This is a genomic window from Yersinia massiliensis CCUG 53443, assembly GCF_000312485.1.
GTDB lineage: Bacteria > Pseudomonadota > Gammaproteobacteria > Enterobacterales > Enterobacteriaceae > Yersinia > Yersinia massiliensis.
The window spans coordinates 664,149-779,491 of record NZ_HE997643.1 but is presented as its reverse complement, the minus strand read 5'-3'; the positions used below and the strand labels follow the sequence as shown (position 1 = coordinate 779,491).

Here is a 115,343-nt window from a genome sequence, read left to right as displayed (position 1 = left end):
ATAACTGAGCGTCGACCGAACTTGTCAGAAATGACACCGAAAAATAGGATACAGACCAATCGGCCTAAGCCTATACCCGAGATCACATAGGCTATTCCGGCACTGTCAGTGTTAAATTTTTCTGCCAAGTGAGTCATATTCTGTGCCAATGTAATGACACTGATACCATGAAGAAAATAGCTCAGGTATATACTCAGCGCAGCTAATAAGAATGGCGAATTAAAGGCCTTACTCTGGCTCATGCTTCTCTCCGTTTATTGTTGATTTTTTTATTTTCATTCATTTTACTTATTTTAAAACCAGTGGAATCAAATCACTTACTGCATTTCCAATAAACCATCCGCTATCATTAATGTATATAACGGCAACAATGATTAATACGTAATATAACGTTTTCATTTTCAACTTTATTGCAGCGTAGGGTAAACACGTCAAGCATCTATTGTTGATGATTTGTTTTTTATTTTACAAAATGAATACTTTATTGTCGTTGGCAAAAAAACACCTCGACCAGCATTCTCATTTTTTCATTTTTTGTGAGGCAGTTAATATTTCTACTATTTCAAATGAAACTATGGCGCGAGAGATTTTAAAAAAAATGCCCAACTGATGATGACCTCACGATAATGGTGAACCTTCAGGCATTATCACAAAATAAGTTCACGTGAAGTAAGTCACACGAATAAGCTATGAGTATTGTTTCTTCGCATTATGACGAGAAACATTTAACAATCCGTTCACTCACGCTGTTCTTATCCACCAGAATAAATCCATGCTTTATTGCACTGCACCATAATAATTTTGCATACGCCATAAATGTCCCTTTGATCGTTTCCCTTACGCCTCTTAAAGTACGGCATAATCATTCATCGATACAATAAGGTAACTCGCCGATTTCATTCAATAAATCCAGTTCAACTAACAACGAACCACTACGTTATGTGACCAATACCCTAGTACAAACTGTGGGTTTATCGTATGTTCAACCATTCACTCAATCGATCAGGGTGCTCATCGAACAGCAATACCAAGAGCGCACAATATTCACAGGGCAAGTTACCGATACCGCCCTTCTGCTGACGTTAATGTCACGAGAAACAAAATGAATTTAAAACAATTACATTACTTTAAACGTTTGGCAGAAAAGCAGCATTATACGGAAGCCGCCACCAGCTTGTTCATTGCTCAACCTTCATTAAGCCATGCCATATCGGAACTTGAAAAAGAGTTAGGCGTGACCTTATTTGAAAAAACGGGCAGAAATGTGAGGATAACGCAGTGTGGAAAAATATTTTTACCCTATGTTGAGAATGCATTGCTTGAATTGGAAAATGGGCGTCTTGCATTACGGCAAATGAACGGTAACCAAAATAACACCATCAGGCTGGCATTTATTTACACCATGGGAGAAAGAGTTGTCCCTCAGTTAATCGACCAATTTATACAAATTCCCGACAATAAAAATAAGCGTTTTTGCTTTCATCAAGGCACCTCATCTTCCATTGTTGAAGATCTGAAAGCCGATAAATTCGATTTGGCTTTTTGTTCTCTTATGCCAGAGGAACCTGAAATAGAGTTTATTCCGTTAATTAGCCAAGAGTTGGTGTTGGTCACATCTCGTGACCATCCCTTGGCGCAACGTAATGAAAGTGAAATCGCTTTAGAGGATACCATCCCCTATCCGTATATCTTTTTTTCGCAAAAAAGCGGGCTACGTCAGTTTATTGACAAAATGTTTATGCAGAAACAACTGATCCCAGAAATTACCTGTTATGTCGAGGAAGATACGGCAATGGTTGGACTTGTGGGGATCAATTACGGTATTGCGATTATGCCGCGCATCAGCACACTTTCGCATTCCAACGTCCATGTTATGCATATAAAAGATCCCGGCCCAACACGTTATATCTATCTGGCGACCCGTAAAGATCAGGCGCTATCACCCGCGGCCTATGCATTTAAGAAGTTTGCCTTTAGTGCGTGCCAACGAATGACCTTCACATAGCCGGGTTATCAGAGCTAATTAACTGTCATGTAGACAAGTGCCGTGTAGACAAGTGCCGTGTAGACAACTGCCTTGTAGACAGAGAGGATAACATCCCAAATATCCTCTCTGCCTACATCTGATCATTCGCTGCCATACCTCAGTGTTTCATGCCTCAACTTGATTCATCTTAAGCCGATAGCCACGCTCTTTTCTGCTGCGATAACCAATGAATAACGCCGTGATAAAGCCTGCTGCCGCGAGGCCAACATCAAACCACATAATGCTGGCAATACTGGTTTGCGAAAGCTTGGCGGTAATTAATGGGATGGTGAATGTGGCTAAACTCCCCGCGCTATAAAAAATAGCCGTCGCCTTACCTTTGCCTTGCGGGAAACGCATAGCCATCAGTGTTAACCCTAGTTGCATGACGCCACCAGCAGCCGAGAACCCAATGACAAATGAAAAAATAAAGACCGTAATTACCGTGGTATGCAAACAAACTGCTAGCAACGCAATAAAGGAGATAAAGGTGTAAAGCATGAGCAGTGTGGTTGAACTTACCGTTTTCTTCACTAGCCCAGCAGTGATAAAGACACACAGTAGCGAGCCTAAGGTGTAGACGCTCAACAATTTAATCGACAGCGTATAAGACATCCCTGCCACAAACTGACCATACTGCGCTAACCACTGACTGATGAGATAAAACGTCGCCATAGCGATGTAGCCATATAATGTAAAGCTGGCGAGATCTACTATTGAGCAGGTATGACTTTGAGACGCAGTCACCTTAGCAACAGTAGGCTCGACCTCAGTACTGGGTAGTACATTATGCGAGGGGAATGGGCATTTGAACAAAAATAATGCATTCATGAACATGATGCTGGCCGCCACCAAAAATGACCAACCGAACCAAAGATCAAACCACACAAGAAGGCTTATCATAAACGGCAAAATAAACTGGCCGCCGGAAACAAACGCCTTGATGAGGATATTGGCTGTGCTCGGTGTCTTGGGGAAAGCCTCCATCAATGAGGGGTAGGTTCCCGAATCGAGGAAACTGTTTGCCATCCCTGCCAAGAAACCGAAACAGTAGGCGACGACGATACTTTGGGTACTGAGGACACCGAGGAAAAAACCGATGTAGCAAGCCATTCCCAAAAAGATAAAAGGTTTTCGACCAAAACGATCGGAGAGCATCCCCGCAATCAGCAGAATGCTGAGTCGCCCAATGCCCAATGAAGAAATCACAACCGAGACACCTGCCGCATCTGTTTGCCACTGTTGCTGTAGATGAGGCATATTCAAACTGATCAATATGACCCCCATGCCATGGACCAGATAATTGATATACAGGCCGATAGACGTGGGTATGTAATTTTGTTTCATATAAGCCTTTTTCAGCAAAGAAATTTTTTTATTTGGTCTAGGGATGCTTTACGTGCTTTGATAGAAAACTTTTTATGATTTTTAAAAAATGATGCCTGTGGGCATAATGGCCACTGGTGATTTCAATAGTAAAAGGTAGAAAATACTCATCATTAAATTTAATACGGCAGGTGAAACCTCACCTTATTTCCATACTAGCAATCCTATCCAGCAATAAATAATTCATTTTTTTAAAGCAATCCATAGATTATTTCTATTGCCAAAGAGTACTCATGCCTTTCGTTTTCTCTCGCCTTATCGCTGGGTTGATTTCAATGCTAATAGCTTATTATTAACTACATAATCGCAACATCCATGTTGGGTACTTAACAAATGCTCATTGTCATTTTTGTGGGTCACGTTCTGTTTAGCACAATCTTTCCAGATCATGAGAATAGAGCTCGGCCGCGACTGACTGATATATCTTCCATTCTAAAAAATCCCCATCAGGATAGATTGAATGGAATGCTTCATAATCAGGGAAAAAACGCATCGTATTATTCCCAATACGATTGTTTATCTTGTCGATAATGGCATTAATCCTTTTTCTTCTCTTTTCGTTCATCGATGTCAGTGTTTCTATCACCGCAACGGGGATCTCTTGTTCTCCATTCTCCCACTGCTGCCACATCTGCACTTTTTTAATTTCTTCGATATTATCGCCTAAAATAAACTGCGCTGATTCTTCGATACTCATAAAGAAAAGCTGACGTAACGCCTGTAATTCTAAATAGTTCATAATACGATAACTCCTTGAGTGATCAGAACAGATGATTAGATAACACTAATTAGCCTTGGGACGAAATGATCATTATCACAATAAGTTAAACCGGCTATTCCCCTGCCTGCGGAGCGAGTGCGGCTATCATCGGTTTCCGGCTTATATCTCGTCTCTATTATGAACAATGACAGTACAGTGTTTGGGTATTCGCGAATGAATAGGCAACGGCGCCATTATTAAGTCTCAACTTTTTTGCGTAGATTTTGACGCTTACCGCTCAAATGTTAATATAGCGCGCAAAAGGAACCAAAAAATACGATGAGAAAGGACATGTTTTGAACACTGAAGGCAAAATACGTTTGTGGCCAAGGTTCGCGTTATATGCACTAGTCATCTTCCTATTGGCGGGATGCTCAAGCAAAACAAGTCGCGACTACTCGACCCTACCTAAAGGCAGCTATAACGATAAAACCTATACTGTTCAGCGGGGTGATACGCTGTATTTTATTGCTTGGATCAGTGATTCAGAAGTCAGTGAACTTGCGCGTATCAACAAAATTCGTCCTCCTTATCAACTCGAAATAGGACAGAAACTTCATCTCAGCAGTTCCTCCGCCGCAACGCGTCAAACCGCCAGCAAACGTAAATCGTCCAGTACGGCGATAGCTAAGTCAACGCCACCGCCGGGAGCCAATCGCTGTTGGCGCTGGCCGACCAGTGGTCAGATAATCTCGAAGTACTCCACCGCCGATGGAGGGAACAAAGGCATTGATATCGCGGGTAAACGCGGTCAACCCATCTACGCCTCCGCTAAGGGGCGGGTTGTTTATGTCGGTAATCAGCTACGGGGTTATGGGAACTTAATTATGATTAAGCATGGCAATGACTTCATCACGGCTTATGCCCATAACGACACGATGCTGGTGAAGAATGGACAAGATGTCAGTGCTGGGCAAAAAATAAGCACTATGGGGAGTACAGGGACCGATAAACTGATGTTGCACTTCCAAATTCGTTATCGAGCCACCGCTCTTGATCCGCTTCGCTATTTACCCGCACAAGGGACATCGCCGAAATGTTAGTCTACCAAGAATGCATTAACGGCTCACATCATCACAGCTCATTTCCCCGCTTATTGCTGTTGCTATAAGTCAAAAGGCTCCTGAAAAGGAGCCTTTTGACAGCTGACAAAGTGCCGATTGCGGAGAAGACAAGCAGATCGTAAAGATGCCGTAAAATCATCCCTGATGGCTCGAGCCGCGCCATCCTTGGCGCGGACGCTTTACTCTTCTGCCTGTCCTCACCATTCCCGATCAAGTCATCGGTGTTTTTCAGTAGCCAAAAGGCTCCTGATGGGGAGCCTTTTGATATTGGGTATTCGATCTTCCTTAGCGCCTAATTGTCTTCAACGCTAAGACTGATTCGTTACGCCAGAATTTGTTTCACAAAAGTTTTGATTTCTTCAACCTGACAGTTATCAAAGAAGCACTGTTGGAAACGCTCACCGCTCACGGCAGTTTTTACCAGTTCTGGATCGATAGCACGCAGGGTATCCAGATAATTATCTTTCACCACTGCCGCTTTCACTTGATTCAAGATACCGGCATTACGCACTTGCGGCTCTTTACGATCCAATGGGTAGCCTTCACCTTTCACGCCAGTAAATGCTTTTTCAAAGATATAACGCACGTTCAGTTCAGCGCCCCAGCCAAAACCTTTGGCGTATGGCAGTGACAGTGCATTACCGTTATTGATTTGAGCAAACAGGAAAGCATCCGCTGGATCGATGCAGTAACCACACACCACACCTGGGTGAATGTTTAATGACATCATTGCGCCTTGACCTGTACCACAACCGGTGACCACAAAATCAACTGCTTTAGAGTTCAGCAAGATGCTGGCCATGATCCCCAAATGGATATAAGTCAGATGGTGATCGTTCTCATCACTCATACCAACGTTATAGACTGGGTACGCTTTTTCTGAGGCTACAGCATTCAGCTCTTTCAGAATTATCGCGTTTTTCGTTGCCTGACTGTTTTCCATCATCAGTGCAATTTTCATTATTTCATCTCCGATTGGTCAATGGCATGTGGTCCATTGAAGGTGTCATGTTGAATTTAATTGTATCGAAGATAGCACTACTAAAACAACATTTCAATTTTAATGAAAATAAGTTCTACGCAAATCACACATCGGAATGGATCTGGCTAGGAAGCACTCTTCACCCTTGAATTTTCTGTTTATGCGGCGTTATGCGACGGCGCTGATAAGCAAAGATATGGCGAGTTTATCGGATTAGCAGGCAAAATGGCCACAGCAGAGTTGCTCTTATAAATGAAGGCAAGCCGTGTCGCTACACGGCTTGGGTGACATCTAAAACCACGGCACATCGATTTTAGTGATGTAACATCTCATGGACGATGTCATCCTTATTCAAGGTTATCGGATAGAAAGTAGGCCAGTTATCCATTTCTTGAAGCAATTTTTCTTGCGATTCGTTGCCGGTATAGATATGAAAATGATGGGATTTTTGTGACTTAATAATGTGGTCGCTAAATTGAACATACTTAGGGGCTTTTGAATTGCTATCTTTGCATTCAAACAGATAACGTACACCCTTCTTCCCTGATTCATAGTGCATGATTTTAAAACCGGAATAGGTATATTTGCAGGAATTTACTGCTTTCGCAGTGTGAAAATCGATCGTACCATCTTCGATGCCGATCATATTGACATCAGTTGCGTAGCCTTTCTTGTAATACTCTCGGTATTTCTCAACGCTTTTGTCTTTGTTTTTCTTCGCCTTGCTCACCAATACTGCGTCCAAGTCCCCTTTCAATAAATAAGGATTAACGGATTGCCAGACACCATCCCAATCACTGAGTGTTCTATCTGTCACGTCTTTATCTTCAAATATACCTTCACTGGCTTTGCGCTCCGCTTCAGTTTGTTGATGCTCATGGGCATGACCATGATTACCGTGAGCTAATAAGTTAAAACTCATTAGTGAGGTACAGACACTAAGCGCGATAAGTGCTCGGCGGGCAAATTTTTGTGGCATGACAACTCCTCATTGAATGCTTGAAATGTAATGTTATACTATTACATAACCAGCAATCAATAGGCATGTTCGCTAAGGATAAAGAATCGCAGAACGTCAAAAACTAGCGCTTTTTACGATTACGATGCATATCAATGGCAACGGCACTGACGATAATGATCCCTTTGATAATGTCTTGGATGTAGGAGTCCACGCCGATAAAAGTGAAACCACTTTTGATCAATCCCAAAATCACCGCACCAATGACGGTTCCTGTTATTCTGCCGACGCCACCCATTAAGCTGCTTCCGCCAATCACTGCGGCTGCAATTGCATCCAATTCGTAGGATTGCCCCATGCTGGATTGCCCGCTACTCACCCGCGCAGCTAGAACCACACCGGCTAACCCCGCCAATCCTCCCGCAATGGTATAAACGGTCACCAAATACCGATTAACGTTAATTCCAGAAACTTTTGCAGAGATCATATTTCCACCGATGGCATAGACATATTTGCCATAACGGGTATGTCTAAGAGCAATATGGAAAATCACAGCAATAACCAAGAAAATAATCACCGGCATCGCGCCTTGGCCTATTGCAGTAAAATCATCTGATAGAAAACTGACTGGGTTTCCTTTTGTGTAATATTGAGCAAGCCCTCTGGCCGAAACCATCATACCCAACGTTGCAATAAAGGGGGGAATGCCGGTGCGGGTAATCAAGAAGCCATTAATAAAGCCACATATTATCCCAACCCCTATTCCTGCGGTAATAGGGATAGCAGCGGGTAAATCTAACAAGTGGGGATACATCGGGGAAATACTGTCAGAGGTTTGCGCTAAACTTGCAGCAACGACGGCAGTTAAAGCAATTAAAGAACCGGATGAAAGATCTATCCCCGTGGTGATAATCACTTGCGTCACCCCAACCGCAATAATACCGATAATCGAGACTTGCAAAATAATCAGTAGTAACCGGTTAGGATTTAATAAAAATGATTGATCGCGAATAAACCAACCCATAAATTCAAATATTAAAGCAATACCGACCATAACAATAAAAATACCGGTGTCTTTTGGTAATTTACCTTTTAGCCCTGACATAAAGGGTCGTGCTGTTGTTGAGTTAATCGTAGATGATTTATCAATTTTAGCATTACTCATTATCGTTACCTTTCTGCAATTATTCAGAGGCCAATGCCATTATTTTCTCTTGGTTGGCATCTTGTTTATCCAGTATTCCAGTAATATGGCCGCCGTGCATCACCATGACTCGATCGCTCATGCCGAGGATCTCCGGTAATTCAGATGAAACCAAAATAATGGCAACGCCACGGTTTGCCAATTCACTAATTAAGCGGTAAATTTCCGCCTTGGCACCGACATCAATTCCCCTTGTGGGCTCATCAAGAATCAGTATTTTAGGCTGAGCCAATAACCAGCGAGCGATCAGTACCTTTTGTTGGTTTCCGCCACTCAAATTATTAATGATTTGATCCATCGTTGGTGTTTTAATATTTAATCTTTTAATCTGCTCCAGACAGTCTTGAGCCATTTGTCCATGACTGACGAATCCGTTTTTATTGATATACTCTGAAAGGTTCACAATACTCATATTCTCAACGACGGATAGCACTAAGAATAAACCTGACTTTTTGCGATCTTCGGTAAGAAATGCTAATCCCTGTTCAATCGCTTTTGATGGCGAATGGATGTCGACCGGTACGCCCTCAATAAGAATCTCACCACCGTCAGCGGGATGCATACCAAATAAGCTTTCCATGACTTCACTACGCCCAGCCCCCACTAAGCCGGCAACACCCAGTATCTCACCCCGCTTAACGGCGAATGAAATATTGCGGAATAATCCTTCACGATGTAATCCATTGACCCTAAGCACTTCCTCCCCAATATTATTGTTAAATTTTGGGAACATATGAGTCAGCTCTCGGCCTACCATCATCGTGATAAGCGATTGTTTAGTGAGGTTTTCTGTTTTATCAGTGGCGACAAACATACCATCGCGAAAAATACTGACTTCATCCGTAATTTCAAAGATCTCATCCATTTTGTGGCTAATATAGATAATCCCTTTACCCTGTTCTTTTAGTTCATTAATAATCGTAAAAAGGTGAAAAACTTCCCCCTCTGTCAATGCCGAGGTAGGTTCATCCATAATTAATATATCTGCATCATAGGAAACTGCTTTCGCTATTTCGACCATTTGTTGGCTGGCGATATTTAATTCACCCACAATTCCATCTGGTTTTAGCTTTATATTTAAACGTTGTAGTAAATCCCGTGTCTTACTGTTCAACAAATCGTGACTGACCAAACCAAAATGGACAGGTTCACGCCCTAGCCAAATATTTTCCGCAACCGTCATGTGCGGGACTAAATTGAGTTCTTGATGAATCATAGCAATTCCGGCATGAAGTGCATCAAGCGTATCATCAAAAGTAATCTGTTCACCTCTTATCTTTATTGAACCTTCATCTGGCTGATATATTCCAATCAAACACTTCATCAACGTAGATTTTCCCGCACCATTCTCGCCCATTAATGCGTGAACACTTCCTGACCTTATTTTAATGCCCACTCTATTCAATGCTTTGACACCAGGAAATTGCTTACTGATACCTTCAGCTTCGAGAATGTAAGGGTACATATCATCATCTCCGGAATCATCACGATACCTTAGTTTTGATCATGCCGTACTCATTTATATTTAAAGATAATAAGTACGACATATTTTTCTGACTAAAATAGGCTTGATGAGATTTTTATATACAGTGATAAAAAGTAAGTAATAGCTAGCCTATCTCTTGTATTTATTAATGGTTAGATTTCTAATAACAGACTTCATTTTTACTTTTGATTTTTATTAGCGAAATCTTGATAGTTTTCTTTGGTAATTAACTGATAAGGGATCATTACACTGCTTTCAACTTTTTGACCAGTCGCTAACTTGATCGCAGTATCAACAGCCCCTTCCCCTTGACCTTTGGCATCTTGGAAAATGCTAATGCTCAAATCACCTTTTTTAATAAACTCGAGAGCATCTGGAGTACCGTCAATACCGCCAATGACGACGCCTTTTTTCTTCGCCTGTTTTAAGGCGAGGATCGCACCAATCGCCATTTCATCATTATTCGACGCAATGGCATCAATTTGTTGACCAGAAAGAATCCAATCGGTAGTGACATCAACGGCTTCTTTACGGAAGAATTTTGCTGTTTGCTTATCAATAATATGGATATCGGGATACTGGGCAGCAACTTTCTCAACGCCACGGGTTCTATCGCGAGTCGCTTCACTTGATAGTTCTCCCATCAAGATCATCACGTTCCCCTTGCCCCCCATCAATTTGGCCATCTCCTCCATCTGTAAGCGCCCTGCCAGTTCTGAATCAGAGCCTACATAGGCCATACCCGCCGGCAATGTGATTTCCGGACGACGATTGACAAAAACCAGCGGGATTTTGGCTTGCTCAGCTAATTTGATCATCGGCTTTACGCCTTGAGTATCAACTGGGTTAAGAATGATCGCGTCTACACCTTGGCTGACGAAATTTTCTACTTGTTGAATTTGTTGAGCAATATCACCTTTGGCATCTTCAAATTGCCCAGAAACATTCCCCTCTTCTTTCATTTTATTTTGCATTGACTGACGCAGTATTGTCAGGAAGTTATCATCGAAATACGCCATGGATACGCCGACTTTTAGGTCTTTAGCGTTAGTCACCAGCGGCAGCAGACAGACAGCGAGTGAGGCAATGATGATTTTTTTCAGCTTCATGAGTTATACCCTTCAATAGTGGAATGCATTAACATTTTTATACCTGCTGATTGAAAATAATTTTTTACAATCACATAACTTAATCTGTGACTATTTCCTCAATCTTCGGCATTTCAATGCGCTTTCCGTGAATGCAACCGCCCCATCCCCGGTCTCTAAATTATAAATATCTTAATTAAAAACAATAAATTGGTCTGGATTTCTTTTTTACCCGATATCTCCTTCACTCTTTATTAAATGTTTATTTCAAAATTAAGATTATTGAAATTTTTAACACCAAACAACCGAAATATGCATTTTGTATTGAGGAAATAACAAAACTATGACAGGGATCTAACAAATGCGGGTATTTTGAGCATGCTCGAGTGATTTAATGGGACGTTCTACGGCAAAAAAGTGACTCAAACCGATTATAAATTGGCGGGTCAGTAGCCCTAGATGTGTTAATGCGTGAAGCCCACAGGAATCTGCGGGCATTGTTCGAAACGGATTGAGTATATATATGTTATAAATCAACGTGTTAATAATTAAGCAACGATAATGCGCCAACGCCATGAATCACTTATCGTTCAGGAAATAAATCAACCCATAGTAAGCAACTGCCTTCAGCGAGTGGCTGTAATTGGCCGCTTTTGATTGTCGGTAGCCACCAGCAGCCCTGCGATGCAGTAAGCTGATGTGATTCAGTGTGGTTGATCAGCCATTTTCCTTTTACAACATAGGCCAGCCCCGCATGTGATGAGGGCAGCTCTCTTGCAGAATTTACCACCGTGACAGAGGATTGCCAGCAACCCCGCCGAGTCATGATGTTAAAATCTTGGCTAGCGCCGCCCAGTAGCTGGGCATGAATAGGGATATCACCAGGAAAAGCGAAAGGTTGCAGTGGTTGGGAAAGGGTATGATCTTCCCAATCAGGGCTAGAGAGTATGACGCCATCCCCAGAGAGTAGCGTAATCGAACGGTCAATATCGGCAAACACTGAAAATGGGCCGTCTTGCTCTATTGTCGCAATACTCGCACGCCAAGCAAAATCATCCCCCCCTACCGGCCAGCATGCGATCTCTCGGGTTTCACCTCCCCCATTTCGCCAACGGCTAACCGGTAAACTGGCAAAGTCAAAAACGGTAAAGCTCATCAGACCTCCTGTTGACAGGTTTTCAATACAGCCAGAAAAGCCTGTGCAGTTTGCTGTTGTAATGGATGATATCTATCCACGATTACCGCTTTACCTGCCACATAAACATCTCGAATTTGCGATTTGCCCCCCGCAAATAACCACCGATTCAACAATGAAGCAGATTCTGTACCTGCGATATAGGGGTCATCGCCATCCAAAACTAACCAATCAGCACGATAACCTTCAGCTAACTGACTAATTTTGCTGGCGCAAGCCTGCCGTCCCCCCGCAAGCGCTTGGCTATAAAGTAAATCAGCCACTGCGGGATATTGTTCATTTGTTAGGCGGTTACGCCGTTGGTCACGCAAGCGCTGACCATATTCCAACCAACGGAGTTCCTCTACAACATCCAATGAGACATGGCTGTCGGAGCCGATGCCCCAGTGCCCTTTGTGCTGTAAATAATCTACGCCGGGGAATATTCCATCGCCCAGATTCGCTTCCGTGGTAGGACACAATCCCGCCACTGCTTGACTATTTGCCAAGCGTACCAGTTCTGACTCATCGAGATGTGTGGCATGAACCAAGCACCAACGGCTATCAACCGGCACATGATCATACAGCCATGCCACCGGCCGTTGCCCACTCCACGCTAAACAATCATTAACTTCTTTTTGCTGCTCTGCGATATGAATATGTACCGGCAGTTGCTTATCAGAAGCATCGAGCACCGCCTGCATTTGACTTAATTCCACTGCACGCAGCGAATGGAAGCACAAGCCTTGATTTTGTAGGGGCTGGTTAGCCAGTTGTTTGCTGATGACCTGCTGCTGTTTGAGGTAGCTCTCGGTATCTTGAATAAACCGGCGCTGACCTGGTTGAGCGGGTTGGGCACCAAAACCGGCATAGCTGTACAAAACCGGTAACAGCGTCATTCCGATTCCGGCATCTTGCGCGGCTTGGCTTAACTGCGCCGTCATTTCGCCTCGATCACTGTACGGTTTACCGTCAGTATCATGATGTAAATAATGGAATTCCGCGACTTGGGTATAGCCACCTTTTAGCATTTCAATATATAACTGACGCGCAATCACACCGATATGCTCTGGGGTTAATTGTTGCACCAAACGGTACATTAGATCCCGCCAAGTCCAGAAGCTGTCTTGCGGATGACCGGCGATCTCAGCCAGCCCTGACATCATGCGCTGGAATGCATGTGAGTGAAGGTTTGGCATGCCTGGCACGATGGGCCCTGATAAAATGTGGCAACCAGCCTCACTGCTATCATTCTTACTGCTTTCATTCCCACGACTACCAGTAATAATGCGCTGAATAATGCCCTGTTCATCGACAGTAATCTGCACATCTGTTGCCCATCCATCGGATAAAAAAGCACGTTTGGTAAAATAAACTGGCATAGCGATATCCCAATATTTTGTTCAGAGTCAAACGCGCTAGCAACAGCGACGTCAATTAATTAAAACATCTACTTGTCTATACATATACATACGCTAAATTCAACCTTAGACTTAGCATACAACTTTTATATTCAACGAGGTCAGCGCCGTGGCGGAACAACAAACAGTCTTACAACTCAGTGCCGCAATGGACGATACGCCTGCGCCAATTTATCAACGGGTGAAATTGGCGATCATTCATCAAATCAGAACCGGTGTCTGGCAACCCCACCAGCGTATTCCCTCAGAAAGCGAACTTGTTAATGAGTTAGGCGTCAGTCGCATGACCATTAACCGAGCGCTTCGTGAACTCACCAGCGAGGGCTTTCTCATCCGCATGCAAGGTGTCGGCACCTTTGTCGCTGAAGCAAAGGCACACAGTGCTTTGCTCGCAGTCCATAATATTGCCGATGAAATTACGGCTCGTGGCCACCGCCACAGCAGTAAAATATTGCAACTCGAAACTCGCCCTGCTACCCCTGAAGAAGCCACGAGTTTAGGTATGCAGCCTAATCAGCAACTGTTCTACTCGCAAATTGTTCATTATGAGAATGACATTCCTATTCAGGTTGAAAACCGTTGTGTCAATCCCAACACTGCGCCTGACTATATGAAGCAGGATTTCAATGTGATCACGCCTTACAGCTACCTCACCCAAGTGGCCCCACTCACCGAAGGTGAACATATTGTTGAAGCAGTGATCCCCAGCTCAATCGAACGACAACTCTTGCAACTGGATGAACATGAACCCTGCCTGTTGATTCGACGCCGAACTTGGTACGGGAAAGCCATCGTGACTTCCGCCCAATTGCTCTATCCAGGTTCTCGTTATCAACTCTATGGTCGTTTTACCCCACAAGGTACGGTGACGTCCTGATCAATTTTTTTTCTCTGCGAGAACTGCGAAGTGTTACGCAATTGTTGAATTCCCTATCTTGCTGATAGTGAATTTATACGCTAGGTTGTCCATGATTGTATATACAACTTAAATTCGTAGACGTATTGGGGAGTGAGATCGTGTCAGAAATTCACTGTGATAGCCTGTGGTACGGTGCCGACATCGTGACCATGCGTGAAGGGAAATATCATCTGATTCAGCAAGGTGCGATGGCAGTGACGGGGGGCAAAATCGTTTGGATTGGGCCTTATCGCGAATTGCCGGCTATCAATGCCACTCGCGAGGTTGTCTATCAAGGCGGCTTGATCACTCCCGGATTCATTGATTGCCATACTCATTTGGTGTTTGGCGGCGATCGTAGTGCTGAATTTGAGCAACGCCTTAACGGTGTTAGCTATGCCGAAATTGCTGCTAAGGGTGGCGGTATCATCTCAACAGTTAATGCCACACGGAGCACCAGTGAACAGCTTCTATTAGAACAAGCGTTATTTCGCCTAAAGCCCCTGCTTGCCGAAGGGGTGACGTGTATTGAGATTAAATCGGGTTACGGTCTTGACCTTGAAAGTGAAATGAAAATGCTGCGGGTCGCGCGTAAATTGGGGGAGTTACTGCCTCTGACGGTGAAAACAACCTGTCTGGCTGCCCATGCTTTGCCACCAGAATTTGCCGGCCGCGCCGATGACTACATCGATTTCGTTTGTCATACCATCATTCCGCAAGTCGCCGCGGAAGGACTTGCTGATGCAATCGATGCTTTTTGCGAACACTTGGCATTTTCCCCCGCGCAAGTCGAACGTGTATTTTTAGCCGCGCAGCGAGTCGGTTTGCCGGTCAAACTTCATGCAGAGCAACTGTCATCACTGCATGGCAGCACTCTTGCTGCCAACTATCATGCTTTGTCTGCCGACCATCTCGAATATGCAACGGAGTCAGACGTTGAAGCAATGGGGAAAGCCGGTACTGTTGCCGTCATGTTGCCTGGTGCCTATTACCTTTTGCGTGAAACACAATGTCCTCCCATCGAATTATTCCGCCAATATAAGGTGCCTATGGCCTTAGCCAGCGATGCCAACCCTGGCACATCCCCAGCGCTCTCTTTACGTTTAATGCTAAACATGGCTTGTACATTATTCCGCATGACACCGGAAGAAGCATTGGCGGGTGTGACTTGCCATGCCGCTCAAGCACTTGGCTTACATGAAACTCAAGGCACGTTGGAAACCGGTAAATTAGCAAACTGGGTTCACTGGCCGTTATCCCGCCCTGCTGAATTGGCTTACTGGCTAGGGGGTCAGTTACCTGCAAGCGTCGTTTTCCAAGGAGAAATCCGATCATGAACATCACAGACCCATTGAGTTTCCATGCAGGTGAATTGCCATTATTAATCAGCATCCCTCATGCAGGCACGCGGCTAACACCTGCCGTTGAAGCGGGGCTATCCGATGCTGCTCGCCCTCTTTCAGATACCGATTGGCACATTCCTCGGCTCTATGATTTTGCCCAAAACATGGGTGCCAGCATTGTGATCGGCAACTACTCTCGCTTGGTGGTTGATTTGAATCGACCGGAAGATGATCAGCCACTGTATACGACGGCGACGACCGGTTTATTCCCTGACACACTGTTTGATGGCCGCCCTTGTTTTATGGCAGGTAAAACGCCCTCATCGCAGGAACGTCAATCCTATTTGCAGCACATCTGGCGTCCCTATCATCATCAACTACAGGCAGAGTTAGATCGTCTTAAAAAGCAGTTTGGTTATGTGTTGTTGTTAGATGCCCACTCAATTGCATCGGTCATTCCTAGATTGTTTGAGGGCCAGTTGCCTGATTTAAACTTTGGCACTAACAGTGGGGCCAGTTGCGCGCCATTATTGAGTCAACAATTGATCGATTGCTGCGAGCATCAATCCCTATTCAGCCATGTATTGAATGGCCGTTTTAAGGGAGGGCATATCACTCGTGCATATGGCTCACCTGAGAATAATCAACACGCAGTGCAGTTAGAGTTAGCGCAGCTCAACTATATGTCTGAAACTGAGCCTTATCACTATCTACCTGAGCGCGCAGCACATTTGCAGCAACTCTTAAAACAGTTGATTAAGACCATGTTGGTATGGGGCGAACAGCACTATCAGCATTAAAAGCGCGATCGGCATTAAAAGTACTATCGCCATTAAAAACACGAGCAGCATCATAAACACACATAGCACAGCACCATAAACACTTGCAGCACCGAGAGTTCATCAATAATCTGCCTACACATCGGGGGAGATTAAAGACAAAAAGGCGGGATTATTCCCGCCTTTTTTATTCACCAATTTCCGACACAGAAAAGGGTAATAATCACTGCTTAAATTAACTTAGAAACGGTAAGTCAAGTTAACCGCAACAATGTCATCAGTCCCCAGACCCAGCGGGTTGTTTTCATCCAGCAAGTTAATCTGGTAGTCAACATAGGTGAACATGTTTTTGTTGATGTAGTAAGTCACACCGATTTCAGCATATTTCAGCAAGTCAGCATCGCCAACAGCAGACAGGTCTTTACCTTTAGACTGAACATAGGCGATTGATGGGCGAATACCATTTTCGAACTGATACTGAGCAACCAATTCTACGTTCTGAGTTTTGTTCGCAATCAGAGCTTTATATGGTGTCATGTTCAGCGTTTCGCCGTACATAGCGGCAATGTAAACTTGGTTCGCATCATATTTCAGCGCGGTCGCCCAAGCCTGAGCTTTGTCACCAGTAGCGCTGTTTGCCAGGTTTTTCTGGCCCAGAGTACGGTTTGAAGAAGAGAATGCGGCGGCAAAACCAACACCACTGCCTTCGATGTCTTGGTAATCAACAGACAAACCAAAACCGTCACCGTTCGCTTTCTGGATAGCGCGTTCGTTCTTGGTGGTGTCGCCATCATCATTGCGGCCTTGGTACTGTGCTGCAATGTTCAGACCTTTGACCAGACCGAAGAAATCTGAGTTACGGTAAGTCGCCAGACCGGTTGAACGGCCGGTCATGTAGTTATCGGTGTATGCAATTGAATCACCACCAAACTCTGGCAGCATGTCAGTGTAAGCCAGTGCATCATAAACGACACCGTAGTTACGGCCGTAATCGAAAGAACCGAATTCAGCAAATTTCAAACCTGCAAAACCGAGACGGGTTTTATTCCCTTTATCGCCTTGAGATTCTGCATTTTTTGCTGCGACGTTATATTCCCACTGACCAAAACCGGTCAATTGGCTATTAATCTGTGTTTCGCCTTTAAAACCAAAACGAACATAAGTATCGTCGTGATTATCATGATTTGAGAAAAGGTATTTAGCGGCTACACGACCATAAAGGTCCAATTTATTGCCATCTTTATTATAAATCTCTGCTGCGTTTGACAGAGTAGGAACCATACTCAAAGTGACCGCTAAGGCCAGCACACTGCGCTTCATCATTATCTTTTCCTTTAAATTTTAATAATATTAACCCGCTGGGCTAAATTTAGGTTTAGCCTCATAAAAGTTAATTTTTAATTTTTTATAGTGACCTGTCTTGTAAAGCGAATAGACATTATCACTAAGCACAAAAAGTTAAAATGGTAAATTTGAAGATATATACGTATAAACAGGTAATCAATTGTAACCAAATGTGTTTACAGCAACTATCCATAACTTGTTGATTAACAGTGATTTTAAGTAATTACATATAACCAAAACAGTGCATTAGCACCATTTGGGTGCAAAGTCATTTCTATTTGTTTCTTTTTTGTTCTAATTCACAATAAGTTTTGTAAAATGGAGTGAATATCACACTTCCAATGCACTTTTTTATATATTCAATGCAATTTAATGGCTATTTAAGATACAGGAAATAGGTTTTTAATTGTCATTATTGGTGCAGAAAGATTGAGTGAAATAACGAGATTAACTAAAAGATTAGTGTGATGAATTATTAAATGGTGAGTTAATACATTACTGATAGGCGAGGAGGATAAAATACAGTTAGATAATTTTTTAGTTTTAAGAACAAAAAATGAGCTATTATCTTTTTTAGCTCATTTTCTAAATGAATAAGAAGATATATTGCTTTAAATTTAACTTAAGGAATACTTCCGATAGTGATATTACCCCACTTCATTATCCATCTTGAAGGCCGTCATTCCCCCTGACTTATGCTATTGGTAACTCAGTTTCATTCATTTGCACCAACATGATCCCTGCACGTAGCCCCATCGCAACTTGTGGATTGGGAAATAAAATCCATTCCATTTCATGTTGAACATGATAGCTGTCGTTAGGTTGCTCACTCAGCAACGTTCCTCGCTTGAAAGGCGTAAAGTTCAGCGTGTCATCTGCCACCAAAAGTTTAAAGTCTGAGTGCTGTTTAAGCAGCGATTTAACGACCCGATACATGAGTATCTTTCCTGTGGCCCGCGCAGGCAGTTGCCTACGGCTCACTAACGCTTCTAATCCCGCAATAATCCCCTTAAATTGGGCCAGTTGATTTTCACCAAATGGCCGTGCCTTCCCCAGTTCCAGCGTGCAACTGGCGGCCGAACAGAACTCACTACTGAAGTGAGCAAAAGTTCCTCCCGCTGAAGTATGCATGACCAACGCATCCAGCTCGATATCTTGCAGCCAGCGGAACATGTCCGCGCAATAGGGGACTGTTTGGTAAGGTAACAAACCAAAACGAGTATGATGGGAACCTCGAATCGCGGTGTGTAAATCAAAGTGCTGCCGCGTCGAATAGTTATCAGCATCAAAAAAATTGACGACGACCTGTTCGAGAAAGGCGGCCCTTTGGGTTTCATCACTTGATGAGGCATTTTGATGACGCCCGCCAAACATGCGGTTAATATCCGCCGTGAGATAGCGCTTCCCCGCTCTGATCGCAGGCGGATTGCCGAGTATGACGAGCAAACGCACGGCCAATGGCAATTTATCTGCCAGTAAATCAGAGACTAACTGGTTAACGATCTCGATCGGCGCGGTTTCATTCCCGTGGATACCAGCAGAAATCACTACCGATTGCGTGTACACATTATGAGGCGTCAGCATCAATATCCCTTCGCCGAGCCATTGCCATTTAAGGTTGCTGGTTTCGCCTTGGGGAGTTTGTGGTGAGCCGCCAGCGAGTGTGATCGACAAAAAATTGAGCATGATTAGCCTTCCCTTTGCTTTGTTTTTCTTTGCGCTTAATCTCGTTGGAACGGGTATACCGATCCAAGATTGAGTATTCGTGTTAACTCATCCAGTGCTTGCCGCCCCTCACGCAGTAACTGCGGGTCGGCTAAATCTTTAAATTGCAAATGGTCACGGTAATGCTGGTCAACCCAATTATTCAGTGCCACAAACAAGGCTGGCGTCATCATCACACGGCTATTAACGGCCTGTAGCTCAGTGTCATTTAATGCCACACGTAACCGCAAACAGGCAGGGCCGCCGCCATTGCGCATACTTTCACGCAAATCAAATACCTTTATTTCATCAACTGGGCCACCACTACTGATTAACTCAGATAAATAGCGCCATACGGTTGGGTTGTCTTGCGACTCCTGCGGGATAACCAGTAGCATTTTACCGTTGGGTTTACTGAGTAACTGGCTGTTAAACAAGTAGGTTGATACCGCATCAGCGACGGATACCGCAGCAGCAGGCACTTCAATCGTGAGTAGTTGCTGTTCAATGCCGTCCATTTTTCGACGTATCTCATCCATCACGCGAGTATCGGGTACAAACGCATGCTGGTGATGGAATAGCACATTCTGATTACTGACCGCGATGACGTCATTGTGAAAGACTCCTTGGTCGATAACCGCAGGATTTTGCTGCACAAAAACTGTTCGTTCAGGGGCCAATTGGTGTAGGCGAGCGACGGATTGACTGGCTTCGAGTGTTTGGCGAGCAGGATAACGACTTGGGCTGATGCCATTTTCTAGTCCTTTGCGTCCATACACAAACACCTGAACCGCTGGGCTGCCATAATCCCCTCCCAATCGATTGTGGTTTGCTGCCCCTTCATCGCCAAACAGCTCGACAGAAGGTAAAGCCTCATGATGAACGAAGTGACGATGATTATTAAAAACCGCCTTTAATAAGGCAGATGTGGTATCCGCCTCAATCGCCCGATGAAACTTATTATTCAAATTAGCGACGGTAAAATGAACTCGGCTATCTTGACTGTCAGCGGAAGGCGAAACCGTCGCGGCGTTTGCGGTCCACATCGAGGAGGCCGAGCTAACCGCAGACAACAAGCGCGGGGATTGACGAGCCACCTCACTCAACACTTGCTCATCTGAACCACTAAAACCTAGTTGGCGTAGCGCGCCGATTGAGGGGCGCTCTTGTGGCGGCAAAATACCTTGTTTGTAGCCTAAATCGGCCAACGCCTTCATCTTTAGTAACCCCTGCTTTGCTGCTAAACGGGGGTTAGAAATACTGTTTTGATGGGTCGTTGATGCCTCATTACCAAATGACAAGCCCGCATAGTGGTGCGTCAGCCCAACCAATCCATCAAAATTAACTTCATATCCTGCCATTATCTTCTTCCTTTATGGATCAGTGCCTGTCTGTCATTCAATCGCAGGTAAATCAAAAGAGATACCCGGTGACAGTGTGGCGGGCAGTGTCAAGCTATCACTTTCGAGTGACGCCATTGGCCAGGCACAATAATCAGCAGCATAAAATGCACTTGGCCGGTGGTTGCCAGATGCGCCAACCCCGCCAAACGGGGCTGCACTGGAGGCACCCGTTAAGGGTTTGTTCCAGTTAACAATTCCCGCTCGGGCTTCCAACAGCAATTGCTCAAATTGCTGGCGATCATCAGAAACCAAGCCGATAGCTAAGCCGAACCGAGTCTGATTGGCAATTTTCAGCGCCTGCGCAAAATCGTCATAGCGAATCACACTGACCAGTGGACCAAAATACTCTTCGTCAGGTACCGCACTGACGCCTGTAATATCAATGATTCCAGGCGTTAAAACAGCGCTTTGGCTATCGGGCCGCGTCATCGTTAATAACGGTTTTCCGCCTAGCGCTAGCAAGTGCTGTTGCGCTGCCAGCATTTTTTCGGCTGCTTGAGAGGAGATCACTGCACCCATAAAGGGTGCTGGTTGCATATCCCAACGGCCAATACGTAACGCTTTAGCCACGGCAACAAAGCGTTGTAAGAAGGCGTCACCTGCTGCACCCGATTTGACTAACAGGCGACGTGAACAGGTACAACGCTGGCCCGCAGAAATAAAGGCAGATTGGATCGCAAGATTGACGGCCGCATCGCAGTCCTTGAATTGTTCGACGATCAAGGCGTTGTTACCGCCCATTTCCAGCGCCAATATCTTTTCAGGTTGCCCGGCTAATTGCCGGTGTAAATGGTAGCCGGTGTTTGCACTGCCAGTGAACAATAAGCCATCAATATCAGGTTGCGCCGCCAGCGCCTCACCCGTTTCCCGCCCGCCCTGCACTAAATTAAGCACGCCGTCAGGTAGACCAGCCAACTGCCATAACTTGACTGTTTCTTCGGCGGTGACTGGGGTCAACTCACTGGGCTTAAATACCACGGTGTTACCGGCCAGTAATGCGGGAACAATATGCCCATTGGGTAAATGCCCAGGGAAATTATACGGGCCAAAGACCGCCAAAACGCCATGTGGGCGGTGGCGTAACACTGACATGCCATCCGCCATCGGGGTTTGGCTGCTGCCGGTACGTGTTTGATATGCTTGCAGCGAAATCGCGACTTTACCCATCATGGCCTGCACTTCTGTCAGTGTTTCCCAGTGTGGTTTACTGGTTTCCAAGCTGATCGTGCGCGCCAGTTGTTGCTTATGCTGCTCCAATAAAGCAGCGAAACGTTGCACGAGTGAAACCCGTTGCTCCAGCGGCGTGCGCGCCCAATCAGGAAAAGCCTCACGTGCAGCATGACAGGCGGCAGCGACATCTTGAGCATCGGCGGATCGTGCCTGCCACAATAATTGCTGATCCATGGGATCATGTTTATCGAAATGAGCGCCTTTACCGGTGCGCCATTCACCCTGAATAAACAGTGCGGGATGGGTCATTTTTTTGTCTCCGGAGCAAAGAGGCTGATTATCCGAACCGAATCGCCGTTAGTCACACCCAACACCGACGCATTCTGAGTACTTAAATGCAGTGATTCATCTGATAAATGGGTGTGAATTAAAATTGAGCGAAAATGATGATAGTTTTCATTTGCCACCAAATAAGCCGTGCCATTTGGATCGAGATCAATGTCATCAATCACCACTTTTCGCAGGCTACTGTCACGTATCGCGCGGATTTCATCAATGTTCGCTTCGAGTGTCGGGCCGCCATCAAAGATATCAACGTAACCTTGATATTGTAGCCCTTCGGTCTCTAGTACGGCCCTTGCTGGTGCCGTATGCGGATGCACTTGCCCGATGACCGCTCGCGCTTCTTCCGCCAAAAAATCCACATACAGCGGGTGCTTAGGCATCAATTCTGCAATGAATGCCTTTTGACCAGTACCACTGAGATAATCCGCTTTAGCGAATTCAATTGAGAAGAAATGGCGGCCCACATTCTCCCAAAATGGCGAGCGCCCTTGTTCATCCGTGTAGCCCCGCATTTCAGCAATAACTTTTCGCGAAAAATACTGGCGAAACGCAGCAATAAACAGGAAGCGTACTTTTGATAAGAAAGGACCGTTTTTGTTGATGCGATAATCAGGATCGAGGAACAGTGTGCAAAGTTCGCTATAGCCGGTGTGGTCATTACTTAAAAACAGCGTTGGCACAGATTTGTAGACGTTGAGTGTCTTGGAGGCGTGCACCAAGGTCCCCACACGGAAGTTGTACCAAGGATCATTCATCCCAACCGCGACCTCAATGGCACTAACACCAACGACTTTTTCCCGCTCGCTATCCTCCAAAACGAACAAATAACCCTGATCACCTGCCGTCAAAGAACCTTGCCAAGTATTTATCGCACGCTCAATCCGCGCGGCAAGATGTGGCTCATTTTGCGGCAGTGAAGTCATGCCAACACCGGTCTTTCCAGCCAATTCATAGATATCAGCCAGATCACGGCGTTCTACCGGGCGAATGATCATCATATTCAAGGTCCTGTGTGTACTGCGTAAATGTTACGATTTAGCCTTTCGACAAACCTGTTCAATGCCTAGAGCAAGTCGGGCTAAACCTGCATTAATGTCTTGCTGAGAGATAATCAATGACGGTGCAAAACGCACCACATCTGGCCCAGCGATTAGCGCAATCAAACCATGCTGAGCAGCCGCCTGAATGATGTCTTTGGATTTACCGGCATAATCGCTATTGAGGACACAACCAATCAGCAGGCCGCGTCCGCGTATTTCCGCGAAGACTTTATGGCGAGCATTGATTTCAGCCAACCCATCGAGGAACCACTGGTGTCTTTCCTTCACTCCGGCAAGCACTTCTGGGGTATTGATCAGCGATAAAACTGTCCCCGCAACAGCGCAAGCCAGAGGATTACCGCCGTAAGTTGTCCCATGGCTACCCACGTTCAGTGCGCTAGCATATTTTGTGGTGGTTAACATTGCCGCAATGGGGAAACCGCCACCCAAGGCTTTGGCACTGGTCAAAACATCTGGCGTGACACCGTAGTGCAGATAGGCATAGAGCTCACCGGTACGACCAACACCCGTCTGCACTTCATCGAAAATCAGTAATGCGTTATGGCGATCACAGAGCGCACGTAAACCGTGCAAGAATTCTCTGTCAGCAGGCAGGACCCCCCCTTCACCCTGAATCGGTTCGACGATCACGGCGCAGGTTTGGTCATTAATCAGTGACTCTGCAGACGCCAAATCGTTGAAGATACCGTGGCTGATCCCACCGGGTAGCGGCGCAAAATCCTGCGAGTATTTCGGCTGCCCACCCGCCGAAACGGTAAACAGCGTACGACCGTGAAATGCATTTCTGAACGCCACAATCTGGTTTTTTTCGCCCTGCTGCCCTGGCTTATTGGCAAAATTATCCAGCGCATATTTACGTGCTAGTTTCAGTGCGGCCTCATTGGCTTCAGCGCCGGAGTTACAGAAGAAAACTTTTTCCGCGAACGTGGCATCAATCAGTTGCTTCGCCAAGCGCAGCACGGGCTCGTTGGTATAACCGTTGCCCAGATGCCACACTTTATCCGCTTGTTCAATCAATGCAGCTTTGACCGCTGGATGCCCATGCCCCAAGGCGTTAACGGCAATACCACCCGCAAAGTCGATATAAGATTTGCCCTGTTGATCCCACAGCGTCGCCCCTTCACCCCGCACGATAATAAAATCCGCTGGCGCATAAGTTGGGACTATCCATTCATCAAAAGACTGTCGGGTAACCGGGATTGGCTGTTCCATAGTGGCCTCTTTAATCAGCGTAAATATTGGGTTGAGAGACGCCTTGTTAGGCAGGGTGATGTCATCCAACAAAACTCTCTTATTCTGGTAACAATTAAGAATGAAATATATTCACCTGATATAAAGTGTACAGCAGCTTTCGTGCCACACCACCCCATATGTGAATAAAATGTATAAATTCCATTAAAACAATAATTTAAAATGCATAATTATGCAAACTTGACGCATTCATACTGTAATTTACTGACTAGAACGGCTATTTACATCGATTTGCCGAGCAATTATATGCACTCTCGACCAAATTTGATTTTTGCTCTGCAAGATCACATTTTGGCAACACAAAAGTAACAACAAGGGCTTTCCTTGCCCTATAAATGAGCATCCAGTGCGCCATTAAGGTGCATTTAAACTGCAAAAATGCGGCGTATCGCCGTGGGAACAAATCGATTTATGCAGTGTGAAAGGGGCGAACTAGCCACCACATGACTAGCAGATAATGCTGCCATAACCCTTTTTATGGGGTTATTTACGTCAATCTCGTTGAAACGTTATGGCCGACAATCAGATAAGCCAACGTTGCTTAAGTGAAATCACGAAACGGCTCACCCTTCCCCCACTACAGAAACCTCTCAGTTATAAGATATTAGTGAAACATCGTTTCCATATTGTGAAATAACGTTCTATTGTAAGAATTCCTTATCTATAGGTGTAACTCGCTGTCCCTTATGATGAGACTTATATTTAGCATCATGCCTAGTACACTGAGTGCATTTCGATAGGAATCAGTGTTTTCACCGAGCTGTTAAAATAGGTATCTTGTTGAATAAAATTAAATTTATTATGACAGGAGTCATCATGCATCAATCCTTTACTCTGCGGCGAACAGTCATTTCTAGCGCACTGGCCATGATTATTTCCGCCAGTTTCATCTATTCCTCCGGCGTGGCAGCACGTGACTTAGGTAGGGATATATTAGCGAATGGCGATGGATGGGGGTCATTTGGCCCAGGCGTATCAGGCGGAAGTGCAGCCGATCAGAGCCATATCTTTGTGGTCAGTACTTGGCAAGAGCTCCGCGATGCGCTCGGCGGGACGAGTGCTCATAATCAAAGCACCCCACGTATCATCTATGTTAAAGGCACGATTAATGCGATGGATAAAGATGGCACGGTGCTGACCTGTGATGACATCGCTAATCAGATTGTTGTACCCGACACCGGCAAAGTGTTCAGCATGGCCGATTTTATCGCACATTTTAACCCTGAAGGGGCGTGGGGCATGGTGACCCCTTCCGGTCCACTTGAAGTGGCGCGTATTGAAGCGGCCGAATCGCAAACTCAGCAGATACGACAACGCTTTGGCTCTAATGTCACTCTGATCGGCGTAGGTAAAGATGCGCATATTATTGGTGCTCACCTGCTAGCAAGAGATGTCTCGAATATCATTATTCGTAACCTACGGATCTCTGATGCTTACGACTGTTTCCCTGAATGGGACCCCACCGATGGCAGTGCGGGTAACTGGAATAGTCTGTACGATAATTTGTCGATATGGACGACTCAACACATTTGGGTTGATCACGTCACGCTGGATGATGGTGAGCATCCGCGCCAATCATTGCCGAAGGTCTTTGGCAGGGTATTTCAGGTACATGACGGGTTGATGGATGTCACCCATAGCAGTAACTATGTGACCGCATCTTACAATATCTTTGACGATCACGATAAAGTGAACCTGATAGGTTCCTCCGACTCTCGCCTAGAAGATAGAGATAAACTCAAAGTCACAATGCATCACAACCACTGGAGAAACCCAGGCCAACGCGCACCACGCGTCCGCTTTGGACAAGTGGATGTCTACAATAATTATGCTGAAGTTCTGGCTGCACAAGACTTTACCAGCTTGTGGGGGGTAGGGTTTGAATCGGCCATCTATGCGGAAAAAAATGCCATTGACCTAGCAGATAACATCCCGGCCAGCAAAATCATTAAACGCTATGGCGGCCATCATATTCTCACCAAAGACAACCTTGTTAATGGTACACCAACCGATCTACTGGCCGTTTACAATGCTTCGGTTTCGGCTGCCGATCAATTGACAGATAATGTCGGTTGGGTGCCAACACTGCGGTTACACGTTAATGACGTTAGCGAAGTCAAAGCAATCGTCACGAGCCAAGCAGGGACCGGTATTCTCGACAGCACCCTCCCCTGATGGCTCTGCTGCAAGTTATATGCTGATGCACGTTATATGCTGATGCCAGTCGTATGCTGAGATAAATTTTGCTCATCAAAAGGTTCTCAACCTCTAACAGCCCTGTTCATGGTCACGCCATGAACAGGGTAATGACCCTCACTTTAGTCACCGCCACGGTTCATAACGGCCTATCTTATTTCTTCATCGAGTAGATTCACGCAACGATGACTTCAAATACATCTTTGACGAAAATTTGAACCACGTGACCTATCGGACTATTTGCCACTGTGGCGAGTCAATTGGTTGATCAATTGCGCCAATATCTGAATGGCTTTGTGGCTTTGCTCTGACCAAGCAAATGATGCATTCAGTCGGAAACAGTGATCAAACTGATTGCCCGTAGTGAACATTCTGCCTGGGGCAATACTGACGCCTTGCTCCAATGCGAGTCGATACAACTCACTGGTATTGAATGGCGGCTCCAGTTCTAGCCACAAGAAATACCCCCCAGCAGGATGACTTATTTTCACACTTTTAGGGAAGTGATCGACAGCCGCTTGCCGCAATGCATTCAAGCGTTGTTCCATTAAGCGACGTAAACGGCGCAGATGGGTATCGTACCCCCCTTGAGAGAGATAATCCGCAATCGCCAATTGCGTGGGGACACTGGCCGACACTGTACTCATCAACTGCAAATGTTGAATTCGCTGCGCATGTTCCCCCGCCGCCACCCAGCCCACACGGAAACCCGGTGCCAGACATTTTGAAAACGAGGAGCAATGCAATATCTGCCGATGCTGATCAAGTGCTTTCGCAGGCAACGGACGTTCTGCACCAAAATACAACTCACCATAAACGTCATCTTCAATCAGCGAAATCGCGTTCTGTTGTAATAGTGCCACCAGCCTTTTTTTCTGCGGCCAAGACATGGTGCATCCCAGTGGATTCTGGAAGTGAGTCATCAACCAGCAGGCTTTAATGGGATATTGGTTGATGACCTGCTCAAGGGCATCGGGATCCATACCTTGCTGTGGGTGTGTAGGGATAAAAATGGCTTTTAAGCGTAAGCGCTCAATCGCTTGTAATGCGCCATAAAAGGCCGGCGACTCGAGGACCACCCAGTCACCTGGCTGCGTCACCGCCTGTAAACTTAGGCTCAGTGACTCCATCGCACCGGCGGTAATGACAATTTCCTCAGGTGAAACGTTCATGCCACTGGTGGCATAGCGTTGCGCGATATTGCGCCGGAGACTTTCATTGCCCGGTGGCAGATTTGCTACCGAACTCTGCGGTGATATCTTACGGGCCACACTGGCCAGAGCGCGAGACAAACGGGGCTGTAACAAGAGGCTAGGGTCAGGGAAGGCAGATCCAAACGGCATAATTGCCGGGTCTTTCCCCGCCTGCAAGACATCAAAAATAAAGGTATTGATGTCAACTTGCTCATCAAGATGCAGCTTTTTACCACGCTGAAGTTGCGGCAGTTGCGTGGGCCGCGAGGCAACATAGTAGCCCGATTGTGGGCGAGCCACGATCCATCCCTGACTCTCCAGTAGCTGATAAGACTGTACAACAGTCATTAAGCTTAAGCCGGATTGCTTACAACTTTCTCGTAGTGAAGGCAGTTTGTCGCCAGCCTGCCATACTTTGGATTGTATTTGCGCTCGAATTTGCTGCGCTAACTGTTCATATCGTGTCATAGGCCAACTGTTATAGGTGATATTGATTTAATTGTCACTATTATAGTTACTTTAACTTATGGTTAACTTACTGCCAAGTCTTGATGCCGTAACCTGTTTGCTGTGAGGTCCGAATGTTCGGTTTAACTGCCCTCGAATTGGCCAGAATTCAATTCGCTTTCACCATTTCATTCCATATCATTTTCCCCGCTATCACTATCGGGCTGGCTAGCTTTTTAGCGGTATTGGAAGGGCTATGGTTAAAAACCAAAAATGAGGATTACCGTGACCTCTACCATTTTTGGTCAAAAATATTTGCCGTCAATTTTGGCATGGGGGTGGTTTCTGGCCTCGTCATGGCCTACCAGTTCGGCACTAACTGGAGCTTTTTCTCCGAGTTTGCTGGCAGTATTACCGGCCCGCTACTGACTTATGAAGTGCTGACGGCGTTCTTCCTTGAAGCGGGTTTCCTCGGGGTGATGCTGTTTGGCTGGAATCGTGTTGGCCCTGGTTTGCATTTCTTCGCCACTTGTATGGTCGCGCTCGGCACGTTGATGTCAACGTTCTGGATACTGGCTTCTAATAGTTGGATGCAAACACCCCAAGGTTTTGAAGTCATCAACGGCCAAGTCGTGCCGGTTGATTGGCTAAAAGTGATCTTTAATCCTTCGTTCCCTTACCGATTGTTGCACATGTCAACGGCCGCTTTCTTGGCGTCGGCCTTCTTCGTTGGCGCTTCTGCCGCATGGCATTTACTGCGTAAACGGGACACACCTGCCATGCGGAAAATGCTCTCGATGGCGATGTGGATGGCCTTGATTGTCGCACCACTTCAAGCGGTGATTGGCGATGCTCATGGTTTGAATACCTTGGAACATCAGCCCGCTAAAATTGCGGCCATAGAAGGCCACTGGGAAAATAAACCTGGCGAAGCTACGCCGCTGATTTTGTTTGGCTGGCCGGATATGAAGCAAGAAAGAACCCGTTTCGCACTGGAAATTCCCTATTTAGGCAGCCTGATTCTGACGCACAGCTTGGAAAAACAGATCCCTGCATTGAAATCTTTCCCACCCGAAGATCGGCCTAACTCCACCATTGTTTTCTGGTCTTTCCGCATCATGGTCGGGCTAGGCATGCTAATGATTCTCGCCGGTGTGTGGAGTTTATGGCTCCGCTGGCGTGGCGGGCTGTATCAGTCTCGCCCCTTCCTCTATTTCGTGTTGTGGATGGGGCCGTCAGGGTTAATTGCGATTCTGGCCGGTTGGTTTACCACTGAAGTGGGCCGCCAACCGTGGATTGTATATGGCTTGCAGCGCACCCGCGATGCGGTGTCATCTCATGGCGAGATGCATATGAGCATCAGTTTATTGGTCTTCATTGTGGTCTATGGTTCGGTATTTGGCGTGGGCTACGCCTATATGATGCGCCTGATTCGTAAAGGGCCAAAAGCGCATGAAAGTCACCAGCAAGATAACGGTGGCCCAGGTCAACAAAATACACCTGCTCGCCCTCTTTCAGCCGTCAGTGAGCCATTTGATACTGACCCGACTCACTCTAACCCAAACGGGCACTAATTATGGGTATTGATCTTCCACTGATTTGGTTTGTCATCATCGTCTTTAGCACCATGATGTATGTGGTGATGGATGGTTTCGACCTAGGTATCGGCATCTTGTTTCCGCTGGTCAAAAACAGCCGCGACCGAGATTTGATGATGAACAGCGTGGCACCGGTTTGGGACGGTAACGAAACTTGGTTGGTGCTCGGAGGGGCGGCGCTACTCGGCGCGTTCCCATTAGCTTATGCCGTCATTTTGGATGCATTGGCGATCCCACTGACCCTCATGCTATTAGGGTTGATCTTTCGCGGTGTCGCCTTCGAATTCCGCTTTAAAGCCAGTCAGGAAAAGCAGCATATCTGGGATAAGGCCTTTATTGGCGGGTCATTGGTTGCCACTTTCATGCAAGGTATAGTGGTCGGTGCTTTTATTCATGGCTTCCGCGTCACGGGTCGTAGCTACAGCGGCGAACCGTTCGATTGGCTAGCACCTTTTTCCTTGTTTTGCGGTGTCGGTTTGGTGATCGCTTATGCATTGCTCGGCTGTACTTGGTTGATTATGAAAACCGACGGCCATGTACAGCAGGTGATGCATAAACTGGCAACACCACTGACAGTAATGATGCTAGTGATTATTGCCGTTATTAGCCTCTGGACCCCGCTCGCACACCCACAAATTGCAGCGCGCTGGTTCACATTGCCCAATCTATTTTGGTTCCTACCCGTACCATTGTTGGTGTTACTGGCCAGTTGGGCCTTGCTGCGCGCCGTTAAACGCGGCGGTCATTATGCCCCCTTCTTACTTACACTCTTACTGGTGTTTCTTGGCTATAGCGGTTTGGGGATCAGTATCTGGCCTTACCTTATCCCGCCGTCCATTACCTTATGGCAAGCCGCTGCACCGCCACAGAGCTTAGGATTTATGCTGGTGGGAGCACTTTTTATCATCCCCATCATTCTGGTTTATACCTTCTGGAGCTACTACGTCTTCCGCGGGAAAATCAATCACGAACAGGGCTATCATTAAATGATGAAATCGCAATCACCTTCACAAACTGCGGAACCGATAAAGTCGCCTTGGTGGAAGCGACTCGGTTGGATGCTGATTATCTGGTGCGGGAGCGTTCTGGCCCTATTGGCGGTCTCTATGTTGTTCCGCATGATGATGACAGCGGCGGGGATGAAGTCTCATTAGGGCTAACATTTGCCCCATAAAACCGGTAATGTTGCAGGGTTATTAGCCTAGGAAGCCCACTTTATGAAACGTTACCTGATCCCTCTGGTCAATCAGATCTCTTTACTGATGATGCTACTGGGGGTGCTGGGAGTCGCTGGCATGACGATTTCGTCATGGATGGCACAAAGCATTCAGGGTAATGCTCATGCAATCAATAAAGCGGGCTCATTGCGTATGCAAAGTTATCGGCTGCTGTCGATGGTGCCATTGGATGACCGTGACTTACCCTATCTGGTCGCGCTGGAACAAGATAAAACCAGCCGTGATTTACAGCAAGCCCTCACACGGGAGGGTTTAACCAGCCAGTATCAACAAATAGAGCGCTATTGGCAGGACACGCTAAAACCACAGCTTATACAAGCCAAGCACCCTGATGAAGTAGCGGCCAGTGTCGCTGATTTCGTTCACCAGTTAGATGCGTTGGTATTAGCGATTGATCACAAGACTGAACAACGCTTATTGCTAGTCACCCTGATTCAGTTGGTCTTTATTATCCTGACGCTGGGCCTACTGTTGGCGACTATCTACTATTTACGTCGCCGCTTATTACGCCCATGGTTGCAACTTATTTCGATGGCTAATGCCATTGGCCGTGGTGATTTTAGTAAGCGCTACACCTTATCTAATCAACGCGACGAAATGGGCATGTTAGGCACGGCCCTAAACCGTATGTCGCAAGAGTTATCCTTGATCTACAGCGATTTAGAACAGCGAGTTCTACAAAAAACCACAGATTTACAACAGAAAAATCAGGTCTTGGCGTTCCTCTATCATAGCAGTCGTCAGTTGCACACCAATCAGCCATTGAGTGAACGATTAGTGCCGGTTATTGATCAACTGCAAGCACTGACACCACTCGAAAATGTGCAAATTTGTTTGTACGAAAATCATCTGTATCGCTCCCACCTCACGGACATGATGGATGGAGAATACTTACCCCCGCAAAATCGCCCAGCACCGTTAACTATCAGCAGCGCATCCTATGAGACAAGTCCAGTAACATCACGGGAGTCACTCAGTTGGAGCCTGAGCGATAAACTTGGTCAATATGGCTTGTTGCTGGCGAAATTACCGACTGATAACCCGCTTAACGCTGACCAACAACAGTTAGTCAATACACTGGTTGAGCAACTGACCAGCACATTAGCGCTAGAGAGCCAAGCAAGGCACCAGCAGCAATTACTGTTAATGGAGGAACGTTCCTCCATTGCACGCGAGCTGCATGACTCCATCGCGCAATCTCTCTCCTGCTTAAAAATACAGGTGAGCTGTTTGCAGATGCAGACGCCAGACATGCCAGAGCCGAGCAAACTTTTAGTGCAGCAAATGCGTGATGAACTGAATATCGCCTATCGCCAGTTACGTGAGCTGCTCACCACATTCCGCCTGAAACTCAATGCAGCAACGTTGCATGCTGCACTTCAGACACTGGTTAACGAATTTAGCGAACGTGCAAATTTACCTATTACACTCAGTTTTGACTTACCCTCCGACTTTGTGCCCGACCATCAAGCTATCCATATGGTCAATATTGCCCGTGAAGCACTCAATAATATCTACAAACACGCCCATGCCAGCCGAGCGGAGATTAACGTCGTCGCGCAGGACGGTGATGTGTTGATGTCCATCATCGATAATGGCTGCGGGATAGGTCAAGCCAGTGAACGTCCTAACCATTACGGCCTGATGATTATGCAAGATAGGGCCACCAGCCTGAATGGACAATGTGATATTCGCCAGCGTGAAGAAGGTGGGACAGAAGTACGCGTGCGGTTTAGCCCCGATAATGATGACCTTGACTGACGGTTATTTGTTCAACGCGCCAGTCTGCTATTTAACGCTTAAATCTGGTAGTCGATCACCACTTCATCCGTCGTCTCCGCCAGCACTTTCTCTTTGATATCATGCAGGGAAAGTGTTGGATTGCAGAGCTGGATAAAGAACCAGATAAAGTTACGTTGTAACTGACCGCGTTTTAATCCCAACCAAACGGTATTCGCATCAAATAAATGCTCTGCATTTAATCGCACCAATCCGTTATCACGATGAGCCTCGTAGGACATATCGGCCAAAATCCCAACGCCCATACCCAGCTCAACATAAGTTTTAATCACATCAGAATCTTGGGCGCTAAGCGCAATATCGGGCGTTAACCCCGCATTTTTAAAGGCATTATCCAGACGTGACCGGCCCGTGATCCCTTTACGGTATGTAATCAAAGGTAACGTACTGAGGGTTTCCAAGGTGATATTCGCTTCTTGTGTCAGCGGGTGGTTTTCTGGCACGACAATGGCGTGATGCCAGCGATAATAAGGGAATGCAGCAATGGTTTCATCGCTCATGAGTAATTCGCTGGCAATACCGATATCGGCCTCACCCGCGTGCAACATCGCGGCAATTTCTTGCGGATTTCCCTGGCTGATCACCAACTTTACCTCGGGGTACAGCAGACGAAACTCTTTGATGACTCTCGGTAAACTGTAGCGCGCCTGAGTATGGGTCGTGGCAATATGTAGCTGGCCACTGTCATTATTACTGAATACGTCTGCCAAGCGGCGAATCTGGTTAGCATCATTCAACATACGCTCAGCGACAGTCAGCAACTCTTTTCCCGGCTCTGTCATCCCTAATAAACGCTTGCCACGGCGGATAAAGATCTCAATACCCAACTCTTCTTCCAGCTCGCGAATATGCCGACTGACACCAGACTGGGAGGTAAATAATGTATTCGCGACCTCCGTCAGGTTGTAATTGCAGCGGGCTGATTCCCGAATAATTTTAAGTTGTTGGAAATTCATGCATAGCCTCTTTCATCTCGACTTAATTCGTTTAATTTTCCTAGTCAAAGCAATACGGCAGAAAATCACGACAACCAAATACAAAAAAACCGTGGCTTATGTTTTTTTGTACTAAGCAAAGATGACGGCCGATAGACACCAAGTCGCTTCAGCCTTAATACATATAATTCCATTTATTATCAATTACATATATATTCATTTGTTTTCTTCGATTTAATGACGTTCGAAGCGAAATAATACTGCTCGCTATAATTAATAACTTTTTAATATAGTCACGCGCCGATAGATTTAATGGCTCTGCTATTGAGTGTTGCCATCGCTCTTTTCGTATTTCTGACATATTTTTCATGCAAATAATTATCATTAACATTGGTTGATGTTATAATTTGCGCCGCAATAAGCCATAGCTTCCGCTGGCTGATGTTCAAGTCAAAACGCCACAACATTAAAAAGGATAAACTGTGACCACAGCCTCTACCGCAGCAAAACCGCGCTATCGTCCCACTCCACCACGTTTGGTTCAGGTCAAAAGAACGGTAGACATCTCCCCTCATCTGCGCCGAATGACTTTTGAAAGCCCGACGTTACAAAATTATCCCCCAGAATGTGGTGGTGCTCATTTGAAGGTATTCTTACCTTTAGCGGGGCAAACGCAGCCGGAGTTGCCGGTACTGGGTGAGAAAGGCCCAGTGTGGCCAGCAGCAGAAGTGCGTCCTATTGTGCGAACTTACTCCGTTCGCGCTATCCGCCCAGAATTGTGCGAGATTGACATCGAATTTGCGCTTCATGACCACAGTGGTCCCGCGGTGAATTTTGCTCGTAATGCTAAGCCGGGTGATTGGTTAGGGATAACCAATCCGGGTGGACCTGAAACACTGCTGCCACCGGCAGCTTACAGCTATCTGGTCGGTGACCCTTCCTCGCTCCCAGCCATTGCCGCACTATTGGAAACCCTACCCGCGGATGCAGAAGGCCATGCCATCATTCGCGTCGATACACCACAGGATGTATTGGATCTCATCAAACCTGCTGGCGTTGAGCTGAGTTGGGTGATTGGTGGAACAGAGAAAACGAAAGACGTTATCAACCAATTCTGCGCCCTGAATTTGTCGATGGCAGAAGCCACATTTTGGATAGCCGGTGAAGACAGTCTAGTTGTGCAGTTGCGCCGTTATCTGCGCCGTGAGAAAGGGTGTGAACGCCAGCAACTTTATGCGATCCCTTACTGGCGTGAAGGGCTGAATGAAGAAGACTATCATCATAAGCGCCATGAAGTTATGGATAACATTGACGACTAGTATTAATTAATTTCTGTTAAATCAATGGACATCATCTTGTATGTCCATTTTTATTGCCTTTTTTATGGATAAGCCAGTTAAAACCTTGTAAATTTTCTGCGACAATTCCCTGTTATTTGTTAGTCTTAAGGCTACTTAGCCTGCAATATGGCGCTTAATTATCGTTAAATGGCTGTAAGGCCCGTTTAATGCAGTAAAGTTTTTAGGAGCGTTCTCAAAATGAAGTCGCAAAATGATCCTGGCCGATCTAAATCACGCCACCACGAATACTCCCTTATCCTGCCTATTATTGCGCTGGTTATTCTGAATTTATGGGGTGATACCAGCAATTTCGCTGCCGTTATCGTTATCAACCTGATCGCCTTGGTGGGGATCCTGAGCAGTGCTTTCAGCGTGGTACGCCATGCTGACGTGTTAGCCCACCGTTTGGGCGAACCCTATGGTTCACTTATCCTCAGTTTGTCCGTGGTTGTTCTTGAGGTTAGCTTGATCTCAGCAATGATGGCGACTGGCGATGCAGCCCCAGCCTTGATGCGCGATACTCTCTATTCAATCATCATGATTGTTATCGGGGGGTTGGTCGGCGTGTCGTTACTGTTGGGCGGCCGTAAATTCGCAACTCAACACGTCAATTTAGTCGGTATCAAACAATACCTGATGGCGATTTTCCCGCTGGCTATCATTGTATTGGTCTTACCGAGCACCCTGCCAGAGGGGAGCTTTAGCGTCGCACAATCATTGGTTGTCGCCGCAATTTCAGCGGCGATGTACGGTGTTTTCCTGCTGATACAAACCAAAACGCATCAGAATCTGTTTGTTTATGAGCATGAAGACGAAGGGGATGACCCAAGCGATCCACACCATGGTAAGCCCTCGTCCCACAGTAGCCTGTCCCATGCGTGTTGGTTGTTAGTTCATCTGATCGCAGTAATCGCGGTAACCAAATTTGATGCCAACCCGTTGGAAGCCTTGCTGACTGAATTGAATGCACCCGCCAAATTTACTGGTTTCCTGATTGCATTGCTGATCCTTTCACCTGAAGGCTTAGGAGCATTAAAAGCGGTACTGGCAAATCAAGTTCAGCGTGCCATGAATCTGTTCTTCGGTTCCGTACTGGCGACCATTTCACTGACGGTACCGGCGGTGACCTTAATCGCTGTGCTGACGGGGCAGGAATTGAACTTTGGCTTGGAAGCGCCCCATATCGTGGTGATGGTCAGTGTGTTGATTCTATCGCAGATCTCTTTCTCTACGGGCAGAACCAACGTTCTGAACGGGACTGCGCATTTGGCGCTGTTCGCGGCTTATATGATGACGATTATGCTGTAACAGTATGTTGCCGCCACGATCAATTGTCTAAGTCGTCATTGTCATAGGCCGTTGCGCTAAAACATAGATCGTTGTGGTAAACGAGTGTTGCGGAAAAAGTCAGTATTTTCGTGATAAGCAAAGGGCAAGCGCATTCAACGCTTGCCCTTTTTTATGGGGTCATCCATTCATAACGCAGAGCTATGAATAGGCATTCAAGGTATGTTGGCACAGCGCTGAGCGGACACAGTCCTGTTTATCAAAGCGGATAATGCCAATCATTTCATCCTCAGCAAAGCGCTCCAACGCATCACTAAGACCCGATTTCACGCCATGCGGAAGGTCGCATTGGGTGATATCACCATTAACGATAACCGTGACATTTTCACCGAGACGGGTCAGGAACATCTTCATTTGGCTGGCAGTGACATTTTGTGCCTCATCGAGGATCACTACCGCATTTTCAAAAGTACGCCCACGCATATAGGCGAAAGGCGCAATCTCTACTTTCCCGATTTCTGGACGTAAGCAGTATTGCATGAAGGACGATCCGAGCCGACGCAGCAGAATGTCATACACCGGGCGGAAGTAAGGCGCGAATTTCTCAGAGATATCGCCAGGCAAGAAGCCTAGGTCTTCATCTGCCTGTAGCACAGGCCGCGTCACAATGATTCGATCAACTTCTTTGTGGATTAACGCTTCAGCCGCTTTGGCTGCACTGATAAAGGTTTTACCACACCCTGCTTCGCCAGTGGCGAAGATGAGCAGTTTACTGTCTATGGCCGATAAGTAATGACCTTGAGCTTCCGTGCGTGCTTGGATAACGGAGGTATCACGGCTATCCCGTGCCATACCGATTGATTCGACACCGCCCATTTGTACTAACGATGTCACGTTCTCTTCCTCACGCTGACGATGGCTACGCGAATCACGTCTAATAACACGTTTCGCTTCACGACGAGCTTTGATCACTGCTTTCTGTCTTCCCATAGTGGCACCTTACAGTTTGTTTCATCTACCGCAGCAGAAATTGCCTGCGCGATTATGTTCACATACGGATGAGGTTATGGCTTCCTTCGCAGCCAATACTAGCCAATGAAAAATGCGAATAACGTGAACACTTCAGCACCCTAATAACTTGGGTGACCACGGTATCGCAAGGGAGGGTATTACAGGGTATAAAGACTAAGAGTACGGACGTTGGCGTTAATATATTCGGGAGAGATAATGATTGTACTACTGGAAATTGAGGGTCGGAAGAGAAGCCCTCGTAATAACGAGTCGCTGGAGTAAAATCTTGTTCTTGTCTTAACAGCCCAATCATGGACTCTACCATTAGCGATCCCCGCAGTGATAAACAACAGCCTAAGCTATGCACCGTGTGAAAAATACCGCCAGATGATTACAGTATAATGACACTCTTAAGTTTCGCGATATCAGAATGCAAAAAAATATTATTTTTTTAATTTGTTTGTTTTTTGTTCTAATCAATATTCATTTCACGTTATACTATTTAGCCCTGCTTTATGACTGGCCTTAGTCTCGCACTTCTCTTTCGCCCCTACTCTTTTTATCGCTGTTTTAAGTAAAGGCGAAATAAAATAATAACCCATTAATACAATAATATAGAATTAACCACAGTGTGATTAATCATCATTATCGGCTGATTCTTAAATCTTGTAATCGCGTTTTTTGTTTACCTTCACTATCAAAGTTATCCATCGCTAGCCAATCATTAAATGCCTGCTTAATTAATGGCCACTCACGGTCAGTAATGGAATACCAGTTGGTGTCTCTATTGCGCCCTTTGGTGACAATGGCCTGACGAAATTGCCCCTCAAACTGGAAACCAAATCGAGATGCGGCTGAATTGGATGGCTCATTCAGTGAATCACATTTCCACTCACAGCGACGATAACCTAATTTGTCAAAGACGTAATGTAACAGTAAATATATCGCTTCAGTCCCCGCCGAGTGACGTTTTAATCGCGGTGACCAATTAACAGATCCAATCTCGATAACACCGTTCTTTTCATCAATTCGTTGTAATGCAACCGTACCGAGTGCCAAGTCCGTTTGTGCATCCACTACCGTGAAATGGAAAGACTCGTTGGTGTCGATGAGAGATTGCAAATATTGATGAAAATCGTCCTGACTTTCAGGCCGCTCACAATAGAAATACGTCCAATCATGCGCGTCTTTAACTAAGTGATATGCCTGATATAAACAGGCCTGGTGTTTATCGATATTCACTGGGGCTAGATAGCAAAAATGGCCCGGTAAAATTTCCCGTTGTGGCCGTTGCGCGGCTTGCCAGCCCGATAATTCTGCTCCGATAGTTTGTCCAAAATGATTTTGCTTCACTGTATGCTCCCTTTTAAAATTCAACTGCCAGAGAAATACCCGCTGCGGCGACATTCAATTACGCATCGCACTACAATTTCTGCTAAATCATAGCAATATATGAATGGGGATTATAAAAGAAAGCGGCTTTATGCGGTATTTATCACTAAAGCAGGACTAAATTAACAGTGGGTGTCGCTGAATACCCGAAAGCAGCAATCATAAAATCAAACTTTCAGGTATTTAGCGATTACTTGACCATCACCCTCGACGTAAATTGACGACCGGTGCAACTGTAGGGAGTTGTAACCCATCTTTCACTTCCAGTAGTTGCCCATGTTCGTCGTTGTACAGCGTCATGCAGGAGCCGGCTTTCAGTTTGGCGATCATCTCACCGGAGAGATCCATACTGCTCGCCAACTCATCGTCATCCAAACTTGGCCGATGCCCACGGCGTTCAACCTGAAAACGGACTTGGTTATATTTGGCCCACATAATGATAACCACAGCATTAAACAATGCGATGGCCACATACAAAGCAATGGTGGTGAGACCACTGAGTATATAGAGCCTAAAAGGTATCGGCCCCATATTTGGCGCTCTGCCAATCATGTCAAAAAAACCCTTAGCAAATAGGAAGATAAAACCAATCCAAGCTAAAGCAGTGATAATGATATCGATCCAGCGGGGAATAGCCCGCTGCTCAGTATGAATCAGAGGTTCACTCATGGCTTAACCCTCCCTATTCCGCGATCTGGGCTCACCCAACGCGCACGTTTACGCTTGGTATTGAGCATGACTTTGGGGAACGCCACCACGGTCGTAAACAAACTTAGCATCCAGTAAACCATTGGGTACCAGATAATCCAGAATAGCGAATTCCCCAATTTGGGCTCATAGCGCCGTTCAATCACCAAACTAATAGCAAACTGCATTAAACAAGTCAGCGCCAATACCATCCCGGTGAAGGCTGGTGGGAATACGGTTTGTACATGTATGCCCGGCGGTAAAGTAATCACTAATCCCAAGAGGAATAAAATGATACTGAATAGGTAGGTAAACGCCCACGTGATGGAAAGCGAATATTCAAAGAATAGCAGCCACATCCGGCGATTGCGCCAGCGCCAGAGCTTGAACATATTCTTCAGGAACACTTCTGCCCCCCCCTGTGCCCAGCGCAGGCGTTGCTTCCATAAACCTCGTAGGGTTTCTGGCATCAAAATCCAGCATAAACCACGCGGTTCAAAGAATACTGACCAGTGCCTGACCTGCAACTTCCAACTGATATCAATATCTTCCGTGATCATATCTGGGCTCCAATAGCCCACATCCGCTAATGCTCTACGGCGGAAAGCAGCCACCACACCTGAAACGGTGAAGACTTGACCATAGACGCGTTGCGTCCGCTTGATCAGCCCAATGATGGAAGAGAATTCCCCAACCTGAACACGGCCGACCAAGGTTGAACGTGTACGTATACGTGGGTTGCCGGTCACTGCACCGGTACGTGGATTCGCAATCAGCGGCGCGACCAAATAAGGCACCGCTTTTCTATCGAGTAAAGCATCACCATCGATACAAACCAGATATTCACTGCGCGCCGCCGCCGCTCCCATACGCAAGGCAATCGCTTTGCCCTGATTATGAGCCAGATGAATCACTCTCAATCGTGGGTCTTCAACCAGTAATGCATCGAGCACTTGCGCAGTATCATCACTGGAACCATCGTTAATAGCGATGACCTCAATGTTGGTATAAGTCTGCGCCAAGGCCGCATGAATGGTTTCCCGCGCATTTAACCCCTCGTTAAAGCAAGGGATGAGGATTGAAACCAGCGGATTACCTTTCAATTCTGGCGGGGGAACATCGTCCCCCCAAGGCCAATGTCTTTCACGGCGTAGCCAGAAATAAACACCGCCTGTTATCCAGATCCCGGACATAAACAGCGGATAGAAGAAAACAAAATTCAGCAATACGTCACCGGTAAAGAGCAGGATCATTCCCGCAGGGATGCTCAGTACCAGGCATAGGATGAGTAACGCAATAATTCTATCGATCATATAAAGGATACCAGGCAGAAGATAGCACAGGGCGGACATCTTTTAGCGGTGGTTCGCCAGTGATAAAGTTATCCGGATAGTAACCAAAATTTTGCGCGCCATTTAACTGCAACTGGCGCATCCAGCCCGCCAGTATCGCCCCACTAATGGCATTGCTGCCCTCAGGCTTGGTCCAGTCCTTCGACTGCAGTTCAAATACAGTTTTGTTCAATGCTCCAGGGCGTTCTGCAACTTTGTTGACCAGTTGTGATAGCCACTCGTTCGACTCAGATAACGGTACTTTTTCCATCAACGGCATTGCCATCGGGGCAACCCAATCATAGTTCGCCAAGAAATCATCGAGATTCTGCGCAAACCATGCTTCACTTTCCGGTTCTAAAATCGGCATAGCGAATATATTACGAGCTGATTTGACTTGTGGGCCACGAATATCACGCACTTGACGTGTTAATTCGTTAGTAAAATCAACTAGATACTTGCTCTTATAGCGAGTCCAGCGCGCCATAGTTTCAGGATCGTTACGTATAGTGGTAATCGAGCCAGGGAAACCGGCTTTTTCGTATGCACGGATCGCATCCGGTGAGGCATCTTCAAAATCAGACATCACAGCATCGTCGTGATAGAGCACGCCATCAATCGGTGCGCTATAGGCCATATCGCGATAGATATCGATAATGCGCTGTCTGACTTCAGGGTTAAATGGCGACAGACGGCGATACTGGTCAGGATCGATGCTTGTCTTACCCGTTTTCGGATCAATACGCGTAATCCGTGGTAATGAAGGGTCCATTTCGAATGCCAATACTGGCATCCAAGCATAGACATCAACATCGGGGCGTGACGCTAATTGCCATGCAACGCGGTTAAATAAGTCTTGGCGCATCGGTATCCAGCGGTTAGGGAAATACACCTCGCGGATATTGCCATCCCCTTTCGGATCAGAGAACGCTTGTAAGAACACCGTCGTCACACGTAAATCGGAAATACGCTGTATCAGTTTGTCGAGATTTTCCTTTTCCTGAACGGGATCAGGATCGTACAAATAGTCTAAATCGACATGCGCGACGCGCATGATATCTTTTTCTTGTACCAACGTGACTAACTGAGCAAAGTCCTTAAGCGAGGGGTTATTGCTGATCAGAATACGGGGGATATTCATCAAATCATTGACGTTCGCAATACCCGGTTCCAATGTCATCGCCATCTGATAACCGTGTTGGCGCAAGATATTGAGTACGGTGCCATTCGGCGCGCCGTAAGGCCATACCCAGACGCGAGGTGGTTTGCCGGTCGCTTTAGTGATGCGTTCGGTAATCAACGAAACATCTTTTTCCATCCGCTGTTTGAATGCCGCTTCAGTTTCATACTTTTTCGTTTTTGGATCGTATTTCAGATTAGCCGCGGCTGGCTCGGTATTTCCTTGCGGATTAGCAATCACACCGTAATGAGAGGCATAGGTATGAGCGCCGATTTCAATCAACTTCGACTTAGACATTTCGCCAATCTCTTTCCATGTCAGGAAACGATCGCGATCGGTACTTAATCCCCCGAAATCCACCTTTTTATTAGCCGGAGTATCAATCCATGTTCCTACCGGTGCCAATACTGCGCTCATATTATTGGCTTCTAACAACGGGAAAACACGGGTATAAAAACTGCTGTAACCATCGTCAAACGTTAACAATACGGCTTTGTTAGGCAATGGCGCGCCACCATTGCGAGCGGCCAAAATCTGATCGACGGAAATCACGTTGTAGCGATTGTCTTTTAACCACGCCAATTGTTCACTTAAAGCGCTGCTTCTGACCGACAAATAACGCTGGTCAGCAGAGTCATCTTCAACATCATGATACGCGATGACCACAAACGTATTCTTTTGCCACGGCCTTTCATTCAGTGGTAATGCCCGTTCGGCCGGTGGGACAAATACAGGTTTCTCGGCATAACACGCGGATGCCAGTAGCGTTATTATTCCGACGACAAGAATCCGAATTATCAATAATATCTTTGCCATAGCACTGATCTCTTAGAAACGGTAATTCAAATCGAAAGCGAGCGAGAGGTCGTGCTCACGGACACCATCATAAGGGCGTTTATCGTAGGTCAATGCCACACCCGCATCGACGACATCATTCCATTGAATACGTTGTCCATAACCTGCCGTGGTTACCAGACCATTTCCGTAGTTTTTCTCCCAATAGCCGCCGACACCGAGCTGTATTTGCTGGCTCCAGACCGTTTTATAATGGCGGTACATAATGTGATTCAGGGTAATTGCAGGTAGGTAGGTGAAATCACTTTTCGGGTTATAGTAAATCACGTCTTCTTTGGTATTGTGGCTAGCGGCCAGCCCCAAACTGAAGTCGGCTGTCAGGTAAGGCCCAGTCCAAATACGTTGACGCCCGTTAAGTTCATATTCCCAACGGTTGTTTCCATCAGAGAAATCGGTCGGTGTGACATTAAATTCAATATCACGGCGATCGTCTGCTTTCCAAAGCACAAAGGCTGAAGCACTGTTGGCGGTGATGTTATTTTTCATCGCGCGTAACGGGGTATCTTTAGCCAATCGCTCAACCTGCCCGCCCACACGCCAATGGTCATTAAAGTCGTACCAAGTGGCTAACCGAGCACCGGTTTTATTGCCAAAACCATAGTTCTGATTATTCACTTCAGCTTCAACCCAATGGTCACGAGACGTCCATTCCCCGCCTAAGCGCAGCACGCGGTTAATGCCGGTCCCTTCTTCAAACTGAGAGTTGTTATAACTACCGCCCCCAAATACCCGCCAGTTTTCAGCTATCGGCGGGCTATATAACAGGGTTTCAAAACCATAATCTTTGTTGCCACTGACTGGGCTATTGGAGGAAAGTGCGCGGTTACCACTCACCCGCAATTCATACATATTATGAATTTTACGTTGGCGGTCTAATTCCTGCGAAGGCACATCTTCCGGCGAACGGGCAATCACATCATCGGTGAGTAACTCCATTTGATGCCACTCTTGCAGGTCCATCGCGGTTTCAGCTTGAGCACGCTCCAAAATAAGACTGCGTGGCGCCAATGATTCAACCGCTTTCAATTCTTGTTCCGCTTTGCGTGGCAAATCTTTTGCCAGATAAACACTGGCTAACGCAATGCGTAAGTTCTGGTTAGCGGGTGCAGTACTGGACAATGTCTCCAGTTTTTTCTGCGCTGCTGGCAAGTCATTGAGGGCGACCAGAGATTGAACCAGCAGCGTTTGCCCCTCCATCCAGTCGTCATTGGGTTCTTTGCCTGGCAGACCATAAACTCCAACTTGATACGGAGTTTGCTCGCTATAGTTTTTAGCGAATTGATGCGCTTTATCTAATTGCTCACTTTCATTCAGTGAGTAATAAAGATCATCGGCATCAAGCAAATCGTCACTGTTACGGAAGGTTTTCCCATCGGCGTAATATAAGCTGGTCAGAATCGGGGCGGCTTTCTCTGGCATACGTTGATCGATATACGCAGAGGCTGCCCAGCGGCGAGCGTAGTCAGGCATTTTATAGCCTTCGGCTTCCATCGCTTCAAATTCTTTAATCAACTCAACAGTATTACGGCGCACCAATAATGCACCGAGTCTATCAATACGTGCACGTTGATAATCATCTTGCGCTGCGGGGTCTTTACTCCAACGGGTTAACAAATCCTGATAGTCGGCCAGAGCTTGATCGGCAATGTAAAAACGCTCTGTTTCACTGCGCGTTGGCATGACCGCCATACGGACTTGTTCCGCTGCCGCATCTCGCTCGAGTTGGCGATAATGCTCTGCGGTCACCAGTTTTGGGTTCTCTTTCGCAAGTTGTAACGCCGGATCGGCAATGCGGTTTCTCTGCAATATTTCGAGATGATTTTTTAATACTTCTTCCGATTCTGGTGCCAGTCGAACCGCCTCACTGGAAGCTTGTAACGCGTCATAATTGCGATTGGTCGCACGGCTCAGATAGGAAAGTGTCATGTAGTTTTTTGCGGAAGGATTACGCTCAGCCAATTCTTTTGCTTGCTGTAAAGCTTCACCACCACGCCCAGAGTCAGCCTGAGTCATGATCATGCCAGTAATCAGGTCAGGGTTAGTGGGGTCTTTCTTCAAACTGCTCTGCCACAGTGCCAATGCCTGATCCCAACGTTTCTCATTGCGATAGGCACGTGCCGCCGCCGCCAACCCTCGCGACGAGAGATTTGTTGAAGAGTGGTAGCGCTCGTAAACATCAATGACTTCTTGATCACGCCCTGCCCAACCGGCAATTTGCAGCCAGTCATCAACTTGCCCACTATTAAGTGGGCCCGCTTTAGATTCTTTTTGTAAATAGTCAAGGACCGGCGCAGTGTCCCCTGCTCTAGCTTTGATGATTAATGAATCATACTGTGTTTCTGCCAAAGCTGAGTTAACTGAAAGGCCGGAAATTAATAGCGCTAATATAGTAATTCTGTGCCGTTGCAACGGACGCAGCAGTGTCGTAAATGCGTTATACATTATATAACCCTTAAGCCAGCAACTTGTTTGATGTTCGATAAAAGCGACTTCACGGATTTACATTTTCATGTTGAAAGTATGATGAAAAGACGTCCTTGGAATGTATTACAGCATGTTACATAGGATAGTTGAAAGAAAATACTGTTGCTTAATTATTATAGAATATTGTTATTCCAGCGATTGATAGAGGTGAAAATGTGATATGTACGCTATTTTTGACGACCGTAGGACTTTTCCTAGTTAAAAACACCATTAAAAACACCATTAACAATTGAAAATATTTTCGCTTGGCAATTAGTTCGATACAGTCTTCTGTTCAGGGGTAGCACGATTTGTTTTCTTTGGTCATTTATTGAACTGCGCGTGCTTAGGATTTTGATTAGCTGAAGTATTTTTTATATATTGAACAATACAAATTCACTATTATCGGCATGATCGATTATCACTTCCGTTATCATTATTAATAAAACCATTTCAATATTATAAATAACCATAAACATACAAATAGCAGAAGTGTTACCACATTTTATGTGGTAACACTTTATTTTATATGAATAATACAATAACTTTTTTGATGGATAATTAAGTGGTCGGGTACTCAAATTAGTGAGATAAAACAATAAAGAGGCTAATTTTCAAAGTTGAATTTTATTCATATAAAATGAGACGTTGCGCACAAATTAATGGCAACGGATCAGATCACGTTCCAATTTGCTTAAAAACTCAAATCCGCTATTGGTAATGAGAATCATATCTTCCAGCATTATTGAACCGACTCCGATGCCGTAATAAGGTGTTTCAAGACTTAATACCATCCCTGGGCTAAACGTTTCAGTTGCTAAGGAGCTAACAAAAGGGGCTTCCTCTAACCCTAAAAATACGCCATCACCATGCCCAAGGTGACCACGGTTATAATGGGGTAAACCTGATTTTTTAATGACAGCCATCGTGGAATCAAAGACATCTTTTAATTTCACGCCAGGTGCAACCATCGATAACATATGCTCATGACCCATTCTGATGGTGTCATATATGTGTTGTGTCAGTTCATCAGGCTCACCCAAAACAAAGGTTCTGGCGAGATCTGCGCCATAACCTGCCACATCAACACCACAGTCGAATTTAATTAAATCGCCCAGTTTTGCGGGTGCGCTATCTGCCATCATTTTTGGTGAAAAATTATCGCCGACAGAAATAAGATTAAAACGAGAAAAATTGGTTTCTGGGAATGTCATCACCGCAGCTTTAAATGCAGCGGTTAATTCAGCCGCTGTGCATCCAACCCGAATTTTCTTAGCTGCACAGGCAATGCCATACTCAGTAATTTCAGCGCTTTTTCGTAGGTGCTCAATCTCCCACGGACTTTTTATCATTCTTATTTCATTAAACAGCGCAGTGGAATCGATCCATTTTAGTCCCGGAGCGACTTTATCCAGCACGCTTTTGCCGCCATTGGACATCGCATGTAATTCAATCGCGAGCCTCTTATCCATCACCCCCGCTTCTTGAAGTGCTGTTTTCACTAGGCCAAAAACGACTTCAATCGGCGGCCCTATCGGACGTTCACGTTTCTTTTGGTGGTTGAGTGGGTTACGCGGATCATCCACATCAACCCACACGGGAAAGGTTTTTAGCACCCTATTAGGCATATCGAAGTGTGTGCTGGCAGCCTCAAACTCATTCATGATGATTTGTGATGGGATAGCAGGATCGCGAAACATGATCGCAACTGCCGCCCCAGTGTGGCGGAAGGTGTACATAAAGAAACTGGCAAACCCAGTTAAATAATAAAAGTTATCACACACAGTGACGACCAGTGCATCCAGCCCTTCTCTTTCCATCACTTTACGGGCGCGATGGCTGACCGCATTTAAATGCTTAATCTTTTCGTCGTTCACCAAAATATCCTTCAACACTTTCTTTTCTGTAGGATGAATCATATACCCAAAGTCATAGTTAACTCAGCATATAGCTAATCGACATTACCCCTTTCTTCTCCGAGATCGATTGAATAACCACATCCCCCAATTCGTGCAAAGTCTTCACATGGGTCCCACCACAGGCATAGGCCGGTAGGTCACCAAATCCCACTTCACGAAAATCGCCCTGTACCTGAGTTTGTCTCGGTAGATTTTTACTGATTAATTGCGTCAAAGACGCCTGAATAAGTGCAATATCGATTGGCTGAGGGTTTTCCCCTCGTTTAAATGAGACTCTGCCCTCTCCCGGCCAATGGTGTGCCTTTACAGGTAACCAACCAAGACGCTCACCAATATTGCCAATGATATGCCCAGCAGAATGCATACGCGTGTTGAGCGCACGACGTTCACTGTCAACGCGAGCTTGGTGTGCTCCCAATGCGACAGGCTTATCCAGATAGTGTGTCAATTGTCCCTGCAACACGACCCGCAATACCTGGCTTTCGCCTATCCAGCCAGTATCCGATGGCTGGCCTCCCCCTTGCGGGTGGAAAATTGTTGCCTGCAATATCGTGGCAAACTGCTCGCCGTCAGGCTGACAGCTCAAGACAGTCACCTCAGTCGCCAATGCATCGTTCTCAAAAAATAGCCGCGTCGTCATAATCTTTATCCTTTTATCATTTCCAATATGATTATATTAGTGTCAACCTGACGTGATAATCCGTCACAGACTCAAAGGACTTTTGCACCATGAGCACAAATCTTCCGCTGGCACTGCTCAGTGAAATGGCGATTTTTGTTAAAGTGGTTGAAGCGAGTAGCTTTTCCGTGGTCGCGCGCCAATTAGGGGTATCTCCATCAGCAATTAGCCGCAGTGTCAGCCGATTGGAGAAAGCCCTGGCAACCCGCTTATTGCAGCGTACAACCCGCAAATTGCGTTTAAGCGAAAGTGGCGAAGAAGTCTATAAGCGTTGCCACGCGATGCTCAGTGCCGCGAATGCCGTGATGGAGGTCAGTGGTCAATACAATCAAGAACCCGAGGGGCTTATTCGCATCAGTGTGCCGAAAGCAGTTGGCCGTTTTGTGGTTCATCCCTATATGCCAGAATTTTTACGCCGCTACAGCAAAATTGATGTGCAACTGATACTGGATGATCGTTATGTCGACCTGATCGATGAGAATGTGGATTTGGCCATTCGGATCACTAATCAACCGCCGCCAGGTATGGTCGGTCGGCAATTAATGGATATTGAGCATTTGTTGTGTGCCACACCCGAGTATCTCGCCACTCACGGCACACCACTGCATCCCCATGATTTAGCACATCACAGTTGCATTTATTTAGGAGAAACACCGGCGGATGCACGATGGAAATTCCGTCAGGGCAGCAAGGCTATTACGGTTGCCGTAAAAGGCCGCTATGCCGCCAATCACACCGGTGTCAGGCTAGATGCCGTTTTGCAACATATTGGTATTGGCAGCCTGCCTTACTTTACCGCGAGAGAGGCGTTACAAGAGGGCCAGATAGTGCCGGTGTTACCCACGTGGCGCTTTATCAGCTCATACAGCGGTGGATTATGGATGCTATACCCACCAACGCGTTACTTGGCGCCTAAACTACGCGTTTTTATTGACTACCTCGTTAATTGCTTGCGAGATGAACCTCACTTACCGCCCGCTAAATGAAGAGCCATTCAGCCTTTAGTTTTCGCTTATCTACGGCGGTAAGCTTTGGTCTAAGCGCTCAATTTCGTACTAAGCAGTCATTACCGCTTTTTCGCCAATAAGGTCGCAAAACGCAGTTTTATGCGGTTACCTTGCGCATCAGTCTTATGTAATTGACCGACATCTTCGTTGTACTTAATGATGTCCCAATCTTGATAATACTGGCTAAGTTCCCCTGACTTTAAAGTGAAAGAAAATGGCACGGTACAAGGGAAATCATCAGTCGACATGGCAGAGATAATCAAGTTATAGCCGCCGGGCAAAGTGCATTCTTGCATGTTGTTAATAATATAGGGAATTCGTTCTGGCTGAAGGAACATCAGAACCACCGTCGACAAAATAAAGTCATAGCGATTATCCAAGCTAGCTTCATTAATGTTGTACGTATCCGCCGTGATATTGTGCCGCTCTTCCTGCGCAATGATCTGCTGCAAATTGCTGATACTGTCTTGATTTTTATCTACCGCTGTAACATCGAACCCCAACAAATTCAGGTACAACGCGTTACGACCCGAGCCACAGCCTAAATCTAATGCTTTACCCGGCTGGACCGTTTTGACCGCTTCGATCACTTCAGAATGTGTCGGGGTTAAATTGTACTTTTTAGCGTAGTAGTCCTCCGCTGTGCAGTAAAAGCTCAGTTGGCATTGTAGGTCATCTGAACAAGCGGCAATACGGTGCCAAACTTGCGGTTCAATAAACGGCGGCTGGTGTTCCTTGGAAAAAGAATGTCTTTCTAGTGTGTTGCCCGCTTCGTCTAGAATAAGAAAATCCATCTCGCCGCTAAGAATGGTGAGTTTGGCCCATGTACCTGCTTTGGTATTGTGTTTTTCCCGAAACATCGCTGGCACGCCAGCACTGTTCCAGACAGGTAATTGTTTGTAGCAAAGCAGCGCTGATGTATTTCCCATGCTGATAGTCCTCAGATAACTTAAAGTTGCATTTAATATGCAACATATAATACAGCATTCAACCCGCCAAATGAAGTGACCCAAACACACATATTCAATGATGATGCTGCGCTTATCTGATGCATAAGATCAACTGATATGGCGGCACCATTTTGGATTAAAAAATCCTGTATTAAGGTGCTTTGGGCTTGGCTGTTTTTAGACTTTCAATATGATCCGCTAACTTCTGGATATCGTCATCTGACAGATGCGCTTTGGCTTTGTTGCCCCTTCCGACAATCTTGCCGTCTCGCCGCGCGGTGAGGCCCTCAACAATTTCATCGCGGGATAACGATACCAGTGGTGGCGCTTTATCTAGCCCCTTGCGATCAGCAAGACGGCCATGACAGCTTGAGCAGGTTTGCTTGTAGATATGTTCGCCATCAGTGGCGGCCTGCGCGGTAGAGCTGAATAAAACAACACTTACCGCTAACAGCAATACTTTCATTATGCGCCTGCCGCCCATTGTTGGAATAATTTGGCCAAATCCTTTTCATTGCGTGCGCCCTGATGCACTTCAGTGACCTTGCCCTGACGATCAATCAGAAAAGACGTCGGCGTTCCGATAACCTGATAACGCTCCTGAGTAATGCCGAGCTGGTCGCGGATCACAGGGTAGCTGAGCTTGCGTTGCGCCAGTATCGGGCTGATATCGACCTTTTCCGAATCAGTGTTGATGGCCACCACGACAATATCATTTTGATATTCATCACTCAGTTTATTGAGTGCAGCCATTTCAGCCAGACAACCACCACAACTTGCCGACCAAAAGTTAAGATAAACCTGCTTACCTTTCCAGTTATCAAGGGCGACTGGCTGGCCTTGCAAATCATAGGCAGCCAACTGAGGAGCGACTTCACCCACCGCCACTTCTTCTTGTTTGCAGGCGCTGAGTAGCAATAATACGCTGCACAAACCGATTGTTTTTAACCCATTACGCCACATGATGACGGCTCTCTTCGTTAAGATATTTACCGTGCTGGAGCCGGATGATCCGATCAGCAACACACCCTAAGTCTGGATTGTGGGTAACCATGACAATGGTTCTTCCTTGGCGATGAATATGGTTTAACAGATCCAATACCCGCTGTTCATTCTCTTCATCGAGGTTACCGGTCGGTTCATCGGCAAAAATAATGGGGGGCTGATTGACCAGTGCGCGTGCAATACAGACCCGCTGTTGCTCACCGCCTGAAAGCTGGCTGGGTAAGTGATCCATACGCGGTGTCATCCCCACCTGTTCTAATACCTGCCGAGCGGCCTCTTCATCCACCACACTGTGATAATGCTGCGCTAGCATGATGTTTTCTAATGCCGTTAGATAGGGGATAAGGTGAAACTGCTGGAAAACTAGCCCTATCTTGTCTGCCCGAAATTTCCTGCGCCCTTCTTCATCTAAGCCTGCGGCATCAATACCATCAAGCAACACTTGCCCTTCGCTGACGGTATCCAGACACGTTAAAATGTTCATCAACGTCGTTTTACCGGAACCTGACGCGCCCATAATCGCCACAAATTCGCCACGATTAATGCGGATATTAATGTCTTCCAGCGCCGTGACCTGCCCGAAGCGCTTATATAAGTGCCGAGTTTCAATGACGGCATCCTTAACCTGTGTTAGTGACGATGTCATTTGCTACTCTCCTTTCAGAACTTTTGCGGGTTCAATATGAATCGCCCGTCGGGTGGGAACAATGGCCGCCACAGCGGCAACCAACAATGACAGTACGAGTGTTAATGGTAATACTGGCGCGCGCAAAGCGATTGCCGCACTGAATACCGTCTGCCCCAATACCTGTGCCAATACATACCCGAGTAAAGCGCCACAAACCGCAGCAGCCAACGAGATAATCAGTGTTTCAGTCAGCATCTGGCGAATGATGTCTGCCCCACTGGCACCCAGTGCTTTTTGTAAGGCAAACTCTTTCGAGCGCTCACCCACTATCGCCATCAGCGTGGTGTTAACGCATAACGATGACAAAATCAGGATCACGACGGAAACCAGCCCCATCAGCCCTTTTATCTTATCGAGCACTTGGCCTTCAGAGGCGGACACTTTTCGAATCGGTCGGATCTCAAGATCGGGATATTGTTCACGGAGGTGGGTAGCAAAGGTTTCAACTTGACCCACATCATTGCTGACGCTAAGCAGCGCGTTACTGATGTGCCCCGGTTGATTAAGCCATTTCTGTGCCAGTTCTAGATTCACAATAAGCATATTGTCGGTAGCATCGCCTGCCTCAACAATACCTTTGATTTGCAGCCGTTGGCGTTCACCCTCTCTCACCAAGGTAATGCTATCCCCGACTTTGACATGCAGACGTTCGGCGAGTTTGACACCGATCATTGCATTACGATCATCAAAGCTGACGCCAATCCAATTCCCCGTGACTTGCCAATACGGAACCAGTTGCTGGAGGGATTCAAACCACACCCCCATGAGCACGACTTTCTCCAACTCGGTACGAGCCATCCCATAAATATAGGGACTGGAGGCGTTGATCAGCCCCTTTGGAGCGGCATCAATGATGGGTTGGAATCTGTCTTGTTCAAACGAACTGCCATGCCCAGGGCCAATATAAAAGTTCGCCCCAAAAGTGCGTAACTCTTGGCTCATTTTGGCATTAATATCGAAATAGACCGCTGACATGGCGGTGACAATCGCGGCCCCGACGGTCAGTGCCGCAAAGACCACACTCACTCGTTGCATCCGTAACCGTAATGCCCGTAAGACAAGTCGCCAAAACATACTATGGCGGCCTTGGTGAGACGCTGTCTGGTGATTATCGGCCATAGAGCACCTCCACCGGATATAAGCTGGCAATACGCCGCGCAGGGAACCAAGTGCCAATAACCGCAATCAGGATTGATATCACCAGCACACAAGGTACGACCATCCAAGCGAAGCTCAGTGGTGCGCCAAAGAGCATCAACCCGATGGTTTTTGCTAGCCCCCATCCCGCCAAACATCCAGCTAAGCCGCCAATCAAGCCGCTAATGGCCGCCTCAAGATAGAACAACATTAAAATCTGCCATTGGCGCGCCCCCAGCGCTTTCATCAACCCAATCTCTTTGGCCCGCTCCATAATCGTACTGGTCATCAATGAGGCTATCCCCATTGCGGCAGCAATCAATGCCGCTAATGTGACGACGGCTAACAACAATTGTATTTTTTCTATCACCACGCCTTCAGAAGCTGCAACCTGCCAAATAGGCCGCACCACTGAACCAGAAATAGCTTCTTCGAGTTGATGGGCAATGGAGGAAACATAAGCTGTGCAGTACCACAAGTCATACTCTTCAGCATTGAGGGCTTCGAGATTCTCACGCGCTCTACGGGATAATTCATTTTCCGGCACGGTTAAGGCTGAAACTCGTACCGCTTGAATCTTCCCAGGTAGCCCCAGTAGCGATTGTACCGCAGCGAGAGGTAGCACTAAGCGGCTCTCTTCTTCACCACCACTACTCAACACGCCGCTAATTTTCACCGTTAACGGCCCAGCAACACCCTTGAGGTGCAGTTCATCGCCGATTTTCCACCCGGTTTGTTGTGCCAGTTGTTTACCCAACAGCGCCTGAACCTCTTGATCATCGGGTTTGATGGGTTCATGCGGCCACTCACCATTAACCTGCCAATACGGGCTGATAATCTGCTGGCCCGTGTGGTAATCCTCTTCATCGGGCACATCAACCGGCTGATTAAAATAGGTGCCTAGCAGTGGGATGGTTTGCCCGTTGATTTCAGTTTCACCACTGAGCAACGGGGCAAAACCAACAATATTGTTACGCCAAAAAATGTCTTTAATATTGGGTAACTCGGCTTGATCCAAAAAGTCCTGCCCACTCAGTGGATTACTCTTCTCGCCAAAGAGTGATGGCAACGCGACTTGACCGGCAGGCTCGATCAGAATATTGGCACCATAAGATTTCAACTCACGGGACATTTTATCGCCAATATCTATCGATACCGCTAGCAATGAAGAGATCAACCCAGCGGCAAGGAATACCGTAAATACGGCCAGTGATTTACGCCGAACATTCCTGAGCCAAGACTGCTTGAGCATGCGCCACAACATAATTATGGGTTCTCCTGCGTGTCACTGTCTTCACTGTCTTCACTGTCTTCACTGCCTTCCCTGTCAACAACTGGCGTCACAAATTGCTCCGGATGTTCGCGGAAACGATTGTAATTCGCCTCAGTAGAGAAGAAGTAAGTCTTATCGCCATAGCTATATTTAAACTCGGCCTTTTGGTTAGTCAGATGTGTTTTATCAACGGGATCGATAACATCTAATGTCACCACGGTGGTGAAGTAATTAACGCCCGCCTCTAAAGAGGCTTTAGGGATAACCAATTCTTTATCATCACTTTTCCAGTCCTCTAGCGGGATAGGGTTACATCCCCCCGCTTTACCAATAGACGGAATGAAAATATGGACTGCACAGGCAACACAAATCACCTGATTGCCTTCCATCACATAACCTTGGTCACCACAAAGTAGACAAGCGTCAAAAACCACACTCAAACGCAAACGATCGGGATAACGGTTAATGATGAAGAAACGTACCGCTTTGCCATCATCGGCTATCCAAACAAAACGGTGCAATTTACCGTCCCGTACCTGCTCGACCGGAATATGAACCAGACCATCAGCGGCTACCGTGACGGGTAATGCCTCAGACAGTTGTGGGGGCTGAGACGCCACTTTGTCCCAATAAAGCTGAGCACCTGCCACAACAACCCATGCCAGCAGCGCAAAGACAAAAATTCTCCGTACATTGCGATAACCGGCCAACGCTTTACGGTGGGCAATAGGTTCAACATTAGCCGTAACTATCTGCTGGGCATGGCGCAGAGGCATCAAATAACACAGCGTGGTCAACGCCAATAGCAACGCGCAAATATAGTTGAGCCAAGCATGGCCGTTAGTCACCAAGGCAACGTAACTGAGCAGTGATTTGGTTAACGGCATGACCTGTAATTTCATCAATAACAGGAGAGTATCGCCGCTCAGTGGCAAAATTAATAGCAGCGTTAGCAGTATCAGCAGCAGCCATCGACAACGTGGCAATTGCCGAATCATCATCAGCAGCAATACCGCGCAGAAAACGACCCATGCAAAAGCGACAATGATTGCCGCGAGATTCAGTAACAAATCGGTATTAATAACATGCGTGTTGGTGAATGCACCCAAGTTTGGGTTATTCCCCCAATTGAATGCCGCGCCGAAAACCAGCAGAACTTGCCAGCAATAACCTAATGAACGGCGGGGGGTAAGTTGACTGAACAAGAATAACAACAGTGCGAGAAGTTGAACTCCCGCCAGCGCTAACTGCAATTGCTGCGATTTAGGGTAATGAGTCCCCGCCCATATCCCGACGATTGCCATGAGTATTGTTATCCATACCACCCGATTTAACGCGGGGGCGGGCCGAATCGCCCAACTTAACCCCAGTAGTAAAGCGACCGGTAAAAAGGCTTGCAGTACGGAAACAAAAAAATAACTCATGAGCACACACCTTGGGCAAGGACATCACAACACCTGCCAGTTATCACTGATCAGCACGTTTATCGCACTGAAAACAACAATTGTCTGACTATTTAATATCGATAGAAAAAACCGCAATGACTCAATCAGTCATCGCGGTCATTCATATCAATTCAAACCGGTATATTTAAAGTCATAACTCACATCAAAGGGTTTCCACCAGCGGCCCACACCTGTTTCGCTATCAGTATGGCGATGTAAACCTGCTTTAGATGGCTCACTGATGTGGTAAGTCACTTTATAGTTACCCACGCCCATCATTTTGATGTTAGCACCGTAATGTGGACCATCGCTGGCAACCATTGGCATAAAGGTGCCTTCTTGTTTAGCACCGGTATCGGTGTTGACCAAGGTGTAAGCGATAGTCAGGTACGGCATCCACTCACCCGCGCCGAAACCATTTTTATTGCCTTCAGTTGCATGAATATCTGCTTCTAAATGGATATCAGCCTTCGCTGCTGGCAAGCCCATGCCGCGCGGCTCCATATCAATTGGCTGCAAGTAAACCGCTGCAATTTCCATATCATTAATTTTGATAGGTTCGCCAGCCGGATACTCTTTAAAGGCAAATGCAGCAGGCGCGGCAAAAATGCTGGCGATGATACTGCTGGCAATAATCGTTTTCTTCATGGTCATGTAGCACACCCTCTGGTATCAAATGATTAGTACATTGTCGTAATTCACACCGGCATCATGCCGGACCATTATGCTGGGATTGCACGACCGCGCCGTTGCATTACCCAAAGGGCAACGAGTGCAGCGATCAGTAATATCCCTTGAGGAATCAATGTTTCCAAATACGGATAGATTCCCAACCAACTAATTTCAGGTACGCCCGGCAGCAAGGTCGGTTCAAACAGCTTGCCCTCAATCAATTCGAGTACGCTCTTACCGGCAAAGACGAACGCCATGAGATACATAAAGCCACCGGTAAACATAAAGAACGGCTTGAGTGGCAATTTGACCACGGTAAAGCGCATGATCAGATAAGCGATGAGCAAGACGATACAACCGACGCCGAAACCGGCCAAAATCGACAGGTGCCCGCTCGTGGTGCTCGCATCCCCCATTAAGGCTAGATAGAACAGGACGGTTTCTGCCCCTTCGCGGTATACCGCCAAGAAGCTGGTGAGCCATAGCCCTATCATTGAACCGCTACTCAGTGATTTGGAGAACTTCCCTTCGAGATAAGCTTTCCATTGGCGTGCTTCCGTTTTTGAAAGCAGCCAATAGCTCATGGAGAACAACATCACCACAGCAATCATCATGGTGAAGCCTTCCAACAATTCACGGCTTTGTCCTGAGTTCTCAAATAGCCACTGGAAGACAAAGGCAGTGAGCACACTGGCAATCAGGGCTACCACAACGGATTGTCGAATCAACGGTAGCTTGTCCTGATGATTGTTTTTCACCAGATAGGCAACGATGGCCGCCACAATCAATAAGGCTTCCAGGCCTTCACGAACAATGATCAGCAGGCTGTAGATAAACAAACTCCAGTCTGTTTCATCCCCCCCGCCTAACATCTCTACTGCGCTAGACAGATCTTTTTGCAAGGCCGCAGCTTCAGCGTGTAACTTCTCAACCGGCTGACCTGCTTTCATGTAGCTCACTAAGCGAGTGAAGTGACCTTCGAGAGTTGATTTAAACGCCGCATCACGTGAACCGACTTTGTTTTCCATGCCACTGGCTTCGAACAAATCAAAATAGGCATCCTGCACGGCCAACATTGCCGGTGAGGTTTGTCCTTTTTGGTATTGGCTGATAGCGGCGGTAATTTCCTGATTTATCTTTTCAGAGACTGCCGCCCAGTCCGCATTGGTTTGCTCTGCTGAGTTAACTCCGCCCGCAGAAGATTGCCCCGCATTGGGTTGGTCAGCTGTCACTTGTTGCTGTTCGCGGGTAGTGGGTAGCCCCGGCAGAATATCTTCGATGGTTTGCAGCAAGCCAGTCACGCGGTAAGCCACTTCGGTAATTTGGTCAGGCTTGCTGGTTAAATCGATCAACGCGGTGAATTGTTGGTTAATCGCAGCGGCGTCTTGCGCAGAACGATTTCCCCGCACCGACATTTCCATTTCAGAGTTTTTAAAACCTTGATAGTGCGCCTGTTGCACACTTTGACTCGCGGCGGCAAAATTACCCGCCTGATATTCAGTGATAGCCTGCGCCAGTAAGTCATCAATGATTTTGAAACTTTGCTGCCAGTACACCGCGATATCACTGTTTTCATAAGTGGCATGTTGCTGTTCTGCGGTCAGCTTATGACCATCGGCCAATACGGGTAGTACCCCCGCCAGCTCATTTTTCAACCAGTTAATTTTACTATCGACTTCGGCTTGCGGTTTGCCCTCACCTATCATGCGGCGAATTTCGCCAAATGCAGCCTCCATCTGATAGCTCTTTTGGGCAGAGATATTAATACGAATCGGCCCTTCCAGATTCTCAAACACTTCAAAATACGCCATCTGCACGGTAGTGCGGGCTTCATCATTATTGTGTTGTTGATAGAGTTGAGACGTTTTATCTAGGCGGGATTGGATATCATTAACAAGTTGCTGATAATCCACAGCAGCCCACGCTAATGAGCCTGACAGCCACCAGCAGCAGCAAAGCAGAATAATTTTTTGCCAAATTCGCATTTTGAGTGACGCACATGAAGTTGATAATGAGATTTATTAACATTAACACTAAATAAGGGAAATGTGTCTTGATCAGTATCAAAAAATATTTAGTCTCTTGAATTTTTGTTTAGAAATGCGGGGCGTACCGCAATTCTTAGCAGGAAAGCCGGTTTTCCCTACTTATGGTGGGGTTTAATTCAGCGGATTATATTGTGCTTGTTGGCATTGCTGTATTTTGACGTGACATGCGGGTAACCACAAATACTCGCCTGCTGCGGAAATACCACAGGTGAAGGTGACCTAAATCCACAGACAGGCGTTTGTTTCAGTAAAGTTTATTCTGAGTAATAATAGTTAATTGATAATATTATTTATCCAATCGTTGATATTAAATCAGAAGAAATACTTGAATCGAGCACGAACACCATAACGGTCATCATTATCGCTATTAGCCATTTTATTATTATCAGCGACTTCCAATTTAGACCAATAAGCACCCAAGTATAAATTAAAGTTATTCATATCCATAATATTAGGGATTTTATAAGAGGTGTGTATTGTGTGAATATCATATTTATCAGGTGAGGTTAATATTCCAGAGGTGACCACACCCGCATTCGCGCTGTTGAAGTATTCAATATCATTGTGGGCGTAAATATAGCCAACTTCAAAATTTCGCCATAAGATGTTAGCGCCTGCACTAAAGTTCTTCTCATTAGTCGCATCCATATAAGCTGAACTCAGATTTGCGACAATGCCATTTTCGGGATCTTTATCCTGATTATTGAAGGTGAAAGTAGCACCATAGCCATTACGTTTAGACTGATCCTGCCATATTCCTTGATCATCCCGATAACCATAGGCATTACTGATGACGTTACTTTCCATCGCGATAGCGGCTGAGAAGCTGTCTTGTTTCCACGAAATAACGGGACGAACATAGGCCACATTTTTTTCGTTTTCCAGCGTATTACCGTGGTAAGTATTATTGGCAAATAGCGTTGTACCATCTTTCAATATGGTGTTCACTTCAAAATACCAGTTCCCTAGGTATTTGCTGACCAAGAAGTTACCACCATTATTACTACGCCCCCGTCCTTCCTTCATCATATAGATATAGCCGTAGCCATCACTATATAAGTCATTCGCGGTATTACCCGAATGTTGAACAAAGGTATCTTGATTGAGAGGGAACATATCGTAAGCCTCAAAACGGCCAACTTTAACTTTCCAGTCTTTTTCATGGCCGAAGAAGAAAGCCGCATCATCAAGATTCATGCTACCGCCAACATCAGCCAACGGCTGCACGGTAAAGCCCGCAAAGTTGCCATTATTCAGACGGCGGTAACCATCCAGCCCAATTAAAATTCGGCCATTAATATCCCATTGCTCTCTATTACCGGCTTTCCAATCTTTATTAGCGCTCGTGCGCAATGAGGTGAGTTGCCCGCTCTTACTTGCGGCATCCATATTAATTTCAACATCACCATATAATTTAAGATTCCCTTGTGGTGTTTCCCAGGTAACTTCAGCAAACGCAGGCAATGACAAAAGACTGGCAAGTCCAACCAGAATAAACTTATTCATATTGACCATCTCTATTTAGGATAATGTGAAGTAAAAATTTTTCTTTAAAATCAGGGCAGCACATAACCACCCGTTATTAAAGAGTTAATGATTTATTTATTTTTATACCCAGAAGTATCAATTGGCAAATAAATTGCCATGGCTAAATATTCATATTTGACCTCGACAATAATAATACTTTAATTTTAATGATTCATTCTTTATGCGGAGTTAATTATCCCCGCTGATACAATAGGACTAATTCATTGGTTAATTCACGGGCTAATAACGATGTCATTAAATGGTCCTGCGCATGGACCATAATTAGCGTCATCGGAGTTTTAGCTTCTCCCGCATCTTGTTCAATCAGTTTGGTTTGCATGCGATGAGCCGCTTTAGTAAACCCATCAGATTCGGCTAAGAGTGCATGCGCCTGCGTGAAATCCCCCTCCCTGGCAGCACGCAAGGCTTCAAAGCACAGGCTCCTCGCCTGGCCTGCATTGACGATGATCTCCATGACAGCTTCTTCCAGATCAATCATTTTTCGCTACCTCATCAAAACCTTGATTGCTAGCCGTTGCAGCAAACCATTCACCACTTTTTTTCACAATCCGTTGCTGAGTTTTCAAATCTAGCTGGACGAAACCATAACGGTTTTTATAGGCATTGCACCATGACCAGTTATCAATAAACGTCCACATATGGTAACCCAAGCAATGACTGCCTTCGGCTAATGCTTTGTGTACCCATTTTAAATGTTCAGAGACAAACTCAATGCGGTAGTCATCATTGATCTGTCCGTTCTGGCTAAATCGCTGTTCATTTTCAACGCCCATGCCATTTTCTGAAATAAAGCAGCGTGGATTATCGTAATTCTCTCGAAGGTTAGTCAGGATGTCATAAATACCGGGTTCATAAATTTCCCAACCGCGATGCGGGTTCATTTTGCATCCCGGCATTTGGTAATAATCAAATAGCCATTCAGGCATAAATGGCGCATCAGGATTCACTCGACTATCACGGCACTTTATTCTGCGTGGCTGATAATAATTAATGCCGAGTAAATCAACCTTCCCTTCAACAATTAATGCACTATCACCAGGCTGGCAATCCGGTAATTGATCGTAATCTTTCAGCAGAGAGACAAGCTCTGCCGGATATTCACCACGTAATGCAGGGTCAAGGAAACTCCGGTTAAACATTAAATCCGCAATATTAGCCGCTTTGACGTCAGCTGGATTCTCAGAACGAGGATAAGATGGCGTCAGGTTTAAAATAATACCGATCTCGCCGCCTAATTCGCGCTGGCGGTATTTTTTTACCGCAAGAGCATGGGCTATTACAGTGTGGTAAGCCACTGTTGCCGCCCGTTTGAAATCCACCACATTGGGGTAATGGAAATCGTACAGATAGCCACCTTCAACAGGCACGATAGGCTCATTGAACGTAAACCAGTGCTGTACGCGATCCCCAAATAAGCGGAAGCAGGTATCCGCGTATTCGGCATAAGCCTCAACCACATAGCGACTCTCCCAGCCCCCTTGTTCTTGCATGACTGTCGGCATATCAAAATGGAACAAATTGATAAACGGGGTTATCCCTTGTGCCAGCAATTCGTCAATCACGCCATTGTAGAAATCCACTGCCTCTGGGTTAACTTCACCGCGGCCTTTTGGTATCAAACGCGCCCAAGAAATTGAGGTGCGAAAGCTGTTGTGATTTAGCTGTTCCAGCAGCGCGATATCTTGTTGCCAATGCTGATAAAAAGTTGATGTCTGCTGTGGCCCAACTTGCTGATGAAAACGCCCTGGCTGCTTATCGAACCAAGTGTCCCAGATAGTGGCACTTTTGCCACCGTTCAGGCTCTCACCTTCGGTTTGCGGCGCGGAGCTAGCGCTACCCCACCAAAAATCACGTGGAAATTGATACTTCATCGTTCTCTCCATAAAAATAGGCCTTATCAAAATTTAGCGAGTTTCGGCTGATTCAGCAAAGCTCAGTTGTTGCTCTTTTTCTTCATCCGCTTTCAGCAGGCTGCGCTCATAAGCTTTGAGGAAGGGGTAATACATCACCGCAGAGAACACCATACATAATAGACACATAACGACAGGACTGAAGGCCCAGTTTGCCGCCCAAGAAGCGCCAATCGGTGCTGGGGTCGTCCAAGGTGTTAATGACACCACTTGCGCTATCCAACCTAACTTGGTGGCGATATACGCCAATGTGGCGTTGATCATCGGTACAAAGATAAAGGGCAGGAAGAACACGGGGTTCATGATGATCGGTGCACCGAATAAAATCGGTTCGTTGATATTAAAGAAGCTCGGCACAATCCCCATCTTGCCAATAGTACGCAAATGAATAGCTTTACTGCGAAGTAACAGGAAGGCCAATGGCAACGTAGAACCGACACCGCCAATCAGTAAATAGTGATCCCAAAAGCCCTGTAGATAGATATGTGGCAAAGGCGCACCTGCGGCTAACGCAGCCTGATTCAGTGCCAGATTGGTCATCCAGAATGGGTTCATAATACCCGTAACAATCAATGCACCATGAATGCCGGCGAACCACAAAATTTGGCAAAGTAATACCGACAATAATATGGCTGGCAGCGAATCTGACGCTGAAACCAACGGTGCCAGCAAATGCATAATCGCTTCTGGAATAATCATTCCGGTAGATGATTCGATGAATAAATTCAGTGGATGCAACGTGCCAACGACCGCCACCACCGGAATGAGAATCTCAAAGGAACGAGCCACCCCTGTCGGGACTTCTTTCGGGAGACGAATGGTGATATTGCGGCGTTTTAAAAAGGCATAGAGTTCAGTGGAGTAAACCGCCGTGATAATGGCAGTAAAAATCCCTTGGCCGGAGAAGTATTGAGTGGAGATATGACCGTCAGAATAAGGTGCGGCCACTAGCAGGAATGACATCAATGCCAATAGACCCGTCATGATGGGATCCAACTTATATTGTCGCCCTAAGCTGGCGCCAATTCCGACTGAGATGAAGAAGGTCATGACGCCCATGCTGAGATTGAAAGGCAACATCAATTCATTACGATAAGTGCTGGAGAAATTTAGCCATGCGCGGGCAAAACCCCATGTGGTATCAGCGGAGAATGGTGGGAAGATAAAGACCAACATAAATGAGCCGATGATCATAAAGGGTAATGCTGAGGTAAAGCCGTCGCGGATCGCGATAATATATTTTTGTTGCCCTAACCGCCCAGCAAGCGGCGTGATGGTTTGCTCTATCATCCCAACCATTGTTTGGTAAAGAGAACTCATTGCAGATACCTTTTATTTCACTGCATTAATAAGAGATAAGGCGAAATCGAGCACCTTATCACCGCGTTGCATGCCGTAATCCATCATGTCGATAGTCATCACTGGAATACCGAAAGGTTCAGCTATCGCAGCCAAATCTCGTTGCATGTACTTCACCTGCGGCCCCAACAGCACAACCTGATAGCGGCTGAATTGCTCATTGAATTCGCTAGCACCAAAAGCATCAATCTGAACCTCTAGCCCACGTGTTGCAGCCTCTGCCAACATTTTTTTGACTAGCATACTCGTGGACATCCCTGCGGAGCAGCACAACATTATTTTTTTCATCACGTATTTCCTCACTGTAATCTTGTCATATTGAGCACCATTGGAAACAAAATGGAAACCGGTTTCCATGCAAACGGAATAGATATGAGAGCGCGCTCATATATTTACTTACTGAAAGATATGCAGTTGTGAAAGACGTCACAAAAAGCTAAGCAGAAATCGGTGCTTTACTGGATACTCTCTGGTAACAACGGTTTCCGTAATGGCAATCAGGGTATAGAATGGACGAAGTAGAATGGGAACCAAGGATAAAGGGAACTGACGAGGCCCTCTGGCCATTGATCAGAAAAAGTGGAGTGAAGTGATGTCGACTATTAATGATGTATCGCGGTTAGCCAACGTTTCTAAAGCCACTGTGTCGCGCGTGTTGAGCGGGTCTCGCGGTGTCAAGGAAGAGAGCCGTTTGGCTGTTATGAAGGCGGTCGAAGTTCTAAACTATAAGCCGAATGTGATTGCCCAATTTCTGACGGCGCAGTCAACCGGATGTGTTGGTGTGATTTGCGCGACTGAACACATTCAGCAAACAACCAGCTATCTTTTTGCTTTAGAAAAGCAGTTTAGCCAGCATCAAAAACACTTATTACTGCGCTTTGCCGATAACAGTGTTGGGGTCGCTAATGCGGTGACAGAGCTGGCCAATGGCCTGTGTGATGCCATTATTATCATCGGAGCACGCTTTCCCCTGCCCGCTCCCGATGAAAAAACCATCATGATTGATTGCCTCGAATCTTCGACGCCTAACAGTATTTTATTTGATCACTCTTTTGCTGCAGAAACAGCTTGCCACTATTTGGTCAGTCAGGGTCGCCGGCATATTGCGTTATTAAATCATGCCTCAGGAACCGTGGCAGAACAGACACTATTAGGATATCAACGGGCGCTGGAGAACTACCTGATTCCCTATAACCGTAACCTGGTGATGGGCAGTGTCAATGCCTCCTCCGAAGCATTGCAGACGCTATTGAACAATGGCGTGCAGTTTAATGCCCTGTTGGTCATGGACGAGATTGAAGCCCAGAAAGCGATTGCCCTGTTACATCTGTTTAAGCGTACCGTTCCCGATAAAGTGATGGTGTTCAGTCTGGACGGTTCAGTGCAATTGCCGGGTGTTCCGGCGGTGCCCGCTATCGAGTATTCGCTGGAGACATTGGCTCGGAGAGTGGTCGACTTGATTGATTCCCGTGCGGGCAAACATATGAATCCACAAGTGTTTCGCGGTAATCTAGTTGTCCCACATGGTTTAACCGAGTAACTGACTTATTTGGGGACTCAATGATGAATAACACGCAATCAGATTATGACTCTCTTCGTGCATCTCTCAGCGTTAGCATCGCGATGACGCTGTTGCATATTGGTGATGAATCGACCACGGTCGTGACGTCTGGCGTAGATAATACCGTCGTGACGCAACCACTTACCCTGGGTGCCAACCATATTGCGCGAACTTATTTCAAGCACAATCCGCCGACACCCGATGAGATGGAAACGGCCATTATGGTGGTCGAAGACGAGGTGATTCGTATCAGCCCTGAGGTGAATCGTGCCTCGCAGTTGTTGACGACAGACAGCGATCTTGCGGATATTGCTCAGCTCGCGGGTTTGCCATTACAGGCTCAAACCGTCATGTCATTGGAATCCGTTGAGCGGATGTTTGATAGATTAGCAGCCGTCATGATGGGCAGGCCTGCGGCCTCAGAAGGCATACCAGCCGACAACGTGTTTGCCGCCAGATTGCTGATTTTAAGAGAATTTATGCATCACTTACAATTTTCGTCGATCACACTAATCGCCTTACACAATACCCGCCTTCACAAATAAGATAATCTATTGCTCCCAAAGAAAACTGACAGTGGTAATCTTCATTACGCACTGTCAGTCTTTTTTATCCATCTTTCTGATTGATATCGTCGTTTATTTATTGGCTTTCGGATCCAGATTATCCGCAGGTAATTCACCTGGTAGATAGTCAGGTAAGCGCCCCGCAGGGAAGATAGCCACGAGCGATAACAGCGCCATAATCAATAAACCAAACTTCAGTGCACGTAAACGTGCTTCTTCATTCACGCGTACCGCTTCGACAACCTGTTCAGGGGTAGCGTTCGTTTGCGCTAACACACCTTGCAGGCGATCATTACTGACAAAATTAATGCTATCCATATTGACCTGAGCCTGAAGTTCAGCCGTCAGAATCGGTGTTTCAGCCACGCCACGCATCACGTTAGCACTTAACAAACCCACCAACAAAGCACCGGCGACCGCAGTACCGATGGCATTGGCTAAGTTATTCGTCGTGCCACGCAATGACCCAACATCGCCTGCCAGTTCCTTCGGTGACGCACTCACCAATACGTTGAATAGCAAGGTAACCAATGCACCTTGAGCAAGACCGAAGATGACCAGACCGATCAGTACCGCGAACTCACTCCAGTTATTGCGCACAACAAATGCCAACCACAGTAAAGCGATGGTACAAGTGATAAAACCATAACGGCCGATTTTACGCGGCGTGAGTTTTTTGTAGAAACGGACAATCAGCATTGCTGAGAAGAACACGGACAAGTTAAACGGCATCATCGCGATTGCGGTGGCCATTGGCGTACTGCCCTGCACTATCTGGATATACAACGGAACAGAGAAGTTGAGCATTGCTTCTAATGCCACGACCGAGAACATGGCAAATACTGCGGCTTTTTCCGTGGATGACGTGATAACTTCCAGTGCCAGCAACGGCGTCTTACCTTGTTCTTGGCGACGACGCGTCCAAACCACAAACGCCTGCCCTAGCACGATACCCAGTACAATCATAAAGGGTGCAGGTGAAAAGCCCATGAGATCAAAAGGCGCACCGTCACGGACTAAACCGAAGCCCCAACGGTTTAGGTTGTTAAAGCCAAATGACAGCAAAATAATCGCCGCCGCCGCCAGAATCACACCGATAATATCGATACCGACTTCTGGACGGCCTTTATCGGCCTTGAGGCGGAAGCTCATGACAAAGATGATCGCCGACAGCACAATCAAAATACCGAACGCTGGACGCCAACCGATATGAGTACCGAGAATCCCCCCAATCAAAAACGCCGCCACACCTGCGCCAGCACGAGCAGAACCCAAAGCACCCAATGCAGTCGCCTGTTGTGTACCACGATAGTTTTCAGCAATCAGTGCAACTAATGCTGGCACTAACGCTGCGCCCGCTAAACCGCTCAGTGCCTGCGCGCTGATCATCACGGTGGCATTCGGGCTGAATGTCATCATCACCTGCGCAATACCGAACAGTAGAACAGTGCCACGAAATACGACTAATGGCCCAAAACGCTGATTGAGTTTGGCACCCAGCATCACGAAACCGGCAACGGACAGTGAGTACATCACAATTGCGGTCGCAATCGTAGTCGGAGGCACATTGAAACTTTTGACCATTCCACCTAAAGCAACAGGCAGAGAAGCAACGTTGAATGACATTAAAATCTGGGCCAATGCGATGGTGATCATCGGCACCCAGGATTCTTTGAGTTCCACACCTGCATGATGAGTAGATTGATTCGCCATAAAATTATCTATCCTTTTGACATGTTATTCTTGGTTTCAGAACCAGTCGGTTTTCGTCTCCGCCCAGTTATTGAAACGATGAACTTTCAACGCAATACCGCCGTGAAGGCTCAACTCTTTTCGGTATAAGGTTCAGAAACAAACATGTCCATCCCAAGACTGCGTGATAAGAAGCGAGCAGCCAGTTGCCCTTTGACACTATTTCCCGCGCCATCGAGCAACGGTGCAAATGTCCCTAAGCCTCCTTTACCTGGTGACACTGTCACAATGCCACCGCCGATACCACTTTTACCCGGTAAACCAATGTCATAAAGCCAGTCTCCCGAGGTTTCGTACAATCCTGCCGTGACCATGACAGCTAAAGCGTAATGACACACATCATTATCCACGACGCGTTCGCCGGTCAGCGGGTTAACGCCTCCATCAGCCAATGTTGCCCCCATCACGGCCAGATCGCGGGCACTAACATTCAATGAACATTGGCGGGTATACAAATCAGTTGCCACAAGCGGGTCACATCCCAGACGCCCATACCCTTGCAGCACATTGGCAATGCCACGGTTACGGTAGTTGGTTTCACAGGCTGATTGATACACTTCATCATTTAGTGTTAATTCACGTCCGGCAAAACGGCACAAACCGTCATAAATGAATGTCCATTGTTCATCACTGGTTGCCCCTGGTACTAAACTGGTGGTCGCAATTGCCCCAGAGTTCACCATGGGATTGGTGCGCCCATCAGCGGCGCGTTCAATCGCAGTGACGGAGTTAAATGCCATTCCGGTACTATTAACACCCAGTTTTTCGCGGGCAACTTTTGCCCCGATAGCCTGACAAACCAAGGCAAACACAAACGGCTTAGAAACGCTCATGATGGTAAATTCATAATCTACATCGCCAGCTGAATGCACCTTGCCGTTAGTACCAACCATGCAGACACCAAAGAGATTAGGTGGAATGCGTTCTAATGCGGGATAAACGGTTGACACCACACCTTCTGTATCTGTACCAAAACGCTGATGAGCTTCTTGCACCAATCTCACGACCGTGTCTGGGTCAGGTAGATGTCCGGTTGATACGTAGTCGATAATTCCATTTTTGCTATTATCTGTAGGCATATTGGTTATCTCTTGTTTAACTTCCGTTTGTTTTCTTGTCTTTCTTTTTTTCTTATTTAAGACGGCAGAATACGCCTGCCGTTTTATCTTATAGAAAATAGTAATAATCAATTGAAACGGTTTTAAAGCTTAAGCATGTTAATTAATCAAAAAAATCTTAAGAAAAGCCAACTAAGAGTAAGATAGCCTAGCTTAAGAAAGCTGTATATCACTTGTTTTCAACAATTTGATTATCATTACATCGAGATAAAATGCCGCTGATGTTTCAGTTCCATGACATAGAAATGAGTAATTGGGTATTTTTATCGTGCAATTAATTATCCATAGCAGATTCATATGCCCGTAAGCATTCCGTCGACATAACATCACGGGAAAGGCAGATAATTCGCTGTTAGTGGCGATGAATAAAGTTAACCACGATAAATCTGAAAATAAGAGTGACGGCTAAACAGAGAAGAAACAAATATAGATGATTCACCACCTCTTCAAGTGAAAGGATTTAAATCACCCATTGGCCTAACGGGAAGATGGCTCTGAGCCTCAGAGCACATCACCATTCATCGTTTTGTATAATTATATAAATCGTTATGTAGCTAAAGTAACCCCAAGTCTTAGCATCCTAATCACTAAACAGCGTAAACTATAAGCCAACTTTGTAAGCCCGCTACTTGGACTTACTACGATTTGGTATTTCCTTCTTTACAGCAATCTAGGCGTCTGAAAACCCTTAAGATCGGTGTCTCTGGAGCATGACATGAACAATGCAACATCGGCAGGTAAACAAAAAGTACCGTTACGACTCAGTACCTCAATCACTCTGATGGTTTCTGCAGTGATTGTCTCAGTGCTATTGGTCGTTCACACACTTTTTTTTATCCAGCTTAGCCAGATGGCACAAGACAGTTTACAAAATAAAGCCGTCGCCGTTGCTCGGGCATTATCTTTTTCACCCACTATCATTAACGGCTTAACAAATCCTGCTGATGGGCAGAATATTCAGGCTTACACCCATGACGTCCAGAAAGCCAACGATCTCTTATTTATCGTTATTACCGATATGAAAGGCATCCGTTACTCTCATCCTAACCCAGAAATGATCGGCCAACATTTTATCGGCAACGATCTGGAACCCGCATTACAAGGCAAAGAAAACAGTGCGATAAATCGTGGTGTGCTGGAGCGGGCATTACGGGTTTTCACGCCCATCTATGGGTCACAGGGGAAACAAATTGGCGTAGTGGCCATTGGTATTTCCTTAACCAGTATTGATTCGGTTGTCAGTGAAACGCGTTGGACTATCCCGTGGACCATCTTATTTGGTGCATTGATCGGCTCTGTTGGGACCTGGTTTTTAGTGAAAGCACTGAAACGAATTATGCTGGGCTTCGAACCTTACGAAATCTCTAATTTATTTGAACAACGTAATGCCATGCTGCAATCAATTAAGGAAGGTGTCATTGCCGTTGATGCCGACTCTCGTATTACCGTCGTCAACCACGAAGCAAAACGTTTATTCAAGCAAAGCGGTCCGATGGAGAATTTATTGTTGAGTAATGCCAGCAAATATTGGCCAGTGCGCCTCTATCTGCAACAAGTGCTGGAAACCGGTATCGCTCGCCGTGACGAAGAGATAAATTTCAATGGCAGTATATTATTGACCAATACGGTTCCGGTCATGGTGAAAGGCAATGTAATCGGTGCTATCGCGACATTTCGCGATAAGACTGAAGTGAGTCAACTCATGCAACGCCTGACAGGTATGGTGCATTACGCCGATGCCTTACGGGCTCAGTCACACGAATTTATGAATAAACTTCATGTCATTCTCGGCCTATTACACATGAAGTATTATCAGCAACTTGAAGATTATATCGTTAAAACATCGAATAATTATCAAGCAGAAATCGGCTCACTATTGCGTAAAGTCAAATCCCCGGTTATCGCCGGTTTCTTGTTAGGGAAGATTAATCGAGCACGGGATTTAGGCATCACATTATCTATCAGTGACGACAGCCTATTGCCAGATACCGAGAATGAACAAGTGACCACAACATTAATTACTGTGTTAGGTAACTTAATTGAGAATGCCCTTGAGGCGATAGGCAGCCAGAACCAACGCGAGATCAATGTCAGTTTTCATTATCAACATGGCCGGGTGCATTGTGTCGTGAGCGACGACGGGCCGGGAATACCAGCTGAATTGCAAAATCGCATTTTTGATAATGGCTTTTCCACCAAAGGAACTGAACACGGTATCGGTTTAAGTCTGGTGCGGCAGAGTTTAGAAAGTATTGGTGGCGATATTGAGTTTGACTCTGAAGCCGGTGTTTTCACACAGTTCTTTATCAGCCTGCCCTATGACATTATCCTTAATAATAGTGCATCGAATAATAATATGGCTTCTAGTGATATTTCTTCAAACAACATCAGTGCGGTAAATCATGATTAATGTATTAATAGTGGATGATGATGCAATGGTGGCGGAACTGAACAAGTGCTACCTTAATCAGGTCGCCGGCTTCAACTGTTGCGGTTCAGTTTCCAGCTTGCAGCAAGCCAGAGAATATTTAATGACGACAGAACACCCCATTGATTTGGTGTTGTTGGATGTCTTTATGCGTCAGGATAATGGGTTGGATTTGTTGCCAGTGTTACGTGAATTCAGTGTGCATACTGATGTGATCGTGATTTCTTCAGCGACTGATGTCAATACCATCAAAAAAGCGCTGCAATATGGCGTGGTTGATTACTTGATTAAACCTTTCCAGTTTTCACGTTTCGAAGAAGCGCTGTCTACTTACCGTGAGAAAAAGAACTTACTGGAACAACGTGAATATTGTGCTCAAGAAGATGTCGATTCTTTACTGCGACGCAGCAATGCCGCCCCTACCGAGCGTAAAAAACTGCCAAAAGGGCTGACAGCGCAAACACTGCGTACCGTTTGTGAATGGATTCAAGAAATGCAGGAGAGTGAATTCTCGACTGAACAGATGGCAAATGCCATTGGTATTTCACGAGTTTCTTGCCGCAAGTATTTGATTTATCTTTCTGATACCGAAGTGCTTAGCACCAAGGTGCTTTACGGGGCAACTGGACGACCCGTTTATCTCTATAAGCGCTTACCTAATCAGCAAGAAGTGTTAAAACAGTATTGCCAGTAAAGGGTTATCCGTTACCAGATATCGCCAATACCTCTAGCTCAAAAAAAGGTACCCAGTAAGGGTACCACTAATCACTTATCGGCTATAAAGATCTCTTTATATTATCCAGCCTAATAGCAGCGTCGCGCCAATCACTGTCGATGCACCACCAATACGAGTGGCTATCTGAGCAAAAGGCATTAACGACATCCGGTTGGATGCGGACAAAATTGCGACATCCCCTGTTCCACCTAGCCCGCTATGGCAACTCGTGACAATGGAGGCTTCAACCGGATACATATTTAAATACGGGGCGATGATAAAACTGATTGCCGCCATTGAAAGTACCACGGCACCACAGACCACAACATAGCCGACAGAGAATACCGCCACGACACTTTCCAGTGGAACATACAGCATCCCCAAACCAATCATCAGCGGCCATACCAGTGTTGTGGAGACAAATTTGTACCAACTATGCGCGCCCTGTTCCATTTTCGCTGGAATAACTTGCGCGTATTTACACATTACTGCAATCAAGATCATCAGCACAGGGCCGGGAATATGAACAAGATGTTCAAATAAGCCACCCACAATAAAGAAAGCACAGGTCATCAACAACCCGCCCCCCATTAATTGAAAGTCAGCTTGTTTTGGCCCTTCTTGCGAGGTGAAAATGGCGTTGTCCTTTGCCGAACGAATTAACATCCCCTCGCCATTGAGATCCTTGCGACGCATACCGATGCGCGCTAACACTCCCGCACAAATAATCGCGAAGATATTCCCAACAACGGCTGCCGGTGCGAGTTGTGCAACATAAACATCGGGTGATTGCCCAAGGATGGCGGAATAAGCTAATGACAATGGCAGGATACCTTCACCAATACCACCACCGATGATTGGCACAATAATAAAGAAGAAGGTGTGATAGAAAGTAAAGCCGAATAGTTTTCCAACCAGTAAACCGGTAGCCACCGCAGTTATCGTGCCGACTACCAGTGGAATAAACATCCGGGTCATTCCCTGAATTAGCACGATTCGATTCATTCCAAGAATACTGCCAACGACCAAACTGGCTATCACGAAATAGAGTAAATTTGCTTCCTTCATCAACAAGTGAACGGTGTCCAACGTGTTCGTTTGGAAAATGCCAAAGTAAACGAGTACCGATGGCACCATTAAGCATAAAATAGCCGGTCCACCGATATCTTTTAAAACAGGTATATGGCGACCAATGTGAGAGAGAACAAACCCCATGGTCATGATCACAGCTAAACCGCCAATCATATTTTTCGGTAAATAACTGGCATAGGCCGAAATGAATACAATGGCTGAAATCGTGATAAACAACATCATTGGCATTGTATTTATATTCATCTCGTTTATTATTGAAATAAATCTATTCATTGCGGACTTATTTGTTAAATCACTGTTTTCATTAGATTCAAGGGCGATATCCTGATTTATTTTTTTCATTTTAGACCTACAGTTGGGTAATACATAAGGATCTGGAGTTTTAGCTAATGTCGCAACAAGTTACTATTCACACAATTTATAAATGGAATAGAAACATCAATAAAATCAGTTGAAAGCATAAAAATCCGACATTGCATATCAATTCTCTTCATTGGAGTTAATGATATATGCCATTAAGCTACCACCCGATTAAAAATAAAAAACAGCTAAGCGATGAGGATTTTCAATTTTGAGAATATATCGTCAAGTTTATTATAATTAACTTAACTTGGTGTTTTGTAATTAAAAAATCCAAAGTGCATCGAGTTTATCTGTTATGCTTCTTAGTCGAAAGTCAATCAAGTCGCAATACAAACCATCAGTGACATTATCAAGGTGTTATTCAAGCTAAAATTAGCTCGTTAATAATATTCCCAAGCGGCACGCTATTCTCTTCTGAGGTGTATTAAACATATGCAAGTATACATTCTTCCGAGTTGCATATTTTTACTTTAAAAATTCATTCAACTTCTTATGGTCGAGTCACTCGTGAATGAATACTAACCTAAGAGCATCTGTACACTGACGTATTGAAGACATAGGTTTTACTGCAAAACCTAATCACCTGAAAAATATCATTTTGAACTTTAACCTCGCTAAATAAAAATAACTTATAATTTTAGAATTCAACACTGATGATAATCATAAGTATTAATTATAGTCACAAGCGTAACGTTCAATTTTATGATGAAAAATAACCTGACAATATTAATTAATAATTAGGATTATTAACATGTCAACTATATGCCTCTAATCAATATGCAAGATAAGAAATGTTTAAATTTTCATCGATTAAACAATGCTCTATAAATTGTTGTTTTCTTACTCAATAGATGAACGGAATGCTATCCCTCACAAACATTCTCACTGCATATAAAATAATCGATTAACTTCAATTACTGATTCTTGTAATAACTTAAAAAAAATAATTTATATGTGAATATTTTTTGCCTCATCACGATAGAAACGATAGCATGCGCCTCCGAAACCGAATGATCGCAATAAAAACCATAATAACTGAAGGCGCTAAGACGCTATTTATGCATTAACCTTTAGCAATCTGTGTCTGTAATACATTCACGATAATTGCTCGACAGACAAGAAAATAGGGAAATTCTATGATGTCAGGAAAACACTCCGCGGAAACCCACCACGCCGCAAAAAAACGCTGGTTAGATTCTCATGATGCTGGCTACCACAAAAGTATGGGGCGGCGTCATATACAGATGATAGCTATCGGGGGGTCTATTGGTACTGGGCTGTTTTTAGGTACGGGGGCTCGCCTACAAATGGCGGGCCCAGCGCTCGCAATAGTCTACCTAATATGTGGTATATTCTCGTTTTTTATTCTCAGAGCTCTCGGTGAACTTATCCTACACCGCCCTTCAAGTGGCAGTTTTGTTTCATACGCCAGAGAGTTTTTAGGCGAAAAAGCGTCTTATGTCGCTGGTTGGATGTATTTCCTCAACTGGGCCATGACAGGAATTGTTGATATCACTGCCGTTGCACTTTACATGCATTATTGGGGGACATTCTCCGATGTTCCTCAATGGCTATTTGCTCTCGGTGCGCTATCTATTGTCGCGACCATGAATATGATTGGTGTGAAATGGTTTGCTGAAATGGAATTCTGGTTTGCCTTAATCAAGGTCGCCGCTATTGCAATATTTCTAGCCGTCGGCGTGATATTCCTTGGCACCGGGCAGAGTGTTGCGGGACATCCGACAGGTATGCATCTGATTACCGATAATGGTGGGTTCTTCCCTCACGGATTATTACCCGCATTGATACTAGTCCAAGGTGTTATATTCGCTTTCGCTGGTATTGAATTAATTGGTACGGCGGCCGGTGAATGCAAAGACCCGGAAAAAATGCTACCTAAGGCCATTAATAGCGTTATTTGGCGCATCGGTCTGTTTTACGTCGGTTCCGTAGTGCTATTAGTTTGTTTGCTCCCCTGGAATGCTTATCAGGCAGGCCAAAGTCCCTTTGTGACATTCTTCAGCAATTTAGGTGTCCCATACATTGGCAGTATTATGAATATTGTGGTGCTATCGGCCGCACTTTCCAGCCTGAACTCTGGGCTTTACTCCACGGGCCGTATTCTACGCTCACTGTCTATGGGGGGATCTGCGCCTAAATTCATGTCCAAAATGAGCCAACAGTCTGTCCCTTATGCTGGGATATTGGTCACCGTAGGTATTTATGTCTTTGGTGTATTACTTAACTATCTTGTTCCAACACAAGTATTTGAAATTGTCCTTAACATCGCCTCTTTAGGTATTATCAGCACTTGGGGATTTATTATTGTTTGCCAGATGAAATTACGACAAGCAATCAAGCAAGGAACGGCCAAACCCGTCGCCTTTAAAATGCCCGGTGCACCCGTAACATCTTGGCTGACACTTTTCTTTTTATTTGGTGTATTAGTGATGATGGCTTTTGACTACCCGAATGGGACTTGGACTATCGCCACGGTTCCAGTAGTTGCGGTACTGCTCATTGCCGGTTGGTTCAGCTTACGCAAGCGCGCTAGCGAAGTCGCTGCAGCCCCCGTAGATGTCACATCAAAAGATAGCTTATTCAAAGAATCTGAGGCGCAGAAAATAGCGCCGAAAGAACTGTATAAACAAGAGTCAGCAGGTTAGTACGTCAATCGTTCAATTCAGCCATTGGGTGACTACACCTACTGGCTGAATTGGATCTTATGCCCCATCTGTTCAATCAAGTTTGCTCAAAAGAAAATCACGTAACACCATGGCATGGTTTTGCTCGGTATCTCTGCTGCCGTAGAGCAAAGTGATTGGGTGCTGTTTTAGCACCTCCAGTAAAGGTTGCCATGCGTTTGAGCTATTGAGTTGAGTCTGATAGCGCACGACAAACTCCGGCCAATTCAAACATTGATGAAACCATTGCCGCAGTTCATTTTCGGGTGCCACTTCTTTTAGCCATACGACGCCGTCCAAACGTGTCTTACTGATGCCACGTGGCCAAAGGCGATCCACCATAAAAGTATTCGTTTTGTAGGGTGGGTGTACATCATAAATGCGTTGCAACACAATCCTATTTGCGCTCACAGCCATCTCCCTCCACTTTTTTAATTCATTTCTGCATAGTATCAGCTTGCTGTAGGGTGGTTAATACTTAACCATCAGAATTAAAATATTCACCACAAAACTGCTGAAATAAGTTTAGGATGTCTAACGTTAGAGTGAATGATAGTGATTTCTTCATCAATACTGACATGTTATATTCGCTTCAACTGAATCATTGGTGAACATAAATGACGACTGTACCGATTAATACCACCAGGCAGATGAAACAAAAAAACGTTATGCTGGTAACGAGTACGTTAAAATCACTGATGTCAGCGACCAAAAGCGATATTGCGAACCACACCGGCCTCAGTTTAGCAACGTGCGGCACAATTTTGAATGAACTGTGCGCTAAACATGAAATTATCGAAGAGTCTCTTGATGAATCACGTGGTGGTCGGCCCGCGAAACGTTATAAATATAACTCAAACTACTTTAGTGTATTAAGTATTTATGTTGAAGGGACCGATGGCTCAGGAGTTATATCCTCACGTCTGATTTCTGCTGATAATAAAACCATTGAAGAATTCGACGAAGATTATTGTGACTTCACCCATGAAATGCTGTTAAGCCACATCCAAAGGGTGATTGATAAAAATAGTAATATCAAAGCGATAGGTTTAGGGTTACCAGGAGTGATTGTTGAAGGAAGTGTACTATCCTGCGATATTACTCACCTAGAAGGATTGGCTATTACGGACATATTAAGTGCCAAATTTGGCATATTTGTCCAAGTAGGCAATGACATAAATTATACGGCATATGGTTTTTACCGGAATAATTGCAGTAATATCGAAGCGCCTATTGCTTATATTTATATGCCAGAAAGGCATTGCGCTGGCTGTGGCATTGTTATTTCAGGTCAGATGCTAAGAGGCGCAAGCCAATTTGCCGGTGAAGTCTCAAAATTACCCTTTTATGATAGTTTGCCCGTAAACATGAATATCACAGCATCAAACCCACTCGTCATAGAGAGGCTCATCCATATCACCTCATCATTAATTACAGTGATAAACCCTGCCACCATTGCCATATCTGGCGAGCAAGTCAATCAACAATCGAGTGAAATTATCTCTAGTGAATTGTTAAAAAGATTTGATAAAAAGCACATACCTCATTTTGTTTATCGAGATAATATCAAAACCGATTATCATAATGGTATTTCTGAATATACCCTCGATGCTTTCAATAACTTCCGCATTTTTGATATTTAAGATCTTAACAACTTCTGCTTGTCCCAGCTTATTTCAGAGACAACCAACACCCCTCAACAGTAAAAAACACGGCCACTGAGCAGCGACTTGCCCTGCCCTTCAGAGCCACATTTTATTGCATTTCACTCGCCAAGAATTTTCTTGACACGATAGGCTCAAGCAATATATTTTACAACTTACTATAAGTCTTTTATTAAGTATTTGTGGCTTGATTGCTCATTCTCTTAATCAACATTAATCCAGAGTAAGGTCATTACTGAATGTCTACCTCCGCCCTCTGCTACCCTTTAGATTCTCAGGCTAAACGAGCCGCCACCAGAGCGATTTTCTTCGTCGCTGGCTTTGCAATGGGCCTTTGGGCATCTCTAGTACCTTACGCGCAAAAGAGGCTTCATTTCGATGCGGGTTCATTGGGCATGTTGCTACTCTGCTTAGGTACTGGCTCACTGCTCGCGATGCTTTTTTCAGGAAAGCTAATCGGCCGTTTTGGTTGTAAAAAGATAATGCTCTTGGGTATCGCACTAACCTGCTTTTTTCTACCCACATTGGCCATTATTGACCAATTTCCCTTAATGGCACTTTGCCTGTTCTTTTTTGGTGCTGGTATTGGTTTGGTTGATGTTGCCGTCAATGTTCAAGGTTCTATGGTTGAACAATCTTCCGATAAGCCCCTTATGTCAGGTTTTCACTGCTTATTTAGTGTCGGGTCAATTGCGGGTGCGGGAGGTGGTGCAGTACTGTTTACCATTGGCTTAGCGCCCTTAACCGTAACACTTATAGCGGTTGCCGTGATCGCAATTATCACCTCTGTTGTATTTAACGAGTTAATTCCTTTTGGTGATCATAAAGAGCCGAGTGAGAGCGTGACAACAAAACCTCGGCCGAATTTTAGGCTCTACTTAATGGCTCTAATGTGCATGATATGTTTCATGGCAGAAGGTGCAGTATTGGATTGGGGTGGCGTATTCCTGACAAATGATCGTAGCCTAGATGTCGCCCACGCTGGTTGGGGATTTGCAATATTCGGTGGCACCATGTCGGTAATGCGTTTTACGGGCGACAGAGTTGTCAGCCTGTTAGGCCGCAAACATGTCCTGATTATCAGCAGTATTTTTGCCATGATGGGTTATGCCATTGCCGTCATTTTCTCTGACTGGCGGTTCACCCTGCTTGGCTTTGCTCTGGTTGGCGTTGGGGCCGCAAATATTGTCCCAGTACTCATAACCCTAGCAAGTCAGGAGAAAGTCATGCCCGTCAATATGTCTGTTGCGATGGTCGCTACGATGGGTTATTTCGGTGTGTTAGGTGGCCCTGCATTGATCGGTTTTATTGCCCATTTAACGGATCTTTATATCGCATTTTCAATCGTTTCGCTGACATTCCTAATTATCGCAATCGGAGCTTTTAAGTTGAAATACACCCATGACTAATCGTGATTCTATCGAGATAAAGCTCGTGGAATTTTAACCTTAATATTTTAATAAATTTAAAGTGCAACTGAGTAGGTAAATTTACCGGCTAGCAGAAGTATGCTAGCTTTTTTTTAGAAAAGTTATGCCAAGATATCTTCTATCGGTTTTATTTAAAGTTTGTGAAAGAGGAGAACGAGATGAGCATCAAAATTATTGCTGTCGACATGGATGGAACCTTCCTCAACGATCAGATGAGTTTTGATCGGAAGAGATTCAGTGCGCAATATTCACAATTAAAAGAACGTGGCATAAAATTTGTTGTCGCCAGCGGTAATCAATATTATCAGTTAATTTCATTTTTTCCTGACATTGCACATGAAATCGCTTTTGTTGCTGAGAATGGTGCCTATGTAAGCAATCAGAATACTGAAGTTTTTTGTGGCGAGATCAGTCGTGATGATTGCGATAACGTATTAAAAACACTGCATCCAATCCCCTATCTGGATGTGATTCTTTGCGGTAAAGAAGGGGCACATATGCTCACTTCATCGGATCAAAGCTTCTACACCATGATGAGTCAATACTATCATCGTCTCGAAATCATTGATGATTTTAAACAAGTTACAAAACCTGCCTTTAAATTCGCCATAAGTTTACCTGACGAGAAATTAGCCGATTTTATGACGTTCGTTGAACATGAATTAGCCGGTATTGTGACGCCAGTATCCAGCGGGCATGGCTCTGTTGACTTAATAATCCCAGGGGTTCACAAAGCTAATGGGATCAAGTTGCTGCAAAATATTTGGGGAGTGAAAGACGAAGAGGTCGTCACTTTTGGTGATGGCGGTAATGATGTTGAAATGTTGCAATACGCCGGTTTCAGCCATGCCATGGCAAATGCTCCCGATAGAATTAAAAAATTAGCAAAATATCAGGCTGGATCAAATAATGACGCAGGAGTACTCAATGTTATTGATAAAGTCTTAAGAAATGAGCCGCCTTTTGTATAGACATAATTATTAGATGGCGGGAATCATTCCCGCCGATCGTTTTCAGACAGACTAAAACCTGTAATTCCCTATCCTTCAAATGCAAAAAGCCCACCGAAGTGAGCCTTAAAATACGGTAACGTTTGTTCTTAGATGCCAAAGGCAAAGTTTAGTGTTACTGACCCATCGAGTTCAGTATCTTCCGTAATAGGACCCTTCATTATGTAAGTCGGTGCTAACATAGGGCTAACGATAATATCTGCACTGAAGACTCTACCCGCTGACTGAGTATTATCCGCAGATGCCCAACCCGTAGATTGACCATTCTTATACAGCGTTGCTGCTGTGACAGCGGTAAAGGTTCCAGTTGAAGCACTAAATAATTTTGATGAAATCCCATCGACTAAAGCATTTTGTAAAACAAGCGTGTAACTGCCTATTTTTCCAGTGCTATTCACCATACCTAAGCCATAAGTACTTGTGCTTGGTGGATACATAGAGTCATCGCGGTTATCTGTCGGTTTTATATTCAAATAGGTTGTTGCATCACATGTGACGACCCAGTTTTTAGTCATTGGAGTTAAATTCGCAACACCAGAACTGGACACTTTAGTTGAACTTATCTTACCGAAATTATAAATACCATTATCAGGCGCACTGACATCGCATGTAGGGACTTTAAGTGTGCCTTTTACTTTCAATTCAGCGACAGGGGGCGCGGCATATGCCGTAGCAATGCTAAAAATCAAAGAAGATAATACAGTTAATTTAACAAGTTGCTGTTTCATTCATATATCCATATGTGGTTATAAACCACACAAAATCAATAATGGCTAGATACGACGAAAAACAGAGCCGTGATGCTTCTCACCAAGGACTGTGTATTATTTTATAAGTACATTATTGCCTTTCTGTTGATTTTTAATATCAGAGACCAAGCCTATTTTTGTAGGAATTTTCTTGTATCGAGAGTTATCAGCGAATCTATATAGAACAGTCCATTCTTGCAGATCCAGTTAACGCGAAAATCACTTGCTACATGCATGATTAGGCTGGCCAATTAAGCTTGGCCTTATGCTTTTCAAACAAACTCAACTCTTAAGCCTCCCTTAACATTGATAGCCTATGCTTGGGGAAATATCCCATATCACAAATTCTTGTTCGGGGCCCCATAGGCCGAAATGGCAAGGTAAGCTAACATCGACTTCGTCGCGCTTTGTGGGCGATAAAAACAAATTCCCTCTGGCTTATGGCACGAACCGTCTGACGTTGCATTTTTCAAACCAACGAATATGCTATTGTTAATATCGCATTCAACACCGCCTAATAAAAACATACTTCCCATATGCTTAACATGTCAGAAGAATCTGCGATGTTTAATTATTAGCATCAATAATTATAGTTACTGTGATTTTTCTTACGATTTTTAATCAAAAATCCTAGCGTCAATTTAGGATATAATCCCAATTTACATTGGAAGATAATCATTATGAAACCGAAGTCTGAATATATAAAATGCTTCTGTGTGGCGGGGCTTTGTGTACGTACAAAAAATATCAATGAATTCAATTCCAAAAGTGCAAGAATCCCAGGGCTATGGACACAATTCTATTCAGAGGGGGTGGCAGAACGTATCACAACACGACTACCAGACTCTCCTATTTTTGGCGTTTACTCGGCTTATGAATCTGACGCTACCGGCTTCTATGATTTAACCATTGGCGTATCTGTTGATAAGCCAAACAGCGATTTTGAAAACATTGCCATTGAAGCTGGAGAATATCTCGTTTTTGAAGCCAAAGGGGTCATGCCCGATGCGATTATTCACACTTGGTCTAATATCTGGTCTTATTTTGAGAAACACCCCAAGATAAGTCGTAGCTTCCTTACTGATTTTGAGGCTTATAAAAGTCCGGAGGAAGCCCATATATATATAGGCATTAGCACTACATAACCTTTTCAAATGCAATAAGTCTACATTGGGGTTCCGTCCCCAATGTAGACAAAGAAGATGTTCAAACATCATGGATTAACGCATGCGCTATTTGTATCTCAAATTGTGCAAAAGTATCGATTCGATGGCCTCCCACAATAGGGAAGCTTCGTACTCTTTAATGATAATTGCATCCGCCTCTAGCTTGGCAGCGTTTATACTCATCAGAGCCAACATCTGGCCCTAATTCATCAACAATACAACGTGCCTCCAACATGGTGGATGAATTACATGGTTGAACCATAGGGCCCTGAGATACCGGAATCGCACTAAATAACAATAAGCTTAAAATATATTCCATCGTAACTTCCTCCTTGATTAGTCGCCCCCCAAAGTGATGGACGATACGAGCATTGCTTTTAATCACTTGCAATAGCCGCCCCAATCATTGATTCATTAGTTTTCGTAATCAATGAAATTATCTTATTTGTTTACTCCATGTTGATAATGATTCTTATTATTTTTACGTATTACAGTAATGATTGAGAACCAGTGCATACAACCCACTATCCTCCCATGTAGTGCCAGCGAACTCAGGCACTTCATATTCAGTTAATGATGATCCGGGGTCATAGCTGGATTAATTCGGCTGTTCGGGTGCTGGCAGACTATTCGTACAAATGCAGAAAGGTTTTTCAGGGGCAGTTAGGCGGGCATTAAGAACACACGGAAGCCGAAGCCTCCGTGAGATATTGCACTCAATATGCAATTACATATGCTGAATAATGGCGTCGCCAAATTCGCTGCATTTCAACAGTTTAGCGCCGTCCATCAGACGTTCGAAATCGTAAGTCACTGTCTTAGCCTGAATAGCGCCTTCGGTGCCTTTGATAATCAAATCAGCCGCTTCGAACCAGCCCATATGACGCAACAGTAGATAGACCAAAAGCCAGCAACCAAATGATTCCAAAGTGGTTTCTGGCTTTTTTATTTCATTTTTCTTAGCAAAACCAGCTATCGTAACTATATGATTATTAAGTAAAGAAAAATAGTTTTGCAGAAAGACTTCCCAACTGAAATAAAATTCAATACTGTATATACAAACAGTTAAATGAAGGGTGTTTGTATGGCAAGAAATCCTAAAGATGAATTCACAGGAATGAGGGAACTGACTTCATTTGAGACAGCTCACAGCGCCTTTGGTGAGTTCATCATAATGCGCTCATCCTTCACTGATACCCTAACTGGGTTCAGGCAGATTGAACCTGAGAACTACCCTGACCAGCAAGTAATAATCCGCTTAGATGCCGCCAAGAAGCTCATCCGCGAACTACAGAGGCACGTGGATTACATCGAATCGGGTATTGAGGACATTAACACCAAAACCCGCTATCACAGTTGAAGGGGAATTTATGCTGCGTATTGATATGACGATAGATAAATGCACTGTAAATCTATATCAATCCAGTCTGCTCTATTTTTTTTCCTTCAATCTTGATATATACCAACAACACTACCATACTAATATTGTTTTCATTGAAATTAATAAAATTAATATAAAGACACACTCCAATCGACATTCGTAGTGGAAATTTTATCACTTTGCTTAAATTTAAAAAAAACAGGAAAAATCCTACGCAAATGGGCGCTAAATCCCATATAGATAGCCTAGCAATAGTGTGTATGATGCGCGACTATCAAGTATAACAACATGCACATATTTAGAATACAAAACAATAATATTAAAGAACTGCCAACACCATATATTAATTAGAGTTAATAACCATTATTAAAATAACATTAATTTATTTTAATGATAAAGCAACGTCACTTATTAATTTAAATCCTGCAAAAATTACTTACATCGAGAAAATCCCCATGCCAATCTTTAAAAAAACGTTGATTGCCATCGCGTTAACGACAATAACAACCACTTCTTCAGCTCAAATTGTAGTAAACGGTACGACAATTAATACTCCAGACGGTACCGTTGTAGATAGTGGCTTGATTAACGATTTTTCTGGGCATGCTGCGGTGGTATCAAATGGCGGAATATTAATTGCTGACGGTGGTATCACATTAATTACTGGTGGTAATGCCGCCGATGCGTTATATGCCTCTGGGACGGGATCACGCGTTGATTTTCTGCTCGGAAGTATATTAACAACGACAGGTATTGGCTCACACGGAGTATATGCTCAAACCGCAGCCAGTGTTAACTTAGATGATGCAAATATTTCGGTTTCAGGAACAAGCGCGTCCGGCATATCGCTTGTTTCTAATAGCCAAATCACACTGAACAACAGCACAGTTTCAGTAACAGGTGCGGGTGGTAAGGGCATAGCTGCTAATAATAGTTCAGTAATTGTCAATAACTCTACATTGACAACAACAGGTGCTTACCTGGGCTCAAGTGCTAGTGCTTTACAAATAGCAAATGGTTCTCGGGGGAGCATGACTGGTTCATACGCCAGTACCAGTGGTGCCTCTGCAGCTGCGGTCTTCGTTGAAACAACAAATAGTGCAAATACTCAATTCGATATCATCGACAGTACCCTTGAAACCTTTGGGGCTGGTACTGCACTGGTATCTTCTGAACTTAATGGTAATGGCTCATCTTTAGCGACTGTGAGTGGAAATACACAAATTATCACTCATCAGGCAACTGCTGTGAGTGCAAGAGGTCCAGGCGGAAGAATCGTTATTAATCCAGGAACATCGGTTAAAACTCTCGGCGCTAACAATACTGCTATCCAAGCAGTTTTAGGCGGACAAGTTGATATTTCTGGTAGTGATGTCAGCACCACCAATAATGGTGCTGTGGCGATGATGGCAAACTCTGCCAGTTCGATTAATAGTCAGGGCAATAACATCAGTACTGTGGGTAACAATGCGTATGCTATTCAGGCTAATGATAGTGGAACTACAGTCAATGTAACTAATACTAATATCACTACCAGTGGAAATAATGCTGATGCAGTGAATAGCAATACACAAGCAATTATGACTATGAATCAGCAAAATGTGAATATACACAGTCAGAATGGTAAAACGTTTAATGCTCTCGGTGGAACAATAAATGCCACACTAAATAACAGTAGCGTTATTAACAATGGCATATTAATAAATGCAGATACCGACGCTGCCCTAACGAATTTTGGTATCGTTAATCTCGATGCTAGCGATATGGTTTTAAATGGTGATATACAAGCAGGTATGGGTAGCCAAGCTAATCTTAGTCTTAGCAATACCCAATGGAATGGTCTTGCGCGTAATGGTGGTCAGGTGACTCTTGATAATAGCGCTATTTGGAATATGGTAGCCAGTTCTGATGTCGCTGGGTTAACGAACGCTGGCACAATTAACTTTTCAAATCCAGTCGCTGGTGATGTACTAACCGTGCATGGAGACTATATCGGCAACAATGGCAACTTGCTATTTAACACTGAATTAAATGACGACAACTCAATAACCGATAAAATGATTGTAGAGGGTAATACGTCTGGTAATACCCTCGTCAGTGTAACTAATGCGGGTGGGTCTGGGGCTACAACACTAAATGGCATTGAATTGATTCAGGTTAATGGATTATCTGATGGCGAGTTCGTAAAGAATGGTCGTATTGTGGCAGGAGCTTATGATTACTCTCTGATTAGGGGGGTAGGGACCAATGCCAGTAACTGGTATTTGACCAACGCAGTTGACCTTACTAATCCAGTTGACCCTACTGATCCAATTGACCCTACTGATCCAATTGAACCATCCCTGATGGTAGAACGTCCGGAAGCAAGCAGTTACACAGCTAACCTAGCAGCTGCAAATAATATGTTCGTCACACGTTTGCATGATCGTTTAGGTGAAACCCAGTACATTGATGTGCTGACTGGTGAACGTAAAGTAACCAGCCTGTGGTTACGTAACGAAGGTGGTCACAACCGCTCTCGTGATACATCAGGCCAACTGAGTACACAGGCTAATCGTTATGTCGTGCAATTGGGCGGTGATATAGCTCAATGGAGCAGCAATACAACGGACCGCTTCCATCTGGGTGTTATGGCTGGGTATGGTAATAGCAAAAGTACAACTGTTTCACGGATATCCGGCTACAATGCTAAAGGTTCAATCGACGGTTACAGCGCGGGTGTATACGGAACTTGGTACGCTAACAACGAAGATAAATCTGGACTGTATGTCGACAGTTGGGTGCAATACAGTTGGTTCAACAATAACGTTGAAGGCCAGAACTTAGCTGCTGAAGAATACAAATCCAAAGGGGTAACAGCTTCTGTCGAAAGTGGTTATACCTTTAAAGTGGGTGAAAATGCCGCTAAGAATGCCACCTACTTCATTCAGCCTAAAGCACAAGTTACCTGGATGGGTGTGAAAGCTGACGACCATAAAGAAGCCAACGGAACGAATGTGTCTGGAGAAGGTGATGGTAATATTCAGACCCGCTTGGGTGTAAAAGCCTTTATGAACGGCTACAGCGATCAGGATAAAGGTAAAGACCGTGTATTCCAGCCGTTTATTGAAGCAAATTGGATCCACAATACTAAAGATTTTGGTACTACTATGGATGGCGTGACCGTGAAACAAGACGGTGCAGCAAATGTTGCAGAAGTAAAAGTGGGCGTTGAGGGGCAATTGGATAAGCAACTGAATGTCTGGGGTAATGTTGGACAGCAAGTAGGCAATAAAGGTTACAGCGATACGGCAGTGATGTTAGGAATTAAATATAACTTCTAATACTAACTGTAGAATTAAAAAAATCAGACCGGGCGATTAAGCCCGGTTTTGTGTTTTACATTTCAGCTAACGGTGGCTCCATAACGTCAACTTCTGGCATCTGAAGACGCTGATCCACGGGTGGAGCGTGTTAGGTAGGCTGCCTCACGACAAAGAAGTGATTCAGGATATTTTGCAAGAAACGTGGGAAAGCGCTGATGATTGGTTTCAACCTTAGACGTAGTTGGAAAGCCTTGAAGAGTCGTAGCTAGTCGCTTAGTATTGCATTACATAACTTCATAAATAAATAAAATTTTAGCGATTTGAAAAGGCATTAAAAAAACAATGAAAGAAATCACCCCTCATTTGTCGCACCCCAAATACCGACCTGATATTGATGGATTAAGGGCCGTAGCTGTAATACTTGTTTTATTCTTTCATGCTAAAATATTCGGTGTTAATTCTGGATTTGTTGGTGTAGATGTTTTTTTTGTAATATCAGGATATTTGATAACATTAGGTATAAAAAATGGATTAGAAAAGGGTGATTTTTCTTTTGTTGATTTTTTCAAAAGAAGATTATGGAGATTACAGCCTGTTTTCATAGCTTTAATAATTGTAGTAACAATAATAACTACACTAACATATCTTCCTGATGATTATTTAAAGTATACCAACAGTCTAAGATACGCATCTTCATTTTTATCAAACAATTACTTCTCCAATTTGAATAATGGATATTTTACAGATGATGTAAGCATTATGCCTTTGTTGCATACGTGGTCATTATCTGTTGAGTGGCAATGGTATTTATTGCTTCCTTTTTTAATGTTTTTATTTTTTAAATTACTTAACATTAAAAAATGGGCATATTGGATATTACCATTCACAGCATTGATGATAATAGGAATTCATTTCGGATCAGTTTCAATACAATTAGATGGAATAAAAAAACTATCTTTTGTTTTTAACGATAAAAACTCACTGAAGTATTACTATAGTTTTTCAGGTCGTATTTTTGAAATGCTCATTGGTTCGTCTTTAGCTGTTATTGGAGTGTTGAAGGTTGACAGAATTCCGCAGTGGTTAAACTCGATTATTGGGCTTTGTTGCATTGTAATCATTGTTTCTATCGGGGTTAGTGATGGAATCTTGGAATTCTACCCAAATAAATATGCACTACTCGTTTGTTTAAGCTCTGCCATTTTAATATATTTGGGTGGTTCAAAAAACAAAGGATTTGCAACAAAAATATTATCGATAAAACCAATAGTATTCATTGGGTTGATATCATACTCTCTTTATATTTGGCATTGGCCGGTACTGGCATTTATTAGAAACTTAAGTATAAAAGAAACATGGAGCGTTATTTCATTAGCGTTACTTTTATCATTCTTACTTGCTATTGTCTCTTATCGTTATGTTGAGACTTTTTTCAGAAGAAAAAACTCATTATCCTTCTGGAAAACTTTAGTAGTTTTAGTGCTAATACCATATATCCTTGTATCCACACTGAACCATAAAAGTAAAGCTACTAGTGGCATTCCATCGCGATTAGGTAGCAGCTATATGAACTTGGTTCATAATAAAACGATTCAATACAATTGGATGGATAGAATAAGAAATGAATGCAATGTAGAGAATTTAAGTCTAATAATGCTTAATTGTCACTTTAATGAAGGTGCAAAAAAATCCGCGATTGTCATGGGAGACTCATACTCTGATCATTCTTGGCAGTTTTTGAAATCTATCATTAAAGATAATGATATATCACTAGAATCAAGTTCACTTGGTGGATGCTTAGCTGTAGAAGGTGATGACCAATCTGAAAAAAATATATGTACAAATAGAACTAATGAAAATTACAATAAAATCAAAAAAGGGTTTTATCAGTATGTAATTATAAGTCAAACGTGGGGGAGATATATTAGTAATGAAAATCACGCCAACACCAGCGAAGCAAAGGAAAAACTAGAGAAAGGCCTTGAAAGCTCCATAACTAAAATAATTAATAGCAACGCTAAACCAATTATTATCATTGGGATTTTTGACGCTTATAAAAATCAAAATCCATTCTATCTGGCAAAAATACAGCAAAACTCTTGTGTGATGAAAAAATACAAATCAAGAGGATTATTAAAATCCACCTGTGATTTCGATAGTAATTATAAAAATGACGAATATAGGATTTGGATTGATAATATGTTTTTACGGTTAAAAAATAAATTTCCCTCCTTGATTTTAATAAACATGTATGATTTACAATGCTCATATGGGGTATGTAAAACTGACATTAATGGCTATCCAGTGTATAGGGATTGGTCACATTTAACTGATTACTCATCGCATCAATTTGGCATTGAATACCTTAAGATGCATGGTAATATTTTCAAATAATAACCGGGCATTTCTGCCCGGTAAACCTACAGATATATAGGTTGAGGCAATAGTGGTTTTAACCACTCAGGAAGAGATTCAAAATATGTAATATATCTTAGGTCATTCGCATAAACCTCACCTAAGAAAGGATAATATTCCGGTGATTGTTGGCAACAGAACCAGCTAACAATTACCGTTTCTGTTTCATCAGAAAATTGCACATATAAAATATCCATACAACTCTCCAGTTAAAATACATAGTCAACTAAATTAGACGCAAAATTACTCAAAGTACCAACCGTTGCATTAGCTGAGTAATAAATGGTTTGCGTGGTAATTATTGGAATATTCATGGCTACATAAGTAGACCCATAACCCGCCGTAGTTGTCATAGCGCTTGCTCTCCAGCCGATCCCTGAAATGGATGAGGAAAATGCCATTCCAACAACACCGTTAGTCGATGTTCCCAGTGCGCCATCTACGCTGCAATATTTAGCATTTATGGGTATGTAATTTGGCATGTTTATCGGCAATAGCGGAGTCGTTCCCGTTGTCGTTGTTAGTACTGTGATCCTAGGGAATGAAACATTCCTATCTAACTGGTAACCAATAGTGAATTGACTGCTTGCAGTTCGCCACACACTGACCAGCGCAGACGCCGTGTAACCAGCTGGCATATTTGCGCCAGAATATACTTCTGGGGCTAGCACTGACGTAGCATTAACTGCAAGTAATGCTGATGCTTGAGTTGTGGGATTATAGATCGCATATAGCGCGACAAAGCCAGCTGTCGGAGCGGTGCCAGTGTCCATGCCGCCAGCGCCGATGGCCGCAAGGTTAATTGTTTTATTGAAATTGCTCAGCTTGTATTGGCGTCCACCTAATGCCGTTTGCACTATTAACTCATCAGCGGTGAAAGTAGCCGTTGCAGATGCAGCCGTAACGCTCATCTTTGCATTACGGGAGGTACCCACTACGCCCGTTAATTGCGGTAAATGTGCAACGTCGCTTAAACCAAGGTTGGCGAGAGTAGTCGCAAGCGCGACAGCACCGGCGTTTTTAATTTCCACAAGGTTATTGACTGTTTTTAAAAAGCCGCCGTCAGTGATTAATTTAGAGACAGCAGTGGCGACCTGATCGAATTGATCGCTGTCTGGCTCAATATCAGCGGCCGCTAAGATGTTAATTAATTCGCGCTGAATAGTATTCAACCACTCTGCAGGTAATATCGTTGGCGGCACTCCACCCGCAACATTGCCGTCAGTAAATTCACCATTACTGTCCGCACGCGTATTCGGTATATCACCAATTTTTTGCATAGAAAATCCTCGCCAGTGAAGGCGTTAAACAAATGGGTAAAGGGTAATTATTTAATTAACGTAACCAAATTTAAGAATGGTATGAGAGGGGTTTAATACGGTTAATCGACATTCAAGTTGTTTATTTCCCCACGAACGCAGCGGATCACCGCAATACGTTAAACCACACTGAGCATAATTGATGGTGGTTTCTGGTGCGGTAATCAACCAAGTAAAAGGCCATTCATCGCCATTCAAAGCATCACCACAAACCGACATCCCAGCACATGCCTGCCTGTATTGGGTTATTGAGATGGTGTAGCCTAATGCCTCAGCAACACGGATAAAATACGCAACAGACTGACCACCTATGCCGAACAGCTTGGATACCACGGCCCTCTGACGCTGAACAATGCTGTCTATCTCACCTATTGCACATAAATCAGGTAACCCGAGTGTTGCTTCCCATTCAGGCAGCATTGCGGTCGCTGTCGATGGAAAAGCCGCATCGAGCAAATCACGCGCATCTTCATCACTGCGTTGGAAAGATCGAGCTAGTGCGCGTAACGTACTGGTTTGAACGCCGTTAAGTTGCTGAGGCCAAACCAGACCGACAGGCATCAGTGCCTGAAGCGCGGCGGTATACTCATTCACAGAATAACGACTCATAGGTAGGTCACCGTGCCCCGGACAGGTAGTTGTCCAGCCTCAAGCTGAATATTTGTCGTCGGAGAGCCAAGAATAAAACCACTGGTCCCCGTAACATCACCAATGGCCAGCAGCAGTGACGACAGTAAAATTTTCCCGCCTGGTTCGCCCTCGGTAAAAAAAACCTCATCAATAGCCGTATTAATTGCCAAGGTTGTTTCACTGGATGCCGTAGGTATACCACTGATAACAAAATTGACAGGCGCGGCGACCGGTGCGCAAACATAAATGATGGCGATAATGGGCTGTAAGGGGTAAACGTGATCAGCGACCCGCCCCTGATCACCCGTCGCTTTCACTGCCCCCCACTCTTCGAGCTGTGAAACCCCATCCGTCCCGATCGGAAAACCACCGGAATCATTGCCATCGCACATAATATAAATACCGACCGTGCCAACGCCTTGTAAGCGGCGCTTCACCCAGCAACGAGTCACCCCCGGCACCGCCAAAGCCCAGCCGCGATAATCGGTATCATTGCCGCCTTGGGGCGTATTTTGATAAGCCAGTAACATACGGGAACGAAAAACATCTTCTGATTCAATATCCGCACCGCCAGATATTTTAATTATCGCAGTTGCTACCGATTGAACACCATCAATGGCCACATCCAATGTCAGAGATGTCCCAGCATCCGCATTTCCTGCCACGCCGCCGCCAGTCGTGTCATCCAGTACGCTAGGGAGAACGGCAGTGATTGAGCCGGTGGCAGTACCGCCTGCACCCAACGTTAACTCATTATCGAGGCGATATTGATAACCATCAGCCCGATTCAAAAGGCTGCTAGCGGCAATAACGCGACCTGCAGTCCCGCTAAACTCGACAGCCGAAGAGGTTGCAGGGTTGGCGGGTTTGCGAAACACATCTTTCAACGCGGCCCACGCAGCAAGATATTCATCAGTAGCATTATAAGGTGTGGATTGCAGCGCAATATAATCCAGATAACCGTAGTGCAGATGTGCCATGCCTGCATCTGCATCACTGATCACGCCGATATTGGAAAAACGTAATAAATTACCGCCAGTTTTGAGCTCTGATTGAATATAAGACAGATTACGCTGGCGCAGTTCGCTTAATGTGGGGCGATTAAATGGCATGTATTAGGTCTCCCATACCCATGAGAATTTAACAGAAGCCTCTGATTGAGCTGGTTGTTGATAGCTGATGATCAGATTCAGTCTATTGGGGAACACTATCTGAGCATTGGCACTTATGGCGGTCACAACACCATCATCAAGTAGCCACGCAACGGCTTCGTTAGCATAGTCCTCGGCCTTTAGTGCAACTTTAGTGGTAAGTTTTTCGCGACGAAGTAACCATAAACGGGAGCCTATCGGATACTCTGAACCGGTATCCCCCCACCACCCTCGGCGGTCATCGCTCTCGATAGCATCATCAGCACGGGCCAACCGATCCGTGAACAAACTAATCAAAATAGCCGTTTCTAAATCATCACCATCCCGCAACCCACCACCGCCTGTTTGCCAGTCGCCCAGCAATTTGTCTGGCTCCCAAACTGTTTTGATGTCGGTTGTCATTGAACCACCTTCCCCGTCACTTCACTGGTTAATGTCGAACTGCCACCCTGAACATTTTTAAGCTGGTGATTGTGGGTGTTATAGGCTTCGCGCAAGGTTTTCAGTGTGGTGCTATTGCTGCCAGCGTTATCAATAATATCGCCGCTGACCTCCAGCAAAGGCGTATTTAGCCGCACTTTTTCCGAAGCATTAATCGTCACCTCAGTCGCATTATTGACCGTGACCGGCTGGCCATTAGCCTCAATAATCACGCCAGCTTCAGTGAGCTTGATGTATTGCCCCCATTGCGAGTAAATCACCGTTTCCCCCGGATTTAACCACGCATGGCGAAAATACTGGTGGTTTGAACCAATAATGACTGCGCTTGACCTGTCGCCACCTAAAAACCCGATAACCACATCCGTACCAGCGGGTAACCCGGACGAAAAACCAAATTCAGCCAGCCTTGGGGTGTCATCACGTACCTCAAGCGGCGTTTGGTATTGAACAGTTTGAACGGTGCCGCCATCATTGCTGCCCGTCACCCGACCAACGCCGATCATCATTTTTATTTGCCGGTATAATTTGGAGAGTTGCCCTGATTCGCTCATCGTTGGTTAAGCTCTATAACATTGGAATAAAATTCGTAAGGCTGGACGGTAAAGGCTTCGGGGGGCATCAGTACCATTTGCGCAGCAGTACCGTGATCGTCTTTGAGGTAAGTCACCTCAGATAACAGCCAGAGTTCATCCTTTAGACCAAAGACAGGCAAATCAATTGGGATTAGCGTATTGGGTTCCCATAACTTGCCGTTTTTATCCCGCCAGCTATCGACTGTCACCAATAACTCTTTAGAGCGCCCATAGCGTCGATTCATTTCCCAATCAATACAGTCCTGAGCTTTGTTAAAAGAATTCAACGTGCTTTCAACGATAATAATGCGGTTGCGATATCGCATCTTTGCCGCCTGTGGATCGCGACTTCTGGCCAGAGTTAAGGCGTCATACCCACCGGAGGGCGACTGTTCAGCGAGGGGGTTAACAGACATGGAGACGCCGGTATAATCAGAAAAGCGTTGATCCATACCGGCGTTATACGCGGCATCTTCAATATTGACACCTTGTGCTACCCCGCTGGACGCTTTACGGGTACCCACTCGAGTCAGCGTTAAATTGCCATCCGGCTGGTCGTAATACAATAACGCGGCCCAGCGGGTGATGCGGTCAATAATCTCTTGGGGAGATTCCCCCCAGTTCAAGGTAAATTGAGGCACAATATCTAAATCGGTCACGTCGGTTGATACGACAATACCGTAAGGCGCAGCCAGCTTTTGGGCGATTTGCAGGGCTGTCGATTGGCTGATGACGTTATTAGGCCACTCAGCGGAGCAATCAACCAGATCCTGACACTTACTCCTGCCGGTTGCTCTAACCTCACGACGGTTACGACTGATCATGGGAGCCCATCGGTCAATGTACCCCGTCAGCACAACGTCATCACCCAAATTAACGATACAAGCATCTCCCGGATTGACCCACTGCTGGTTATCACTCCCCGGATAAAGGTCCATCAATGACAGACTGAAATCACTGGGTAGCCGCTCGATGCTCCGAGTGACCCTGATATTATCCCAGCCGGTAATCAGCTTATTGCCAATGCGCAACGTCAGGTCATCACTCATGAATTCAACGCCTTAAACCGAGTGGGCATGAATGCCGGATGAACAGGATTAGCCATTTTCACTAACGCATCACCTCGCCGTGCATCCTGATAGAGTCTGTTGGCCAGATTAAGCGCAGGTAATGAACGATTAAAACTGACGACGCCAACACGGGATAAGTTCGCCCCCGTTTGCTGTAGCAACGTGACGATAGACTCCCGCAACTCAATTAATGCTTGATACACGTCATCATTACCGGTATCAGCAGCAGAGAGCGCCGCGCTATCCACAACATCACAAACCCGCGTCAATATATCGACGGCATCGTCATAGCTTTCAGGTTGATATTGCGAAGCGGCAAACACCATCGCACCGGCGCACAACACAATAATGAGCTGATAACTGGCATCTGCGGTGCTGTTGTCGCTGGGGTTCGGTCGAAAAGTATCGTCATGGATGGCCGTTAATTCTTGCATCATACGGATTAAATCAAGGGTACTGGCTCCGCTGTCCAATATGGCATTCACGACCGCTAACGCAGCATTAGCATGCCCCTCAATCGTCGCGGCCTCTTTGAATGTATCAGTCGCATCAGCGAGAGAGGCTCGCCCCTCGACTGAAACCGCCATTCGTTGAGCCACCAGCGCGGACAGGTTCGTTGTGTCGTTCTGTGTGCTTACCGATGCCGTGGCCCCTGATACACTCCCCCCAACCGTACCGTGATTAAAACGGCCATAACGATCACGTCCAAGCGTTGAGCGGAGTACATTACCCAGATTTGTTGCCTCACTGGTGGTTGAATTCACCATATTGACCCAAAATGCTGCCGTACTTTTCAGTGTTTTGATGGTTTGAGTGACAGAGCGGATCTCACCTTTGACCGTCGCAATGAATGTCGCCACGGATTTGGAGGCTAGACCAAACCATGACGACTGAATAGACGAAACGGCATCTGCTGAACTGGTGACAGAAAACACCCGCAAACCCGACTCGATGATCGTGAGCGTAAACTCGAAAACACGCCCCGACTCAGCCCCCTCATTCAGACGAAGACCGCTTTCAGGAATACTGACCGTCATTTCGCCCAGCGTTGGGTGTACTAATGTTCCGGTATCGGCCATTTCACAGGCCGCGATCAATGAATCGCGCTGGGTCATAACGTCGGGCGCGTTGTAAAGGCCGCTACCCTGAATAAGAAAACCACGGATAGTCATGCGGCGAGTGGCACGGCCTAAATCCTCAATCCATGCAGTATCGCGATAAGGGTATTCATGAATAGCCTGACGACGACCGAAAACACCCTCCGCAGTCATTACGGCGAAGGGTACCCCCCTGAAAGATGCAGGGTGGAGGTGTTCAGACCATTGCCAACTATCACCGCCCGTACCTAATAAATCCGAAAGTGCGTTACTGATCAGTGACATCTAGGCCCCCTGAAAATAAAAACCCCCGCCAGGGCGAGGGTGTTGTTTGTGTATCACGAGGGGTAACTCATTGATGTTGATATCTTCGCCCCTTTTTGTGCGGTGATTTTTTGGCGTTCCCCCGTTTTATCCGTAATCAGCGTAATTTCAATTTCCGACTTTTCTCCCCCCCTATCTTGGGTGATATCATTAATGTCTCTTCCACTTTGCTGGGATGAGTTAATGGATGCTGGCGATAACGCGTTGATATCAGAGGGAGCGGTGGTTAACTCGCCTGGCTGAGGATGAATAGCAGGCAAACCCGGCATGATCTTCTGGAGGTAGTTGCGTGTTTCAGCGGGAGCTTGCCCCAACCCGTAATTTTTGACATTCCCCTGCCCCCAGTTATAAGAAGCAACGGCCTTATTGACATCCCCGTCAAACATTTTAAGCAAGTCAGAAAGATACTTGGCTGCCGCTTCGCTGGATTTATTGAAGTCCATTCGGTCATCCATCGAATTTAAGCCATAATCCCGACCTGTTGGCGGCATAAACTGGAACGGTCCCTGCGCCCCTTTCGGAGACAGGAGATTTTTTCCGCGACCAGACTCCGCCTGATAGACACGATCAAGGATCGTAGGTGGAAGGTTATACTGCGACTCTAACTGCTTTAGTCTCACCTGTTGCTGATCTTCACCAGGGAGCGCGTAAGGTGTATTGATCGGCGGTGGTGCCCTCATTCCCGATACATCGGAGGCAAAACCCTCAACACGATCTTTTAACCCGTATTCATTTTGATATTTTTCGCGCAGGCTATCTGTCAGCGTCCCCATGCTAAGCGCTAACTTATCGAAATAGCCTAATCTTGACTTAAAATCATCATCATTACTCATCCGATCAATTTTTCCCTGATCGGTGGTCACGATAGACCGGCGCTGTTTTAACCTTTCGCCCGTGCCACTCCCCGCCATTAACGCCCCCGTCCCTGCACGCATACGGCTAATCAGCCCATCCCATGCCGCGCTGGTGCGGTTAAATTCGTCTTTCAAAACAGCCGCATTCTTTAAGTCATTTTCATTGATAATTAAGCCGTCTCTTTGAGCCTGATCCTTAAGTTGCTTAACCTCATTAGTTGTTTTGCGCAATAAACTCAATAACTCGGGAGGGAGGTTCAACTTACTGGCGAACAGAGCCTGCTGCCCAGGAGACAGCGTTTGCATATGCTTATTGAGGTCAGTCACCAATTTATCTACATCAGCCAACCCCTCTTTTGTCTCGCTGATCCCGATCCCTGCCTGAGATAATATGGCGAGAAAACCAGCGTTGCGTCCATGTGCCGCATCGTTAGCCTGTGAGAACAAACCACTTAATGACGATTCCGCCTCTTTGCGCTCGGTGCCGTTCTCAATCATGGCCCCCGTCAGCTCCTGAAAAGCCTGCGTTGTCATACTGATATTTTTAGCCGTGGTTTCGATGCGGTAACCCGTGCTCGCAAAATCACTCAAACTGTTTTTTACAACATTGATAACCGTTGCAGCGCCACCCAGCCCGAAAGTTAAACCACCGACCATTTTAAGGGGCGGTACCAGATCGCCGATAAACTGCACCCCGTCACGCGCAAATTGCCCCATTCCTTTGAGGCGAGTATTCAGATCATCAATACCTTCAGTCGACTCCTGCCCACCCAGCTTAAGGCCCTCGCGCGTTTTATCCAGATCGGGAAGGAGGTTTTTAACAGCCTCTTCGATGCGCTGAATGGAGGCCGATGCCTGATCTGACGCAGTCAGTTCAAAATCAAATGCATTACCCATCTTTACCCGCCTTAACCTTGTTAATTCTGACCGCTTGCTGATACCACCACTGCAGCCTGCTATAGGTCAGGGACCAAGCATCTGCTGGCCCCCACCCATAGTAATAAGTCACATCTGCGAGTTCGTTACCCCACCCTCCCTCTGGGGGGAGTAGGCTAAAAAACTCATCATGTAGACCTCACAGGCTTTATAGTCGGTAAAGGCCATCTTTTTGATCGCTTCACGCGGCACATTCGACACCAGCGAAATAAGCATCCCCATTGCACTGAGGGCGCCTGACTTCGCCTGTTCGTCATAAAACTGCTGAACTTGCAGCAATACCGGCTCACCGAGTTCGATAAACTCATAGGTGGTTTTAGTGGCTTCATGAGAAATGGGTTTAACAAGCGTGATTGTTTTAGTGCGTTCCAGTTCAGACATCTTAGTTCTCCGTCACTGATACCGAGCCACCTTCCCAGCGAATATCAGCGGTTGCCTCGGTGCTGTCCACTTCCTGAGTATTGACCGACCACATACCACTGCCAATAATCGTTTTACCATTAGCCAACTCACAGACAATATTGACATTGGTCTGATCGTTAAGGTCACTGATCGACGTGCCGCCACTGTCGCGGATTTGGCAGGAAATAAACGGGGCGTTAAAGGTTTCTTTATAACCATGCACCCCATCCATTCCCGTCAGTGTTTCACGCTTAAATTTTGAGGGGCTGTACTTGAACTGCCCCGCCACCATGATAGTCAGACCGTCAACGGTGACATACGCTGTCCCCGCGAGGCGATTGGAAGTATCACCCATGATAATGCGTCCTTATGCTGATGCCTGAAGGCGGAATTGGTTGAGAACGGCGAAGATACGCAGCTGATTGATCAAGACGCCCGTCCACAGCACATCCACTCGGTTCGGGTTGCTGGCGCTCTTTTCGACAATCAACCCCTTGGCGAAACCTTTGGCATCCTGCACATAGCCGTTGAATTCCAGTGTCTGGTACTGCGCAATCAACTCCGCTCGGATAATATTTGGCGTGATAATGGCCGAACCGGGGGCGAAACGGGTACCATCAGCCGCCAATTTCATGCGGGCAAATTTCGACGTGACCTGAGTACGCAAGAAGCGAGTGACAAACATCAGCAAAAATAAGGTTTCAATCTGTAAATAGCTGTCATCTTCCGCGCCATATTTGTTTTTCTGATAGGTGGTAATGATATTTTCCACCTGAACTGTCCCATCATCCGTCACAGTGACTGTGGAGATCCCGCTGTGCAGCAGGTTATTACGCTCAGTCAGCGTAAAGCGACTGGCCAGCGGCGGGGCCAGTACGCCACTAATCGCTAATGTTTGTAACGGGCGTCCGGGATCATTACGCAAACTTTGCGCAATAGCGCCGACATAGGCCGCTGACCAGATATAGCTTGGTGTCGGAGAGCCGTTGACCCCCAACAGAGAAGCATGCTGATCGTTACGCAATTCGCCTGCCGCAGTCAGTTGCCCATAAGTCCCAGATTGAGCCGCAAAGCTATGGCCATAGAGCTGCTCGGCATAACTCCAGCGGCCGGTACTGTCTGACAAGAACTCTTTGATTTTATTCAGTGACGCGGTGTCCGTGTACGGATTGATAATGAAATCAAAGGTCCTGTCCTGCAAGTTAGCCAGCGCATCATCCAGTTCAGGCGCACCCGCACCGCCAGCCATCGGTGTCAACGTCAGCACCAAACTATCTGGTGTTGTTTCCCCGCCTGCACCGCCCAGATAATTCAGCCGTAAATCAATCGTGTTACCGTGGGCACCTTTGTTTTTAGCGGTGAGCGTGATGACCGCGTCCACCGCAGCCGCAGTGACAGGCAAGGCGCTGGCGGCATTGATGGCGGCGGTTAATGCAGTGGCAATAGCCGTTACCTCATCAGTCGCCACCACCGCGACTTGCACCCGAATCCCCGCGATATACAAAGAGATAACCCCAGTTGCTGATGCCTGCGTGGTCACGGTAATCTTACCTGTTGCCGCCACCATGGACCCCGCATCGCTCAACGGTAAAATGTAGATCTCACCGGCGATGTCATTCGCTAAGTATGCAGCCATCTGACCATGCAACATTGAACCTGCACCAGCTAGCCCCGCCACGGTAGCCACTGAGGAAACCAGTACCGGAATATCCGCAGGTAACGAGCCTGAAGCCAACATCTGGCCGATGATTAACGTTCGCTGCGTCGTTGTCGCCGTGTTCGCCTGTGAGTTATCAAATTCAGCGAAGAAAAGCGGCGTCCGAAGATTGCTCGGAATATTATTAAAGGGAATAGTCATTATTTGGTTTTCTCCGCTTTGGTGGTTTCGGGTGCGGGGTTAACCTCTTTAGGTTGTTCGCGCACCACATCACCGTCGTTTAAACGACGACGCCAAAATGAGTTATCAGGAACCTCAGTGCCGGATTCAGGCAAAAAGGTGCCCTTAACCGGGTCGCGTACAGTGCGACCGGCTACGGGTTTAACAATCATGGGGTTTACTCCGAAAGGTCTATTGATACCACGGGTTGAGTGGTGCCATCTGGCATAGACATAGTGATATCGATGCCCTCCAGTGGATCGCCCACAATGGGGTAAAAATCCTCTGGGCCTTGGTAATACTCAATATCCAGCTCCATCAGTAGTTGAGCCATATGCCCTTCACCACTCGAATCCAGATCAATGGTTGATCGAACTCGGGCAAACTGCTGTATTTGGCGTGTGAGGTCGTAACTGTTGATTACCGCTCGTTCAATTTGTTCTCGCAACCGCTCAAGCGACAACTCTGCCTTATTCGCCCCGTCATTCTCATTTTCACCGTCCAACTCTTGCAACCGGCCTGTAATGCGCACGGTGGTGATGGTGTTGAATTGGGGAGCGTTACGGCCTAATGACTGCTTTTCCTCGATAAGGGTTTGCACCAGAATAACCGGATACATCTCCTCGGTGGTTGGCCAGTCACGCGGGGAATAAACGCGAGTCTCTGCATCTGTATTCCCCTTGATAGCAGAGACAACCAACTGCCTGACGTGTGCAGTATTCATATTTTTACCCGATTAAGAATGAGCTTGCTGCCACCGTGACTGTCTGGCTGAACATCCGCTACGGCAAACAAGGTATTGACCGGCTCATTGGCAACGATGCCAATAAATACCCGGTCCCCTTGTTTGGGTGGTGAATGAAACTCGCTATCCCTTACCCCTAAAACGGGGTTGGTGGTGTTAATGGTGCTACCATCATCCAGCGTGTCGATGGTCGTATAGGCCCGATCAAAGATGCCGCTGATGGTATAAGTTGGCTTATCACCTTGGGGGCGGTAATCAACCGGGTCACCAAACACCGAATGCAAGGGGGCGAGAAGATGCTGATCCCAGTTGATACCCATCAGCTACCCCGATTTATCTTCACACCATCATCGACGGTGACTGAGGGACCCATCGAGCTAGCCGCCTGCTGACGTAACGCTTTCACATCGGCTACCACACCCAGATTAATCAGTCGTTTAGCATCCTCATGCAGCAGGAATAAACGGCTATTCTCAGCATGCGTTTCCCCGCTATGGCGCAGAGTCTGACCTTTTACAACAACAACCTCCAACTCGTCACTGTCGTCAGAAGGATCATTACTTTCCGTCTCGTTCTCTGTGGTACGTTCCTGAATATCAGGTTCAGCAGAACTATTGCTCTGGTTATCTGATATTTCAGGTGTTTTATGAGACTCATCCCCAGTTGATGTACCTCTTAACGCATCTGGGTCAGGCTGTGTTTCGTTATTATCCGTCACAACATGCGATTCCTGCTGAGAACCAGCATCGAACTCGGGCGGCAAGCCGCCCAGTTCGTTAATGCTGGCTTGCTGCTTGCTTGGTGTTTTTGCCATATCACACCACCGTTGCACAAAGTGAGGCATTCACCCGGCTTGGAATCACCAACGGAGCAGATTGCATCAACAGGTAACGCTGCGCAGGATCGGGCATAACCCATGATTTTGGTGCAAAAGCCAAAGGACCGTAATTAAACGCAGGGTCCAGAATGAGACCAAAGGCGCGAGTCCCCATCAAATCAGCACTACCCATCAATACAGCGCCATTAGGGATCATTGGTTTCTCAATGCCATCAACAGGGTCAATAAACCAATCGTTATACAGCCATAAATCAAAGTTGCCCCAGCGGCCTTTATAAACCGCGCCTTTATTGACGCGCGGACCGGCATCGACCTGATTACCAAACGGACTCAATGCTGGGAAGGTAATAGCATTGTCCTTAATGGTGGTATCGAGACGGAACGCTTTCCATGAGGCGGTTGTAAAGACCAAGTCAGTAGCCACCGCCCCAGACTCTTTCAACATCAGCGTTTGCCAATCTTCAATATCATCGGATGGCTGAGTATTTGTCGTGCCTGCGGCTACAGATAATGGCCATTTATCTGACCCACTCAATGTGATGGTCAGATTACTGGAGCGCCCAAAATCAATAACAGTTGTCGGGAATCCTTCACCCACCACGGTAATCTGAGATTTAGTCAGCGCGTTGGCTGCCATCCATTCCAGACGACGGTTAATCATGTCGATTTGGTCTTCCATTTCAAACTGGATATTTAACATTTCACGCTCTGCGGCGGTGTATTCCCCACCAATGCGCTCCCCCATCTGGCGGCGGATAGGTTTACGCAAATCAGGCGCGCGCTTGTCTTTGATGTAAGCTGGTTTGAAGGTATTGGTTTGATACTTGCGACTCTCCACCAGCTTCCCTTCAGCTAACGGGGAAACGAAAGGAGACATACGACGTTTACCAATATCAACATCGATGGAAACCTCTTCGGTTTCATAAGTCACCACATTGGGAAAGAAACGATCGAGTAACCAGTTTTGGCTGGTTTTTAGGTTGGGAACCAGACCCACCAACACATTGGTATCGTAAATATTATTCATGAAGTATCTCTTTTAATTTGCTGGCAGCCAGAGCCGCCAGACAAAGATTGAAGACGAGCAGATCCCTGCCAGATGAATGGCATTGGGTGCAAATTAAGAAAATGAGGTTTTAAACGGGTGCTTGGATGCTGTCTTCGAGGAAGATTGAATACGAACGCAGTGCCGTTTTTAACTCGATCAACGTCCATGAAGCATCGTGAATGATCACGTTCTGATTGAACTGTCCCATCAGATAAACGCCCCCGCGCTGGGCGGTAGTCGTTGTATCCACATTATCGACGAGGATGGCGACCGGCACTTCGCTGCCGTCATCCGCATCTTTTACTGACTTGATGTATTCGCCTGATGCCGTGATTTTACCCATCACAGTACCCCGTAAATGTATTGCAGCCGCCTGAACAATAACGACAGTATCAGTGACCAGTTGTAGTGGTCCGGCAACTAACTGATCCGGTACAAACAATGATGAGCGCATGCCCGGCTGAAAAGGGTTTTGGCCAAAGTGATCCATTATTTTTTACCTTTTACTGAGTCATAAAGATTGGTCATTTTATTGACCAGCGAAGCGCCTTTTGATCCGGCTGCGGTGTCTTGTCCAAGCTGTGTATTGCCGTGGGCCTGCATCCGCTCATCCAAAGAACGTTTACGAGGGGTTGATGCAGGTGCTGTCACTGCGGTGGAAGCAAGCACACGGATCACTGCAGCAGAACTCATACCGGAATTGAGCGCCAGAGAAACCGCTAAATCTCCGCGCCCTGTAGCATGTTTGCTGCCAAAGATACGCGCACAGCGTCGACGCTCAGCACTGCGACCTTTTTTGACATTACGGTCATCGGTATCATCATCACCGTCATCGTCACGCCCTTCATCCGCGTCAGCATCATCGCTGTCGTCCTCGGCATCAGGGTCCTTTTCATCCTGATCATCAGGGTTATCGTTTGAATCGTCAGCGTCCTCTTCAGCGTCAGGATCTTTTTCATCCTCTTCAGCCTGACGACCTTTGGCCTTTTTGGACTTTTCCTTATCGTCCTCAGTCTCTTCTGATGCTTTGGCCCCACGGCCAAACAGGTGTGAAAATCCTTTAATTTTCGCCATTACTTTTCTCCAACCAATGTTAATAAATCGCGGAATGCGACATCAGGTGAGGCAACTTGATCAGCCAACCCCAACTGCACACCATCTGCGGCCAAGAAACAGGCCGCCTCGGTATCCCTGATGGTTCTCTCTGCTATCCCGCGATTGCGGGAAACGGTACTCACGAACAGGCGCCCCATCTCGTCAACATCTGACTGAATGGCTTTTTTCGCCTCTTCGCTTAAAGGTTCCCAAGGGTTTGACTCAGCTTTTCGGCTGCCAAAAGTGATTATCGTGACCTGCACCCCATCACTTTTTATGCGTTGCGACCAGTCAACATGCATCACGATGACACCGATAGAACCGACGCCGCCCGTTCGCGGGACGATAATTTTATCCGCCGCACTGGCCAGTGCATAAGCAGCTGAATAAGCATTTTCGGACAGGATTGACCAGATGGGTTTAGCGCCTCGGGCAGCATAGATTTCATCGACCAAATCAAAACAGCCGGCGACTTCACCGCCCGGAGAGTCAATGTCAAAACAAATGCCCTTAACCGCATCATCATTCATTGCGGTCAGAAAGCTGGCCCGAATGCCGTCATAGCCTGTCATGCCGCTATAAGGTCGCAGGGTGCCTAACTTTTGCACCAACGTGCCCTGAATCGGAATAACTGCTATGCCCTCGATGACGTCATAACCACAATCACGGCCTTTGCGTGAAAAGAAATCATCCTCTTCGTCGGCCCAATCGGTATTAGACTGAATGCGCGTCAATCCGAACCGGTCAGTCAATGCCGCCATAACGACTTCAGCCTTGTGCGGATGAAGTGCCAGCGGGGTGTTAAAGAGTCGCTGGGCTAAATGTGGAAGATTCACTGTGCCTCCGGTTTTTGTTGTTGATCGGGTGCAAAGGTTTCAGCTTGCAACCATGTAGGGATCGGCAACCCACGTTCAATGTATGCCTCACGTTCTCGCTGGCGCTGATCTAGTAATTCCTCCCAGTCTTCACCCACGTTTTCAGCCGCCTCCATTTCGAGAGTAGAGAGTCCGGCTTCCATCCCGAGAATGGCTCCTTTCTTCTCAGCCACAGGATCAACCCAACCACGGCCGGGTCCCATCCACTGCGCACGGCAATAGGCGGCTTTGGCCGCGAGAAAATCAGGTGCACCATCAGGCAAAGGAACCTCACCCAAATCATGCAACTCTTCGATAAAGCACGACAAAATAGGCTGAGCGAAACCTGTCGCAAAGTCATCGCGACGGCGGGTCAGGGTTTTCCAAGCCTCTAGCATGGCGGAACGGGCTGAACTGTAGTTAACATCAGACCAATCTTGGGTCAGTTGTTGGGTAGAAATACCCAGTGAGGCAGCAACATTTCGTAATGCTGCGCTTTCAAATGCCGCAAAGTTGCTACTTGGTCGCGCAGCGTTCACTGTCGTGATGCTTTCCCCCGGCGGTAAAATGGGGAGCCGCGCCCCACTTTGTAACGATAGACGGTTATCTTTGTGAAAATTAGCGCGCATATCCTGATACTCGAGCACATCATCAGTATGTAATCCGTCTTCGAACAAGCGTGGATCATAGGGTGAAGTGATGTATGCACCGAATACGGCATTAAGGATAGAAGCTTCGAGCTCTACCCCATCGTATTTGATTAGCATTTTCAGGCGCTGGACTACCGGTGTAAAAATACTGATCCCCCGATGTTGGGAGGCCCGATCACCATCAAAATCATGAATAACAATGGGTCGGCCCCAGTCGGTTTCGCGCGGGATGCGCTCCCATGTCATGGTTTCCTTGCCACTCCACCAGTCACCCATGTGGGCCTTTCGGATGTGGTAAGCAATAGGTACCCCATCCTCATCAATTTCTACCCCACCGCGAACATTCAGCATGTCGAAATTTTGCTGAGGGTTACTTAATCTATCAGGGTCAATGATCTGCATGGTCGTGGCATACTGCGCGCGACCATAGCCAAGGCGGTCAGGTCGATATTGCATAACGCAGAGCGCATCACCGTCTATCAACTTATGGCGGAAACCAAGTCGCAACAGTTGAGAAACTGTTTTCTTTCTTTCCACATCGCAATAACGCCCCGGATCATTGGCCCAGATTCGCCAGCCGGCCTCAATGGCTCGCCCATATTCATCCGCCCATTTCGCGTCAAATTGAGGATTGCCAGTCATCAGTGCCAGCGTCCGATAATCAACCTTGGCCAGCGGACGGAAAGAGGCACCAACAGCATTATCCAAAATACGGGTCACGCTGCCCGAGGCCCAGCCATCATTACGTACCATATCCCGAACGCGGGCGACGACCTGATCGCGAGAGGTATTGATTTCGTTATCAGGTGACCACAATGACGGTTGCCAGTTGGCCATCGTGTCACTGAATTGATCAGCTGCGTCATAGGGAACGCCTCTGGAGCCATTCAACATTGATGCGCGACCGCTCGAAGAGGGTAAGGGCTGACCGTTGGGGCCAAGTATCCTGACTTCATTTTTCATCAGTACCTAAACCTTATCGTCCTGCGTGGACGATGAACGATACCCAATTGGGCCTGAAGAAGCTGGATAAGGGAGGTAAGTTGACCAATATCGGTTGGCTGATAACTCACTGAGCGGGTGCCATCCCCTTGTGCGTAGGAGAAAGAAACACCCTTCCCGCCGGTTGATAATTCAAGATAGGCTTGCTGTGCCAGTTTTAACGCGGACCGTAATTGCTCACGCGTCAGATCACCAGCCAATAAACTGGAGTTGGGATCGAACATGGGATTCCTTTTTAACGAGCCAGGCGTTTATATAGAGGTTTACGTTGAAGTTCTTCAGGTTCAGTGATAGTGGCACCCGGCAGACGCAGACTGATTTTCTCTTCCTGTTCAGGTGGAGCAGGATGTAAAATTTTATCGGGTTCGGACTCGATCAGCAGTGCGCGGGTATTTAATTTCAGCCCTAAATGGAACAAGCCCGCAAGGGCAGCATAAGCATAAACTCGACAGTCCAACGCCTCGTTAGCTTTACCATGTGGCAGATCCCAAACGCTGTACCGCTGACCAGCAGCTTCTTTCATGATCAAGCGCTCAGCCGTTAACTGGCTGAAATACCCCATATCCCGATCGGTTGAAAAGTGCATATATCCTGGACCCGGCTTATCAAGATGAAGACGGGCGCGAATAGAATCTTTTGCCGAGTTAACCCCAATAATGACCGGACGGAACTGCGAACGATTTTTAGAGGTTGGCCGCTTGTTGGGCCAAATAGGAGAACGCTTACCACCAGTGGCTGACTCCCCTTTGATGGCCCATATCCGGCGACCTAAACGCTCCTTGGCAAATTCATAGACTTTTTGCGTGTGGTTACCGCCGGAGTCATGACAAGCGGCCATGATGGTAAAACCACGTCCATCTGCCCGTCGCCATATTTGCTTCAGATAGGCATCAAGCCGAAGCCAAGGTTCTGCTGTTTCGAGGTCACCCTCGATAACATCAAATGCCACAGACCAACTCTCTTCATCCTTTCCCCAGCCAACCACTTCAATTTCTAACCGGTCAGCCTGCGTATCAATGCCCGCCGTCAGGACAGCAACGCCATCAGGAACTTCAGCATCAAAAACCTCTCTTCGCGATAGCAGCTCATCCACGGGAAGACGTTTACCGTAGTTGGGTCGATGAGGCAGGCCCATTTGGGTATTCCACCAAGCCAATTCTTTATCTGGATCACCCTTGGCTTTAAGGTATTTAGCAGCAATATCCGACGGTTTATCTTTCTGCCACGGACTAAATAATTTGGATGCCTGAAAACCCGCATGGATATTCTCGACCCCCAACGCCCCGCAATCAGGACAAATTGCTCGATGAACAGCGTGACGCTCAGACTCAGACCATCGCCACACAATACCGACAGCTGCCTGATCATCGACGTGCCAAGCTTGCTCGTAATTATTTAGCGGGACATGACGCTGACCACAGCATTCAAACGGCTTTGTCTGGTGCCACTCAATAGTGCGGAGCGCTCTCAGACGGTCGCCCTCTGACCAACCTGAGCCACAGCTTTCACAGTGGATCATGGCTAACTTGGTATTGTGTTTATCCCCCTCAGATGGCCAGTGAACATGTTTGAAGAATTCAGGGAATTGACGGTGACCACAATGCGGACAAGCCATCGATGCTCGGCGCTGATCTGATTCCTCGTAGCTTGCCGCAATGCGGCTTTCATCTTCAACAGTCGGAGAACAGGCGCGAACAGATAACCAGTTGAGGCCAAACGTCGCGGTGCGCTCTTCTGCCAACGTTATCGGGTCACCCTCACGGGTAATGGGGTATTTATCCACCTCATCCGCCAGCAATACACGAATAGGACGACGGGCAAGGTTATCCGGGCTACCGGCCCCCGCCAATGCCAAAAAGCCCCCCGTAAAGGATTTATACAGCAATGTCTCTTTTGAATTTTTCTGCTTGTTGCCACCAACGAGCTGGCGAAGAGCGGGTGTGACCCTGATCAAGGGGGTAATGCGTTCTTTAGAAAATTGCTCGGCCGCATCCTCTTTAGGTTGCAATAACAACATCGGACAAGGATCAAGATGGGCGAAGTAACCAAACAGATTTTCAAGTAATGCGGTCTTCATCAACTGGGTGCAGCACATCACGGTAATGATATGAACGCCGGATTCCGTCGCCGCCAGCATAGGGCCTCGGGCGATCTCTACGGTTGAAGTGTCCCAGTCACCGGATGTACTGCCAGCTTCTTTTGCTAGTTTACGGTACCTATCAGCCCAATCGGGCACGCTAATACGGGGTGGTGGTGTCCAGCCCTTACGAACGCTGCGGAGTAGTCTGTCATGTTTGCTCTGCGTTAAACTCAGGTTCGCCGAGGCCAGAGATGTGTTTATGGACATATTCTAATAACACCTCGGTCATTCTGTCGGCGGGAACATCCAAGTCAGCCGCCATCAAAGGAGCCACCCTTGACGGCCAGTTCATCCAAGCGTCTCGCTGAGCACGAAAAGCATCAAACAAAATACCCTCTGCGACCGTTAGCTCCACCAGCTGTCCGTCTTCTTTCTCAAACTCCAACTTGGTCAGTAACGCTAGGTAATTCTCTTTTACCCTTGCGGCCTCTTCCCGCGTCCATTCAACCCCATTGGCGAGCATGATCTCTTTGATAGTCGCATCGGTACTGTCATCCATATCAGCGGATTTCACTTTGACTGGTTTACTTTTGCTGGCGTTTTTAGTCCGGGGATCTTTGCCGTCTCGTAAAGTCGCTACCGCTTTATCACTTTCCTCAACGTTGACCAGATCACCATCAAGAACAATATATTTTCCGGCCTTAATCCAGCGGCTTACCGTCTTCCGATCAACGCCAGCATGTTTGGCGTAGTCAACCTGCGTCATTGTGCTCATGGTGAAAATTGCCTCTGTGGGACATGGGACATTGCCGTGGGACATTTTTTTGTGTCCCATCCACAATGTCCCACGCAGAAAAATAGCGAAAGCCGCACAGCACAAGGGCTGAGGATTGTAGTTGCATAACTATGCACATGGGACATGGGACACAAAATGAAAAATTTATAGCTGGTAAAACTGCACGGCGCGCAATGCCCGTACATTAGAAAAGTCGCAGGAAGGACCCATTTTTTTCTAGATGATAATAGCTATCATGTGGTTGATCACTTTGCAGTCTTCAGTGCCTGTTCGATTGCTAGGCTTAATGCACCGGGCATCAAAGCCTGTGCCATTGCGTTTGCTCGGTCGAAGTATCCAAGCGTTGGTTTGACCGCCAATGCATCACCAAACTGAATCAGCAACTTAGGTGCTCTTTGTTTCTCTCTGGCACGATGCACACCATTGGGGGAGCGTTTTTGGCGCTTCTTAACCTTTTTGCTCTTCTTCCCTTTCTTACGCTGGAAGAAACCACTAACTCCATTCACCTCACCAACAAAGACATTTTCTTTAGCCTTGAGCTGCTGCGTTTTATTACGGGCTAAGTTGCCGAACTTATTCAGCTTTATGTTTTTGGGATTGAGCAACGCCTGACCATTGAGCTTGTGCTGACCACCGAACTCGAACGGCTCGAGATAGCTGGCAGCAATATCACGCACAAACACCTTGGCCTGTAATCGGTCTTTACGAGCCCCAAATGAACCAACAGAACTAACGGTGAAAGGTGTTGGGTTATCCAGATTGCGTTGCATACCCACCTTCTGAGCGGCGGCAATCTGCCGCGCAACGCTTGTTAGAGCCTGAGCAGTAGCAAAAGGTATCTGTTTTTTAATCTGCTGAAGCTGATTGGATAAATCCTTAAAAGTTGCCATGATCTATCCCTAAAGAGAAAAGCCACCGGCTTATTAGGCTAGTGGCTCGCTATAAGTTAAATATTGATTGAAGGTTAAATTACTGAGATTGTATCCCTGATACTAAGTCATCACTGCCAAGGCGGTGTACTCCATGCCTGACGTGATGGGCATCGCCAAGCTTATTAATTAACTAAATCCAAAGATTTTACCCACAAATAACGTCCAGCTGGACCAGTATCAATCTCACCAAGTAGCCTCACTCTTGTGTCTGGCCCTATATCCCTGTTACGCCATACAGAATTCTCTATTTCTACTCGTAAGGTTCCTGAATCATCTCGGAACGTAAAGTAATCCCCACGCTGATGGGACACTATATGTCCAGTAAGAGTAATGTAACTACCAACACGAGCATTCATTGCTTGCTGTACTGTACTAACCTGTCCTGTAACGCTTGGACCTGTAAAATTAGCCAGCGCATTAAAAGATACAAGAGAACTTGATAACAAAATGATTAACAATGTTTTTTTCATTTAGTTACTCACTTTTTATGGCCTATCACATTTTAATTATGGAAATGTTTATACTTTTGTCAAACATCATAGAACCAGTATTCTTGGGGTTACACTAAGCAATGCTGATGTGTACAAAACTGAACAGCCAGAGAATGAACTCAATCACTCCCCTGCCGACAACAGCGCAGATGCAGCCAAATGCAATGAATGTTCCAGTACCCGGTAAGTCATACATTACCGTTCCCCTCTAAGCGTTTGATGCGCTGGTATAAAAGCATCACCATTTCTGCATAACTGAATCCACCACGTTCGTACAGGCGCTCAAGTGACTGACTACTGCCAAACTGTGCACGGTACTCTTTGTAGGCTTCTTCAGCATATTCAGCGGAAATAGTGGGACTGATTGACTTCTGAACGGGGACTTTCATGTTTGCTTTCCACTCAGGCATGCACTATTGAAACTTGGTGCTGTTGATTATTAGCCGGTCGTCAGTAACAACCTTTTGCAGTGCGGTGAGCTTCTCGACTAACTTGTCGGCTCGTTCAGCGATTGAAATAAGAAACCCGACATCTGAATCTGAAAATCCGCAGTCTCGGGCTGCATCAGTGAGCTGTCCACTGGCGGGAGTAACGGACATATCCCCAACTGAAGCGGCGAGACACTCGAAACGCCTTTGCAGCTTGATATTGCCAGCGCGATAAGCAGCAATAGTGCCTTTTGCTTTGTTCTCAGCATCTGCTACCCCTTGTTGATATGCTTTTAATCCGGCTGTTTGTGCGGCTTGAAGTTGAGCCTCTTTCTCGGCTGCGCTCTTTTTAGCGGCTTTCTCTGCCTCTAGGTCCGATTGGTTACGGCCAGCCCATTTAAGAGACCACTCTGTATTTTTGCTATCACTGCCCCACCAGTAACCGCCGCCGACTAAAACGGAAATCACCAGTACAGCAGCTATCAATCCCAATAAGGTCTCTTTCATGCTGGTATCTCAACATGAGGCGCATCCAAGAACTTAGCAGGCTTATCATTTGGGTTATCAGTCCATGTAATACCGAAACGCAGCTTAACGCCTAACTCTTTACCCGCCTGCTGCATAGCATTGAGAACCGGTAGCCAGCACTTATAGTTGTTCCAGTCACCGCCAACAGGGAAAAGGTCTACAGCATTGCCAGAGATGTGACGGCTATTCATCGTCTGACTCTTGCCAGTGTCCACCAGCTCTCTCTGCCGTTCTACTGTACGCAGTCCTTCAATCACACTGAAATCGACTGTTGAAATCTCTAACGCACGGCGAACTACCTTTAATAAGTTTGAGTTAATGCCCTTGAGGTTGCTCTCACTGCGTTGACTGAACCTGAAATTACTTGTCATTATCCTTCCCTTCTTCAATCGGCCTGCCTGTTACCTTCCATTTAAATAAGCTGGATAAGTAATCTGTACCGAGATAACCGATGATGACGCTTGAGATGTAAGCGAGGTCTGGCGATAACCCGAAAAAATCAAGTACGTCCCGCACTGCAAACGCTATAGCCGCGCACATCAGCGCATCGAGAAAGCATCTACGCCACGGTTTTTCGTTATACCGACCGCGCAACCAAGCAATAATCCCAGCGATACCGCCATAGCCCAATTCGAGACGATGTGCGGCAATCCATTTGGTGATGATGTCCATAAGGTCAGGGTTGTTATGCATTTTCATATCTCCCCCTCCCGTTCTGCGGGTTGGGCGCGTAGTTAAGGAATTTAGCCCACCAGTGCAACCACTCATGCGGAGTAATGTGTGTGTGGAGTTGTTGGGTGACTGATGGGCTAAAACAGAAAAGGCCCACCGAAGTGAGCCTTTAAATGGTTATCCGTGATAATTTCATAACGGATGGTAAAATTGATAACGCATAAGGATGTGAAGCAGTAGTACATACCGATAAGACTGTATTGCGTATCGATAATCTCTAACTAGATTGCGATGCTAGATACCAAAAGCAAAGTTCATCGTAAGAGAGCCATCAATTTTAGTATCTTCAGTGATAGTGCCTTTCATATCAGTTACACCAGCCAATACCGGTTGGACCTCAAAATCAGCACTAAATACTTTACCTGCCGTTTGGGTGTTTGCAGCAGATGCCCAGCCTGTAACAGAACCAGACCAAAGATGTACTGAGGTGGCAACAGAAGTAAAAGCATTGGTACTCGTGTCGTACAGATTGGATGGCTGATTATCAACCTTGGCATTCGACAGCACCACCCAGTAGAATCCAATTTTTCCGTTGCCGTTGATAGAACCCAGACCAAATCTCGCCTTAGTTGCAGTCGAACTCGCTGTAGCTGCCCGATTATCAACAGGGGTTACGTTCAGGTAAGTCGGGGCATCACAGATTATTGTCCAACTTTTACTCATTTTAGGTAATTCAGTCGTTGTTGTGCCTGATTTAATCTGAGTTGAACTTATATTACCAAAATTATAAACACCGCTGTCTGGTGCATTAATATTACATGTCGGGACACCTATCTTCCCTTTAACTTTTAATTCAGCTGTTGGGGGTGCTGCATGCGCTGTCGTTATACCTACAATCAGAGAGGTCAACAGAGTCAGTCCGGTCAATTGATTTTTCACTTCATGTCCCAAAGTGGATTTAACCATTTACATTAAATAATTGTAGAGTCTTTTAGCAAAACACAAAAAACAATGACGAAGATCAATTTTTTTATTTTGCTTTCATGATTCATTGTCGTTCTTTGGGGGATTATTAACCATCGGAGCAGGGGTTGACTTGCGTAGGAATTTTCTTAACGCAGTACAAGGGATGACTTTTATCCCAAGATAATGAAGCTCACCGAAGCGAGCCTGAACACGTACGTTAACGATTTCATGTGGTTAACTATAATTTGAAGCCGGTTACGGTTCCGGCGTCAACACCTACCAATGTGCTGACCGCATATTATGTTGGCATGATTACATGTTGAGTTATTATTCGAACTTAAGCTTTCGCTTAATTTCATTAATCTCTCTCTCATAATCAGACTCAACCTGAGAAATCGTTTTCTTGCCTCTAGTACTTATTCTAACTTGAGCCGTAGGCTCATTACTTGTGACATTAGTTTCAAAATCCAATCTAATTTTATTAACTTCAGCACACATTCTTACATAACCACGAAGCATATTTTCATTAAATCGATACCAACCTTTTCGTTTTCCACCAAAGGCTGGGATTACAACTTCGCCAAAATCCTCATTTTTCAGAGATAATAACATTCTAGAAAACGATTCATCTGTTACAGGTTCTTTTTTCAACTGCTTAATAACACTCTCGTATGATTGGAGTATATCTGTCTTTTTTCTTTGTAAATCAGCGGAATCTGCCACAGCCCACAGAACATAAGAAAATTGGATATCTCTTGCCGATGTTGCTTTTTCGTATGGCCCTCTCAACGCCTGAGCTACCGAACGAACAGCTCGGTCAAGACCTGTAATAAATATAGAGTAATCTATTTTCTTAATGTTATTTTCATAGGCGAGGCTTAACATTTTTTCGCATATTAAATGTATGTAATGAGGGTATCCGTCACTTAGACCTGCAATACGAAATCTTATATCATCAGGAACAATTAAGCCAAACTCGCTAAATGCTCGGTCAACAATTGCATATCGACCATCCCATGATAAAGGATCAAGTTTTAATTCGTGTATTTGCCTTGAACTTGATGCGTGTCCAGATAATAACTCTTGAAACGACTCTGCTATCCCAGTGAAAATAAACTTAACATTACACTTTTTATCGCCCATTTGCTTTAGTAAGGTACCAAACTTCTCTCTCTCCTTTACATCTTCGATTCGGTCAAATTCATCGACGACCAAGAAAGGCATATCAGAATGGATTTCTTGTAAATATTCCAAAGCATAAACAGCCGAAGATGTATCAACTATATTTATATCTCTGGATTCACTAGAACCTTTTTTCTCAAATTTAATACCTGTACCACCAACTCCAATCGATACCGTTACAGCCCATTCACTTTTATTCTTTCCTTTAATTGACGCCTCTCGAACAGCATCAGTCACTATCGAAACCATTGTTGAAGATGGTTCACAACTAAGCAATATCGGATCAGTTTGCTCTTGAAAATCGTAGGCCACTGAATGTGCCAAAGAAGATTTACCAACACCCCTGTTCCCGTAAATAAAACTATGCCGTCCGGGAGCAAAAATTGATGTCTTCATATCTGAATATTGATGATCTCTCCCAAATAAAAACTCTGTAGCATCTATAGGCTGGGATGGTCTAACTACGGTGTAGAGTCTCCTATAAAACTCAGACTCAATGAGATTTGAGAAAGGCATAAACACTCCAAAATGGATATGAAGTGTTCATTATGAACTAGGATTCATTAATGACAAACCCCGCCGAAGCGAGGTTATAAATTAAATTAGTGGCAATATATCAAATATGCTTTAAATATGGCCTACTTTGTTCACTTTTGCAAGTATCATGTCGCTAAATGTTTCTATCTTCCCGCTTTATGAGTGCAACACAGTTAAGGGAATCACTATCTAAACTTTCGACCAGCCTCAATAGCGACTCCCAATGAGACGCATAGTGCATCGTCCAATTATTGCGCTGGACCCCCACCAACCCCGCCAGCTCTGAATATGAATACTCTTCCCTATGTAACAAGTTACCTATACCGGCTGTTTGCTGCACAGCTAACCATACGAGGCTTTCTGCTCTGCGCCGTACTTTCGCTGTTATTGGCTTCTTCTCTAGTTGCGATTGATACTCATTCCATATAAAGCGACATATTTCGACTTGATAACCGAATGTCAGATCGAAGGAGTAGCAATAACGAATCCATGCAGCCTGATGTGGCTCTAGCTTGAAAATCGCTCTACGCCATGCACTTGTGCAGTACGTAAGTGGATCTAACGGGATAATCTGGCTTTTACGTGATCGGGTTTCTGGGCAGTGCATCGGCTCAGTTTCTTGGCAAACTCTACGCCCTCCAACCTCAACATTTCTAACCCTCTGTCGCTTAAGTCGTGTTGTTCTGGCTAGTGCCGCACCATCAAACGCCGCCAACTGTCCCTTGCTGTTTCCGCATATATCAGCAAGAGCTATCGACAATGCACCTCTAACATACTGAAGATATTGCTGGTTCATTGTTTTACTCCACACATGATGACCATCAGGCCATTGCCCCGATCGAGATAGACCGGTCCATAAAATGAAACCACAGCTCAATTTGGCTTCCATGTTCCGCTTCCCACGCCCGCATATCAGCATGCAGTGAATCGTGGCAGCCGCGGCAAAGAGGAATAGTGAAAAGGTCGTGGGCCTTGGTCCCCATGCCGC

106 protein-coding genes and 2 pseudogenes (2 of these 108 cut by a window edge) are annotated in these 115,343 nt (G+C 45.8%); 26 read left to right on the top strand and 82 right to left on the bottom strand.

Annotated elements, in window-relative coordinates:
* Window positions 1-242, bottom strand: the 5' portion of a protein-coding gene (locus BN68_RS03485; protein ID WP_019209762.1) for an MFS transporter. Its footprint begins 994 nt before the window's first position; 242 of the gene's 1,236 nt are visible here — the first part of the coding sequence; its start codon is at window positions 240-242; its stop codon lies off the left edge, out of view.
* 860 nt (window positions 243-1,102) lie between these two features.
* Here BN68_RS03485 and BN68_RS03480 point away from each other — a divergent pair.
* Window positions 1,103-2,005 (top strand): LysR family transcriptional regulator, encoded by a 903-nt coding sequence (locus tag BN68_RS03480; protein WP_019209761.1) that lies wholly within the window; start codon window positions 1,103-1,105, stop codon window positions 2,003-2,005.
* Between the two features lie 147 nt (window positions 2,006-2,152).
* On the opposite strand, the gene BN68_RS03475 is transcribed toward BN68_RS03480, so the two are convergent.
* Window positions 2,153-3,373: an MFS transporter gene (locus BN68_RS03475; RefSeq protein ID WP_019209760.1), complete on the bottom strand. Its 1,221-nt coding sequence runs from the start codon at window positions 3,371-3,373 to the stop codon at window positions 2,153-2,155.
* 406 nt (window positions 3,374-3,779) lie between these two features.
* Window positions 3,780-4,151 carry a YdiL family protein gene (locus tag BN68_RS03470; RefSeq protein ID WP_019209759.1) on the bottom strand — a complete coding sequence of 124 codons (372 nt, stop codon included), beginning with the start codon at window positions 4,149-4,151 and terminating at the stop codon, window positions 3,780-3,782.
* Between the two features lie 335 nt (window positions 4,152-4,486).
* Here BN68_RS03470 and actS point away from each other — a divergent pair, with 335 nt between their 5' ends.
* Window positions 4,487-5,215 carry an amidase activator ActS gene (gene actS, locus BN68_RS03465; RefSeq protein ID WP_042806505.1) on the top strand — a complete coding sequence of 243 codons (729 nt, stop codon included), beginning with the start codon at window positions 4,487-4,489 and terminating at the stop codon, window positions 5,213-5,215.
* 343 nt (window positions 5,216-5,558) lie between these two features.
* On the opposite strand, the gene BN68_RS03460 is transcribed toward actS, so the two are convergent.
* The 7 genes from BN68_RS03460 to BN68_RS03430 all read right to left on the bottom strand — a co-directional run bounded on the left by BN68_RS03460 (window position 5,559) and on the right by BN68_RS03430 (window position 13,510).
* On the bottom strand, window positions 5,559-6,197 hold the full coding sequence (locus BN68_RS03460; protein ID WP_019209757.1) for an RpiB/LacA/LacB family sugar-phosphate isomerase: 639 nt from the start codon (window positions 6,195-6,197) through the stop codon (window positions 5,559-5,561).
* Between the two features lie 334 nt (window positions 6,198-6,531).
* Window positions 6,532-7,197 carry a metal-binding protein ZinT gene (gene zinT, locus BN68_RS03455; RefSeq protein ID WP_019209756.1) on the bottom strand — a complete coding sequence of 222 codons (666 nt, stop codon included), beginning with the start codon at window positions 7,195-7,197 and terminating at the stop codon, window positions 6,532-6,534.
* A 103-nt stretch (window positions 7,198-7,300) separates the two neighbouring features.
* On the bottom strand, window positions 7,301-8,341 hold the full coding sequence (locus BN68_RS03450) for an ABC transporter permease (protein WP_019209755.1): 1,041 nt from the start codon (window positions 8,339-8,341) through the stop codon (window positions 7,301-7,303).
* A gap of 19 nt (window positions 8,342-8,360) precedes the next feature.
* On the bottom strand, window positions 8,361-9,845 hold the full coding sequence (locus tag BN68_RS03445) for a sugar ABC transporter ATP-binding protein (RefSeq protein WP_019209754.1): 1,485 nt from the start codon (window positions 9,843-9,845) through the stop codon (window positions 8,361-8,363).
* 200 nt (window positions 9,846-10,045) lie between these two features.
* On the bottom strand, window positions 10,046-10,975 hold the full coding sequence (locus BN68_RS03440; RefSeq protein WP_019209753.1) for a sugar ABC transporter substrate-binding protein: 930 nt from the start codon (window positions 10,973-10,975) through the stop codon (window positions 10,046-10,048).
* A 562-nt stretch (window positions 10,976-11,537) separates the two neighbouring features.
* A complete protein-coding gene (locus BN68_RS03435; protein WP_019209752.1) occupies window positions 11,538-12,110 on the bottom strand; it encodes a HutD/Ves family protein in 573 nt (190 codons plus the stop codon).
* Window positions 12,110-13,510: a formimidoylglutamate deiminase gene (locus BN68_RS03430; RefSeq protein ID WP_019209751.1), complete on the bottom strand. Its 1,401-nt coding sequence runs from the start codon at window positions 13,508-13,510 to the stop codon at window positions 12,110-12,112. Before BN68_RS03430 ends, BN68_RS03435 begins: the two co-directional genes overlap by 1 nt.
* A gap of 148 nt (window positions 13,511-13,658) precedes the next feature.
* On the opposite strand from BN68_RS03430, the gene hutC reads away from it, so the two are divergent.
* The 3 genes from hutC to hutG all read left to right on the top strand — a co-directional run bounded on the left by hutC (window position 13,659) and on the right by hutG (window position 16,590).
* Complete coding sequence (gene hutC, locus BN68_RS03425; protein WP_019209750.1) at window positions 13,659-14,426, top strand: histidine utilization repressor; 768 nt, start codon at window positions 13,659-13,661, stop codon at window positions 14,424-14,426.
* Between the two features lie 137 nt (window positions 14,427-14,563).
* Window positions 14,564-15,784 (top strand): imidazolonepropionase, encoded by a 1,221-nt coding sequence (gene hutI, locus BN68_RS03420; RefSeq protein WP_042806504.1) that lies wholly within the window; start codon window positions 14,564-14,566, stop codon window positions 15,782-15,784.
* Window positions 15,781-16,590, top strand: a complete 810-nt coding sequence (gene hutG, locus BN68_RS03415; RefSeq protein WP_019209748.1) for an N-formylglutamate deformylase — start codon at window positions 15,781-15,783, stop codon at window positions 16,588-16,590. Before hutI ends, hutG begins: the two co-directional genes overlap by 4 nt.
* 219 nt (window positions 16,591-16,809) lie before the next feature.
* Here hutG and BN68_RS03410 read toward each other — a convergent pair whose 3' ends face one another.
* From BN68_RS03410 to BN68_RS03385, 6 genes are all read right to left on the bottom strand, one after another.
* Window positions 16,810-17,892: a porin gene (locus tag BN68_RS03410; protein WP_019209747.1), complete on the bottom strand. Its 1,083-nt coding sequence runs from the start codon at window positions 17,890-17,892 to the stop codon at window positions 16,810-16,812.
* A gap of 714 nt (window positions 17,893-18,606) precedes the next feature.
* Entirely contained in the window at window positions 18,607-19,599 is a 993-nt protein-coding gene (astE, locus tag BN68_RS03405; RefSeq protein WP_019209746.1) for a succinylglutamate desuccinylase, read from the bottom strand.
* A gap of 35 nt (window positions 19,600-19,634) precedes the next feature.
* Entirely contained in the window at window positions 19,635-20,978 is a 1,344-nt protein-coding gene (astB, locus tag BN68_RS03400) for an N-succinylarginine dihydrolase (protein WP_019209745.1), read from the bottom strand.
* 33 nt (window positions 20,979-21,011) lie between these two features.
* Complete coding sequence (gene astD, locus BN68_RS03395) at window positions 21,012-22,499, bottom strand: succinylglutamate-semialdehyde dehydrogenase (protein ID WP_019209744.1); 1,488 nt, start codon at window positions 22,497-22,499, stop codon at window positions 21,012-21,014.
* A complete protein-coding gene (gene astA / locus BN68_RS03390) occupies window positions 22,496-23,533 on the bottom strand; it encodes an arginine N-succinyltransferase (protein WP_019209743.1) in 1,038 nt (345 codons plus the stop codon). Before astA ends, astD begins: the two co-directional genes overlap by 4 nt.
* A 30-nt stretch (window positions 23,534-23,563) precedes the next feature.
* On the bottom strand, window positions 23,564-24,808 hold the full coding sequence (locus BN68_RS03385) for an aspartate aminotransferase family protein (protein WP_019209742.1): 1,245 nt from the start codon (window positions 24,806-24,808) through the stop codon (window positions 23,564-23,566).
* 855 nt (window positions 24,809-25,663) lie between these two features.
* Here BN68_RS03385 and BN68_RS03380 point away from each other — a divergent pair.
* Window positions 25,664-27,022 (top strand): pectate lyase family protein, encoded by a 1,359-nt coding sequence (locus BN68_RS03380; RefSeq protein ID WP_019209741.1) that lies wholly within the window; start codon window positions 25,664-25,666, stop codon window positions 27,020-27,022.
* 257 nt (window positions 27,023-27,279) lie between these two features.
* Here the strand turns inward: BN68_RS03380 and BN68_RS03375 are convergent, their stop codons facing one another.
* Complete coding sequence (locus BN68_RS03375; RefSeq protein WP_019209740.1) at window positions 27,280-28,704, bottom strand: aminotransferase-like domain-containing protein; 1,425 nt, start codon at window positions 28,702-28,704, stop codon at window positions 27,280-27,282.
* Window positions 28,705-28,817: 113 nt separating this feature from the next.
* On the opposite strand from BN68_RS03375, the gene BN68_RS03370 reads away from it, so the two are divergent.
* From BN68_RS03370 to narX, 4 genes are all read left to right on the top strand, one after another.
* A complete protein-coding gene (locus tag BN68_RS03370; RefSeq protein ID WP_019209739.1) occupies window positions 28,818-30,257 on the top strand; it encodes a cytochrome ubiquinol oxidase subunit I in 1,440 nt (479 codons plus the stop codon).
* A gap of 2 nt (window positions 30,258-30,259) precedes the next feature.
* Complete coding sequence (gene cydB / locus BN68_RS03365) at window positions 30,260-31,267, top strand: cytochrome d ubiquinol oxidase subunit II (protein WP_019209738.1); 1,008 nt, start codon at window positions 30,260-30,262, stop codon at window positions 31,265-31,267.
* Window positions 31,268-31,435: a DUF2474 domain-containing protein gene (locus tag BN68_RS23160; protein ID WP_071822387.1), complete on the top strand. Its 168-nt coding sequence runs from the start codon at window positions 31,268-31,270 to the stop codon at window positions 31,433-31,435.
* 63 nt (window positions 31,436-31,498) lie between these two features.
* Window positions 31,499-33,280 carry a nitrate/nitrite two-component system sensor histidine kinase NarX gene (gene narX, locus BN68_RS03360; RefSeq protein WP_019209736.1) on the top strand — a complete coding sequence of 594 codons (1,782 nt, stop codon included), beginning with the start codon at window positions 31,499-31,501 and terminating at the stop codon, window positions 33,278-33,280.
* 38 nt (window positions 33,281-33,318) lie between these two features.
* Here narX and cbl read toward each other — a convergent pair whose 3' ends face one another.
* Complete coding sequence (cbl, locus tag BN68_RS03355; protein ID WP_019209735.1) at window positions 33,319-34,275, bottom strand: HTH-type transcriptional regulator Cbl; 957 nt, start codon at window positions 34,273-34,275, stop codon at window positions 33,319-33,321.
* Between the two features lie 461 nt (window positions 34,276-34,736).
* Between cbl and BN68_RS03350 the strand changes: the two genes are divergently transcribed.
* Both BN68_RS03350 and chaA read left to right on the top strand, forming a co-directional pair.
* The gene (locus BN68_RS03350; protein ID WP_019209733.1) at window positions 34,737-35,573 is read left to right on the top strand and encodes a siderophore-interacting protein; all 837 of its coding nucleotides are present in this window, start codon (window positions 34,737-34,739) and stop codon (window positions 35,571-35,573) included.
* 219 nt (window positions 35,574-35,792) lie between these two features.
* A complete protein-coding gene (gene chaA / locus BN68_RS03345) occupies window positions 35,793-36,902 on the top strand; it encodes a sodium-potassium/proton antiporter ChaA (RefSeq protein WP_019209732.1) in 1,110 nt (369 codons plus the stop codon).
* Between the two features lie 180 nt (window positions 36,903-37,082).
* On the opposite strand, the gene phoH is transcribed toward chaA, so the two are convergent.
* The 9 genes from phoH to BN68_RS03300 all read right to left on the bottom strand — a co-directional run bounded on the left by phoH (window position 37,083) and on the right by BN68_RS03300 (window position 48,359).
* Window positions 37,083-37,871 (bottom strand): phosphate starvation-inducible protein PhoH, encoded by a 789-nt coding sequence (gene phoH / locus BN68_RS03340; protein ID WP_019209731.1) that lies wholly within the window; start codon window positions 37,869-37,871, stop codon window positions 37,083-37,085.
* A gap of 58 nt (window positions 37,872-37,929) precedes the next feature.
* On the bottom strand, window positions 37,930-38,217 hold the full coding sequence (locus BN68_RS24555; protein WP_042806385.1) for a hypothetical protein: 288 nt from the start codon (window positions 38,215-38,217) through the stop codon (window positions 37,930-37,932).
* A gap of 320 nt (window positions 38,218-38,537) precedes the next feature.
* Window positions 38,538-39,245 carry a GNAT family N-acetyltransferase gene (locus BN68_RS03330; RefSeq protein WP_019209730.1) on the bottom strand — a complete coding sequence of 236 codons (708 nt, stop codon included), beginning with the start codon at window positions 39,243-39,245 and terminating at the stop codon, window positions 38,538-38,540.
* Window positions 39,246-39,485: 240 nt separating this feature from the next.
* Window positions 39,486-39,953, bottom strand: a complete 468-nt coding sequence (gene pgaD, locus BN68_RS03325) for a poly-beta-1,6-N-acetyl-D-glucosamine biosynthesis protein PgaD (protein WP_019209729.1) — start codon at window positions 39,951-39,953, stop codon at window positions 39,486-39,488.
* The gene (gene pgaC, locus BN68_RS03320) at window positions 39,950-41,284 is read right to left on the bottom strand and encodes a poly-beta-1,6-N-acetyl-D-glucosamine synthase (RefSeq protein ID WP_019209728.1); all 1,335 of its coding nucleotides are present in this window, start codon (window positions 41,282-41,284) and stop codon (window positions 39,950-39,952) included. The genes pgaD and pgaC overlap by 4 nt, the downstream gene beginning before the upstream one ends.
* The gene (pgaB, locus tag BN68_RS03315) at window positions 41,274-43,298 is read right to left on the bottom strand and encodes a poly-beta-1,6-N-acetyl-D-glucosamine N-deacetylase PgaB (RefSeq protein ID WP_019209727.1); all 2,025 of its coding nucleotides are present in this window, start codon (window positions 43,296-43,298) and stop codon (window positions 41,274-41,276) included. Before pgaB ends, pgaC begins: the two co-directional genes overlap by 11 nt.
* Before the next feature lie 12 nt (window positions 43,299-43,310).
* Entirely contained in the window at window positions 43,311-45,779 is a 2,469-nt protein-coding gene (gene pgaA, locus BN68_RS03310) for a poly-beta-1,6 N-acetyl-D-glucosamine export porin PgaA (protein WP_019209726.1), read from the bottom strand.
* 680 nt (window positions 45,780-46,459) lie between these two features.
* Window positions 46,460-47,677, bottom strand: a complete 1,218-nt coding sequence (locus BN68_RS03305) for a M24 family metallopeptidase (RefSeq protein WP_042806384.1) — start codon at window positions 47,675-47,677, stop codon at window positions 46,460-46,462.
* Between the two features lie 58 nt (window positions 47,678-47,735).
* Entirely contained in the window at window positions 47,736-48,359 is a 624-nt protein-coding gene (locus tag BN68_RS03300; RefSeq protein WP_019209724.1) for a serine-tRNA(Ala) deacylase AlaX, read from the bottom strand.
* A gap of 89 nt (window positions 48,360-48,448) precedes the next feature.
* Here BN68_RS03300 and BN68_RS03295 point away from each other — a divergent pair, with 89 nt between their 5' ends.
* Complete coding sequence (locus BN68_RS03295) at window positions 48,449-49,384, top strand: LysR family transcriptional regulator (RefSeq protein ID WP_019209723.1); 936 nt, start codon at window positions 48,449-48,451, stop codon at window positions 49,382-49,384.
* 80 nt (window positions 49,385-49,464) lie between these two features.
* Here BN68_RS03295 and tehB read toward each other — a convergent pair whose 3' ends face one another.
* The 14 genes from tehB to BN68_RS03225 form a co-directional block, all read right to left on the bottom strand.
* A complete protein-coding gene (gene tehB / locus BN68_RS03290) occupies window positions 49,465-50,334 on the bottom strand; it encodes an SAM-dependent methyltransferase TehB (RefSeq protein ID WP_019209722.1) in 870 nt (289 codons plus the stop codon).
* A gap of 172 nt (window positions 50,335-50,506) precedes the next feature.
* Window positions 50,507-50,821, bottom strand: a complete 315-nt coding sequence (locus BN68_RS03285; protein WP_019209721.1) for a c-type cytochrome — start codon at window positions 50,819-50,821, stop codon at window positions 50,507-50,509.
* Window positions 50,821-51,318 carry a TlpA family protein disulfide reductase gene (locus BN68_RS03280; protein ID WP_019209720.1) on the bottom strand — a complete coding sequence of 166 codons (498 nt, stop codon included), beginning with the start codon at window positions 51,316-51,318 and terminating at the stop codon, window positions 50,821-50,823. The genes BN68_RS03285 and BN68_RS03280 overlap by 1 nt, the downstream gene beginning before the upstream one ends.
* On the bottom strand, window positions 51,308-52,006 hold the full coding sequence (locus BN68_RS03275; RefSeq protein ID WP_019209719.1) for an ABC transporter ATP-binding protein: 699 nt from the start codon (window positions 52,004-52,006) through the stop codon (window positions 51,308-51,310). Before BN68_RS03275 ends, BN68_RS03280 begins: the two co-directional genes overlap by 11 nt.
* 3 nt (window positions 52,007-52,009) lie before the next feature.
* Window positions 52,010-53,122, bottom strand: a complete 1,113-nt coding sequence (locus tag BN68_RS03270) for an ABC transporter permease (RefSeq protein ID WP_072084738.1) — start codon at window positions 53,120-53,122, stop codon at window positions 52,010-52,012.
* A gap of 34 nt (window positions 53,123-53,156) precedes the next feature.
* On the bottom strand, window positions 53,157-54,449 hold the full coding sequence (locus BN68_RS03265) for an ABC transporter permease (protein WP_019209717.1): 1,293 nt from the start codon (window positions 54,447-54,449) through the stop codon (window positions 53,157-53,159).
* Window positions 54,450-54,451: 2 nt separating this feature from the next.
* Window positions 54,452-55,882, bottom strand: coding sequence for a Fe-S-containing protein (locus BN68_RS03260; protein ID WP_019209716.1), 1,431 nt, complete (start codon window positions 55,880-55,882; stop codon window positions 54,452-54,454).
* Window positions 55,883-56,029: 147 nt separating this feature from the next.
* On the bottom strand, window positions 56,030-56,557 hold the full coding sequence (locus BN68_RS03255) for an iron transporter (protein WP_004390794.1): 528 nt from the start codon (window positions 56,555-56,557) through the stop codon (window positions 56,030-56,032).
* 68 nt (window positions 56,558-56,625) lie between these two features.
* On the bottom strand, window positions 56,626-58,560 hold the full coding sequence (locus BN68_RS03250; RefSeq protein ID WP_019209715.1) for an FTR1 family iron permease: 1,935 nt from the start codon (window positions 58,558-58,560) through the stop codon (window positions 56,626-56,628).
* A 375-nt stretch (window positions 58,561-58,935) separates the two neighbouring features.
* The gene (locus tag BN68_RS03245) at window positions 58,936-60,138 is read right to left on the bottom strand and encodes a carbohydrate porin (protein ID WP_042806383.1); all 1,203 of its coding nucleotides are present in this window, start codon (window positions 60,136-60,138) and stop codon (window positions 58,936-58,938) included.
* 205 nt (window positions 60,139-60,343) lie between these two features.
* On the bottom strand, window positions 60,344-60,649 hold the full coding sequence (locus BN68_RS03240) for a PTS lactose/cellobiose transporter subunit IIA (RefSeq protein ID WP_019209713.1): 306 nt from the start codon (window positions 60,647-60,649) through the stop codon (window positions 60,344-60,346).
* Window positions 60,642-62,042 carry a glycoside hydrolase family 1 protein gene (locus BN68_RS03235; protein WP_019209712.1) on the bottom strand — a complete coding sequence of 467 codons (1,401 nt, stop codon included), beginning with the start codon at window positions 62,040-62,042 and terminating at the stop codon, window positions 60,642-60,644. The genes BN68_RS03240 and BN68_RS03235 overlap by 8 nt, the downstream gene beginning before the upstream one ends.
* A 33-nt stretch (window positions 62,043-62,075) precedes the next feature.
* Complete coding sequence (locus BN68_RS03230) at window positions 62,076-63,401, bottom strand: PTS sugar transporter subunit IIC (RefSeq protein ID WP_019209711.1); 1,326 nt, start codon at window positions 63,399-63,401, stop codon at window positions 62,076-62,078.
* 12 nt (window positions 63,402-63,413) lie between these two features.
* Complete coding sequence (locus BN68_RS03225; protein ID WP_019209710.1) at window positions 63,414-63,728, bottom strand: PTS sugar transporter subunit IIB; 315 nt, start codon at window positions 63,726-63,728, stop codon at window positions 63,414-63,416.
* Between the two features lie 304 nt (window positions 63,729-64,032).
* Between BN68_RS03225 and BN68_RS03220 the strand changes: the two genes are divergently transcribed.
* Together BN68_RS03220 and BN68_RS03215 are read left to right on the top strand one after the other, a co-directional pair.
* On the top strand, window positions 64,033-64,980 hold the full coding sequence (locus tag BN68_RS03220; protein WP_019209709.1) for a LacI family DNA-binding transcriptional regulator: 948 nt from the start codon (window positions 64,033-64,035) through the stop codon (window positions 64,978-64,980).
* Window positions 64,981-65,003: 23 nt separating this feature from the next.
* The gene (locus BN68_RS03215; RefSeq protein WP_042806503.1) at window positions 65,004-65,546 is read left to right on the top strand and encodes a hypothetical protein; all 543 of its coding nucleotides are present in this window, start codon (window positions 65,004-65,006) and stop codon (window positions 65,544-65,546) included.
* A 93-nt stretch (window positions 65,547-65,639) separates the two neighbouring features.
* Here the strand turns inward: BN68_RS03215 and BN68_RS03210 are convergent, their stop codons facing one another.
* Window positions 65,640-67,280, bottom strand: a complete 1,641-nt coding sequence (locus BN68_RS03210) for an MFS transporter (protein ID WP_019209707.1) — start codon at window positions 67,278-67,280, stop codon at window positions 65,640-65,642.
* A gap of 110 nt (window positions 67,281-67,390) precedes the next feature.
* Complete coding sequence (gene glsA, locus BN68_RS03205) at window positions 67,391-68,398, bottom strand: glutaminase A (protein ID WP_019209706.1); 1,008 nt, start codon at window positions 68,396-68,398, stop codon at window positions 67,391-67,393.
* 754 nt (window positions 68,399-69,152) lie between these two features.
* On the opposite strand from glsA, the gene BN68_RS03200 reads away from it, so the two are divergent.
* Window positions 69,153-70,847, top strand: a complete 1,695-nt coding sequence (locus BN68_RS03200; RefSeq protein ID WP_019209705.1) for a sensor histidine kinase — start codon at window positions 69,153-69,155, stop codon at window positions 70,845-70,847.
* Window positions 70,840-71,559 carry a two-component system response regulator DcuR gene (gene dcuR, locus BN68_RS03195; RefSeq protein WP_019209704.1) on the top strand — a complete coding sequence of 240 codons (720 nt, stop codon included), beginning with the start codon at window positions 70,840-70,842 and terminating at the stop codon, window positions 71,557-71,559. The genes BN68_RS03200 and dcuR overlap by 8 nt, the downstream gene beginning before the upstream one ends.
* A 96-nt stretch (window positions 71,560-71,655) precedes the next feature.
* On the opposite strand, the gene BN68_RS03190 is transcribed toward dcuR, so the two are convergent.
* Entirely contained in the window at window positions 71,656-73,014 is a 1,359-nt protein-coding gene (locus BN68_RS03190) for a 2-hydroxycarboxylate transporter family protein (RefSeq protein ID WP_019209703.1), read from the bottom strand.
* A gap of 1,157 nt (window positions 73,015-74,171) precedes the next feature.
* On the opposite strand from BN68_RS03190, the gene ansP reads away from it, so the two are divergent.
* Window positions 74,172-75,701, top strand: coding sequence for an L-asparagine permease (gene ansP / locus BN68_RS03185; protein ID WP_019209702.1), 1,530 nt, complete (start codon window positions 74,172-74,174; stop codon window positions 75,699-75,701).
* Between the two features lie 72 nt (window positions 75,702-75,773).
* Here ansP and BN68_RS03180 read toward each other — a convergent pair whose 3' ends face one another.
* Complete coding sequence (locus tag BN68_RS03180; RefSeq protein WP_019209701.1) at window positions 75,774-76,136, bottom strand: DUF488 domain-containing protein; 363 nt, start codon at window positions 76,134-76,136, stop codon at window positions 75,774-75,776.
* Window positions 76,137-76,336: 200 nt separating this feature from the next.
* On the opposite strand from BN68_RS03180, the gene BN68_RS03175 reads away from it, so the two are divergent.
* The 3 genes from BN68_RS03175 (at window position 76,337) to BN68_RS03165 (ending at window position 79,784) form a co-directional block, all read left to right on the top strand.
* The gene (locus BN68_RS03175) at window positions 76,337-77,362 is read left to right on the top strand and encodes an ROK family protein (RefSeq protein ID WP_042806382.1); all 1,026 of its coding nucleotides are present in this window, start codon (window positions 76,337-76,339) and stop codon (window positions 77,360-77,362) included.
* A gap of 260 nt (window positions 77,363-77,622) precedes the next feature.
* A complete protein-coding gene (locus BN68_RS03170) occupies window positions 77,623-78,792 on the top strand; it encodes an MFS transporter (protein ID WP_019209700.1) in 1,170 nt (389 codons plus the stop codon).
* A gap of 179 nt (window positions 78,793-78,971) precedes the next feature.
* Window positions 78,972-79,784, top strand: coding sequence for a Cof-type HAD-IIB family hydrolase (locus BN68_RS03165; RefSeq protein ID WP_019209699.1), 813 nt, complete (start codon window positions 78,972-78,974; stop codon window positions 79,782-79,784).
* 128 nt (window positions 79,785-79,912) lie between these two features.
* Here BN68_RS03165 and BN68_RS03160 read toward each other — a convergent pair whose 3' ends face one another.
* Entirely contained in the window at window positions 79,913-80,551 is a 639-nt protein-coding gene (locus BN68_RS03160) for a DUF1120 domain-containing protein (RefSeq protein ID WP_019209698.1), read from the bottom strand.
* 701 nt (window positions 80,552-81,252) lie between these two features.
* Here BN68_RS03160 and BN68_RS03155 point away from each other — a divergent pair.
* A complete protein-coding gene (locus BN68_RS03155) occupies window positions 81,253-81,717 on the top strand; it encodes a GyrI-like domain-containing protein (protein WP_019209697.1) in 465 nt (154 codons plus the stop codon).
* Between the two features lie 157 nt (window positions 81,718-81,874).
* On the opposite strand, the gene BN68_RS03150 is transcribed toward BN68_RS03155, so the two are convergent.
* Window positions 81,875-82,057: a hypothetical protein gene (locus BN68_RS03150; protein ID WP_019209696.1), complete on the bottom strand. Its 183-nt coding sequence runs from the start codon at window positions 82,055-82,057 to the stop codon at window positions 81,875-81,877.
* Window positions 82,058-82,465: 408 nt separating this feature from the next.
* Window positions 82,466-82,633 (bottom strand): annotated as a pseudogene (locus BN68_RS03145) (NADP-dependent isocitrate dehydrogenase); the annotation flags it as partial.
* 189 nt (window positions 82,634-82,822) lie between these two features.
* Here BN68_RS03145 and BN68_RS03140 point away from each other — a divergent pair.
* From BN68_RS03140 to BN68_RS03130, 4 genes and pseudogenes are all read left to right on the top strand, one after another.
* Window positions 82,823-83,098: a hypothetical protein gene (locus BN68_RS03140; RefSeq protein ID WP_019209694.1), complete on the top strand. Its 276-nt coding sequence runs from the start codon at window positions 82,823-82,825 to the stop codon at window positions 83,096-83,098.
* A gap of 476 nt (window positions 83,099-83,574) precedes the next feature.
* Window positions 83,575-86,442 carry an autotransporter outer membrane beta-barrel domain-containing protein gene (locus tag BN68_RS03135; RefSeq protein ID WP_019209693.1) on the top strand — a complete coding sequence of 956 codons (2,868 nt, stop codon included), beginning with the start codon at window positions 83,575-83,577 and terminating at the stop codon, window positions 86,440-86,442.
* A 115-nt stretch (window positions 86,443-86,557) separates the two neighbouring features.
* Window positions 86,558-86,659 (top strand): annotated as a pseudogene (locus tag BN68_RS23155) (DinI-like family protein); the annotation flags it as partial.
* A gap of 107 nt (window positions 86,660-86,766) precedes the next feature.
* Window positions 86,767-88,818 carry an acyltransferase family protein gene (locus BN68_RS03130; protein ID WP_019209692.1) on the top strand — a complete coding sequence of 684 codons (2,052 nt, stop codon included), beginning with the start codon at window positions 86,767-86,769 and terminating at the stop codon, window positions 88,816-88,818.
* 26 nt (window positions 88,819-88,844) lie between these two features.
* On the opposite strand, the gene BN68_RS23825 is transcribed toward BN68_RS03130, so the two are convergent.
* The 34 genes from BN68_RS23825 to BN68_RS02970 all read right to left on the bottom strand — a co-directional run.
* On the bottom strand, window positions 88,845-89,036 hold the full coding sequence (locus BN68_RS23825) for a hypothetical protein (RefSeq protein WP_155965356.1): 192 nt from the start codon (window positions 89,034-89,036) through the stop codon (window positions 88,845-88,847).
* A gap of 12 nt (window positions 89,037-89,048) precedes the next feature.
* Window positions 89,049-90,119 (bottom strand): hypothetical protein, encoded by a 1,071-nt coding sequence (locus BN68_RS24550; RefSeq protein WP_019209691.1) that lies wholly within the window; start codon window positions 90,117-90,119, stop codon window positions 89,049-89,051.
* A 51-nt stretch (window positions 90,120-90,170) separates the two neighbouring features.
* Window positions 90,171-90,767, bottom strand: a complete 597-nt coding sequence (locus tag BN68_RS03120; protein ID WP_019209690.1) for a YmfQ family protein — start codon at window positions 90,765-90,767, stop codon at window positions 90,171-90,173.
* Complete coding sequence (locus BN68_RS03115; protein ID WP_019209689.1) at window positions 90,764-91,900, bottom strand: baseplate J/gp47 family protein; 1,137 nt, start codon at window positions 91,898-91,900, stop codon at window positions 90,764-90,766. Before BN68_RS03115 ends, BN68_RS03120 begins: the two co-directional genes overlap by 4 nt.
* Before the next feature lie 3 nt (window positions 91,901-91,903).
* Window positions 91,904-92,341, bottom strand: coding sequence for a phage GP46 family protein (locus tag BN68_RS03110; protein ID WP_019209688.1), 438 nt, complete (start codon window positions 92,339-92,341; stop codon window positions 91,904-91,906).
* Window positions 92,338-92,931 carry a phage baseplate assembly protein domain-containing protein gene (locus BN68_RS03105; protein WP_042806381.1) on the bottom strand — a complete coding sequence of 198 codons (594 nt, stop codon included), beginning with the start codon at window positions 92,929-92,931 and terminating at the stop codon, window positions 92,338-92,340. Before BN68_RS03105 ends, BN68_RS03110 begins: the two co-directional genes overlap by 4 nt.
* On the bottom strand, window positions 92,928-94,001 hold the full coding sequence (locus tag BN68_RS03100; protein ID WP_019209686.1) for a phage baseplate assembly protein: 1,074 nt from the start codon (window positions 93,999-94,001) through the stop codon (window positions 92,928-92,930). Before BN68_RS03100 ends, BN68_RS03105 begins: the two co-directional genes overlap by 4 nt.
* Window positions 93,998-95,404, bottom strand: coding sequence for a DNA circularization protein (locus BN68_RS03095; protein ID WP_019209685.1), 1,407 nt, complete (start codon window positions 95,402-95,404; stop codon window positions 93,998-94,000). Before BN68_RS03095 ends, BN68_RS03100 begins: the two co-directional genes overlap by 4 nt.
* Before the next feature lie 53 nt (window positions 95,405-95,457).
* On the bottom strand, window positions 95,458-97,194 hold the full coding sequence (locus BN68_RS03090) for a lytic transglycosylase domain-containing protein (protein ID WP_019209684.1): 1,737 nt from the start codon (window positions 97,192-97,194) through the stop codon (window positions 95,458-95,460).
* Window positions 97,195-97,302: 108 nt separating this feature from the next.
* A complete protein-coding gene (locus BN68_RS03085; RefSeq protein ID WP_019209683.1) occupies window positions 97,303-97,614 on the bottom strand; it encodes a phage tail assembly protein in 312 nt (103 codons plus the stop codon).
* Window position 97,615: 1 nt separating this feature from the next.
* Window positions 97,616-97,990, bottom strand: a complete 375-nt coding sequence (locus BN68_RS03080) for a phage tail tube protein (protein WP_019209682.1) — start codon at window positions 97,988-97,990, stop codon at window positions 97,616-97,618.
* 12 nt (window positions 97,991-98,002) lie between these two features.
* The gene (locus tag BN68_RS03075) at window positions 98,003-99,493 is read right to left on the bottom strand and encodes a phage tail sheath subtilisin-like domain-containing protein (RefSeq protein ID WP_019209681.1); all 1,491 of its coding nucleotides are present in this window, start codon (window positions 99,491-99,493) and stop codon (window positions 98,003-98,005) included.
* A complete protein-coding gene (locus tag BN68_RS03070) occupies window positions 99,493-99,684 on the bottom strand; it encodes a DUF2635 domain-containing protein (protein ID WP_019209680.1) in 192 nt (63 codons plus the stop codon). Before BN68_RS03070 ends, BN68_RS03075 begins: the two co-directional genes overlap by 1 nt.
* 5 nt (window positions 99,685-99,689) lie before the next feature.
* Window positions 99,690-100,235 (bottom strand): hypothetical protein, encoded by a 546-nt coding sequence (locus BN68_RS03065; protein ID WP_019209679.1) that lies wholly within the window; start codon window positions 100,233-100,235, stop codon window positions 99,690-99,692.
* Window positions 100,232-100,576 (bottom strand): head-tail joining protein, encoded by a 345-nt coding sequence (locus BN68_RS03060; RefSeq protein WP_019209678.1) that lies wholly within the window; start codon window positions 100,574-100,576, stop codon window positions 100,232-100,234. Before BN68_RS03060 ends, BN68_RS03065 begins: the two co-directional genes overlap by 4 nt.
* Complete coding sequence (locus BN68_RS03055) at window positions 100,576-101,070, bottom strand: hypothetical protein (protein ID WP_019209677.1); 495 nt, start codon at window positions 101,068-101,070, stop codon at window positions 100,576-100,578. Before BN68_RS03055 ends, BN68_RS03060 begins: the two co-directional genes overlap by 1 nt.
* A 1-nt stretch (window position 101,071) precedes the next feature.
* Window positions 101,072-102,121, bottom strand: coding sequence for a major capsid protein (locus BN68_RS03050; RefSeq protein ID WP_019209676.1), 1,050 nt, complete (start codon window positions 102,119-102,121; stop codon window positions 101,072-101,074).
* A gap of 109 nt (window positions 102,122-102,230) precedes the next feature.
* Window positions 102,231-102,632, bottom strand: coding sequence for a head decoration protein (locus BN68_RS03045; RefSeq protein WP_019209675.1), 402 nt, complete (start codon window positions 102,630-102,632; stop codon window positions 102,231-102,233).
* On the bottom strand, window positions 102,632-103,216 hold the full coding sequence (locus BN68_RS03040; RefSeq protein ID WP_019209674.1) for a hypothetical protein: 585 nt from the start codon (window positions 103,214-103,216) through the stop codon (window positions 102,632-102,634). The genes BN68_RS03045 and BN68_RS03040 overlap by 1 nt, the downstream gene beginning before the upstream one ends.
* Entirely contained in the window at window positions 103,216-104,073 is an 858-nt protein-coding gene (locus BN68_RS03035) for a S49 family peptidase (protein WP_019209673.1), read from the bottom strand. The genes BN68_RS03040 and BN68_RS03035 overlap by 1 nt, the downstream gene beginning before the upstream one ends.
* Window positions 104,070-105,704 carry a phage portal protein gene (locus BN68_RS03030; protein WP_019209672.1) on the bottom strand — a complete coding sequence of 545 codons (1,635 nt, stop codon included), beginning with the start codon at window positions 105,702-105,704 and terminating at the stop codon, window positions 104,070-104,072. The genes BN68_RS03035 and BN68_RS03030 overlap by 4 nt, the downstream gene beginning before the upstream one ends.
* Complete coding sequence (gpW, locus tag BN68_RS03025) at window positions 105,704-105,967, bottom strand: gpW family head-tail joining protein (protein ID WP_019209671.1); 264 nt, start codon at window positions 105,965-105,967, stop codon at window positions 105,704-105,706. The genes BN68_RS03030 and gpW overlap by 1 nt, the downstream gene beginning before the upstream one ends.
* 11 nt (window positions 105,968-105,978) lie before the next feature.
* A complete protein-coding gene (locus BN68_RS03020) occupies window positions 105,979-108,090 on the bottom strand; it encodes a phage terminase large subunit family protein (RefSeq protein WP_042806380.1) in 2,112 nt (703 codons plus the stop codon).
* Window positions 108,032-108,598, bottom strand: a complete 567-nt coding sequence (locus BN68_RS03015; protein ID WP_019209669.1) for a hypothetical protein — start codon at window positions 108,596-108,598, stop codon at window positions 108,032-108,034. Before BN68_RS03015 ends, BN68_RS03020 begins: the two co-directional genes overlap by 59 nt.
* Before the next feature lie 266 nt (window positions 108,599-108,864).
* The gene (locus tag BN68_RS03010) at window positions 108,865-109,509 is read right to left on the bottom strand and encodes a hypothetical protein (protein WP_019209668.1); all 645 of its coding nucleotides are present in this window, start codon (window positions 109,507-109,509) and stop codon (window positions 108,865-108,867) included.
* Between the two features lie 164 nt (window positions 109,510-109,673).
* Window positions 109,674-110,021: a YgiW/YdeI family stress tolerance OB fold protein gene (locus BN68_RS23150; protein ID WP_071822386.1), complete on the bottom strand. Its 348-nt coding sequence runs from the start codon at window positions 110,019-110,021 to the stop codon at window positions 109,674-109,676.
* 209 nt (window positions 110,022-110,230) lie between these two features.
* Complete coding sequence (locus BN68_RS03005) at window positions 110,231-110,431, bottom strand: hypothetical protein (protein WP_019209666.1); 201 nt, start codon at window positions 110,429-110,431, stop codon at window positions 110,231-110,233.
* 24 nt (window positions 110,432-110,455) lie between these two features.
* The gene (locus BN68_RS03000; protein ID WP_019209665.1) at window positions 110,456-110,977 is read right to left on the bottom strand and encodes a DUF2514 family protein; all 522 of its coding nucleotides are present in this window, start codon (window positions 110,975-110,977) and stop codon (window positions 110,456-110,458) included.
* Window positions 110,974-111,369 (bottom strand): M15 family metallopeptidase, encoded by a 396-nt coding sequence (locus BN68_RS02995; protein ID WP_019209664.1) that lies wholly within the window; start codon window positions 111,367-111,369, stop codon window positions 110,974-110,976. The genes BN68_RS03000 and BN68_RS02995 overlap by 4 nt, the downstream gene beginning before the upstream one ends.
* Window positions 111,359-111,697 carry a phage holin, lambda family gene (locus BN68_RS02990; protein ID WP_019209663.1) on the bottom strand — a complete coding sequence of 113 codons (339 nt, stop codon included), beginning with the start codon at window positions 111,695-111,697 and terminating at the stop codon, window positions 111,359-111,361. Before BN68_RS02990 ends, BN68_RS02995 begins: the two co-directional genes overlap by 11 nt.
* Window positions 111,698-111,964: 267 nt before the next feature.
* Window positions 111,965-112,609 carry a DUF1120 domain-containing protein gene (locus BN68_RS02985; protein ID WP_042806496.1) on the bottom strand — a complete coding sequence of 215 codons (645 nt, stop codon included), beginning with the start codon at window positions 112,607-112,609 and terminating at the stop codon, window positions 111,965-111,967.
* 354 nt (window positions 112,610-112,963) lie between these two features.
* Window positions 112,964-114,334, bottom strand: coding sequence for an AAA family ATPase (locus tag BN68_RS02980; RefSeq protein ID WP_019209661.1), 1,371 nt, complete (start codon window positions 114,332-114,334; stop codon window positions 112,964-112,966).
* 154 nt (window positions 114,335-114,488) lie between these two features.
* Complete coding sequence (locus tag BN68_RS24545; RefSeq protein WP_019209660.1) at window positions 114,489-115,151, bottom strand: bacteriophage antitermination protein Q; 663 nt, start codon at window positions 115,149-115,151, stop codon at window positions 114,489-114,491.
* A gap of 25 nt (window positions 115,152-115,176) precedes the next feature.
* Window positions 115,177-115,343 carry the final stretch of a DUF968 domain-containing protein gene (locus tag BN68_RS02970; RefSeq protein ID WP_019209659.1) on the bottom strand. The gene runs 835 nt beyond the window's last position, so 167 of the gene's 1,002 nt are visible here — the last part of the coding sequence; the start codon falls outside the window, past its right edge; its stop codon occupies window positions 115,177-115,179.

Coding starts and splice junctions, on each gene's coding strand:
- BN68_RS03235 (WP_019209712.1), bottom strand. CDS start 62,042: ATGAAGTATCAATTTCCACGTGATTTTTGGTGGGGTAGCGCTAGCTCC.
- BN68_RS03115 (WP_019209689.1), bottom strand. CDS start 91,900: ATGCCATTTAATCGCCCCACATTAAGCGAACTGCGCCAGCGTAATCTG.
- pgaD (WP_019209729.1), bottom strand. CDS start 39,953: ATGAGTGAACCTCTGATTCATACTGAGCAGCGGGCTATTCCCCGCTGG.
- BN68_RS03080 (WP_019209682.1), bottom strand. CDS start 97,990: ATGGGTGATACTTCCAATCGCCTCGCGGGGACAGCGTATGTCACCGTT.
- hutG (WP_019209748.1), top strand. CDS start 15,781: ATGAACATCACAGACCCATTGAGTTTCCATGCAGGTGAATTGCCATTA.
- BN68_RS24550 (WP_019209691.1), bottom strand. CDS start 90,119: ATGCAAAAAATTGGTGATATACCGAATACGCGTGCGGACAGTAATGGT.
- pgaA (WP_019209726.1), bottom strand. CDS start 45,779: ATGTATAACGCATTTACGACACTGCTGCGTCCGTTGCAACGGCACAGA.
- BN68_RS03175 (WP_042806382.1), top strand. CDS start 76,337: ATGACGACTGTACCGATTAATACCACCAGGCAGATGAAACAAAAAAAC.
- BN68_RS03090 (WP_019209684.1), bottom strand. CDS start 97,194: ATGGGTAATGCATTTGATTTTGAACTGACTGCGTCAGATCAGGCATCG.
- phoH (WP_019209731.1), bottom strand. CDS start 37,871: ATGGGAAGACAGAAAGCAGTGATCAAAGCTCGTCGTGAAGCGAAACGT.
- BN68_RS03435 (WP_019209752.1), bottom strand. CDS start 12,110: ATGAGCTTTACCGTTTTTGACTTTGCCAGTTTACCGGTTAGCCGTTGG.
- BN68_RS03275 (WP_019209719.1), bottom strand. CDS start 52,006: ATGACATCGTCACTAACACAGGTTAAGGATGCCGTCATTGAAACTCGG.
- pgaB (WP_019209727.1), bottom strand. CDS start 43,298: ATGGCAAAGATATTATTGATAATTCGGATTCTTGTCGTCGGAATAATA.
- BN68_RS02990 (WP_019209663.1), bottom strand. CDS start 111,697: ATGAAAATGCATAACAACCCTGACCTTATGGACATCATCACCAAATGG.
- BN68_RS03030 (WP_019209672.1), bottom strand. CDS start 105,704: ATGAAAAATGAAGTCAGGATACTTGGCCCCAACGGTCAGCCCTTACCC.
- cbl (WP_019209735.1), bottom strand. CDS start 34,275: ATGAATTTCCAACAACTTAAAATTATTCGGGAATCAGCCCGCTGCAAT.
- BN68_RS03010 (WP_019209668.1), bottom strand. CDS start 109,509: ATGGCAACTTTTAAGGATTTATCCAATCAGCTTCAGCAGATTAAAAAA.
- BN68_RS03480 (WP_019209761.1), top strand. CDS start 1,103: ATGAATTTAAAACAATTACATTACTTTAAACGTTTGGCAGAAAAGCAG.
- BN68_RS03225 (WP_019209710.1), bottom strand. CDS start 63,728: ATGAAAAAAATAATGTTGTGCTGCTCCGCAGGGATGTCCACGAGTATG.
- BN68_RS03120 (WP_019209690.1), bottom strand. CDS start 90,767: ATGAGTCGTTATTCTGTGAATGAGTATACCGCCGCGCTTCAGGCACTG.
- BN68_RS03285 (WP_019209721.1), bottom strand. CDS start 50,821: ATGAAAGTATTGCTGTTAGCGGTAAGTGTTGTTTTATTCAGCTCTACC.
- BN68_RS03180 (WP_019209701.1), bottom strand. CDS start 76,136: ATGGCTGTGAGCGCAAATAGGATTGTGTTGCAACGCATTTATGATGTA.
- BN68_RS03005 (WP_019209666.1), bottom strand. CDS start 110,431: ATGAAAGTCCCCGTTCAGAAGTCAATCAGTCCCACTATTTCCGCTGAA.
- BN68_RS03140 (WP_019209694.1), top strand. CDS start 82,823: ATGGCAAGAAATCCTAAAGATGAATTCACAGGAATGAGGGAACTGACT.
- BN68_RS03045 (WP_019209675.1), bottom strand. CDS start 102,632: ATGGATCACTTTGGCCAAAACCCTTTTCAGCCGGGCATGCGCTCATCA.
- BN68_RS03075 (WP_019209681.1), bottom strand. CDS start 99,493: ATGACTATTCCCTTTAATAATATTCCGAGCAATCTTCGGACGCCGCTT.
- BN68_RS03000 (WP_019209665.1), bottom strand. CDS start 110,977: ATGAAAGAGACCTTATTGGGATTGATAGCTGCTGTACTGGTGATTTCC.
- BN68_RS03300 (WP_019209724.1), bottom strand. CDS start 48,359: ATGACGACGCGGCTATTTTTTGAGAACGATGCATTGGCGACTGAGGTG.
- gpW (WP_019209671.1), bottom strand. CDS start 105,967: ATGTTCGATCCCAACTCCAGTTTATTGGCTGGTGATCTGACGCGTGAG.
- BN68_RS03295 (WP_019209723.1), top strand. CDS start 48,449: ATGAGCACAAATCTTCCGCTGGCACTGCTCAGTGAAATGGCGATTTTT.
- BN68_RS03210 (WP_019209707.1), bottom strand. CDS start 67,280: ATGGCGAATCAATCTACTCATCATGCAGGTGTGGAACTCAAAGAATCC.
- BN68_RS03190 (WP_019209703.1), bottom strand. CDS start 73,014: ATGAAAAAAATAAATCAGGATATCGCCCTTGAATCTAATGAAAACAGT.
- BN68_RS03095 (WP_019209685.1), bottom strand. CDS start 95,404: ATGTCACTGATCAGTAACGCACTTTCGGATTTATTAGGTACGGGCGGT.
- BN68_RS03215 (WP_042806503.1), top strand. CDS start 65,004: ATGAATAACACGCAATCAGATTATGACTCTCTTCGTGCATCTCTCAGC.
- BN68_RS24555 (WP_042806385.1), bottom strand. CDS start 38,217: ATGGTAGAGTCCATGATTGGGCTGTTAAGACAAGAACAAGATTTTACT.
- BN68_RS03410 (WP_019209747.1), bottom strand. CDS start 17,892: ATGATGAAGCGCAGTGTGCTGGCCTTAGCGGTCACTTTGAGTATGGTT.
- BN68_RS03370 (WP_019209739.1), top strand. CDS start 28,818: ATGTTCGGTTTAACTGCCCTCGAATTGGCCAGAATTCAATTCGCTTTC.
- BN68_RS03060 (WP_019209678.1), bottom strand. CDS start 100,576: ATGGGTATCAACTGGGATCAGCATCTTCTCGCCCCCTTGCATTCGGTG.
- BN68_RS03170 (WP_019209700.1), top strand. CDS start 77,623: ATGTCTACCTCCGCCCTCTGCTACCCTTTAGATTCTCAGGCTAAACGA.
- cydB (WP_019209738.1), top strand. CDS start 30,260: ATGGGTATTGATCTTCCACTGATTTGGTTTGTCATCATCGTCTTTAGC.
- BN68_RS02980 (WP_019209661.1), bottom strand. CDS start 114,334: ATGCCTTTCTCAAATCTCATTGAGTCTGAGTTTTATAGGAGACTCTAC.
- BN68_RS03040 (WP_019209674.1), bottom strand. CDS start 103,216: ATGGCGAAAATTAAAGGATTTTCACACCTGTTTGGCCGTGGGGCCAAA.
- narX (WP_019209736.1), top strand. CDS start 31,499: ATGAAACGTTACCTGATCCCTCTGGTCAATCAGATCTCTTTACTGATG.
- BN68_RS03055 (WP_019209677.1), bottom strand. CDS start 101,070: ATGGCAAAAACACCAAGCAAGCAGCAAGCCAGCATTAACGAACTGGGC.
- astB (WP_019209745.1), bottom strand. CDS start 20,978: ATGGCAGGATATGAAGTTAATTTTGATGGATTGGTTGGGCTGACGCAC.
- BN68_RS23825 (WP_155965356.1), bottom strand. CDS start 89,036: ATGGATATTTTATATGTGCAATTTTCTGATGAAACAGAAACGGTAATT.
- BN68_RS03265 (WP_019209717.1), bottom strand. CDS start 54,449: ATGTTGTGGCGCATGCTCAAGCAGTCTTGGCTCAGGAATGTTCGGCGT.
- BN68_RS03100 (WP_019209686.1), bottom strand. CDS start 94,001: ATGAGTGATGACCTGACGTTGCGCATTGGCAATAAGCTGATTACCGGC.
- BN68_RS03165 (WP_019209699.1), top strand. CDS start 78,972: ATGAGCATCAAAATTATTGCTGTCGACATGGATGGAACCTTCCTCAAC.
- BN68_RS03255 (WP_004390794.1), bottom strand. CDS start 56,557: ATGACCATGAAGAAAACGATTATTGCCAGCAGTATCATCGCCAGCATT.
- BN68_RS03110 (WP_019209688.1), bottom strand. CDS start 92,341: ATGACAACCGACATCAAAACAGTTTGGGAGCCAGACAAATTGCTGGGC.
- glsA (WP_019209706.1), bottom strand. CDS start 68,398: ATGCCTACAGATAATAGCAAAAATGGAATTATCGACTACGTATCAACC.
- astA (WP_019209743.1), bottom strand. CDS start 23,533: ATGATGATCATTCGCCCGGTAGAACGCCGTGATCTGGCTGATATCTAT.
- BN68_RS23160 (WP_071822387.1), top strand. CDS start 31,268: ATGATGAAATCGCAATCACCTTCACAAACTGCGGAACCGATAAAGTCG.
- BN68_RS03065 (WP_019209679.1), bottom strand. CDS start 100,235: ATGAATACTGCACACGTCAGGCAGTTGGTTGTCTCTGCTATCAAGGGG.
- BN68_RS03130 (WP_019209692.1), top strand. CDS start 86,767: ATGAAAGAAATCACCCCTCATTTGTCGCACCCCAAATACCGACCTGAT.
- BN68_RS03280 (WP_019209720.1), bottom strand. CDS start 51,318: ATGTGGCGTAATGGGTTAAAAACAATCGGTTTGTGCAGCGTATTATTG.
- BN68_RS03430 (WP_019209751.1), bottom strand. CDS start 13,510: ATGCCAGTTTATTTTACCAAACGTGCTTTTTTATCCGATGGATGGGCA.
- BN68_RS03020 (WP_042806380.1), bottom strand. CDS start 108,090: ATGTCCATAAACACATCTCTGGCCTCGGCGAACCTGAGTTTAACGCAG.
- BN68_RS24545 (WP_019209660.1), bottom strand. CDS start 115,151: ATGAACCAGCAATATCTTCAGTATGTTAGAGGTGCATTGTCGATAGCT.
- BN68_RS03135 (WP_019209693.1), top strand. CDS start 83,575: ATGCCAATCTTTAAAAAAACGTTGATTGCCATCGCGTTAACGACAATA.
- ansP (WP_019209702.1), top strand. CDS start 74,172: ATGATGTCAGGAAAACACTCCGCGGAAACCCACCACGCCGCAAAAAAA.
- zinT (WP_019209756.1), bottom strand. CDS start 7,197: ATGCCACAAAAATTTGCCCGCCGAGCACTTATCGCGCTTAGTGTCTGT.
- BN68_RS03105 (WP_042806381.1), bottom strand. CDS start 92,931: ATGAGCGAATCAGGGCAACTCTCCAAATTATACCGGCAAATAAAAATG.
- BN68_RS03450 (WP_019209755.1), bottom strand. CDS start 8,341: ATGAGTAATGCTAAAATTGATAAATCATCTACGATTAACTCAACAACA.
- BN68_RS03240 (WP_019209713.1), bottom strand. CDS start 60,649: ATGATTGATCTGGAAGAAGCTGTCATGGAGATCATCGTCAATGCAGGC.
- tehB (WP_019209722.1), bottom strand. CDS start 50,334: ATGGGAAATACATCAGCGCTGCTTTGCTACAAACAATTACCTGTCTGG.
- BN68_RS03050 (WP_019209676.1), bottom strand. CDS start 102,121: ATGAATAATATTTACGATACCAATGTGTTGGTGGGTCTGGTTCCCAAC.
- BN68_RS03155 (WP_019209697.1), top strand. CDS start 81,253: ATGAAACCGAAGTCTGAATATATAAAATGCTTCTGTGTGGCGGGGCTT.
- BN68_RS03250 (WP_019209715.1), bottom strand. CDS start 58,560: ATGCGAATTTGGCAAAAAATTATTCTGCTTTGCTGCTGCTGGTGGCTG.
- BN68_RS03160 (WP_019209698.1), bottom strand. CDS start 80,551: ATGAAACAGCAACTTGTTAAATTAACTGTATTATCTTCTTTGATTTTT.
- BN68_RS03200 (WP_019209705.1), top strand. CDS start 69,153: ATGAACAATGCAACATCGGCAGGTAAACAAAAAGTACCGTTACGACTC.
- BN68_RS03475 (WP_019209760.1), bottom strand. CDS start 3,373: ATGAAACAAAATTACATACCCACGTCTATCGGCCTGTATATCAATTAT.
- BN68_RS03385 (WP_019209742.1), bottom strand. CDS start 24,808: ATGGAACAGCCAATCCCGGTTACCCGACAGTCTTTTGATGAATGGATA.
- BN68_RS03230 (WP_019209711.1), bottom strand. CDS start 63,401: ATGAGTTCTCTTTACCAAACAATGGTTGGGATGATAGAGCAAACCATC.
- astD (WP_019209744.1), bottom strand. CDS start 22,499: ATGACCCATCCCGCACTGTTTATTCAGGGTGAATGGCGCACCGGTAAA.
- BN68_RS03460 (WP_019209757.1), bottom strand. CDS start 6,197: ATGAAAATTGCACTGATGATGGAAAACAGTCAGGCAACGAAAAACGCG.
- astE (WP_019209746.1), bottom strand. CDS start 19,599: ATGCTCAATTTTTTGTCGATCACACTCGCTGGCGGCTCACCACAAACT.
- BN68_RS03220 (WP_019209709.1), top strand. CDS start 64,033: ATGTCGACTATTAATGATGTATCGCGGTTAGCCAACGTTTCTAAAGCC.
- pgaC (WP_019209728.1), bottom strand. CDS start 41,284: ATGATCGATAGAATTATTGCGTTACTCATCCTATGCCTGGTACTGAGC.
- BN68_RS03440 (WP_019209753.1), bottom strand. CDS start 10,975: ATGAAGCTGAAAAAAATCATCATTGCCTCACTCGCTGTCTGTCTGCTG.
- BN68_RS23150 (WP_071822386.1), bottom strand. CDS start 110,021: ATGAAAAAAACATTGTTAATCATTTTGTTATCAAGTTCTCTTGTATCT.
- BN68_RS03085 (WP_019209683.1), bottom strand. CDS start 97,614: ATGTCTGAACTGGAACGCACTAAAACAATCACGCTTGTTAAACCCATT.
- BN68_RS02995 (WP_019209664.1), bottom strand. CDS start 111,369: ATGACAAGTAATTTCAGGTTCAGTCAACGCAGTGAGAGCAACCTCAAG.
- BN68_RS03260 (WP_019209716.1), bottom strand. CDS start 55,882: ATGAGTTATTTTTTTGTTTCCGTACTGCAAGCCTTTTTACCGGTCGCT.
- BN68_RS03270 (WP_072084738.1), bottom strand. CDS start 53,122: ATGTTTTGGCGACTTGTCTTACGGGCATTACGGTTACGGATGCAACGA.
- BN68_RS03015 (WP_019209669.1), bottom strand. CDS start 108,598: ATGAGCACAATGACGCAGGTTGACTACGCCAAACATGCTGGCGTTGAT.
- BN68_RS03380 (WP_019209741.1), top strand. CDS start 25,664: ATGCATCAATCCTTTACTCTGCGGCGAACAGTCATTTCTAGCGCACTG.
- BN68_RS03375 (WP_019209740.1), bottom strand. CDS start 28,704: ATGACACGATATGAACAGTTAGCGCAGCAAATTCGAGCGCAAATACAA.
- BN68_RS03070 (WP_019209680.1), bottom strand. CDS start 99,684: ATGATTGTTAAACCCGTAGCCGGTCGCACTGTACGCGACCCGGTTAAG.
- chaA (WP_019209732.1), top strand. CDS start 35,793: ATGAAGTCGCAAAATGATCCTGGCCGATCTAAATCACGCCACCACGAA.
- BN68_RS03445 (WP_019209754.1), bottom strand. CDS start 9,845: ATGTACCCTTACATTCTCGAAGCTGAAGGTATCAGTAAGCAATTTCCT.
- BN68_RS03470 (WP_019209759.1), bottom strand. CDS start 4,151: ATGAACTATTTAGAATTACAGGCGTTACGTCAGCTTTTCTTTATGAGT.
- dcuR (WP_019209704.1), top strand. CDS start 70,840: ATGATTAATGTATTAATAGTGGATGATGATGCAATGGTGGCGGAACTG.
- BN68_RS03150 (WP_019209696.1), bottom strand. CDS start 82,057: ATGGAATATATTTTAAGCTTATTGTTATTTAGTGCGATTCCGGTATCT.
- BN68_RS03245 (WP_042806383.1), bottom strand. CDS start 60,138: ATGGTCAATATGAATAAGTTTATTCTGGTTGGACTTGCCAGTCTTTTG.